The organism is Pseudomonas gingeri, from assembly GCF_013385425.1.
Lineage (GTDB): Bacteria > Pseudomonadota > Gammaproteobacteria > Pseudomonadales > Pseudomonadaceae > Aquipseudomonas > Aquipseudomonas gingeri_D.
This window is the reverse complement of record NZ_JACAQA010000003.1, coordinates 1-113,207: the sequence shown is the minus strand read 5'-3', so window position 1 is coordinate 113,207 and position 113,207 is coordinate 1. Positions and strand designations below refer to the sequence as shown.

Below are 113,207 nucleotides of genomic sequence, written 5' to 3'. Positions count from 1 at the left end.
TCGGCAGTCTGGGTGATGGTCACGGTGGTCTTGCCATCGGCCTGGGTCTGCACCGGCGCCTTGGCATTGAGCCAGCCCTGGGTCAGTCCGGTATCGACCTTCAGGCCGCCCTCCCCCAGGCCGTCCGGCACCGTCGGCAGACGAGCCAGGGCAGCCTGGCGGCCAGCGGCCTGCGCCGCCTGTTGCGCGGCAATCGCGGCGACGCTGTTATTGAAGTTGGCCAATGACCGCTGCAACTGCTGGTTGGCCTGCTGCTGTTGCGCCAACGGTGGCGGCATGCCCGGCAACTGTACACCCGGCTGGCCGGCACTAGCGGCCTGGGCAGCGCCCTTGTCGGCAAACCAGCCGGCACTGAATGCAGTCTGCGCCTGGGCACTGCCGGCCACCAGCAACAGGGCAATCGCCTGGGCCACGGGCTTGAGCGCCCATATCGACGGTTCGCCATGGCGCGCTTGAGCATTAAGTCTTGCCGGAGGTTTGCAGCGGAGCATCACTACCCTTCCTTAGTCTGTTGCACAGTGGGCTGCCACGCCAGCCTGTCGCAGGCCGGTGTCGCTTATATGACTAAGGCGGATACCGGGGATCGGGACCGAACCTTTGTCATCGAATATTCATATGAGCGATATCGAGTTGTAGGCATACGCAAAAAATCAGCAACGGCTTGCACCGTTGCTGACCGGGTATTGCGCTACGTTGACGCGAGGGTTACAGCGGACGACCGATGGCGTTGCAGACGCTGGTGTTACCGACGTACTGAGCGCTGGTGGCGGTCAGGAAGCTGCCGCGCAAGGCGGACTTGAAGGCTGCGGACATTGGAACGAAACGGTTAGCCGTTACCGCTGCATCGTTGGCACTGGTACCAGTACCGTATTGCTGGGTCAGGAACGAACGCACCAGACCAGTCTGGGTTGGATCGGCATAGCACTGGCTGAAGATCATGTTGGTGAAGCCGATGATCGGGTAGCCGGTCGTTGGGAAAGCAAAAACGCTTGGATCGCTAGGGTTGGTCGTTGCAGCGAAAATCGGTGCCCAAGCGTTAGGATCGGCACGGTTGGCCGCTGGAGGTGGAGTGACACCGGAGACGGCGGTACCGACGTTGGCGAGGTTGGGGGCAACGCTGTTGATGGTGGCGATTTTGGTCGCATCGTCCAGACCGGCCGTGGTGGTCACTGCAACGTCTGGGCTCATGTAAGTAATGGCGCCATCGGTGCTGTTTACCAGGGACATGACAGCCGGGCTGCCCTTGGCGGTGATGACGGTTGGAGGGTTGACGCCTTTGGCGGCGGTGTGGCTGCCAGCAAAGGTCGTGGTGATTGCGAAAGAACCATCAAGCGGATTGGTGCACTTGGCGTTCAGGTAACGGGTGAACAGTTCAGTGGTACCACTGCTGTCACTGCGATAGGCCACGGTGATGGTGCCGGTACGACCAGAACCTGTAACGTTGCTCCAGTCCGCCAGACGACCAGAGAAAATACCGCACAGTTGGTCAGTGGTCAGGTTCAGGTTGCCACCGGCCTTGTTGAACGGAATCGTCACCGCAGTCGCCATTGCAGGCACCTGAATCAGTGGGCCCCAGGCCGCGCCGTGGTTGGTGTTGTAAGTGGAGATATCGGTAGTCGCGAGTTTCGAGTCGCTACCAGCCCAGTGCACGTTGGTGGTGGCGGGCAGGCCGAACTGGGTTGCATCGTTGTTCAGAAACGCGAGTTTACCCGCGCCGCTACCAACACCGATGTAAGCGGCAAAACCGGAAGGCAGAACACCGGAAGTGTTGTAGAACGGAGCCGCGAGGGTACCGCCACCGCCGTTGATAGCGGCCATGGCTGCCTGGGCGGAGCACAGGGCAGCGAGGGTCAGGGATACCGCGAGAACATTGCGCTTAAACATGAAGAATCTCCTTTCGTCGTGTTCGTACGTTGAGTGACTTGCTCGTTCTTGACGCCATGGCGCTCGAGGCGTCGCCTTAGTTCCAGACGACTTGAGGGGTGAGGCCATGAATGAGAACTTCTCAAGTTCCGGTGACAGATAAAGGAAAAAACCTCGGGTGAATCTTATTGATTTTTAAATAAATTCTCGGGTGTTCGCGACGCTTTCACCACGTAATACCGGCACTTTTACGGGAGTGGCAAAGAGCCTTGCGCTGGAGGCGGCGAGACACGGGGCCGGGTCGCCGGGATATGACAGAACGAGGAACCCGAGTTCTTCGAACTCACTGCACGGGGGCGCGGCGATTCTGTATGACGAGGTCCATGTTAAGGTGCGCGAATACTTGAAAACAGAGCGCGCCAATGCCCCATCTCGCCCGAACCCATCCACGCTTGACCCTCTCCGCCCTCCTCGGCCTGGCCGTCGGCGCACTGGCTCCGGTCAGTCCGGTACTGACCAAGATCCTGATCGGCTGGAATGCCGGCGTCTGGGCCTATCTGGCCATGATGCTGTGGCTGACCGTGCGCTCCCGACCCGAAGACGTGCAACGCTTCGTCGAACGCGAAGACGAAAATGCCGGGACAGTCTTGCTGATGGTGTCGATTGCCGCGATTGCCAGCCTGGCGGCGATCACCGTCGAACTGGCGGGCAGCAAGGACCTGGAGATGCACACGCGCCTGCTGCATTACGGCTTTACCGGGCTGACGGTGATGGGCTCGTGGCTGCTGATCGGGGTGATCTTCAGCGTGCACTACGCGCGGCAGTTTTATCTGGGCGAACCTGAAGAATCGCCCCTGCGCTTTGCCGATGGCGAGAAACATCCGGACTATTGGGACTTCCTGTACTTCTCTTTCACCATCAGCGTGGCGGTACAGACTTCCGATGTCGGCGTAGCGACAAAAGCATTGCGCAAGGTGGTGCTGGCGCAATCGTTGATCGGCTTTCTGTTCAATACGGCGATTCTGGGGTTTTCGATCAATATTGCGGCGGGGTTGTTTGGCTGAGCCAGAACACACCGTCCTGTAGGAGCTGGGCTTGCCCGCGAAGCTTTTGGCGTCCTTGAGAACGCCTTCGCGGGCAAGCCCTGCTCCTACAGGGGTTGCGTATGCCTTTAGAAAACGGGGCGTTACTCGGTCGCGAGTACACCACGGCGAACCTGGTCTCGCTCGATCGACTCGAACAGCGCCTTGAAGTTGCCCTCGCCGAAACCATCGTCGCCTTTACGCTGGATGAATTCGAAGAACACCGGCCCCATCAGGGTTTCCGAGAAGATCTGCAGCAGCAGGCGCTTGTCGCCGTCCTGCGAGGAGCCGTCCAGCAGGATCCCGCGCGACTTCAGTTCGTCGACCGGTTCGCCATGGTTCGGCAGACGACCTTCGAGCATCTCGTAGTAAGTCTCCGGCGGCGCGGTCATGAAGCGCATGCCGATCTTCTTCAACTGATCCCAGGTCTTGACCAGGTCGTCGGTGAGGAAGGCCACGTGCTGGATGCCCTCGCCGTTGAACTGCATCAGGAACTCTTCGATCTGGCCCGCGCCCTTGGACGATTCTTCGTTCAACGGGATGCGGATCATGCCGTCCGGCGCGGTCATGGCCTTTGAGGTCAGGCCAGTGTATTCGCCCTTGATATCGAAGTAACGGATCTCGCGGAAGTTGAACAGTTTCTCGTAGAAGTTCGCCCAGTAGGCCATGCGCCCGCGATAGACGTTGTGGGTCAGGTGGTCGATGATCTTCAGGCCCGCGCCTGGAGGATTGCGGTCGACGCCATCAAGGTAGACGAAGTCGATGTCATAGATCGAGCTGCCTTCGCCGTAACGGTCGATCAGGTACAGCGGCGCGCCGCCGATGCCCTTGATCGCCGGCAGGTTCAGCTCCATCGGGCCGGTGGCGATATGGATCGGCTGGGCACCCAGCTCCAGGGCACGGGCATAGGCCTGCTGGGCGTTTTTCACGCGGAAGGCCATGCCACACACCGAAGGACCGTGCTCGGCGGCAAAGTACGACGCCACGCTGTGGGGTTCGTTGTTGAGGATCAGGTTGATCGCGCCCTGGCGATACAGGTGCACGTTCTTGGAGCGGTGGGTCGCGACCTTGCTGAAGCCCATGATCTCGAAGATCGGCTCCAGGGTGTTCGGGGTCGGCGATGCGAATTCAATGAACTCGAAGCCCATCAGGCCCATCGGGTTTTCGAAGATATCGGTCATGGTGACGCCTCATCATTTTTATCAAGTAACGGTCAGTTAGTTGCTATCAATGCGGACGTCGGCGGGTGGCGCACAGGAAATGCCCCGCACACTGCGGGCCAGGAAATCGCCGTAGATCAGTTGGCACCCAAATATCTTCATGTCGACCCAGTCTCTCAGGGCGAGGCTTCTGCTGCCAGAAGACGTTATTCTTATATGCGTAACCAGATTCTACATGGCGTAACCCGGTTTGTCCGTATCCCTTTTTTATTTCGACCCGGGCAGCCGCAAAGCCGGTCGGTTGCACAGGTAGATGCCGCCCAGGATCAACCCGCCGCCCAGGCACATGATCAGCGTCAACTGCTCGCCCAGCAATAGCGCGCCACAGATCACCGCGGTCAACGGATTGAGGCCGATAAACACGCCAGCACGCGTTGCACCGATATGCTGGATGCCATCGTAATACCAGATATAGGCCAGCGCCGAACCCAGCCCGCCGAGGTAGACCAGGCTCATCAGCTGTTGTGGATTCAAGGTTTCGATGAGCGCAAGACTCGCCTCCCCGCGCAGCCAGGTGGCCAGCCAGAGCATGGCCGTACCAAGCCAGATCGAATAGGTCACGGTGGTCAGCGGGCCCAGCACCCGGGTCAGGTTGCGCGAGAACAGCGAGTAGACCGCCCAGGACAGCACGCAGCCGAAGATCAGCAGGTCACCGATCCAGGTCTGGGCCGCGCCATCGAACAGGCTGCGGTTGCCGCTGATAATCACCAGCCCCGCACCACCCATGCAGACCAGGATGCCGAGCACCTTCGCTACGTTCAGCCGCTCCTTGAAGAACAGCCATGAAGCCAGCCCGAATACCGCCGGATTCAGCACGACGATCAATGACGCCCGCGAAGCATTGATGTAGTGCAGACCATAAAAGAAGCAGAGGTTGTAGAGAAAAATGCCGAAAAATCCCAGCAGCGCCAATTGAGCCAATTGTTTCCTGTCCGGCAGCACCAGCGTAATACGCGTCGCCACGATAAACACCAGCAGGATCACACTGGCCAGGAGAAAGCGCAGGCTGGCCAGCAACAACGGCGCGATATCGCTGGACAGGAAGCGCCCGGCGACAAAGGTCCCGCCCCAGATCATCGAGACTCCGGCAAGCTTGAAGTAGACCCGCAGGTCGCTGCCTGCGGCGAAGGTGGACACCTGTGTGTGCATGGTTTCTCCTGCTGATCGATTACGAGGGTTGTCAAACTGGCTGCATTATTTTATTTATGTCGACTCATCGTAAAATGAGTAAAAGCTCATGACCCTGACCCAGCTGGAAGTGTTTTCCCAGGTCGCCGAACTGCGCGGCTTTACCAGTGCGGCCCTGCGCCTGGGGATCAGCCAGTCGGCGGTTTCCCATGCCCTCAAGGGGCTTGAGCAGGAGTTGGGTGTCGAGTTGCTGCGTCGGCACCAGGGCCAGGTGGAACTGACGGATATCGGCGCACAGTTGCTGCAACGGGCCCGGGCCATGCTGGGCCTGGCGGACACCTTGCGCCAGGAGGCCGCCGATGCCCGAGGCATGAAACGCGGGACCCTGCGTATCGGCTCGTTCGGGCCCACTTCCTCGACCAAGCTGCTGCCGACGCTGCTGGCCCGCTACCGGCAGGCACATCCGGGTATCCAGGTGCAGGTCGACGAAGGTCCTGATCGACAGGTACTGCAATGGCTGGAAGAGCGGCGGATCGACGTGGGTTTCGTGGTGCTGCCGCAGGAGCGCTTCGACACCTTTGCCCTGGTGGAAGACCAGATGGTCGCCCTGCTCCCTGTCGGCCACCCGTTGTGCGAGCAGCGGGCCATTGAACTCAAGGCGCTGTGCCAGGATCCGTTCATTCTCACCGGAGCCGGTTCCGGGGAGTTGGTGTCCCAGCTGTTCGCGGCCCAGCGACTGGTTCCGGACATTCGCTACCGTACCGCGCAACTGCTCAGCACCCTGGCGACCGTTGCCCGTGGTGAAGGCGTGACCGTGGTGGCCGAACAATCCCTGCCGGAACACCCGGCCCCCGGTTACGTCAGCCGGCCGTTGTCGCCACGGGTGATACGTCAGATTGGTATCGCCGTGCTCGACCGACGCCAGGTCTCACCGGCAACCCAGGCTTTTATCGACCTGGCCAGTCGATTCGAATATAGATAGCCTGTGGGAGCGGTGCTTGTCTGCGAAGCTTTTGGCGCTCTTACGGACGCCATCGCCGGCAAGCCAGCTCCCACAAGGTAGGTACTCAAGATTAAGTAAGTGAGCAGCATTACTCTTCCAGGCGCCCTTGCCCCTACAGGTTCCCTTCAATGCCATTGACCGCCAAAGGTTCTCGCTCCTGGATCGCCCGTTACGCCTTGAGCCTGCTGATCGGCCTGCTGCCGATTCTCTCCGGGATCGCCATCCTGCATTGGCAAGCCGGTCGGACCTTGAGCCAGAACGCCGGGAAAACCGCCGGCGAGGCCCTGAAACAGTTCGACCTGATGCTCGACAATGCCGCCGAGTCCGCCAATGTCATCCTGCCCCTGGCCGGCCAGCCCTGCGACGACGTCAAACTGGCCCTGCGCGAACAGGTCACCCGGCGGCCCTTTGTCCGGGCCGCGAACCTGGCCTGGAACAACAACCTGTATTGCACTTCCTTGTTCGGGCCTTATCAGGAAGCGGTCGACCCGGCGGACTATGTCGACGGCACGCTCTGGTTGATGAACGGTAATCCGGTCACCCCCAAGTCCTCACTGCTGGTCTACCGCCTGCAGGACGGCAAAGGCGCTGCCATGGTCAGTATCGACGGTTATCACCTGGCCAATATCCTGCGCCTGATCGGGCGTGAGGCCGGCTTGCGCCTGCAGGTCGGCAATGTCTGGATCTCCGGCCAGGGCCAGGTACGCGAGGGTGAAGCCCCCGGGTTTGCCGTCGGTCAGGCGAGCTTGTCCTCTAGTCGCTTCCCCTTCAGCGTCAGTTCAGGCTTCCCGGCGGGAGAAGCCTGGCGTTACGTCGGCAAGGAATACCCGGCCCTGATGGCCTTGCTGCTGGTATTTGGAGTGCTGGCCGCGGCCACGACGCGCTGGTTGCAAAATCGCTCCAACGCACCGACCCACGAACTACGGCGAGCCCTCGAGGCCCGGGAGTTCATTCCTTATTTCCAACCGGTGGTGCGCAGCGATAGCCGCCAATGGGCCGGGGCGGAAGTGCTGATGCGCTGGCAGCATCCCCGTGAGGGGTTGGTGCGCCCGGACCTGTTCATTCCCCTGGCCGAAGACTCGGGCCTGATCGTACCGATGACCCGTTCATTGCTGCAACAGACCGCCACCCTCCTCGCCCCGCACGCGGCGGTCTTTGCACCCGGCTTTCACGTCGGCGTGAATATCACCGCCCGGCATTGCCAGGATCTCGCACTGCTGGACGACTGCCGTGACTTTCTTGCCGCCTTTGCTCCGGGCCGGGTGCGCCTGGTATTGGAATTGACGGAACGGGAACTGATCGAACCCAGCGCCGTTGCCCGGCAATTGTTCGCCCGGTTGCGCGAGATGGGCGTGATGATTGCCATTGACGACTTCGGCACCGGGCATTCAAGCCTCAGTTATTTGCGCCAGTTCAACGTCGACTACCTGAAAATCGACCAGAGCTTCGTCGCCATGATCGGCGCCGACGCGTTGTCCGGGCATATCCTGGAGAGCATTATCGAATTGAGCGCCAAGCTCGAACTGGGCATCGTTGCCGAAGGTGTCGAAACGCCACTACAACGCGACTACCTGAGCGCCCGAGGCGTCGAGTTTCTCCAGGGCTACTTGTTTGGTAAACCATTGCCGGCGGAAGACTTTCTTAACAATTTCAAACGACAGATCAGCGTACAAGAGGATAAAGTCGTGCTGTCAGAATAAGACACTGACACTTGTCTATCGGTATTTCTTCAACGTCTAACCCACGTTATTTACTCTTGGCCTGATAACTACTACACTTTTTCATGCCTGCAGTAATTTGATAGGAAGCCCCCAGGCTTATAAGTAACTTTCCGCACTGCCACACCCAGGTGCATACGCGTGACGAAAGCCGTTGCAAGCATTGGCTTGTCGTTTTGTTTTAGGTGGTTGGCAGCCGAATACAACTCGTGGAGATAAACATCTTGTCCAAACTCGCCGTATTTCGTGCCGCAGAACAGGCCCTTAAAGAACAACTCGCCCAGCTGGAAGCCCTGAAGAATGACGCCGGACTCAAAAAGGAGATCGAGTTCGAGGAAAAACTCAAGGGCCTGATGAAAACCTACGACAAGAGCCTGCGCGACATCGTCGCGATCCTCGACCCGAACCCAAGCAGAACCGGCGCCGCTGCGCCCAAACAGCGGCGCGCCCGCGTGGTCAAGGTTTACCAGAACCCTCACACTGGCGAACTGATCGAGACCAAGGGCGGCAATCACCGTGGCCTGAAAGCCTGGAAAGAACAATACGGGGCAGCGACCGTTGATTCCTGGCTGCGCGGCTGACTTCACGCTTGAACGCAAAAGCCCTGCCCAGGCAGGGCTTTTCCTTGCAGCCCCAAAATCATACCGCCCGGTATCATGATGGCGACAATCGGCGTCTGTCGGGGACAACTTTTTCAGGCAAGAGTTCCTACTCGGCGACAAACGTCGGAAATGCAGCACTCAAAAACGACACCGCGCCCGTTATTCACCGACCCCAAGCGTTCCGACTGTTCTTAATTGCATGTAAAAAATCTCTCACAGCCAGCGGAGGGAATGCGCTACCTCTATTACGTCTGTCGGATGAAAAACAAGCCATTCACGTTCTTCACACATTTTTCACATCGATTCTTACAGGATGCAGGCTGCTAAAGGATTAGCGCCCCATGCCCGCTTCGGCGGGCTTCTTTATGCCTCTTCGGCAAGTTTTATACACTTCGCTATAACTTCCCGACAAAATCGAAGTAGCCCGCTATTACCCGGCACATCTGTGCCCGAGTCTAAAATCCGCCCGTCCGAATTTGGCGCCCGCGCCTCGCTTCAGTATGATCCTGTCCCACAGGATCGGAATCGGCGAGTCTGCCTGCCCGTCCATGATCGCCCGCTTTTTTTCACCTGCTTTGCGGAGAGCCCATGAGCCTGCAAGACCTGAACACCTTCCCCGGCGTTACCGCCCAACCCGACGCCGCCACCCAGGGCTTCGTGTTCAACCACACCATGCTGCGGGTCAAGGATGCCACCCGGTCCCTGGACTTCTACACCCGCGTGCTGGGCTTCTCCCTGGTGGAGAAACGTGATTTCCCGGAAGCCGAATTCAGCCTGTATTTCCTTGCCCTGGTGGACAAGGCGCAGATCCCGGCCGACGCTGCCGAACGGACCCAGTGGATGAAGTCGATTCCCGGCATCCTGGAACTGACCCACAACCACGGCACCGAAAGCGATCCTGATTTTGCCTACCACAACGGCAATACCGATCCACGGGGCTTCGGCCATATCTGCATTTCGGTGCCGGATATTCGTGCGGCCTGCGCGCGCTTCGAAGAGCTGGGCGTCGAATTCCAGAAACGCCTGACCGACGGTCGCATGAAAAGCCTGGCCTTCGTCAAGGACCCGGACGCCTACTGGGTAGAAATCATCCAGCCGGCGCCGCTGCAAGACGCCTGATAGCCCGCTGTAAAGAAAAAGCCCCATGAATCCTCGATTCATGGGGCTTTTTCTTTACAAACTTCAAGCACTACCGAACGTGGGAGCGGAGCTTGCCCGCGAAGAGGCCCTTGAGGCCGCTAAAAACTTCGCGAGCCAGCTCCGCACCCACAGGTCAGGCTGGTGCAGAGCTGCGGATCAGATGGTCAAAGGCGCTCAGGGAGGCCTTGGCACCCTCGCCCACCGCGATCACGATCTGCTTGTACGGCACCGTAGTTACGTCACCGGCCGCGAAAATGCCAGGCAACGAGGTTTCACCACGGGCATCGACGATGATCTCGCCGCGCGGCGACAGCTCGACACTGCCCTTGAGCCAGTCGGTGTTCGGCAACAGGCCGATCTGCACAAAAATGCCTTCCAGCTCGACGGTGTGGAACTCACCCGAATCACGGTCCTTGTAGACCAGGCCGGTGACCTTCTGCCCGTCGCCCTTGACTTCACTGGTCAGCGCGCTGGTCACGACGTTGACGTTTGGCAGGCTGTAGAGCTTGCGTTGCAGCACGGCATCGGCGCGCAGCTTGCTGTCGAACTCCAGCAGCGTTACATGGCTGACGATACCGGCCAGGTCGATGGCCGCCTCGACACCAGAGTTGCCGCCACCGATCACCGCGACACGCTTGCCCTTGAACAGCGGGCCGTCACAGTGCGGGCAGAAGCACACGCCCTTGGCCTTGTATTCCTGCTCGCCCGGCACCCCCATTTCACGCCAGCGGGCGCCGGTGGCAAGGATCACGGTCTTGGCCTTGAGGCTGGCACCGCTTTCAAAACGCACTTCGTGCAGTTCACCGGCATTCTTCGCTGGCACCAGGGCACTGGCCCGTTGCAGGTTCATGATATCGACATCGTACTGGCGAACATGCTCTTCCAGGGCGCTGGCCAGTTTCGGCCCTTCGGTTTCCTGGACCGAGATAAAGTTCTCGATCGCCATGGTGTCCAGCACCTGGCCACCGAAACGCTCCGCCGCGACACCGGTACGAATACCTTTGCGCGCAGCGTAGATCGCCGCCGCGGCACCGGCCGGGCCACCGCCGACCACCAGGACATCAAAGGCGTCCTTGGCGCTGATTTTTTCCGCCTGTTTCTCGATGGCGCCGGTGTCGAGCTTGCCAAGGATTTCCTCGAGGCCCATGCGGCCCTGGCCGAAGTTCACACCGTTGAGGTAGACACTGGGTACAGCCATGATCTTGCGATCGTTGACTTCGTCCTGGAACAGCGCGCCGTCGATGGCGACGTGGCGGATGTTCGGGTTCAGCACCGCCATCAGGTTCAGCGCCTGGACCACGTCCGGGCAGTTCTGGCAGGACAGCGAGAAGTAAGTCTCGAAGTTGAACTCACCCTTGAGCGAGCGGATCTGTTCGATCACTTCGACACTGGCCTTCGAAGGGTGGCCGCCGACTTGCAGCAGGGCCAGCACCAGCGAAGTGAATTCGTGGCCCATGGGGATACCGGCGAAACGCAGGCTGATATCGGCTCCGGGGCGATTCAACGAGAACGATGGCTTGCGCGCATCAAGGCCGTTGTCCAACAAGGTGATCTGGGTGGAAAGGCTGGCGACTTCTTTGAGCAGTGCGAGCATTTCCTGAGATTTCGCGCCGTCATCAAGGGAGGCGACGATCTCGATCGGTTGCGTAACCCGTTCCAGGTACGACTTCAACTGGGCTTTAAGATTGGCGTCCAACATGCGGGCGATTTCCCTTTTTCAATACTGTAGAAATAACAACGCCCAGGTGATTACCACCCGGGCGTTATGGGGCGGTGCGGCTGACTTATGAAGTGCGGATGACCGCCCTTGAATGACTCACGGACTTAGATCTTGCCGACCAGGTCCAGAGACGGAGCCAGGGTGGCCTCGCCTTCTTTCCACTTGGCTGGGCAGACTTCGCCTGGGTGAGCGGCAACGTACTGAGCGGCCTTGATCTTGCGCAGCAGCTCGGAAGCGTCACGGCCTACACCGCCATCGTTGAGTTCAACGATTTTGACCTGGCCTTCCGGGTTGATCACGAAAGTACCGCGGTCGGCCAGGCCAGCTTCTTCGATCAGGACGTCGAAATTGCGGGAGATGGTCAGGGTCGGGTCGCCGATCATGGTGTACTGGATTTTGCCGATGGCTGGCGAAGTGTTGTGCCAGGCAGCGTGGGCAAAGTGGGTGTCGGTCGACACGCTGTAGATTTCGACGCCCAGTTTCTGGAACTCGGCGTAGTTGTCAGCCAGGTCTTCCAGTTCGGTTGGGCAAACGAAGGTGAAGTCAGCTGGGTAGAAGAACACGACCGACCACTTGCCTTTCAGGTCAGCGTCCGAGACTTCGACGAATGCGCCGTTTTTGAAAGCGGTTGCTTTGAACGGTTTAACTTGGCTGTTGATGATAGGCATCGTTGACTCTCCGTCAGGGGTTAAGAAGTTGATGGGAGAATCCTAGCCATTCTTTTGCGTTCTGGCTCATTGGCAAAGCTGATGCTCGCGATTGCTTTTCGCTATGAGCAGACACTATTAATAGAAGAAATCTTATGCTCCTTGATCCACCGGTTTTTCGACGATGAGCCCCATGCCTGGAAACGGGCTGGCCTCGATATAGCGCATGGCCGATTTCATGTCCTTCCAACCGACATAACTCATCAGCGACTTCAGGTCCCAGCCGCTGCGGTGCGCCCAGGTGGCGAAGCCACGGCGCAAGGAATGGCTGGTGTAGTGCTCGGCGGCAATCCCGGCGCGCTCCAGGGCCTGGCGCAGCAAGGGGATGATGCTGTTGGCGTGCAAGCCCTCCTCGCCCAGGTGCCCCCAACGGTCAATGGCGCGAAACACCGGGCCACGCACCAGCGCGGCGCTGTTGATCCAGTCGATATAGGCCTGCACCGGGCACAGGCGCTGCAAGGCCGGGGCCTGGTAGGTCTGGCCGAGGTTGTCGCGGTCGCTTTTGCTGCGCGGCAAATACAGCGTCATGCCGGAGCCTGCGACAGCTCGGACATGCTCGATTTCCAGGCGACAGAGCTCGTCGCTACGAAAGCCCCGCCAGAAGCCCAGCAGGATCAGCGCCTTGTCTCGTCGGGCGCGCAGCAGCGTCGGCCGATCATCGGCGACCAAGGCCAGGGTCGCTTGCCCATCGAGACTGACGACGACTTGCTCAAGATGCTGCAATTGCAAGGGTTCAGCCTGCTTCTCCCGCGCCGGGTGCAGGGCGCGAATGCCCTTGAACACCTTGCGCACCAGAGGCGCCTTGGTCGGATCGGCGAAACCCTGGCTGTTGTGCCATTGCGCCAGGGCTGACAGCCGCAACTTCAGCGTGTTGATCGACAGTACGCCGGCATGGGCCATCAGGTAGCGCACCACGCTGTCACTGGTGGCCGGCAGGAAACCGCCCCAACTCACTTCGAAATGTTCTATGGCGGCCTGATAGCTGCGACGGGTGTTGTCCCGCGTCGCCGCCTGCAGGTAGCGGTCCAGCTCGTTCATGACCTCGATTCCCGGCATTCGTACTGATTCCCCGGGCAAAAGCGCGAAAGCGGCTTATCACGCGGGGTAATACTAGTATATCCCGTGTTAATAATTTCAAATATCGGCTTTTTGTTTTTATCTATATGCTATGTAAATACATGGTACGTACCACAGTACGAAATCGTAGGAGAGAACATGGCTCGCGGCGGCGTAAACAAGGCAGTGGTGCAAACGGCACGCTTGGCGATCCTCGCCCGCGGCGAGCACCCGAGCATCGATGCGGTACGTATCGAAATGGGTAATACCGGGTCCAAAACCACCATCCATCGCTATCTCAAGGAGCTGGATGACGGTGATCTGCGCCGTGTGGCACCCACGGAGTCACTCGACGAAGAGCTGGGCGAGCTGGTTTCGCGCCTGGCACAACGCCTCCAGGAACAGGCTCGGGAACCTGTCGAGCAGGCCCGGGCACAACTGGCGGCGGAAAAAGCCGAATGGCAGGCGCAATTGGCCGAGATGGCCCGGCAGATGGAGCAACAGCAGCGCCAGTTCGAGATCCAGGCCGTGGCCCTGGCCGATGAGTCGCGCAACCTGCAAACCACCCGCTCGATGCTGCAGACCGAACAGACCCGCAACGCCGGGCTGAGCCAGGCCTGTAGCGATTACGAATTGCGCCTCAAGGACAAGGACCAGCAGATCCGCTCGCTGGAGGACAAGCATCTGCACGCCCGCGAAGCACTGGAGCACTTCCGCAGTGCAGCCCGTGATCAGCGCGACCAGGAACAGCGCCGACATGAGACGCAGATCCAACAGGTACAGATGGAGTTACGCCAGGCCCAGCAAAGTGCGCTGGTGCGCCAGGACGAGATCACTCAACTGAATCGTGACAATGAGCGGCTGCTGGCCGAGAGCCGGGGAACCGCGAAGGCCCTCAAGCTGGCGCAGGAGCAGTTGGATAAAGAGCAGCAGCGCACGGAGCGGCAGCTTCAACAGGCGCAAACGCTGGAGAATGCCGGCACCCTGCTTCAGGAACGCCTGCGGGTGGCCTTGGCGGAAAGTGAGTCGCTAAAGCTTGAACTGACGGATCAGCAGGGACGAAGCCAAGCGCTTGAACGCAAGCTGGCTGAATCCGAAACCGCACTGAAAGAGCTTCACGCCCCCCTGTAGCCCGACTGGCGATACGGCCTCAACAAGAAGCCGTATCCTCGCGAATCTATACGGATTCACCCCCTCATCCCCCCGTAAATCCCCACTCCCCTATCTCGATCAGCGGTTTCGCCGACCTGCGACATTCTGCCCCAGTGCAAAAAAGTACCGAACGAAGTGTCGTCAAGGATTTGTCAGGACGGCGTTTGAAGGCTGTAATCAATGCCAGATTCTTCCTGGACACCGGAAGACACAACAACAATAAACTGACCTTCAGCGCCTCCGTGCGTAATGAAGAGGAGTGTTCGATGAAAGCCATTGCCACCGCACTGCTTGTCACCACCGGTCTCACCCTCAGCGGCGTCAGTCTTGCCGCCCAGACCCTGACCATCGCCACCGTCAACAACAGCGACATGATTCGCATGCAGAAGCTGTCGAAAACCTTCGAAGCCGAGCACCCGGACATCAAGCTCAACTGGGTGGTCCTGGAAGAAAACGTCCTGCGCCAACGCCTGACCACCGATATCGCCACCCAGGGCGGCCAGTTCGACGTGCTGACCATCGGCATGTACGAAGCTGCACTCTGGGGCGCCAAAGGCTGGCTGGAACCGATGAACAACCTGCCCGCCGCCTACGATATCGATGACGTATTCCCGTCGGTACGTGACGGTCTTTCCGTCAAGGGCACCCTGTTCGCCCTGCCGTTCTACGCCGAAAGCTCCATGACCTACTACCGCACCGACCTGTTCAAGGACGCCGGCCTGACCATGCCCGAGCGCCCGACCTGGGAACAGATCGGCGAGTTCGCCGGCAAGCTCAACCACCCCGACAAGGAGCAATACGGTATCTGCCTGCGGGGCAAGGCCGGCTGGGGCGAGAACATGGCCCTGATCACCACCGTCGCCAATGCCTACGGCGCGCGCTGGTTCGATGAGAAGTGGCAGCCGGAATTCAACGGCCCGGAGTGGAAGAACGCCCTGAACTTCTACGTCGACACCATGAAAAAAGCCGGCCCGCCGGGCGCTTCGAGTAACGGTTTCAACGAAAACCTGGCGCTGTTCAACAGCGGCAAGTGCGCCATGTGGGTCGACGCCAGCGTGGCCGGTTCCTTCGTCACCGACAAGACCCAGAGCAAGGTCGCCGACCACGTCGGCTTTACCTACGCGCCGCATCAGGTCACCGAGAAAGGCTCGGCCTGGCTCTACTCCTGGGCCCTGGCGATCCCGACCAGTTCCAAGGCCAAGGACGCGGCGAAAGTCTTCAGCAGCTGGGCCACCTCCAAGGAATACGGCGCGCTGGTGGCCAAGGAAGACGGCATTGCCAACGTACCGCCAGGCACTCGCGCCTCGACCTACAGCGATGCCTACATGAAGGCCGCGCCGTTCGCCAAGATCACTCTGGAATCACTGAAGGCTGCCAACCCGAAAGACCCGAGCGCCAAGCCCGTGCCTTATGTCGGGATCCAGCTGGTGACCATTCCCGAGTTCCAGGCCATCGGCACCCAGGTCGGCAAGCAGTTCTCCGCCGCACTGACCGGCCAGACCACCGTCGACAAGGCCCTGGCCGATGCCCAGACCTTCACCGAACGCGAAATGAAACGCGCGGGTTATCCGAAGTAACCCCATTCAGGGACAACACACCGTCCCTGTAGGAGCAGAGCTTGCTCGCGAAGCTTTTGACGGCCTCAAAGCCGTCATCGCCAGCAAGCCCGTCCTCCCGAACCCGCGCAATACCTGTTCGCTATTTGCCTTCCATTGGTTCTGATCACCATGAATACCTCCACTGCCAAAGCCCATATGGATATACCCCAGCCGCTGCGCAAAAGCCGTTTGCGCAACCCCGGCTGGTTTCTGGTCTCACCATCAGTCGGCCTGTTGCTGCTGTGGATGATCGTGCCCCTGGGCATGACCGTTTACTTTTCGCTGATCCGCTACAACCTGCTCTATCCGGGCGAGAACCAGTTTGTCGGCCTGGAAAACTACACCTACTTCCTGACCGACTCGGGCTTTCTCCCGGGCGCCACCAACACCCTGCTCCTGGTGGGCAGCGTGCTGCTGATCAGCGTGGTGTTCGGCGTGCTGATCTCGGCGCTGCTGGAAGCCAGTGAGTTCTTCGGCCGCGGCATTGTCCGGGTCCTGTTGATTTCGCCCTTCTTCATCATGCCCACCGTCGGTGCGCTGATCTGGAAAAACCTGATTTTCCACCCGGTCTCGGGGATTCTCGCCGCGCTGTGGCGAGTATTCGGCGCACAGCCGGTGGACTGGCTAGCCCATTACCCGCTGCTGTCGATCATCATCATCGTCTCCTGGCAGTGGCTGCCCTTCGCCATCCTGATCCTGATGACCGCCATGCAGTCCCTCGATCAGGAACAGAAAGAAGCCGCGCGCCTCGACGGAGCAGGTCCGGTGGCGATCTTCTGGCACCTGACCCTGCCGCACCTGGCCCGGCCGATTGCCGTGGTGGTGATGATCGAAACCATCTTCCTGCTCTCGGTGTTCGCGGAGATTTTCACCACCACCAACGGTGGTCCGGGCTACGCCTCGACCAACCTGGCCTACCTGATCTACAACCAGGCCCTGGTGCAGTTCGATGTCGGCATGGCTTCGGCCGGCGGCCTGATCGCGGTGATCATTGCCAATATCGCCGCGATCATCCTGGTCCGGATGATCGGCAAAAACCTGACAGACAAGCCTTGAGGCCCGCGCCATGACCCTCACACTCAAACAATCCCGGCGCCTGCAAAGCGTTCTGCTCGGCACCCTGGCCTGGGCCATCGCGATCCTGATCTTCTTCCCGATCTTCTGGATGGTGCTGACCAGCTTCAAGACCGAGATCGACGCGTTCGCCACGCCGCCGCAGTTCTTCTTCACCCCGACGCTGGAAAACTACCTGCATATCCAGGAGCGCAGCGACTACTTCCACTTCGCCTGGAACTCGGTGGTGATCTCCTTCAGCGCCACCTTGCTGTGCATGCTGATCGCGGTGCCGGCGGCCTACTCCATGGCGTTCTATGAAACCCAAAGGACCAAACGCACCCTGCTGTGGATGCTCTCCACCAAGATGCTGCCGCCGGTGGGCGTGCTGATGCCGATCTACCTGCTGGCCAAATCCTTCGGCCTGCTGGACACGCGCCTGGCGCTGATCGTGATCTACACCCTGATCAACCTGCCGATCGTGGTCTGGATGATTTACACCTACTTCAAGGACATCCCCAAGGACATCCTCGAGGCCGCTCGCCTCGACGGCGCGACCCTGTGGCAGGAAATGGTCCGGGTGCTGCTGCCGATCAGCAAGGGCGGACTGGCCTCGACCCTGCTGCTGTCGCTGATCCTGTGCTGGAACGAGGCTTTCTGGTCATTGAACCTGACCTCCTCCCAGGCCGCGCCGCTGACCGCATTGATCGCCTCCTACTCAAGCCCCGAAGGTTTGTTCTGGGCCAAATTATCGGCCGTTTCGACCCTGGCCTGTGCGCCGATCCTGATCTTCGGCTGGATCAGCCAGAAGCAATTGGTGCGCGGTTTGTCCTTCGGCGCTGTGAAATAAATACTTAAAAGGAGCCTCACCATGGCCAACCTGAAAATCAAGAATCTGCAAAAGGGCTTCGAAGGCCTGTCCATCATCAAGGGCATCGACCTGCAAGTGAACGACCGCGAGTTCGTGGTCTTCGTCGGCCCGTCGGGCTGCGGTAAATCGACCCTGCTACGACTGATCGCGGGGCTCGAGGAGGTCACCTCCGGCACCATCGAGCTGGACGGTCGCGATATCACCGAAGTCAGCCCGGCCAAGCGCGACCTGGCGATGGTGTTCCAGACCTACGCTCTGTACCCGCATATGAGCGTACGCAAGAACATGTCCTTCGCCCTCGACCTGGCCGGCGAGGCCAAGACCGAGGTGGAACGCAAGGTCAATGAAGCCGCGCGGATCCTGGAGCTCGGCCCGCTGCTGGAGCGCAAACCCAAGCAACTCTCCGGCGGCCAGCGCCAGCGCGTCGCCATCGGCCGCGCCATTGTGCGCAACCCGAAGATTTTCCTGTTCGACGAACCGCTGTCCAACCTCGACGCCGCCCTGCGGGTACAGATGCGCCTGGAACTGGCGCGCCTGCACAAAGAGTTGCAGGCCACCATGATCTACGTGACCCACGACCAGGTCGAAGCCATGACCCTGGCCGACAAGGTGGTGGTGCTCAATGCCGGGCGCGTCGAGCAGGTCGGTTCGCCCCTGGAGCTCTATCACGCACCGGCCAACCTGTTTGTCGCCGGCTTCCTCGGCACGCCGAAAATGGGCTTTCTCAAGGGCAAGGTCAGTCGCCTCGACGGCCAGGGCTGTGAAGTCGAACTGGAGGCCGGCACCCGCATCAGCCTGCCGCTGAGCGACCCCGGCCTCAGCGTCGGCAGCCCGGTGACCCTGGGGATTCGCCCGGAGCACCTGGAACTCGCCAAGCCCGGCGACTGCACCTTGCAGGTCACCGCCGATGTCGGCGAGCGCCTGGGCAGCGACACCTTCTGCCATGTGCGCACCGCCTCCGGCGAAGCCCTGACCATGCGTATCCGCGGGGACATGGCCAGCCAGTACGGGGAAACCCTCAAGCTGCACCTGGACAGCAGCCACTGCCATTTATTCGATGCCAACGGTGTAGCGGTCGCCCGTCCGTTGCGCGCTGCCGCCTGATTGCCGAGAGCCTTAGCCATGAAACTGAACAAGCAGAATCTGCATCGACTGGCCCCTGAAGTGCGCCTGCCCCTCTACAACCTGGCCGATACCCGCCAGGGCATCGTCCATATCGGCGTCGGCGGTTTCCATCGCGCCCACCAGGCGTACTACACCGATGCCCTGATGAACACCGGCGAGGGCCTGGACTGGGCCATCTGCGGGGCCGGCCTGCGCAGCGAAGACCGCCGCGCCCGGGATGACCTGGCCGGGCAGGACTACCTCTTCACCTTGTTTGAGCTGGGCGACAGCGACGACACCGAAGTCCGGGTGATCGGCGCCATCAGCGATATGCTGCTGGCCGAGGACGACCGCCAGGCGCTGATCGACAAGCTGGCCTCGGCAGAGATCCGCATCGTTTCGCTGACCATCACCGAAGGTGGTTACTGCATCGACGACAGCAACGGCGAGTTCATGACGCACCTGCCGCAGATCCAGCACGACCTCAGCCACCCCGAGGCGCCGCAGACCGTCTTCGGCTTTCTCTGCGCGGCCCTGGCCAAGCGCCGGGCCGCCGGTATCCCGGCCTTCACCCTGATGTCCTGCGACAACCTGCCCCACAACGGCGCGGTGGCCCGCAAGGCCCTGCTGGCCTTCGCCGCCTTGCGCGACGCCGACCTGCATGACTGGATCGCCACCCATGTGAGCTTTCCCAATGCCATGGTCGATCGCATCACGCCGATGACCAGCACCGCCCACCGCCTGCAACTGCACGACGAACACGCCGTCGACGACGCCTGGCCGGTAGTTTGCGAACCTTTTGTGCAATGGGTGCTGGAAGACAAGTTCGTCAACGGCCGCCCGGCCTGGGAAAAGGTCGGCGTGCAGTTCACCGACGACGTCACACCCTATGAAGAGATGAAGATCAAGCTGCTCAACGGCAGCCACCTGGCCCTGACCTACCTGGGTTTCCTCAAGGGTTACCGGTTTGTCCACGAGACCATGAACGACCCGCTGTTCGTCAAGTACATGCGTGCCTACATGGACCTGGACGTTACCCCGCAGCTGGCGCCGGTGCCGGGTATCGACCTGACCGAGTACAAGGACACCCTGGTGCAGCGCTTCTCCAACCAGGCGATTGCCGACCAGTTGGAGCGGGTCTGTTCCGACGGTTCGTCGAAGTTTCCCAAGTTCACCATCCCGACCATCAACCGGCTGATCGCCGACGGTCGCGAGACCGAGCGCGCGGCGCTGGTGGTGGCGGCCTGGGCCCTGTACCTCAAGGGTGTCGATGAAAACGGCACGACCTACAGCATTCCGGACCCACGGGCCGAATTCTGCCAGGCGCTGGTGGCGGATGACACCTTGATCGTGCAGCGGCTGTTCGCTGTCGAGGAGATTTTCGGCACCGCGATTCCCCAGTCCGCCGAGTTTATCGCCGCTTTCGAACGCTGCTTCAACAGCTTGCGGGAAGTGGGCGTAAGCAAGACGCTGGAGCGTTTGTTGGCCAAGATTACGGCCTAGAGATCGAAACATGAACCTGTGGGAGCGGAGCTTGCCCGCGAAGCTTTTGGCGGTCTCACGGACGCCTTCGCGAGCAAGCTCAGCTCCCACAACGATGCAGTGATCCAGTTCCAACTCCGGGCACCGTCATGAATCAGAAACTCTATCTCGGTATCGATTGCGGTACCCAAGGCACCAAGGCCATCGTCCTCGACAGCGTCAGCGGTCAGGTGCTGGGCCAGGGTTCGGCACCTCATACGATGATCAGCGGTGCCAACGGCCGCCGTGAACAGGACACCGGGCAATGGCTGGACGCTTTCGTCCAATCCACCCGAGAAGCACTGGCCGCGGCCAGCGTCGACGGCCAGGCAATCCTCGCTATCGGCGTCTCCGGCCAGCAACACGGCCTGGTCCTGCTCGATGAACAAGGCCAGGTCCTGCGCCCGGCCAAGCTCTGGTGCGACACCGAAACCACCCCGGAAAACCAGCGTCTTCTGGAACAGCTGGGAGGCGAACAGGGTTCACTCGAACGCCTAGGCTTGGTCATCGCTCCCGGTTATACCGTGTCCAAGTTGCTCTGGACCCAAGAGCAGCACCCGCACCTGTTCGCCCGGATCGCCCATATACTGCTGCCCCACGACTACCTCAACTACTGGCTTACCGGCCGTAGCTGCGCGGAATACGGCGACGCCTCGGGCAGCGGCTATTTCGATGTGCGCAAGCGCTGCTGGGATCTGCCGCTGCTGCACGAGATCGACCCCAGCGGGCGCCTGCAAGCGGTCTTGCCGGAGCTGATCGAAGCCCATCAGCCGGTGGGCCGGATCCTTCCCGAGATCGCCGGGCTGCTGGGCATCAACCCCAACGCCCTGGTCTCCAGCGGTGGTGGCGACAACATGATGGGTGCCATCGGCACCGGCAATATCCAGGCCGGGATCATCACCATGAGCCTGGGCTCGTCCGGTACGGTCTATGCCTATGCCGACCAACCGCTGATCAGCCCCCACGCCTCGGTCGCGGCCTTCTGCTCCTCCAGCGGCGGCTGGCTGCCGCTGATCTGCACCATGAACCTGACCAACGCCACCGGTGCCGTGCGTGAGCTGTTCAATCTCGGGCTCGACGACTTCAATGCCCGGGTCGAGCAAGCCCCGATCGGCGCCGAAGGGGTCAGCATGCTGCCGTTTCTCAACGGCGAACGGGTCCCCGCCCTGCCACAGGCCACGGGCAGCCTGTCAGGCCTGACCCTGACCAACCTGACCCAGGCCAATCTCTGTCGCGCGGTGGTCGAGGGCACCACCTTCGGCCTGCGTTACGGATTGGACCTGCTACGCGAAGCCGGCCTGCGGAGCCACGGCATCCGCCTGACCGGTGGCGGTTCGAAAAGTCCGGTGTGGCGGCAGATGGTCGCCGATATCATGGACACACCGGTGGTCTGCACCCGCCAGAGCGAAGCCGCGGCCCTCGGTGCGGCGATCCAGGCGGCCTGGTGCGAGTCCGCCGGCGTGCAAAATCTGGCCGAACTGTGCGAACGTTGCGTCAGTCTCGATCTGACGAGCGAAACCCGGCCAATCGCGGCCAACGTCGCCGCCTACCAACCCGTTTATCAGCACTACCGCCAACAGGTAGCGGCCCTTCAAGAGTGAGTACCCATGTATCTGGTCTGTGGTGAAGCGCTGTTCGATTTTTTTAGTGAGCCTGATGTGAGCGGGCAAACCTCGAAAGTGAATTTCAAGGCGATTGCCGGCGGTTCGCCGTTCAACGTCGCGGTCGGCCTGCGCCGTCTGGGGGTCGATGCGGCATTGTTTGCCGGGCTGTCCACCGACTACCTCGGGCGCCGCCTGCAGCAAGTCCTGCAGGAAGAAGGTGTACGCGCGGATTACCTGCTGGACTTCGACGCCCCCACCACCCTGGCGATGGTCGCCGTGGGCGCCGACGGCTCGCCCCATTACAGTTTCCGTGGTGAGGGCTGCGCCGACCGCCAGTTGCTACCGGGCCACCTGCCGAAACTCGGCGACGAGGTGCGTGGGTTGCATATCGGCTCGTTCTCGCTGGTGGTGCAACCGATTGCCGACACCCTGCTGACCCTGGTACGCCGGGAAAGCGGGCGCCGGCTGATCACCCTCGATCCCAACGTCAGGCTCAACCCGGAACCGAATATAGAACTGTGGCGCCAACGTATCGCGGCCCTGGCCGAACATGCCGACATGATCAAGGTCAGCGACGAGGACCTGGGCCTGCTCTATCCGGATCGCGACCCGCAGAGCATCGCCCAGGAATGGCTGGCCCAGCGCTGCCAACTGGTGTTCCTGACCCGTGGCACCCAGGGTGCCAGCGTCTACAGTCGCCGGCATGGTCACTGGTCGGTGCCGGCCCGTGAAGTCATCACCGCCGACACCGTCGGTGCCGGCGATACCTTCCAGGCGGCCCTGATCGCCTGGTTGACCGAGCAGCAGTTGGACTCGGTGCAAGGTCTGGAACGCCTGGACAAGCCCCAGATCGACGCGATGCTGAACTTCGCCGTCAGCGCCGCGGCCATTACCTGCAGCCGCACCGGACCGGACCTGCCCTATCGCCATCAGGTGGTGTAACAACGCCCCTGCCCAAGACTGCCGCCCTCGTGACCAGCAATAACGGGGGCTGCCGAAACCTGTCAGTCACGTCGGGACAAAGCATTCCAATCCGGCAACAGATTCAACCGCGCGGAGAGTTGCCATCCTCCACCAACCCCCAATCCTTGGCGTCCAGCTCCTTCGCCGCGACCGGCGGCGCGGGAGGCGTCTTCTGCACGGTGAGGGCCGCGGTATCCTGATGCAGTTTCAGGCGCAGGCGCAGGTTGTTCACCGAGTCGGCGTTCTTCAGTGCCTCCTCCTCGTCGATCGCCCCCTCCACCACCAGCTCGAACAGCGCCGTATCGAAGGTACGCATGCCGATCAGCTCGGACTTCTCCATGATGCCCTTGAGCTCGGAGAACTCGTTGCGCTTGATAAAATCACGCACCGTCGGCGTGCCCAGCATCACTTCCACCGCCGCCCGGCGCTTGCCGTCAAGGGTGGCGACCAGACGCTGTGAAACGAAGGCTTTGAGGTTGTTGCCCAGGTCGTTGAGCAACTGCGGCCGGCGGTCTTCCGGGAAGAAGTTGATGATGCGGTCCAGCGCCTGGTTGGCGTTGTTGGCGTGCAGGGTGGAGATCGCCAGGTGCCCGGTATCGGCGAAGGCCAGGGCGTGCTCCATGGTTTCGCGGTCGCGGATCTCGCCGATCAGGATCACGTCCGGGGCCTGGCGCAGGGTGTTTTTCAGCGCCGCGTGGAAACTGCGGGTGTCGACCCCGACTTCGCGCTGGTTGATGATCGACTTCTTGTGCCGATGGATATACTCCACCGGGTCTTCGATGGTGATGATATGGCCACTGCTGTGGCGGTTGCGGTAATCGATCAACGCCGCCAGCGACGTCGACTTGCCCGAACCGGTGGCGCCGACGAACAGCACCAACCCGCGTTTTTCCATGATGGTATCGAGCAGGATCGGCGGCAGCTTGAGGTCTTCGAAACGAGGGATTTCCAGCTTGATATTGCGCGCGACGATGGACACTTCGTTGCGTTGCTTGAAGATATTGATCCGGAAACGGCCGACACCCGGCAAGGACAGCGCCAGGTTCATTTCCAGTTCGCGCTCGAACTGCAGGCGTTGTTCGGCGTCCATGATACCGTCGGCAATGGCCGCCACTTCCCCGAGTTTCAGCGATTCACCGCCCAGCGGCTTGAGCACGCCGTTGAATTTGGCGCAGGGCGGCGCACCGGTGGACAGGTACAGGTCCGAACCGTCCTGGGCGGCCAGGGTTTTCAGCAGTGCGTGGATATCCATGGCAAAGGTGTCCGCAATACAGTCAAAAAGAGGTTTAGCGATTAAGCTTGTGTCATTTCAATGTGACGAATGTCTACAGCTTGGCGGGATAATAAGCCGCGGCGCAACCCAAAGCTTCACCTTCAAGGCAGGTTTATGAACGGATCTCAAGGCGACACCGCCACCCGACTCGGTACCTGGGACTGGGATATCGACCAGGATCTTTTTGTCGCCGATGCCCACTTCGCCCAATTGCACGGAGTCGACCCGGCGCTGGCCAGCCAGACGCCCATCAATGTCTACTTGGACAGTGTGCACCCTGAGGACCGTGCCCTGGTGGCCCACGGCATCAAGCAGTGCCTGGAGCAGCACACCGAGCACGCTGAAGAATACCGGGTATTGCAGGCCGACGGCCAGGTGCGCTGGGTCTTTGCCCGGGGCCGCTGCCACCTCGACCCCCATGGTCGGGCACAGCGCTTTGTCGGTGCCGCGCTGGATATCACCGAACACAAACGCACCGAAGAGGCCCTGCGCAATCTCAACGAGACCCTGGAAGAGCGCGTCGCCCAGCGCACCCGGGCGCTGGCCGAGTCCAACCAGCGCTTGCAGAACGAGATGTTCGAGCGCGAGCGGGCCGAAGAAGCCTTGCGTCATGCGCAGAAAATGGAAGCGGTGGGACAACTCACCGGCGGCATCGCCCATGACTTCAACAATATGCTCACCGGCATAATCGGCAGCCTGGATCTGATGCAACGTTACATCGCCGCCGGACGTAGCGACGAAATCGGCCGTTTTGCCGACGCCGCCGTGAGCTCGGCGCAACGGGCCGCGGCCCTCACCCACCGGCTGCTGGCGTTTTCCCGGCGGCAATCGCTGGACCGCAAACGCATCGATCCCAACCAACTGGTGCAGTCGCTGCAAGAGCTGTTCAGTCGTACCAAAGGGGCCCATATCATCCTGAAAGTCGAGTTGGGCCAGGACGTGTGGCCGGTCAACACCGACACCGGGCAACTGGAAAGCGCCCTGCTCAACCTGGTGATCAATGCCCGCGACGCCATGCCCGATGGCGGCGAGCTGCGCGTCGTGACCAGCAACAGCTACCTCGATGGCGGCGATATCAGCACCCTGGAACCGGTCAAGGCCGGTGACTATGTGATGATCGGCGTCAGCGACAACGGCACCGGCATGAGCCCGTTGATCCTGGCCAAGGCGTTCGACCCGTTCTTCACCACCAAACCCATCGGCCAGGGCACGGGCCTGGGTTTGTCGATGATCTATGGCTTTGCCCAGCAGTCCGGTGGTCACGTCACCCTGGAAAGCGAGCCGGGCAAAGGCACCTGCGTACGCTTGTACCTGCCGCGCTATCACGCGCCGCAAACCGAGACGCCGCGACCGGCGCTGCAACCCGCGGAATCGCCGCTGGCCGAGGTCGACGAGTCGGTGATGGTGGTGGAAGATGATCCGGCGGTACGGATGCTGGTGCTCAATGTCCTCGACGAGCTGGGTTATACCGTGCACCCGGCGGCGGACGCGCGGACCGCCTTGCCGCTGCTGGAATCGAGCCTGCGCATCGACCTGCTGGTGACCGATGTCGGCCTGCCGGGGATGAACGGCCGGCAACTGGCGGAAGTCGCCCGCCAGCACCGGCCGGGGCTCAAGGTGCTGTTCATGACCGGTTATGCGGAGAAGGCTGCCGAGCGCCAGGGTTTCCTGGAGCCCGGCATGGACCTGATCGCCAAGCCCTTCACCCTCGATGCGCTGGCCAATCGGGTGCGCGACATGATCGGGCAAACGTCCTGATCTTCGGGCATAATCCCGCGCCCGCCGCACGCCCCAAGGTTTCAAGGTAACCAATCGATGAAAGCCCAAGCCCGTCATATCCTGGTCAAGACCGCCGAGGAAGCCGAACAACTCAGGCTACGTATCGTCAAGGGCGAAGCCTTTGATGTGCTGGCCAAGAAGTACTCCACCTGCCCGTCCGGCAAGCGCGGTGGGGATCTGGGGGAAGTCCGTCCGGGGCAGATGGTCGGGGCTATCGACCAGGTGATTTTCAAGAAACCGCTACGTACCGTGCACGGGCCGATCAAGAGCAAGTTCGGGTATCACCTGGTGCAGGTTTTCTATCGCGACTGAAGTGGCAGAGCGCTGCTTTCAAACCCTTGGAATCAGCGCCCCACGCACCTGAATCACCCGACTCGCCAGCCGATGCCCGGCCAAGGCCGCCTCTTGTGGATCACCGCCCGTCAGGCGACTGGCCAGATACGCCGCACTGAACGAATCCCCCGCCGCCGTGGTATCGACCACCGTCTCGACCTTCTGCGACGGCACCTCGAACGCCGCGCCCTCGCAGTGAATCAGGCAACTCTCCGCTCCCCGCTTGATCACCACTTCCGGGATGCCGATATCTTCATAGGCACGGAACACCGCCTCGCCATCGGCATAGTCGAACAGCGCCTGCTCGTCCTCCAGGGTCAACAAGGCCAGGTCGACATAGGGCAATACCGAGCGATACGCCTCGCGCGCCTGCTCGACATCCGCCCAGAGACGCGGCCGATAGTTGTTGTCGAAAACCACCCGGGTATCGCCCCGACGGGCCTCTTGTAGCACGGCAATCAGCTTTTTCCGCCCGAGCTCGCCCAGCACCGCCAGGGTGATACCGCTGAAATACAGCACGTCGTAATCCGGCAAAGCCGCCAGCACCGGCGCGGCTGTCGGCGCGGTGAAGCAGTCGCGCACGGCCGCTTCGTTGCGCCAGTAGAGAAAGCGTCGCTCGCCCTTGGCGTCGGTCTGGATGCAATACAACCCGGGCAAGCGCCCCGGCAGGCGTTGCACCAGGTCCAGGCCGATGCCTTCCTCGCGCCAGATCCGGCACATGCTGTCGCTGAAGCTGTCATCGCCCAGGGCGGTGACATAGTCCACCGAAGCCCGTCCGCCCAGTTCGCGGGACAGGTAGACGGCGGTGTTCAGGGTGTCGCCGCCGAAGCTCTGGTGCAGGCTGCCGTCGGTGTGTTGTTGCAGTTCGATCATGCATTCGCCGATCAGGGCGATGCGCGGTGGGGGCAGGTTCAGGGTGGTCATTCGGAAAGTCTCGTGGTGTCAGGGCGGGCCTCTTCGCGGGCAAGCTCCGCTCCCACATTAAATCCAGGTTGAACCGCAATGTTGCGAACAACCGAAAACCTGTGGGAGCGGAGCTTGCCCGCGAAAGCGATATCCGCTTAGAAGCAGGTCTCGAAGGTTTCAATCACGCTCATCTGCTCATCGACAATGCAACCGACCCGCCACTTGTCGAAGGTCAGGCACGGATGCGAAGTACCAAACGAGACGATATCCCCGACCTTCAGCTCACAACCCGGCGCCACCGTCATGAACGCATGCTGGTCCATCACCGCCGTGACCTTGCAGGCGCTGAGATCCTCGCCCACCGCCGGCAACACCCCCGGCTGATAACGCAGCAACGGCACCGGCAACCCGGCATCGAATGCCACATCGCGCTTGCCCAGGGCGATCACCGCAAACCCCGGTTCCGGCATCGATTGCACATGGGCCCAGACCTCCAGCGCCGGACGCAAGCCTCCGCTCAGATCACCCCGGCGATGCAGCACGCAGCACTGGGCATCCTTGTAGATGCCATGGTCGTGGGCAACATAACTGCCCGGGCGCAATACACTGAGAAAACGCCCATCGGCGTCCTGGGCCTCGAACTCCTCGGCGATCAGGTCATACCAGGCCGACCCCGAGGCGGTGATGATCGGCTTGCCGATATCAAACGCGCCGCTGTTCTGCAGGTCCACCGCCAGCCACACCAGGGAACCGGCGAAAGCCCGGATCCCGCTCTCGGCCTGATCGCCGTGAATCACCCCTTCGTAACCTTCGATACCGGTCAGGGCCAGTGCCGGCTGGGCCTTGATCGCCCGGGCCAGGTCCAGCACCTCCTGTTCGCTGCGGCAACCGCAACGACCGCCGACCACGCCATACTCGATCATCACGTTCAAACGCAGGCCGCGTTCGGCGAAGAAAGCCCCCAGGGCCGCAACGTTGTCCGGGTGATCGACCATGCAGTAAAACTCGAACTGGGCATCGGCCAACAACTCGGCGATCAGCGCCATGTTCGGCGCGCCCACCAGTTGGTTGGCCATCAGCACCCGGCGGACACCCGCCGCGTAGGCGGCACGGGTCTGCACGGCGGTCGCCAGGGTGATACCCCAGGCCCCGGCGGCCAGTTGCCGAGCGAACAGCGCCGGGACCATGCTGGTCTTGCCATGGGGCGCCAGTTCGGCACCGCTACGGCTGACGAAGTCCTGCATCCAGCGGATATTGTGCTCCAGGGCGTCGCGGTGGAGCACCAGCGCCGGCAGGCTGACATCGCTCACCAGTTGCGCGCCGACGTTGGCGGCGCCTTTTTCCACGGCGGCGAAGTTCAAGGCAGTAGACATTCCAAACTCCTTATCGGCGGCGCCCTTGGCGGCCGCGCTAGTCGTTGATGCGACGGGCCAGGTTGTTCGCGCTCTCGATCAGCACCCGGCGATAGTCGTTGTAGTTGGTCTTGGCATCGGCCCTTGGGGCAACGATGCACAGGGTCGCGATGCAAATGCCCCGCTCGTCCTTGACGGGCGCGGCGAAGCAATGAGTAAAGGTGTCGGCGACGCTGTCGAAGGAAAAGAACCCGTCGATCCCGGCCTGGCGGATTTCCTTGAGGAACACCTCCAGCGGCAGGCGCTGGCCGTCCGGCAGGATAAAGTCATCGTGGTCGATCAGGTCGATGATCTGCTGGTCGCTCAGGTGCGCCAGCAGCAGGCGCCCGGAAGCGGTCCAGGGGATCGGCGCGTTTTCGCCGATATCCGAGGAAATCCGGAAATGCCGCTCACCTTCCTTCATCAGCGCCACGGTGTATTTGCGCCCGTTGAGCAGGCACATCTGCGCGGTTTCCCGGGTCTGGCTGACGATCTCCTGCAAGGCGTGGTCGGCCTCGCGGGTCAGGTCGAAGTGCCGCAGGTGCGCCTGGCCGAGAAAATACAGCTGGCGGCCCAGGTAGACATGGCCCTCCTTGCCGACGGACTCGAGGATGCGCCGCTCCAGCAGTGATGCCACCAGCTCGTAGACCGTGGATTTCGGGCTGCCGATACCGCTGGCAATGTCGTTGGGACGCAGCGGCTGGCCGACCTCCTTGAGGTAATCGAGGATATCGAACGCCCGGTCCAGCCCTTTGGCCCGGCGCTTGATGGTGTCTTCGGTCATGTCAGTGCCATCCCATTGGAAAAATTGCCGGGGAGTTTACCCATTCATCACTTCTTCTTGTACGCGATGCAATCGATCTCGACCTTGCAGTCGACCATCATATTCGCCTGGACACAGGCGCGCGCCGGGGCGTGCTCGGGTGTGAAGTACTCGGAAAACACCTTGTTGAAGCTCCAGAAATCCCGCGGGTCTTCCAGCCAGACACCGGCGCGGACCACATCTTCCAGGCCATAACCGGCCTCTTCGAGAATCGCGATCAGGTTCTTCATGGTCTGGTGAGTCTGCTCGACGATACCACCAACAATGATTTCGCCATCCAGCGCCGGTACCTGGCCGGACACGTGCAACCAACCGTCGGCTTCGACGGCCCGGGCGAAAGGACGCGGCTGACCGCCACCCGCGGTGCTGCCGGTGCCATAACGAGTAATGCTCATACTGTTCTCCTTGAATAAAAAATTAAAAGCGGGTGTTTTTCAGAAATTCCGCGAGACGCGGCGACTGCGGGCGTTCGAACAGTTCTTTGGGTGGCCCCTGTTCTTCAATACGCCCCTGGTTCATGAACACGATCTTGTCCGAGACCTCAAAGGCAAAGCGCATCTCGTGGGTGACCAGCAACATGGTCATGCCCTCTTCCGCCAGGCCCTTGATCACCGCCAGCACCTCACCCACCAGCTCCGGGTCGAGGGCCGAAGTCACTTCGTCGAACAGCATCAGGCTGGGGTTCATCGCAATGGCCCGGGCAATCGCCACCCGCTGCTGCTGGCCGCCGGACAACTGCCCCGGAAAGTGATTACGCCGCTCCAGCAGGCCGACCCGCTCCAACCACTTCTCCGCCAGCGCGACGGCCTGGTCCTTGGGTAGCTTCTTGACCTTGAGCAGGCCCAGGGTCACGTTCTGCAAGGCCGTCAGGTGCGGAAACAGGTTGAACTGCTGGAACGCCATGCCGGTCATGGCCCGGTGCTGGGCAATGACTTTTTCCGGGTGACGGACACGCTTGCCGTTCACTTCGCTGTAGCCGATGGACTCGCCGTCCAGGGTGATCTGGCCGCCCTGGAACTCTTCCAGCAGGTTTACGCAGCGCAGCAGCGTGGTCTTGCCCGAGCCGCTGGAGCCGATCAGCGTGACCACGTTGCCGCGCTGCATGTCCAGGTCGACGCCCTTGAGCACTTCGAGCTTGCCGTATTGTTTGTGCAGCCCGCGAATGCTGAGCAGTGCTTGGGAATCAGTCGTCATGGCAAGGCCACCCGCTTTTCAATATGCCGACCGAGCAACTCGATCGAGTAGTTGATGATGAAGAACAAGAAACCGGCGAACAGGTAGAACTCCAGGGTCATGAAGGTCCGGGCGATCACCTGCTGGGTGCTGAGCAGCAGCTCGGCGACACCGATCACCGAAAGCAGGGTCGAAGCCTTGACGATCTCGGTGGACGAGTTGACCCAGGTCGGCAGGATCTGCCGCAGCGCCTGGGGCAGCAGCACATAACCCAGGGCCTGGTGGAAGGTCAGGCCGATGGCCTTGCTCGCTTCCATCTGCCCGCGGGGGATGGCCTGCATCGAGCCGCGCACGATCTCCGCCACGTGGGAACCACAGAACAGCGTCAGGCCCAGGGCACCGGCCTGGAAGGCGCTGATCTGCCAGCCCAGGGCCGGGGCCATGTAGAAGCAGGCGAGGACCAGAACGAACACCGGGGTGCCACGGATCAGGTCGACATACAGACGAAACGGCGCGCGCATCCAGAACTTGCCGTAGGTCAGCACCAGCCCGGCGACAATGCCGATCAGGGTGCCGCAGACAATCGCCAGGAGCGAGACCGCGACACTGGTCTGGAATCCCTCCCAGAGGGTTTCCCGGGCGATCCACAACTCATGCCACCAACTTTGCGATTCGTACATGAGTGCCTCCTATCGGCGGATCGCCAGACGCTGCTCGAGGTAACGCAGCATCAGGGCAATGAGGTAACAGGCGACCACATAGAGCGCCGTGGTGACCATCCAGGTTTCGATCACCCGGTAGCTTTCCACGTTGATCTTGCGGGCGTGATAGGTCAGCTCCGGCACGGCGATGGCCGCCGCCAGGGAGGTGTCCTTGAACAGGGAAATAAAGTTGTTGGACAGCGCCGGCAGCACGTTGCGCAACATCACCGGCACGGTGACATAGGCCCGCACCTGCCATTCGCCGAGGCCGATGGCCAGCCCGGCTTCGCGCTGGCCCTTGGGAATGCTCAGCAGGCCGGCGCGGAACACCTCGGTCAGATAGGCCCCGGCATACAGTGACAGCGTGACGATAAACGAGGGAATCTTGTCCAGCCGGATACCCAGGCTCGGCATGGCGAAGTAGATCAACAGGATCAACACCAGGATCGGCGTATTACGGATCACCGTCACATACACCGAGGCCAGTGCCCGCAATGCGCGATGCTTGCTGAGCAAGGCAAACGCCATCATCAGGCCGATCACACAACCGATGGCGATGGACACCAGGGCCAGTTCCAGGCCCAGGCCCAGTCCCGCCAGCAAGGTGTCGAAATCGCGCCAGACGGCGGCAAAGTTCAACTGATAGTTCATGGTTCGCAGTACCTTCGACGGGGCGCCGAGTGCGGCGCCCTGCCCTTAACGGATCACTTGAATTCGACAGGGAAACCGATTTCCGGCGAAGGAAGATCTACGCCGAACCATTTCTTGAAGGAGGCTGCGTAGGTGGGGAACTCGACGCCGGTCATGGCTTCATGCAGCGCGGTGTTGACGAAGTTCAGCCAGTCCTGGTCGCCGCGCTTGACCGCGCAGGCATAGGTCTGTGGGCTCCAGGCAAAGGCCGGGCTGCGATACATGCCGGGTTTCTGCACCATCAGGTACTTGACCGAGGACTGGTCGGTGGCAGCCGCATCGGCGCGACCGGTGCTCATGGCCTGGTACATCAGGTCAACGCTGTCGTACTGGTCGACCTTGGCCTTGGGCAATGCCTGGTGCACCAGTTCCTCGGCGTAGACGTTCTGCAGCACGGCCACGGTAACGCCGTCGCCGGCGGCACGCAGGCTGTCGATTTCCTTGTACTTGCTATTGGCCGGCAGCAGCAGCGCGACACCCTCGCGGTAGTACGGCAGGGTGAAAGCAACCTGCTGGGCACGGCTCGCGGTGACGGTGATGAACTGGCAGCTGATATCGACCTTGTCGGTCAGCAGGTTGGGAATCCGCGCATCGGAAGACTGCACCACGTATTCGACTTTGCTGGCGTCGTTGAACAGCCCCTTGGCGATCATGCCGCCGATATCGATATCGAACCCCTGCAACTTGCCGTCGGCGCCCTGGAAGTGCCACGGCGCGTTGGTGCTACCGGTGCCTACAATCAAGTGACCGCGTTTGAGCACGCTATCGAGCTTGCTGTCCGCCGCTTGCGCAGCAACCGCCGCCGAAGCCGCCAGAAGAAAAACACAGGCTTTAAACAAGGAAAGTCCACGCTGCATGACGTTGCACTCCGATGATGTGTATTCCGCTATAACGGAACTTAGTATGTAACAACGGAATAGACAGCAGAATCTGTGCCAGCAGATTCAGCGCACTGCAATCGAGGCTATAAACTCAATAAAAATCAATGAGATAAAATCTTCCGAAAAAGCAATGTCACAGGCGGTAGCACAGCATGGTGCTACGGAAGGCTACGAGGGTGTGGGTGTGAAGGCCCCAAGGCGGTGCGGGGGTGGGTGATTTGGGGGCGGCCTTTGGCAGCTCCGTTAGCAAGCTAATAGAAAGCCCAGCACTTAATTCCGCGTTAATCCTGCAGACGGAAAGTGAAATTGACCGCGCTCGCGCAGGCTTGCCCTGACGCCCTCCGCGGCATACCCCGCGCCACTCGTGGTGCCGGGGTGAACGCTCAAGCCGCTCAGGAGAAACACCATGAAACTACGAACCCTGTTGGTGATGGGTGCCCTGGCCCTCTCGACCTTCGCCGGCCTGGCCCAGGCCGACACCTCCAGCACCAGACAACCCGTGCCTTATCACTACGGCATGCCCCTGAACATCGCCAAGGTCACCTCGATGACCGAGCAACCGAGCCAGGACTGCAAAGTGGTTACCGCCGATATGAAGTTCATCGACACTGCCGGCAAGCCCGAGAACGTCAGCTACCTCAAGCTGTCGGACGCCTGTAACTTCAATAACTGATTCCGCCTGCAAAGGTGGCCTTGAAGACGCCACAAGCTTCGCGGGCAAGCCCTGCTCCTACAGTGCGACGTCGAATACAAAGCTTGTGTCCGACATAGGCCTGTAGGAGCAGGGCTTGCCCGCGAACCGCTGCAAACGGCCATTCACCATAGACTGCGGCGCCAGGCAATCGCTTCCGCAGACATGCCCGGCCCACGGAGTCGCGTCAACTCCTGCTCTGACATAGGGCACGACCGCTGGACAGCAATCACTTGCTGCATACACGGCATTCCCTCTTCTACCCCTCTCGTTCAGACACCATTCAGCAATTGGTAATCAAAACTGTTTAGTAATGAGTATCATTATGTTACAAATTACCATCTTCTCTAACAGTGGTGCGTTGCCGAATGCTGGTTCCCTTCCTGATCATGCTGCGCGAAGGCATTGAAGCCGCGCTTATCGTTGGCATTATCGCCAGTTACCTCAAGCAGACCGGCCGGGGTCAGTGGATGCCGGCGGTGTGGATCGGCGTGTTTCTCGCCGCCGCCCTTGCCCTGCTGGTCGGTGGTGGCCTGGAGCTGGTCAGTGCCGAGTTCCCGCAGAAACAGCAGGAACTCTTCGAAGGCCTGGTCGGGCTGGTCGCCGTCGGCATCCTCAGTTCGATGGTGTTCTGGATGCGCAAGGTCGCCCGCTCCATCAAGCACGCGCTGCACGAATCCCTCGACCAGGCACTCGCCGGTTCCAAACATCAGGTCTGGGCGCTGATTGCCATGGTGTTTTTCGCCGTGGCCCGCGAAGGCCTGGAAACCGTGTTCTTCCTGCTGGCGGTGTTCCAGCAGAGTGACGGTCCGGGCGCGCCCATCGGCGCCCTGCTCGGCCTGATCCTGGCGATTTTCATCGGTTTCGCCATCTACAGCGGCAGCATGCGCCTGAACCTGGGTCTGTTCTTCCGCTGGACCGGCCTGTTCATCCTGGTGGTCGCCGCCGGCATCCTCGCCAATTCGGTCCAGGCCCTGCATGAAGCCGGCCTGTGGAACCACCTGCAAACCGTGGTCTTCGATATCAGCGCCACGCTGCCGATGGACGGCCCGGCGGGCTCGGTCCTGGCCGGCATGTTCGGTTACCAGGATGCGCCGACGTTCAGCGTCCTCGGCGCCTACCTGCTGTACCTGGCGTTCACCCTGGTGCTGTTCTTCCTGCCGAGCGCGGCACCGGCCCCCAAGCACACTTCTTCCGTTCCCAACCAGTAAGGTTACCCATGTCCAACCCTGCAACTGGCAAACCGCCCCAGGCCCTGCGCTGGGCGGTAGCCGGCTCGGTGATCGTGATGATCGCGGCCGGTGGACTGTTCTATTACGCCTCGCAACTGGCCGCGAGCAAACGCCAGGCCCATCACAACGAAATCACCGTGACCATCCAGGCCCACGGCTGCGAGCCAAATGCCCTGAGCGTGCCGGCCGGGCAGAACAGCTTCCGCATCCTCAACAGTTCGCAACGCGCGGTCGAGTGGGAGATCCTCGACGGCGTACTGGTGCTCGAGGAGCGCGAGAACATCGCCCCGGGCCTGAGCCAGGTGATCAATGCCAACCTGCAACCCGGCGACTACGCCATTACCTGCGGCCTGCTGAGCAATCCGCGCGGCACCCTGCACGTCACGCCTACGGCGGCTTCCGAGGCCGCGGCCAAGGCGCGTCCGTCAATGACCGCCTTTATCGGGCCGTTGTCGGAGTTCCGCGTCTACCTGAGCAGCCAGGGCAACGCACTGATCAAGGCCGTCGATGCACTGGAACAGGCGATTGCCGCCGGTGACCTGACCCAGGCCCAGGTGCTCTATGCCCCGGCCCGTGCCGCCTATCAGCGCCTGGCCCCGGCCGCCCAGCGGCTCGCCGAACTGGATAACGCGATCAATGCCCGCGCCGACTATTACGAAAAACGCGAACAGGACCCCGGCTTCGGCGGCTTCCACCGCATCGAGTACGGCCTGTTCCAGCAACGCAGCGTCGACGGCCTGGTGCCGGTCGCCCAGCACCTGCAAGCCGATGTCGCCAACCTCAAGCAGCAACTGCTGGCCCAATCGCTGCCGCCGGAACAACTGGTCAGCATCGTCGTGCGCAGCCTGCGCAGCATGGCCGATACCCGCGCCAGCGGCGGCGAAGAAGAGCGCTACAGCCACGTCGACCTGGACGGCTTCGCCGCCAACCTGCAAGCCGCACAAAAGGTCATCGACCTGATGCGACCGCTGCTGCTCAAGTCGTCCGGCGAGCTATTGGTGAAGATCGACAGCGCCGCCACGGCCCTCGACGCCGAATTCAACGGCCTGCGCAACGCCGACGGCTATGTCACCTACGACACCGTAAGTGCCGTGCAACGCCAGCAGATCAGCAACAAGGCCAAGGACCTGGCCGATGCACTCGATGGAATCGATCCCGCCCTCGGCCTTTCCGGCCTGTAACCAAGCAGACGATACGAACATGAGCGATTCAGAACACAACAACGCCGAATTCTCCGCCCAGCGCCGTCGCGTCCTGCTGGGCATGGGGGTGGCCGGCGCCGCCCTCGCCGGCAGCGCCCTGAGCTGCCCGGCCATGGCCGCCAGCCAGGCACAGGCCCAGGTCACCGAAGCCCCGAGCAGCGACAAGACCGAGGACCGCCACGACTTCCACGGCAAGCACCAGACCGGGATCGTCACCCCGCGTCCGGCCGCCGGCATGATCGTCTCCTTCGACGTCCTGGCCAGCGACAGCGAGGAACTCGAACGCCTGTTCCGCACCCTGAACAAGCGCATCGCGTTCCTCATGAGCGGCGGCCCGGTGAAACAGGTCGATGAAAAACTGCCGCCCCTGGATTCCGGGATTCTCGGCCCGGTGGTCACCCCGGACAACCTGACCATCACCGTCGCGGTGGGCGAGTCGCTGTTCGACGAGCGTTACGGCCTGGCCGGCGTCAAGCCCAAGCACCTGATCCGCATGGTCGGCTTCCCCAACGACGCGCTGCAAGCGGAACTGTGCCACGGCGACCTGAGTATCCAGTTCTGCTCGAACACCCCGGACACCAACATTCACGCCCTGCGCGATATCGTCAAGAACACCCCGGACCTGCTGCTGGTGCGCTGGAAACAGGAAGGCACGGTACCGGCCCAGGCGCCGCTCAAAGCCGGCGAACCGGCCCAGAGCGCACGCAACTTCCTCGGCTTCCGTGACGGTTCGGCCAACCCGGACTCCAACGATGGCAGCGCCATGGACCGTATCGTCTGGGTCCAGCCCGGGGCCAATGAACCGGCCTGGGCCGTGGCCGGCAGCTACCAGGCGGTGCGGATCATCCGCAACCTGGTGGAGCGCTGGGACCGCACGCCGTTGCAGGAACAGCAAAGCATCATCGGCCGGGTCAAGGCGACAGGCGCGCCCATGGGCGGCCAGAAGGAAAGCGATATCCCCGACTACAGCAAGGACCCGGAAGGCAAGCTGACCAAGCTCGATGCGCATATCCGCCTGGCCAACCCGCGCACCACCGAAACCCAACGCAACCTGATCCTGCGTCGCCCATTCAACTACTCCAATGGCGTGAGCAAGAACGGCCAGCTGGAAATGGGCCTGCTGTTCATCTGCTACCAGGCGGACCTGGCGCAAGGCTTTATCGCCGTACAAACCCGGCTCAACGGCGAGCCCCTGGAGGAATACCTCAAGCCTATCGGCGGCGGTTATTTCTTCACCTTGCCGGGGGTCACGGGCGATCAGGACTTTATCGGTCGCTCACTGCTTTCAGCTGCAAAACAAAAAACCACCGCTTAATCCTTAACTCACCAGGAAACGCCCCATGAAGAAGTCGCCTCTTGCTTTGTTGTTGGCCCTTGGCTTGCTCCACACGCCGCTTTCGGCTTTCGCGGCCACCGCGCCGCTGGATCTGGTGGGCCCGGTGTCCGACTACAAGATCTATGTGACCGCGGAGATCGATGATCTGGTCAGCAAGACCCAGCAGTTCACCGACGCGGTGAAAAAAGGCGACCTGGCCACCGCCAAGAAGCTCTACGCACCGACTCGCGTGCACTACGAGAAGATCGAGCCGATCGCCGAGCTGTTCAATGACCTGGACGGCGCCATCGACTCCCGCGTCAACGACCATGAAAAAGGCGTGAAGGCTGAAGACTTCACCGGCTTCCACCGCATCGAATACAGCCTGTTCTCGGAAAACACCACCGACGGCCTGGGCGCCCTGGCCGACGGCCTGAACAAGGACGTCAAGGACCTGCAGACCCGCGTTGCCGGCCTGACCTTCCCTCCTGAGAAAGTCGTCGGCGGTGCCGCCGCGCTGCTGGAAGAAGTCGCCGCGACCAAGATCTCCGGTGAAGAAGACCGTTACAGCCACACCGACCTGTATGACTTCCAGGGCAACATCGACGGCGCGAAGAAAATCGTCGACCTGTTCCGGCCGCAGATCGAGAAGCAGGACAAGGCTTTCGCCGCCAAGGTGGACAAGAACTTCGCCGCCGTGGACAAGATCCTGGCCAAGTACAAGACCAAGGATGGCGGTTTCGAAACCTATGACAAGGTCAAGGATGCCGACCGCAAGGCCCTGGTGGGTCCGGTCACGACCCTGGCTGAAGACCTGTCCACCCTGCGTGGCAAGCTGGGCCTGAACTGAGGCCGGTGGTTATCCCGGGGGATTGCGATCGCCCGGGATGACCTCATCCGCGCTTTACAACATCCGATACAACAACCGCTCGATCCGCACCCGACTGACCCGCCGCAGGAACTTGCCCACCGCTTCCGGATAGTCCACCAGGGTTTCCAGGCTCTTGAAGCTGTCGATCCGCTGGGTGTTTTCCATGATCAGCGCCAACTCCTTGGCCCGCACCTCGCACAACTCGCGACGTGGATCGTCGATCAGCAAGGCATTCTCCAGATCCAGCCGGAACGCCCGTGGATTGAGGTTGTTCCCTGTCAGCAAGGTATAACGCTCGTCGACCCACATGCCTTTGAGGTGATAGGTGTTGTCACCGTCACGCCACAGGTGCAGGTTCAACTGCCCGCTGTCGATCACCGGCTGGTGACGCTTGGCGAAACGCCGCAGGCTGATCTCGTAGAGATAGGGCAAGGCGGCGATCACCTTGAACGGCTGGCTCGGCGGGATATAGAAGTCGTTGGCGGTCTTGTCGCCGACGATGATATCGATCTTCACCCCACGCTCCAGGGCCCGGTTGATTTCCCGGGTCACCGCCAGCGGCATGTTGAAATAGGGCGTGCAGATAGTCAGTTGCTGCTGGCTGGAGGCGATCAGTTCGCAGACCAGGCGGTTCAGCGTATTGTTCTTGCCCAGGCCCATCACCGGGCTGACCGACAGGCCGAAGGTCGGCTCACTGCCGGCCGTGGTGTCGTAGCCGGCTTTCTTCAAGCGGCTGCGCAAATCGCCGATGTCGCCGCGCAGGCTGCGGGTCGTCGGCAGTTCCGGCACATCGAGACGGCGCACCGCCCGGGAGGCCAGCAGCTCGTTGCGTATCAGCCCCTGCATCGAGTCGGCCAGAGCGGCGTTTTGCAGCACGTGGTAACGGTCGAAGCGGTATTTGTCGAACTTGTGCAGATAGACGTTGTTCAGGCTGGCGCCGCTGTAGATCACGCAGTCGTCGATCACGAAACCCTTGAGGTGGAGCACGCCGAACAGTTCGCGGGTCTGCACCGGCACCCCGTAGATCGGCACTTCAGTGGTGTGGTCGCGGGTTTGCGCCTGGTACCAGGCGCTGTTGCCCGGCTGCTTGCCGGCACCGATCAAACCGCGCTGGGCCCGTAGCCAGTCGACCACGACGACAATCTCCAGCTGCGGATGGGCCGACTTGGCCGCATGCAGGGCATCGAGGATTTCCTGGCCGGCTTCGTCTTCCTGCAGGTACAACGCCACCAGCGTGATGCGCTGCCGGGCACCGGCGATCTTCTCCAGCAGGCAACGCCGGAACTCGGCGGCCGAAGGCAGGATGGTCAAGGCCTCGGCAGCCAGCGGGAAGCTGCGCAGTTTGGGCAACAGGGAGCGTTTGAAGAGCGACGGCATAGGGCTCGCTAGGGTCGAATGCGAAGGATCGCTGAGTCTACACCATGCGCCGCTCTCGGACGCGCCTTCGAAGAGGGCTTTGCTGCCAACCTGGAGTCGTTCCCCGATGCGCCCCCTGCCCGTCCTCCTGTCACCCGCCATGGATTTATTTGAAAAAGACGATTGACCATGGAGAACGATCGTTCTACTCTCTTTCCCATGAACGAAATCACTCCGAACCAGACCCGCGAAAACCTGCTGGATACCGCCGAGCAGTTGATCTATCAAGGTGGCATCCATGCCACTGGCATCGATCTTCTGGTGCGCACTTCCGGGGTGGCACGTAAAAGCCTCTACAAGTACTTCGGCACCAAGGACGATCTGACCCTGGAAGCCTTGCGCCGCCGGGATATCCGCTGGATGCAGTGGTACCGCGGCGAAGTCGACCAGGCCGAAAGCTCCGGTGCCCGCCTGCTGGCCCTGTTCAGCGTGCTCGGCGGCTGGTTCGCCAGCGAAGGCTTTCGCGGCTGCGCCTTTATCAACACCGCCGGCGAAACCGGCGACCCCCAGGACCCGGTGCGGCAATTGGCCCGGGAACATAAACAGAAGTTGCTCGACTATGTGGTCGAGCTCTGTGAAGCACATGGCATCGCCGATCCCCTGGCCACTGGCAAACAGTTGCTGATCCTGATCGACGGCGCCATTACCGTTGCACTTGTCATGGGCGACCCCGGTGCAGCCGATAATGCGCAATGCATGGCGCGAACGTTATTGGCGCTCTGAGTCGTGCCCCGAACCGCCATTACGCTCCGGATGAGCGAGTGGCGGGCGGGCCACCGACCGCTTGACCCAAGCGCGACAACTTGTCTGAACCCTACTCAATTGGAGACATTGCCATGTCATCTGACGCTGACGTTCGCCCGCCGCTTCCCCCCTTCACCCGTGAATCGGCGATCCAGAAGATCCGCCTCGCCGAAGACGGCTGGAACTCCCGTGACCCGCAGCGCGTGTCCCTGGCCTACACCCTGGACACCCAATGGCGTAACCGTGCCGAGTTCGCCCACAACCGTGAGGAAGCCAAGGCGTTCCTGACCCGCAAATGGGCCAAGGAACTGGATTACCGCCTGATCAAGGAACTCTGGGCCTTTACCGACAACCGCATCGCTGTACGTTATGCCTATGAGTGGCATGACGACTCGGGCAACTGGTTCCGTTCCTACGGCAACGAAAACTGGGAATTCGACCAGAACGGCCTGATGTCCAACCGGCATGCCTGCATCAACGACATGCCGATCAAGGCCGAGGAGCGCAAGTTCCACTGGCCGTTGGGGCGCCGCCCGGACGATCATCCAAGCCTCTCCGACCTGGGGCTGTAACCCCTCCCTCGATCATTCCCGCCCCGGGTGGGAATGATCGCCTTTGCAAAAAATCGCCTGATGGGCGATTTTTTTCTGCAGCCTTGAATAAATGCCCAACATCAGGTGTTCAATCCATGGCAAGTATCGCAATCGACTGGCGACAGGCGTTGCAAATAAATTTCAGTGGCCACGAATAAAACCCGACGCATCAGTGTTTACTAGCCAACAGATACCGGAGCATTACCGATGAGCATCAAAGCCACCTTCGCGGTTCCTTTCCTGATGGCCAGCTGCATGGCCGCGACCCTGTCGAGCACGCCGGCATTCGCCTCGGGCGAAAAACCGGAATCGATGCCGCCAACCTGCCCCAAGGGGCAGGTGTGGAACAAAGCCAAAAAGGCCTGCGTGCCGTTTGTCAGCAGCCTGACCCCCGACGAAGACCGCACCGACTACGCCTACCGCCTGGCCAAGAACGGGGACTATCAAGCCGCCCTGGACCTGCTCGACACCCTCAAGCAGCCCAATACCGCCAAGGCCCTGAACTATCGCGGTTACGCCACGCGTAAACTGGGCCGTACCGACGAAGGCATCGGCTACTACCTGCAGGCCCTGGAGCTGGACCCGAACTACGCCCAGGTCCGCGAATACCTCGGTGAAGCCTACGTGATCAAGGGCCGCCTCGACCTGGCCCAGGTGCAGTTGCAGAGCATCAAGTCGCTCTGCGGCACCGATTGCGAAGAATATGAAGACCTGGCCGACGCCATCGCGCACCCGATTCCCAGCTGATCACCGTTAAAGGCGGAGGTTGTCATCGCCAGCGACAAGGAAATACGCACCGAGATGGGACAGCACCTGCCGCGCCTGTGGCGTTACGCGCTGGTGCTGTCCCGGCAACGCCATATCGCCGAAGACCTGGTGCAGGCCACCTGCGTCCGCGCCCTGGAGCGAGGCGATCAGTTCGTCTCGGGCACGCGTATGGACCGCTGGCTGCTGAGTATCCTGCATTCGATCTGGCTCAATGAAGTGCGCTCCCAACGGGTTCGCCGCGGCCAGGGCCTGGTGGATGCCGACGAAGCCTTGAGCTTCGACGGCGAACAGGTGGCGCAGACCCACGTCCTGGCCTCCCAGGTGATCCGGCGCGTCGACGCCCTGCCCGACGCCCAGCGCGAAACCGTATTTCTCGCCTATGTCGAAGGTCTGTCCTACAAGGAAGTGGCCCAGATCCTCGAAGTGCCCATCGGAACGGTCATGAGCCGGCTGGCCGCCGCACGGGTGAAGTTGGCGGAACATCCGCCCCTGCGTGCCGTGCCCAGCGCCAACAGCGGAGAACGGCGATGACCGACCAACTCTCGCACTACACCCCGACCGATGAACAGTTGGTGGCCTTTCTCGACGACGAAGTGGACGCCGAGGAGCGCAGCCGGATCGAAGCCGCTCTGGCCCGTGACGAAAGCGTGGCCGAGCGTCTCGAGTGGCTGATGCGCAGCGAACTGCCGTTCCAGCAAGCCTATGACGAACTGCTCGAACAGGCGCCCCAGGCTCGACTGGAGACCATGCTGCACAGCCTGCCGACAGAAAAAAAGGCCGCGACGCCGATGAGTCGACGCCGTTTCCTCGCCGTGGCCGCCAGCTTCATGGTCGCGGGGATTGCCGCGGATCGACTGTTCCAGGTCTGGCAGACACCCCCGCCGTCGAGCGAAATCAGCTGGCGTGGGCTGGTGGCCGACTATATGGCGCTGTACACGGCACAGACCCTGGAGAACCTGCCCGGCGACGACGCCACTCACCGGGCCCAGCTGCAAAGTGTCCAGCGGTACCTCGGGCTGGCGCTTGACCCCGCCCAGGTGCAACTGCCGGTTGTGCAACTCAAACGCGCGCAGATGCTCGAGTACGAACATATACCGATTGCCCAGATCAACTACCTGGACCCGCAACATGGGCCGCTGGCGTTGTGCATCACCCACTCGAAAACCGGGACCCGGGCCATGGCCCAGGAAGTGCGCCATGGCATGAATGTGGTGTTCTGGTCCGGGCCGACCTATGCCTACATGTTGATCGGGCGCAACTCGGTGGCGGAGCTGAACGATATGGCCGACCTGCTCAGGCAGCGTTTCGCCAGTTGAACCAGGCGATGTGGCCGGGCGCCTGCCAGGCCAATAACCTACCCGTCTCGCGGCCGACCACCGACGGTCCGAGGCGGCGCCTGGCGCAAGCACAACGACTAGACTGTTCGAGGCCGAACCCAATTTCCAAGGAGGTCCCATGTCCCCGTCTCACAACCTGCCGCCCCTGAACGACCCGCGTTGCGCCCTGGTCGTGATCGATATGCAGAATGACTTCATTCCCGGCGGTCAACTGGCGGTCCAGGGCGGCGACGAGATCGTGCCACTGATCAACCGCCTGGGCGCCCGCTTTCGCAATGTGGTCATCGCCCAGGACTGGCATCCCCGCGGCCATGTCTCGTTCGCCAGCAGCCATCCGGGCCATGCGCCCTTCGACAGCGTGCAACTACCCTATGGCACGCAAACCCTCTGGCCGGACCACTGCGTGCAAGGCAGCCACGGCGCGCAGCTGCATGCGGACCTGGACCTGCCCCATGCGCAATTGATCGTGCGCAAGGGCTGCAACCGCGAGATCGACAGTTACTCGGCCTTCGTCGAAGCCGACCGGCGTACGCCCACCGGCCTTTCCGGTTATCTGAAGGAACGCGGTATCGATACGGTCTATCTGGTCGGCCTGGCGTTGGACTACTGCGTCGCCTGGTCGGCCCTGGATGCACGGACGGCGGGCTTCAGCACCCTGCTGATCGTCGACGCCTGCCGGGCCATCGACCTGGACGGCTCACTGCAGCGTGCGCTGGGAGAGATGGAAACCGCCGGGGTGAAACTCATCGACTCGATGGCATTGGCGTAGCTACATCGTCCATTTTTCGCTTTATCACTTACGGGCTTGCTTACGTAGCCCAGCTTCACGCCCCTGTTGCTTTTTGGCGAGACGCTGGGCTAACTGCCTGATGGCTTCACAGTAAGCAGGAAGGCAATGTTGAGCGTCGGGAATACCCATTTTCCTGACAACTTGCAGCGCTGCCGTTGAGCTAAGGTACTTACCTCCAGGCTTTATTGCCCCCCGAATAACGGCCTTGCGATCATTGACCAAGACTGACGCATTTAAATTCAACACTTTTACAGTTTTCCTGGCTCGGTCTGAAAGTCCTTCTACCAAACCACTCTCATGAAAAAAGAACTGGGTACTCGCGTTTTGTCCGAGCGGAGACTCGAAAGGCTCTTGCGCAGGATCATAATTCTTTTTCTCAACCGCCCCGAACGCACAAGCCGTCGACCCCTGACTGGGCGGGAAGCACGCCACCATATTCGTATAATCAACGCTCCGACTCTGATGCTCTGCCTGAGGATAGATATGTTCAATATGACAACTGAGCGCCGTCTCCTTACCCGCAACCACCTCAACTTTGGTTGAACATTTCTGCTGAGTCAACAACCGCCGCATCGTATAAGCACACAGATGAAACTGCTCCAGCAGGAGTGCACGACGCACGTCTTCTGTCGGGAAACCTCCGCCGGAATAAGTCAGATTCTGGGGGGAGCGACGATTGGCATGTTTCCAGGCAGTCAGCGCTGGGGGTTCAACTCCTTTTTGAATACTCCTCATGGACGGTCCTCTTCAATCCACCTCAGAGAATCAATACTGCTCTGAATTTCCAGGACGTCAGGAATGTCCCCGACCTTGTGGCGTAATACGTCCAATCCCGCCTGGGCCTCATCGAACTTGTCGTCCTCCAGCAAGCGCCTGATGACACTAAGAGGACCACTGGCTATCAGGCTTTGGGCCCTCCCTCCCATCAACTCCTCAAGCACCTCTCCGCTACTCAATCCCAGCGATCGTTCGGGATGGCCAATATAACCGCCCTCCTTGAGAAGCATCACTGCTGTTGCTGGCAACTCTCCAAGAATTTGCGGTGAGTGCGTGGTAATGATGAACTGGCAATTAGGGAATGTTCTTTCCAAATTGGATACCACGGTCCTTTGCCATGCAGGATGAAGATGAAGATCCAACTCATCAATCAAGACCACACCTCGTCCCAACAAAGGCTCCTTGATTCCTCGATTCAACAGTGTCAGCCGACGTGCCAAATCCCCTATCATTGCCAGCAGGCAACGTTCACCATCCGAGAGCTGCAAAATGTTAAGCTCACGATCCCCCTTAAGAAGGGTCATCCGCAAAGAAGGTTTACGTCTGATTCGGATATCCTTGAATCCTGTGAATATCTCGATGGCTTCGCGAACCGCAGAAAGCTCTACATCACGAAAGTCCGAGTCATCGCGACGCTTTTCATTCTCCAGATCTTCCTGGTTTCTAAACCAGATAAAAAATCGTTTAAAATCTGCTCCGCCATGACCCAGCGCATCCTCATACCCCTCGGCAATAGCGTTATTCAATCGTTCTCTAACACGAAGAGGTACCTCAAGAACAGCACGATGTACATCGTAGTAGACAGCCAGGGGAGCTTGAATCTCGCTGGACTCAACGAGTTCGTAATGGGCTATTGCATTAGCCAACGAATTCACAGCTGAGTTCAAACGCGTCAGATCACTGCTACGCTCTTCCGGGTGTTTGCCTGATTTTCGATTTAATGCAATGGCCCAGCTCAGCTCCTCTGACAGACTGTCCCATTGGGTGACAGTGCTCAGGCGGGTGTACTCTGAACCTATGCGGATATCGTCTTGAGATATAGACCGAGACTTTGAAGCTTGGTCGATGATCCTGGACGTCAGGCTGGAAAGCGCAATAGCCAACGCATCCAGAATCGACGATTTGCCGACACCATTAACCCCCACAAGCGCAGTCGTTCGCTCCTTGAAGTCGAGCTCGATACGCTCGATCCCACGAAAATTGACGAGGGTGAATCGCTTGATCTGCATGATGGGTTTCCAGCTTGCCCGGCACAATCAGCCGGTATCCAATAAAATGCGACGATCATAGTAACTATCAGAGGGGCTGTCACGACGTAGGCGCCCACAAACTGTGACAGCCCCCCTGAACTATTGAGCTTCCACTTCCTTGGCTTGATTGCCCTCCTCCATGACCGATTGCACCACCGCAAACACGCTCAAGTCACTGAGCGTCACCTGTGCCAGCGTCTCGCTCGGTAGCGCCAGCAGGGCCTGATGCGCCTCGTGCTTCAAGCGTGCGATCAGCAGCCGCTTGCCCTCGGTCGGGAAACGCATGATGAAGTCCTGCAGGGCTTCGAGGCTGGTGCCGTCCAGGTCCGGTGACTCCTCCAGGCTGAGAATCACCGAATGCACGGCCTCACCTTGCTCGCGAACCCGCCGCGAGACGCTGCCAAGGATGCGTTCGGCGTTGGCGAAGAACAACGGCTCGCCCGGGCGCACGATCAGCACCCCGGGGACTTCCCGTGCCTGGGGATGCAGCTGGCAGTCGACGAAATCATGGCCCTCGGCAATATGCCCGAGCACCTGGACCGAGGCTGAAGACATCTGCCGCAACATCAGCATCAGGCTGATCGCCACCGCCGCCAGCAGACCGTCCAGCACCCCGAGCAGCAGCACCGCGGCCACCGCGCAGATCGCCAGGACACGGTCGCGGCGCCAGACGAAGTAGCGATGCAAGGGCTCCAGGCTCAGGGCCCGGGTCAACGCATGAATAACGATAGCCGCCAGCACCGGCTCCGGCGTCAGGGCGATCAGCGGCAACAGGGTCAGCACGATCACCAGCACCACCAATGCCGCCACCACCCCGGCCAACCGTGAGGTAGCACCCGCCGCATCATTGGCCGAGGTCGCCGAGTAGCCGGCACCGGCGGGCATGCCATGGAACAGACCGGACAACAGGTTGGCGCCGCCCAGTACCAGCAGGTCGCGGTTGGAGTTCACCCGGTCACCGTGCTTGAGGGCAAAGGCGCTGATGGAACCATAGGACTCGGCGTAGAGGATCATCACCATGGCAAAGCCCAGTTCCACCAGCTTCAGCCAGTCGGAGAACGCCAGGCGCGGCAGCGACGGCACCGTCAGTTGCAGGTCGATCACACCGATCAGGTCGACGCCATAGCCGGGCAAATCCAGCCATTTGCCGGCAGCCACACCGAGCATCACCACCAGCAAGCCGCCCGGCAGGCGCCGGTAACGGCCCAGTACCGAGAGCAGCACCAGGGCGACCACCGCCACCGCGACCCCGGCCCAGTTCCAGCGCGGCAACTGGCTGAGCAATTCGGGCACGAAGCGGATCAGGTCGCTGTGGGCGGGACTCACATGGACGATGCTCGCGACCTGCTTGAGGATGATGGTCACCGCCAGGCCGAAGGCAAAACCGCGTAGCACCGGCTTGGCGATGAAGGACGTGACGCTGCCCAGCTTGAACAAACCGGCGAGCAGGAACATCAGGCCGGTGATCATCACCAGGCCGATGGCCATGGTCAGGCGCAGCGCCATGTCGGGCCCCGCCACCGAGACCGTCGCCGCCGCCAGCACCGCGGCCGACGAGGAGGTGGCGGAGACGATGGCGTAACGGCTGGTGCCGAACAGGCCGTAGCAGAACAGCCCGGCAAACAACGCGATAACCCCGGCCTGGGGTGGCACGTTGGCGATGCTCGAATAGGCAACCGCTTCGGGTAACAGCAAACCGGCAATCGACAGCCCGGCAATCAGATCCGCCCAGCCGCGTTTCGGTTGCGCGGCGGGCATCGGGGTGGGCAGTGCGGACGGCTCAGGCATCGATCGGACCACTCCAACCCGGCAGATAACGCGCGGCCTGACTGCGAGCCAGCTTGAGGGCGGTTGCCTGCAGGTGCTCGCTCGACGCATTGAGTTCAGCGACGGTGATCCGCGTGCGGAAGAAGTCGGCCCAGAGAAACTCGCTGAAGGGCGTGACATCCTTGGCGAACCCACCGACCCGGCGCAAGGCGCCGGCAAGGCTGCGATAGGGGTCGTCCTGCAGTTCGCCGATAGACCCGGGCACTTTGTCGTAACCGCGGCGAATGCCCTTGGCATCGTAGGGATGGACCCACTGGTGGAAGTCCATGATGGTCCAGAAGCTGGCGGGTTCGACGAACGAGAGGTCCTTGAGCACCACCAATGAGACCTTCTTCACCTCCTCCTGCATCAGCGCCAGGCCGAAGTGGTGGTGATCGACGATGTAGTGCCGGCCTTCAGGCCCGAGGACGCAGGGAAACCAGTGATTATCGAGGGCGGCTTCGCGCTCCTTGCGCTTGAGGGTCTGCCATTGGGCTTGCTTGAGGGCGACCTCTTGCAGGCCGACGGTGACTTGGGTGGGGTGCAGTTTTGCAAGCTTTGCGCTGATCAGTTGCGGGCGGGCACGAGCCATTGAACATCTCCGGGCAGACAAGTCCGAAACCTGGACTGATCGCAAGCTTAGCCCTGAATGGCCCGAGGAGACACCGCGCATTATCATTCTTCACGGACAGGCCCTGCCGCCAGCTTCCAGACCCGGGCAATGTCCCCGGCTCGCGCGCTCAACAGCCGTGGCGCGTCACGACAGGCCTGCTCCAGGCTCATCGGCCCGGACACCAGGGCAAAGGCCGCGTCGACCCCATGGGCGTACATCTGCTCATAACCTTCACCGAGGGTCCCTGCCAGCACGATCACCGGCACGCCCTGCTCCCGGGCAATCCGCGCCACGCCGAACGGGGTCTTGCCGCGCAGGGTCTGGGCGTCGAAGCGACCTTCGCCGGTAATCACCAGATCAGCGCCGCGCACCGCCTCGGCCAGCCCCACCAGTTCCGCCACCACCTCCACACCGGGACGAAAGCACGCCCCGAAGAAGGCCTTGGCGGCAAAGCCCAAGCCGCCCGCCGCACCGCTGCCCGGCTCATCACGCACATCCTGGCCCTGCACCTGCGCGCAAAGATCGGCAAAATGCCCGAGGGCCGCGTCCAGTTCACGCACCTGGGCCGGTGTCGCGCCTTTCTGCGGGCCGAAGATCGCCGAAGCGCCCTGCTCGCCGCACAAGGGATTGTTTACATCGGCGGCGATCTCGAAACGCACCCGGTCGAGACGCGGGTCCAGCCCCTCAAGGGTCACCCGCGCGACACCGGCCAAGGCCAGGCCCCCCGCTTGCACCACCTGTCCCCGGGCATCGAACAGCCCTACACCCAAGGCCTGCAAGGCACCGGCACCAGCGTCGTTGGTGGCGCTGCCGCCAATCGCCAGGATGACCCGTTGCGCACCGGCATCCAGGGCCGCGCGGATCAACTCGCCGGTGCCGAAGGTGCTGGTGATGCAGGCATTGCGCTGTTCCCTCGGAACCAGCTGCAAACCGCTGGCCTCGGCCATCTCGATAATCGCCGTGGCGCTGGCCGGCAACCAGCCCCAATGCGCGTCCACCGGCGTGCCCAGGGGGCCACGCACCCGCTGCTGGCGCAACTCGCCGTTGCACACGGCCAACACCGCCGCCACCGTCCCCTCGCCGCCATCCGCCATCGGGCATTCAATCAGCTGCGCCTCGGGCAGTACCTGGGCCAGGCCTTCGGCAATCGCTCGGGCCACACCTTCGGCGCTGAGGCTGTCCTTGAACGAATCGGGGGCGATGATGATTTTCATGGGGACGATCTCCAGTTCTTGTGGCGTCCATGCTGCCAGTTGAAACAGGGAATGACGCCGGTCTGCTGCACAAGCCCGGACGAGCTTTATTGTTCAATCCTACAAACGCGCCCCGTGATCCGCACAGCCTCCCCCAGTTGTAGCCGGCTTGCTGGCGATGGTGTGGTGCAAGGCTCAAGGACCTCTTCGCGGGCAAGCCCTGCTCCTACAAGGCGGCGTCGTACACAAGATCGATGAGCGACGAGGCACTGTAGGAGCAGGGCTTGCCCGCGAAGAGGCCTTCAAGCCTTGCAATACCTGTCTGGACGCCGACGGCAAGCCGCTTCTACAGGGACGCTATCTACGTTGGCGATTCGCTATAAGGCAACAATTGCACCCCCAGGTACAACGCCAGCATCCCGTCCAGGCGCAGCGGGTCGACACCACTGATCTCGGCAATCCGCTCCATCCGATAGCGCAGGCTGTTGCGGTGAATCCCCAGCGCCTCGGCACAGCCCTGGCTCTGACCGTCATGCTCGCACCAACTGCGCAAGGTGGCGAGCAACTGGCCGTTGCTGTCCTTGGCGATCACCTTGCGCAGCGGCTTGAGCAACTCTTCCAGCGCATCGTCGCTGCGATGCCGCCAGAGCATCACCGGCAGGCGATAGCGATTGAGGTGCAACAAACGACTGTGGGGCAAGACCTCCCGGCCATAAGCAAGCAAATCACCGACCCGACGATAGCAGCGGCGCAAACCCTGCAAACCGTCAGCCTGCCCACCCGCGGCGACTCGGGCGATCTTCCAACCCAGGCTGTCGAGCTTCTCCAGCAGACGCTGATCGTCGAGGATCGCCGTCGCCGGCCGACACCACAGCAGCGAGGCGGTCGACCCACTCACGCACCAACTGTCGGGATAACGCGACTGCAACCAGGCCATCAGCGCTTCGGCACTCTGCCCCGGGTCCAGCTCGAACAGATAGGGAATCCGTGACAACTGCGGCTTGAGCCCCATCTGCCGGGCCTCGTCGATCAAACGCGGCGAATCGCCCTCGTCACTGAGCAACAAGGCCAGCAGATCATCACAGCGCTGGCGCCGCCACTGCTGTTCAGCCTGCTGATGGCGCTGGCCGACCAGCATTTCGGCGGTCATGCGCACCAGCTCGGCGTAAGTACGCAATTGCTCCGGCTCACCGGTAATGCCCAGCACGCCGATCAGCCGCTCATCGTGCATCAGCGGCAGGTTGATCCCTGGCTGCACGCCCTTCAGGCACTTGGCCGCCTGCTCGTCGATCACCACCACCCGGCCATTGGCCAAGACCAACTGCGCACCCTCGTGGCGGGTATTGATCCGTCCCGGCTCGCCGCTGCCCAGGATCAGGCCCTGGCTGTCCATGACATTGACGTTGTACGGCAGAATGGCCATCGTACGATCGACGATATCCTGCGCAAGGTCATGGTCCAGTTCGAACATAGCGGTAGGGTCCTTGGTTCAGGGGGATCAACGAACATTTGTTCAGCAGCACAGGGTACACCGGCAAACCCTGTGCACTGGCACAAAGACAGCAAGACCGGGGTGACCGAGACTCACAGGGCGATCAAGTTACCCTTGCCTCGCAAAAAATCATAATAAAGAGAGACCGCCATGTCACAGAGCGCCGCGATATCCCAGGCCACCGCTGACTTGAAAAACGCCGTATACAAGCGCATCACCCTGCGCCTGATCCCCTTTATCTTCATCTGCTACCTGTTCAACTACCTCGACCGGGTCAATGTTGGATTTGCCAAGCTGCAGATGCTCGACGCGTTGAAATTCAGCGAAACCATCTACGGCCTCGGGGCCGGGATTTTCTTTATCGGCTACGTGCTCTGCGGCGTGCCGAGCAACCTGGCGCTGAATCGCTTCGGTCCGCGGCGCTGGATTGCCCTGATGATGATCACCTGGGGCGTGTTGTCGACCTGCCTGCTGTTCGTCAGCACGCCGATCCAGTTCTATACCTTGCGCCTGTTCACCGGGGCCGCCGAAGCCGGCTTCTTCCCCGGCGTGGTGCTGTACCTCTCGCAGTGGTTCCCGAGCTTCCGCCGTGGGCGGATCATGGCCCTGTTCATGTCGGCGATCCCGGTCTCGGGCCTGCTCGGCAGTCCTTTCTCCGGCTGGATCCTCAACCACTTTGCCGCCGGTCAGGGCGGCCTTGCCGGCTGGCAGTGGATGTTCCTGTTGCAGGGGATCCCGACCATTGCCCTGGGCATCGCAGCGTTTTTCCTGCTGGCGGACAAATTCGCCAACGCCAAGTGGCTGACTACCGAGGAACGCGCCGTACTCGAAGACGACCAGGCCGAGGATGCCGCGAACAAACCCAAGGCTGTCAGCGACTCCCTGGGTGAAGTGTTCAAGAACCCGGCGATCTGGGCCTTTGGCCTGATCTATTTCTGCATCCAGAGCGGCGTCTACGCCATCAACTTCTGGTTGCCGTCGATTATCAAGAACCTGGGTTTCAGCGACAACCTGGTCATAGGCTGGCTCAGTGCGATTCCCTACCTGCTGGCGGCAGTGTTCATGTTGCTGGTGGGCCGCTCCGCCGACCTGCGCAAGGAGCGTCGCTGGCACCTGGCGGTACCTATGTTGATGGGTGCCGTCGGCCTGTTGATCGCGGTCAATTTCGCCACTTCGCCGGCCATTGCCATTCTCGGCCTGACGATTGCGACCATGGGTGCCCTCACCGGCCTGCCGATGTTCTGGCCGGTGCCCACCGCCCTGCTCAGCGCCGGCGCGGCCGCCGGTGGCCTGGCGTTGATCAACTCCATGGGCCAGATGGCCGGTTTCCTCAGCCCGTACCTGGTGGGCTGGGTCAAGGATGCCAGCGGCTCCACCGATGCGGCCCTGTATGTGCTGGCCGCGGTGATCATCGCCGGCAGCCTGCTGGCCCTGCGCATGACCCGCACCTTGCGGGCGGCGTGAAACAGCGGCCATAAAAAAGCCCGAGGCTCGACATTACTGTCGCCCTCGGGCTCGTCGCTCCCCCCAATGAATAAAATCAGGCGGTAGCGTTCACACTCACGCTTTGAGTCGTGGAGGTCATGGCTTTCTTGTGGTGTTTCTTTTTGTGGTGTTTTTTCTTGGTCGCCAACTGCATATCAGCCTTCTCGGAAGTGACCTTCTGGGTCTGAGTCGTTGGCGCAACCTGCGCCTGCGCCATCACCATCGGGACCACTCCCGCCTGGGCAACGACGATCGCCATGGCCAGCGCCTTAAGACGTTTCGAATTAAGCATCATCTCTCTCCATATTGAACGGGGTTATGTCCTGATGGCCTTTACAACTGTACCCGCCGGACAAGCGGGTCTCTTGGCTATATATGACTTTAGTTCGGGCTACTGTAACAACCTGTCAGAATTGACAGTTCCGACGAACGGTCAAGTAGTTGACATTGCCGTGCCCGTTCCCTGGAGAGCACCGGACTACGTGAAACTTTTGCGCAGTTTCCCCTGACAAGGCTGTCGGATATCGGTGAGTTGATTGAGGGATTGCTCAACAGCGGCATTCTGGTATCTGATGAACACCTTCTCTTTCGTGCAAAAGGATGTTGTTCATGAGTTACCGCACCCTCGGCCATTCCGGATTGCAAGTCAGCACCTTGACACTGGGCAGCATGATGTTCGGTGAACAAACCGACACCGAAACCTCCTTGCGCATCATCGACAAGGCCTGGGACCAGGGCATCAACTTTATCGACACCGCCGACGTCTACACCGGCGGGCGCTCCGAGGAAATCGTCGGCGAAGCGATTGCCCGCCATCGCCATGAGTGGATCCTCGCGACCAAGGCCGGTTTCGGCCCGGTGGACGGCAAGCCGAACCGCAGCGGCCTGAGCCGCAAGCACCTGTTCAATGCCATCGAAGCCAGCCTCGGGCGCCTGGGCACCGACTACCTGGATATCTACTACCTGCACCGCGAAGACCACAGCACCCCGCTGGAGGTCACCATATCGGCCATCGGCGACCTGTTGCGCCAGGGCAAGATTCGCCATTGGGGCCTGTCCAACTATCGCGGCTGGCGGATTGCCGAAGTGATTCGCGTGGCCGAACGCCTGGGAGTGGACAAGCCGGTGATCAGCCAACCGCTGTACAACATCGTCAACCGCCAGGCCGAAACCGAGCAGATCACCGCCGCTGCCGCCTACGGCCTCGGCGTGGTGCCCTACAGCCCGCTGGCCCGTGGCGTGCTGAGCGGCAAATACGCCCCGGATGTCGCGCCGGATGCCAACAGCCGGGCCGGACGCCAGGACAAGCGCATCCTCGAGACCGAATGGCGGGTGGAATCATTGCGCATTGCCCAGCAGTTGCAGGCGTATACCCAACAGCGTGGCGTCGGACTGGTGGAGTTCGCGATTGCCTGGGTGCTGAACAATACGGCGGTCAGCTCGGCGATTGTCGGCCCGCGCACCGAGGAGCAATGGGACAGCTACACCAAGGCACTGACGGTGAAGATCAGCGCCGAGGACGAAGCCTTCGTCGACTCGCTGGTGACTCCGGGGCATGCGTCCACCCCGGGTTTCAACGATGTCAGTCACTTTGTCTCCGGACGCGTGCCACGGGGCGTTTGAAGGCGGGCCTCAGCCCGTCTTCAGGGGGAACCGATCCAGTGCCGCCTGCTGGAAATACAGTGCCTCTTCGACCGGCCTGGAAAGAAAGTAGCCTTGGGCCTCGTCACAGCCGAAGTGCTTGAGTATTTCCAGGCAGCCGAAACTTTCCACGCCCTCGGCCACCGTCCGGTAGCCCAGGTCGCGGGCCACGCCGATGATCGACTTGGCCACCCGCTGATGCTGGGCACTGTGCTCCAGGTCGAAAATCATCGACTGGTCGAGCTTGAGGATATTGGCCGGGATCTTGTGCAGATAAGAGAAGTTGCTGTAGCCGGTACCGAAGTCGTCGATGGCCACATCGACGCCCATATCCCTCAGTTGCTGAAGTTGCTCGATCACCCCGGCGCTGGAACGCAGCCACTCGCCTTCGGTGATTTCAACCTCGAGCATTGCCGGGGCGACCCCATGGGCCCCACAGCGCTGGGCAATGACATCGGCGACGTTGCGCCCGTAAAAATCCCGCGAGGACAGGTTGAGGGATATTTTCTTGTCCCGGGCATAACCGGTGTTGGCAATCAGCGTCACAACCCGCTCGATCACCCAATCCGTCACCGAATGGATCAGCGAGCTTTTCTCGACAATCGGAATGAACTCCGCCGGCGAAATAAAGCCATGTAACCGATGGTTCCAGCGAATCAGCGCCTCGGCACTCAGGTGCGCGCCATCGCGCAACGAGAAACGCGGTTGATAGACCAGGAACACATCATCGGCCTTCAGGGCCGGCGTGATATCCGGCAACAGGCTGAACAGACGGCGGAAGGTCGCGTCGTCCTGATGGTTGTAATAGGCATAGGGCTGGGCTTTCTGCCGGGCGGTCTCCAGGGCGAACAAGCCCTTGCGCAGTAGCTCCCGGGCCGTTTCCGAGCCCCCCTCGAACTCCAGCAACCCCGCGCAGACCGTGGGTACCATCGGTAGATTCTCGCTGATGGGCGCCCGGCGCAGCCAATCCACCAGCCGCGGTAAAAAGCCCCGCGCCTCGACGGCGTCCATCTGCATGGTGAAGGCAAAGCCCTTGACCGTCACATGATAGATCTTGATTCCGGTGCCGATAAACACCTGGATTCGCGAGGCCATATCCCGCAGCACCGCTTCAAAGGGCAGCATGCCCTCCGCCACCGTCAAACGGTGCGCCCAGTCGGTATCCAGGGCATCGACCGTCACCAGCACCCGCTTGCGGGTTTCGCCAGACTCGATCAAACCCTGCAGATCGGAGAGAAACTGCGTGCGGTTGGACAGACCACTGACCGCATCCACACGCTTGAGCAGGTGCTGGCGCTCGATCAACTGCATGATCAGCGCGGCGAAATCTTCCAGGGCCGCTTGGTCTTCCGGCGTCAGGTCGTGGGCAACCGTATCGAGGATACACACGCTGCCGATGGCATAGCCGCCGTCGGTACGCAGGGGCGCGCCGGCATAAAACGTCAGCGCACCGTCGCCCTGGACCAGGGGGAAGTCGGCAAAGCGCGGGTCCAGGCAGGCGTTGTCGACCACGAACACGCCGCTTTGGCGGATCGTGTGGGCACAGAACGACAGCTCCAGCTCTGGCGCTTGCTGAGCGGAAAAGCCGGTGGTGGCGAGGAACCACTGGCGGTCCTTGTCGATCAGGCTGACGATCGCCACCGGCGCTTGAAAGCGCGAGGCGACCAACCGGCAGATCCGCTCGAAACACTCTTCGCGGGCAACATCCATCAGGTCGAAGGCATGCAGGGCGGCCAGCCGCTCCTCTTCTTCGCGATCACGCAACAACATCTGCTCGACTGTCGTGAGTTTTTTCATCAGTACCTGTTGTCGTCAATCCGAGTCGTTCAGTCGGCCGGAGAAGATGGCCTTTTGCCGCTAATCATTGCGCGGGCACCGAATAATATCCAGAAAAATGCGACCAGTGTCTGACAGAGAGCAGAAAGCCGTGTACCCGATCGGTTACAGACGCCCCTCCTCACGCAGACGTCGACCGATCTGGAGAATCTCGGCCTCGCCCCGGGCCAGCGCCGCGGCGCTGGTATGCACCGAATAATTGCCCAGCACCAGTTCATGGGGATGCTTGTACGCTGAGCCTAGCACGAAGGTGGTATCACCCCGGGCCACGAGATCGATGGCCTCCTCGCGCTCCTCGAAAATCGCCAACTCACCCTCACCGAGCGGCCCGCCAGCGTCACCGGCGTCAAGCTGGCCGATATCGACCGCCAGCCAACCCACGCGGTGACCGGCCGGTGGTGTGTAGATCCAGCGTTCACCGTCTTTCAAGTGTACGGCCAGGTAGTTCATCGGGGCGGGGGCCGCGATCAGGCTTTGCGCCGCACCGTAGCGCCCCAGCAACACCCGCGCCGGTCCTTCCTGTGGCACCTGCGACGGGGTCAGGTACTGGCTGCGTGCCGGAGCATTCTCATCGGCCGCCGGCAACGCCACCCAGAGCTGAAAGCCGCGCACATGGCTGACCTCAGGCACGATCGAACCGGTGTGCCAGACACCATTGCCGGCCTGCATCCATTCAACACCACCGGCCAGCAAGCGGCCTTTTTCGCCGGTGCTGTCTTCATAGAAAAACTCGCCTTCGCTCAAATAGCTCAACGTGGCGATGCCGGAATGCGGGTGCATGCCAAACCCCGGCTGACCGGCTTTCGTCTGGAAGCTGAAACGATCGAGAAAGACGAACGGTTTGAGCCACGCGCCCAGGTCGCCGGGACTTACCAGGCGCGTAATCGCCCCGTGGGTACTGCCGTGGGTCCGATGAACAATGGCCCGCCGCTGCGGGGTACGGGCAATGGCGGTACGTGCCGGCATGGGGAATGCTCCTGAAAAATGATCGGATAAATCCCGGGACGGCAATCAATGCAAACGCGGTCCCGGGCCAGTTGCGACGCAGTATGGATTGCTCTCTATTACCGGACTAGATGGCATAATTGGATTTCACTCATCCATTTATGTGAGTAATTTCGCCATGCTCGACCTGAATGAAATTGCCATGTTCGTCCAGGTGGTACGCTACGGCAGCTTTGCCGAGGCCGCTCGGCACCTGGGTGTACCGGCCAATACCCTGAGCCGGCGAATCCAGCAGCTCGAAGCTCGGCTCGACACGCGTCTGATGCAACGCTCCACCCGCAAGCTGACGCTGACCGGCGCCGGCCAGGCCTTCCATGCCCGTTGCGCCGGGGCCGTCGACGGTCTGCTCGACGCCAGCCACGAGCTGCAAGGCGGCAGCCAGGTTCCCAGTGGCCTGGTACGGGTGGCGGCGACCGCCGACTTCTTCGAGTTTTTCCCGATGGACTGGGTCGCCGAATTTCTCGCCCGTTACCCCCAGGTCAAGCTCGACTTCGTCCTCAGCGACGCCAAGGCCGACCTGATCGCCGAACAGATCGACGTCGCCTTTCGCGCCGGTCCCCTGCAGGATTCGGCCTTTGTCGGACGCCAACTGCTGGGCCCCCGTAGCGACGGTCTGGTGGCCAGCCCAGCCTATCTCGCGACGCATGGCGTGCCGCCGACCTTGCAGGCGCTGGTTCAGCATGACTGCATCAGCGCCCCACACCCCGGCGGCCACACCACCTGGCGCCTGAGCAGCCCGGCCGGCGTCATGGAGGAAGTGCAGGTCAGCGGCCGCTTCAGCGCCAACACCGCCCAGGCGCTACGCAAGGCCGCCCTGGCGGGCCTGGGCATCGTCCTGTTGCCGCCGACCATGGCCCGCCTCGATGTGCAGGCCGGCCTGCTGGTGCCGGTATTGCCCGGTTACCAGCGCAAGAGCCAGGGCATGAACGTGATCTATCCGAGCCGGCGCCAGTTGCCCCTGGCGGTGTCGACGTTTATCGACACCTTCATGGACAAGCTCCATGGGCAGGATGGATGGCCTAAGCCTGTCCCTGACCTTGAGTGATATCCATCGTTCGCCGAAAGCCTTTTTTCGTGGACATAAAAAAACACCCACTGGCCGGTCGCATGAGCGGGCAATGGGTGTTCTTCGGTTTACAGCGCCTCGCCGAAGCGAGGCCGGGTCTTTACAGCGCCATGTCAGCCGCTGGAGTGTCGGCTTTTGGCTTGTCAGTCGCAGCCGGTGCGGCTGGCGCAGCGGCGGTCTGACCGATCACCGGAGGCTTTGTCAGTTGCAGGATTTCAGCGGTGTAGTCCCATTCTTTCTGGACCGCTGCAGGGTTGCCGTTCAGCTTGGTGCCGTAGCTCGGCACGATCTGGTGCAGTTTTTCCTGCCAGGCAGGCGTCGCAACCTGGTCCTTGAAGACCCGTTCCAGAATGGTCAGCATGATCGGCGCGGCGGTGGAAGCACCTGGCGATGCACCCAGCAGGCCGGCGATGCTGTTGTCCTTGGCGGTGACCACCTCGGTGCCGAGTTTCAGGACGCCGCCCTTCTCTTCGTCACGCTTGATGATCTGCACGCGCTGACCGGCTTGCCACAGGCGCCAGTCTTCTTTCTTCGCTTCAGGGAAGTATTCTTTCAAGGCGTTGAAGCGGTCGTCATCCGACATCATCAACTGACCGGCCAGGTACTCCACCAGCGGGTACTGCTCGATCCCGACGCGGGTCATCGGCCAGACGTTGTGGGTGGTGGTACTGGTCAGCAGGTCGAAGTACGAACCGTTCTTCAGGAACTTGGTGGAGAAGGTCGCGAATGGCCCGAACAGGATCACGCGCTTGCCGTCCAGCACACGGGTGTCCAGGTGCGGAACCGACATGGGTGGCGCGCCGGTCGAAGCAATACCATAGGCCTTGGCCATATGCTTGAGGGCGATGTCCTGGTTATCGGTGACCAGGAACGAACCGCCGACCGGGAAGGCCGCGTAGTCGTTGGCTTCAGGGATGCCGGACTTCTGCAGCAGGTGCAGCGCACCGCCACCGGCACCGATGAACACGAACTTGGCGTCGGCCGCGGTTTCGCTGCCGTCCTTCAGGTTCTTGTAGGTGACGCGCCAGGTGCCGTCGTCATTGCGCTTGATGTCCTCGACTTCGCTGGACAGCTTCAGCTTGAAGTTAGGCTGGGCCTGCAAGTAAGCGACGTACTGGCGGGTGATTTCGCCGAAGTTCACGTCGGTGCCGATAGGCGTCCAGGTGGCCGCGATCTTCTGCTTTGGATCACGCCCTTCCATCATCAGCGGGACCCACTTCTTGATCTGTTCCTGATCTTCGGTGTACTGCATGCCGCTGAACAGCGGGCTGGTCTGCAGCGCCGCGTAGCGATCCTTGAGGAACTTGACGTTGTCGTCACCCCACATGAAGCTCATGTGCGGCGTCGAGTTTATAAACGAATGCGGGTTCTTCAGCACGCCCTGACGGACCTGCCAGGACAGGAACTGACGGGTGATCTGGAACGACTCGTTGATCTCGATCGCCTTGGAAATATCGATCTTGCCGTTCTTGTCGTACGGCGTGTAGTTCGACTCGGCCAGGGCGGAGTGACCGGTACCGGCGTTGTTCCAGCCATTGGAGCTTTCTTCGGCGACGCCATCGAGGCGCTCGACCATTTCCATCGACCAGTCCGGCTGCAACTCATTGAGCCAGATCCCCAGGGTCGAACTCATGATGCCCCCGCCGATAAGCAGCACATCGACTTTCTTTGTCTCGGCCGCGTGTACGGACATCGCGCCCATCGTCACTGCCAGCCCCAGCAGTGCTGTGTTCAGTTTCTTCAACATTCGGTAATACCTAGGATAGGTAGACATACAAGGCCCATGAAAAACCACCGGCCTCACGTTCATGTCCCTCCTGCGCTGACTTTTTATTAGTCATTGGCTTCAGCTACGTTGGGTGACACTCATTTTGTTTGCCTCTGCCCGGACCTGGTCGACAAGCGCAATCTGTCAGCTCATACGACTCAGCCAGTAAGGCTTTTTTCTCGATTCCTTCGACGTCCGGTCACCTCGGATAGGCACGCTAGACGCTTCCGTGCTGCGACATAATACCTCAGCTACGTGACTGGATGAAAATGCCTCGCCTTTACACAGAGAAAACCTACCGAAATTGTAGGATAAGCCGACCAAGGTTCAAGTGCTCCTGCAGTGGGAAATCCGGCATGATGGGCGCAGTCCGTCCCAGGGAGATGCCCATGCGCTTCATACCATCGCTTATCGGTCTGGCCACGCTGACGCTGGGCCCGGTGTTCGCGGCCAACGCCGCCCCTGTCGATCAGGTGCAACTGGTTGACTCGATCAACCACTACCGCAGCCAGGTGCAGCGCTGTGGAAGCCAGGCCTCACTGGAGTTGCCGCCACTGGTCAGCGATCCCCGCCTGGTGTTGCCCATCAATAACCCGGGCGACTTGCAGCAGGCGCTGAGTGCCAAGGCGTATCCAATGGTCACCGTACAGGCGATCAGCCTCTCGGGGCCACGTGACGCGGCGGCGGCGATGAAAGCGGTGGAGGAAAGTTTCTGCCAGGTGGTGCTGAACCCGCAGTTCGTCGATATCGGCGTCAACCGCGAGGGACGCGAATGGCGCATCGTGCTGGCGCGGCCGCTGCTGAGCGCGCGCCTGGGCGACTGGCAGGCGGAAGGCCAGAAACTTCTCGAGCAGATCAACAGCGCCCGCACGCAAGCGCACCAATGCGGCGGCCAGGCGTTCGCCGCCACCACGCCCCTGGCCTGGAACGCGGTACTGGCGAGCGCCGCTGAAAGCCATAGCCGGAATATGGCCAACAACAACTTCTTCGATCACAAGGACCGTGACGGACGCATGCCGGGGGATCGGGCCGAGCTGGCGGGCTATAACGGCCAGATGATCGGCGAAAATATCGCCGCCGGCCAGGACACCGTACGCAAGGTGGTCGACGGCTGGCTGGCCAGCCCCGGTCACTGCGCCAACCTGATGAATCCACGATTCCGCGAGCTGGGCGCGGCCTACGTGGTGGACCCGAAGAGCGATTCCGGGATCTACTGGACCGCGATGTTCGGCACCCCGTAACTATCAATGGTCGCCCAGCCGCTCCAGGACAAAAGCCCTGGCGTGGCGGGTCATCTGGTCGAGCTGGCGGTCACGCTGCTTCTCGGCGTCGACCATCGCGCGCTTGCCGTGTTGTTGCAACAGGTAGGCATGAATCTGTCGCACCTCCAGGGAACGATAGATCGGCGCGATATCCAGCACCGCCACCAGCCCGTCCGTGCCGTGGTCACGGGTATTCATCAATACCTGCGGCCCGCGCGCGGCCAGCACCTGGAAACCCAGGGCCTCGAACACTGGCACCTTGCCGACGACACAGGCCAGTTCCGCGTGGGGATAGCGCTGGAGCACCGGTTGCAGCATCGCCCGCGCCACACCCTGGCGCCGATGGCCTTCACGCACCGCCATATAAGCGATCGAACAGGCTTGCGGATCATCCTTGACCGGTAAATACAGCAGGAAACCGATGACCTTCTCGGGATCCCGGGCATCGGTTGCCACGATCAATTCGACGGCCAGGCCCTTGGAGCCGTCCATCGCCTGCATATAGAGATGCACCTCATAACCGACGCCATACTGATACAGGTTGTAGAGCGGGTTGCTCGGCGCAATAGCCACCTGACTGACGTCGGTGACGTAATCCACGACCATCTGCTGGATCTGGCTATGGATCGACTCCGGGGGCGGGGTTTCAAACAAGGTGATCGTGGACATCGAACATCGGGCTCCGAGGGTTGAGACGCACCCTCGGCAGTCGGCAGCGAAGGGCCGCGCATGATAACCGGTCTTGCCCGGGTCAGGCGGTGTGTCAGTTACCCCGCCCTCCCGCAAACGACCACTCATCGGCCTGGGTGGTGCTGATCACCACCATGACATCCTCAGGATCAATCCCCGGCGCCACACTCAGCCGCTCTACCAACCGCCGATAAAAGCACTGTTTCGTCGCGGTATCCCTGATGCGCCCGGCAGTAATCGCAATCAGCACAAAGTCCTCGCTGCGCGGCCCGCCCAGGTAGTCGCGATCGAAGATCAGCTCGCCCACCTCGTGCTGATGAATCACCTGGAAGCGATCGGTAGGCGGTACCTCGAAACTTTCCACCAGGGCCTCATGCAGCTCCTCGGACAATCGGCGCAGGTACTCGGGGGACTTGCCCCGATGCAGGGAAATACGGGCAAAAGGCATACAACCTCCAACACACTGTTGATTTGACGGAGGCAGGTTAACCAGCGACGATAGTTCCGAATATCAGATTAGATAGAACCCACAATCCCGAATAAGTGGATGATTACTCATGCGTCACCCCACCTTCGACCTGGATGTACTGCGCACCTTTGTCACCGGTGTCGAGCTTGGCAGCTTCGCCAAGGCCGCCGAACGCCTGGGGCGCTCGACCTCGGCGGTCAGTGCCCAACTGAAGAAACTCGAAAGCCAGGTCGGCAGCGCCGTGCTGGTAAAGTCGGGGCGCGGCCTGATCCTCTCGGCAGCGGGCGAATCCCTGCTCAGCCATGCCCGGTGCCTGCTGGAACTGAACGACGAGATCTTCAGCCGTCTGCAAGGCGCCCGTATCGAAGGCACGGTGCGCATCGGCTTGCAGGATGATTTCGCCGAACATCTGCTCAGCGACGTGCTGCGGCGTTTTTCCAGGGTCCACCCACTGGTCAGCCTTGAGGTCAGCATCGCCCGCAACGCCGAGCTGTTATCGATGATCGAGAATGGCCGCCTGGACCTGGCGCTGGCCTGGGAAGCCGGCGCCAGCACCCCGCACGCCACGCGCCTCGGTGAAACGCAGATGCACTGGATCGGCTCGCGCGAGTTGCCGGCGCCCTCTCCTGCCGACAACCTGCCTTTGCCCCTGGTGGTCTTCGATGCGCCATGCATTTTGCGCAGCGCGGCAACCAAGGCCCTGGACCAGGCGCATATCCCCTGGCGAGTGGTGCTGACCAGCCCGAGTGTCAGTGGCATCTGGGCCGCCGTATCGGCCGGACTCGGTATCACTTTACGCACCCGCATCGGCCTGCCCCCTCAGCTTGCGCTGATTGAAAGCCTGCCGGCGCTGCCCATGCTCGGTTATGTCCTGCACCAGGCCGTGGCGGCGCCGACAGCGGCGGTACGACAGCTGTCCGAGTTGATCCAGGCAAGCCTCGCCGAACTGCGCTAACTGGCCGCCGCCCATTCAATTGCGTACCATCCGCCCCCTTCTTTTCGCCGCCGGTGCTGCCGGCTCGTCTTTCAGGTACGCCATGAAACCCCAACGCCTGCGCGCCGACGCCCTGGCCGGACTGACCACCGCCTTCGCCCTGCTGCCCGAATGCATCGCCTTCGCCCTGGTCGCCCACCTCAATCCGCTGATGGGCCTGTACGGCGCCTTTATCATCTGCACCCTGACCGCGCTGTTGGGCGGACGCCCGGGCATGATCTCCGGCGCCGCCGGGTCGATGGCCGTGGTGATCGTCGCGCTGGTGGTGCAACACGGCGTGCAGTACCTGCTCGCCACCGTGCTGCTGGGCGGGCTGATCATGCTCGCCTTCGGCCTGCTGCGGCTGGGCAAGCTGGTGCGCATGGTCCCGCACCCGGTGATGCTCGGTTTCGTCAACGGCCTGGCGATCATCATCGCCCTGGCCCAACTGGAACACTTCAAGAGCGGCGAAACCTGGCTGAGTGGCAAGCCGCTGTACCTGATGAGCGGGCTGGTGCTGCTGACCATGGCCATCGTCTACCTGCTACCGCGCCTGACCCGCAGCGTGCCGCCGGCACTGGTGGCGATCCTTGGCGTGGGCCTGGCGGTGTACCTGCTCGACCTGCCGACCCGTACCCTCGGCGATATGGCGCATATTGCCGGTGGCCTGCCGGTGCTGGCCCTGCCACAACTGCCATGGAACCTGGAAACCCTGCGGATCGTCGCCCCCTACGCGTTCCTGATGGCCATGGTCGGTCTGCTGGAAACCCTGCTGACCCTGAACCTGACCGACGAGATCACCGAAAGCCGCGGCTACCCGGATCGCGAATGCGCGGCATTGGGCGTGGCCAACATGGTTTCCGGCCTGTTCGGCGGCATGGGCGGCTGCGCCATGATCGGCCAGACCGTGATCAACCTCAGTTCCGGTGGTCGCGGCCGGCTGTCCGGGATCGTCGCCGGGGTGATGATCCTGCTGTTCATCCTGTTCCTCTCACCCTTTATCGAGCGTATCCCGCTGGCGGCCCTGGTCGGGGTCATGTTCGTGGTTGCGCAACAGACCTTCGCCTGGGCCTCGCTACGGGTCCTGAACAAGGTGCCGCTGAATGACGTGCTGGTAATCCTCGCGGTGACCGTCATCACCGTGTTCACCGACCTCGCCACCGCCGTGCTCTGCGGGATCGTCGTCGCCGCGCTCAACTTCGCCTGGCAGCAGGCCCGGGAACTGTACGCCGACAGCCATCTGGAGGCCGACGGCAGCAAGCTTTACCGCCTGCATGGCACCCTGTTCTTTGCCTCCACGGCGCCCTTTCTCAATCAGTTCGACCCGGCCAACGACCCCGCCCAGGTGACCCTCGACTGCCGCCACCTGAACTTCGTCGACTACTCGGCCATTGCCGCCTTGAAGACCCTGCGCGAGCGCTACGAGAAGGCCGGCAAGCACCTGCAGGTGTTTCACCTGTCCGAACGTTGCAAGCGCCTGCTCAAGCGCGCCGGCGCGCACCAATAAGCCCCGCCGCGCAGCGCTGAGGCTCAGCGCTGCGCGATCAGGTGCTCGAGAAACAGTCCCGCGGCGACCGACAGCGCCTCGCGCGACCTCACACAGACACTGAGTTCACGGCAGGCCCAGGTCTCGTCGAGTCCGACCACCCGGGTCCCGCTCAGGTTGTAAATCCCCACGCTGCCCTGCGGCATGATGCCGATACCCACCCCGGCCTGCACCATCAGGCACAGCGCGTCGTAGCTGGACACTTCCATGCGGATTTTCAACGAGCGGCCCAGGTCGTTCGCGGCCTTGATCAACTGGAAATTGAGGTGGGTGCCGCTGCGCAAGGCGACGCATTCATAATCCAGGGTCTCACCGAAGCTGACCGACTCCCGCGCCGCCAACGGGTGATCGTCGGGCACCAGCAGCACCAGCCGGTCGCTGCGGAACGGGAAGACTTCGATGTCCGCGCCATGGGGCAGACGGGTGAAGATACCGATCTCGGCGCGGTTTTCCGCCACCGCCTTGGTAATCGCCAGGCTCTGCTGTTCTTCCAGGCTGATATTGATCAGCGGGTACGCGGTCATGAAGGACTTGACCAGCCCCGGCATGAACTGGGTGATGGCCGAGATATTGGCCAGGACATGCACCGAGCCACGCCGACCATGGGAGTAATCGCGCATCTGCACGACGATTTCGTTGAGGTTGTTCAGCGCACTGCGGGCCATGAACAGCAGCGACAGCCCGGCGTCGGTGGGGGTGATGCCCTTGTTGGTACGATTGAGCAGTTTCGACTCGAGCAGCTCTTCCAGCTCGCTGAGCCGCTTGCTCACCGCCGCCGCGGCGATATGTTCGCGCTTGGCGGCGGCGGCAATGGTGCCCTCTTCGATGACACTGACAAAGAGTCGCAGGGAGACGGGATCGAGCTTCATGGGCGGTACCGGGGCATACGGGCCTGAGTGGCGCCCATAGTACCCCGTCCGCTGCCGACTCAGAACGCCCCGGACAACAGATGCCCGGCGTTCGGCACCTGGGCCTTGAGGCCGAGATGTTTCAGCATCTGGTAGACCGTTGCCACCGACGCCGACAGCACCGGCTTGTCGAGACGATCCTGGACGATCTGGATCGCCGGCAGCGAGGGCATCTGCACGCAGCACGACAGCACCACGCCGTCGGCCTGGCCGATATTCAGCTTGTCGGCGTGGGCCACCAGGTTCATCGGGTCCAGGCGACCGACCGCCAGGTTATCGGAGACTTCCAGGCTGATGGAGTCGACCACTTCGATCCCGGCCGCCTCGATATAGTCGATGACCTGCTGGGTCAGGGGCTTCATATACGGCGTGATGATCGAGACCTTCTTGTATTCGAGCAGGTTCAGGCTGTCGATCAGCGCGCCGGCGGAACTCAACACCGGGGCGTTCGAGTGGTTGCCGGCGACGGTTTTGCCCAGGCGCTCCTGGGAGACTTTGTGGTAACCCGCGCCCTGGCACATGATCGCCACCAGGCAGGCGTAGGCCATGACATCGACCCGTGCGTCGCTGAGCTCCAGCGCGCAGCGATCGCTGTCGATATCCATCTTTTTCAGCTCTTCGGGACTGACGTGCATCATGCGCATACGCGAGGAGTGGAACGTGAAGTGCTCCTCGGGAAACAGCGAGTAGCGCGAGGTCAACATCGCCGGGATCTCGGTTTCCATGGTGGTATTGGAACTGGGCACAATCTGGCCGATTCGGAAGTTTTTCATGGGTCGGTTCTCTATCAAGGGGGCGGATCAGTTGCCGCTGGTAAGTTGGACGCCTTTGGTTTCCTGCAGCGTGAACACCATGAGTGCGGCGATGGCACAGGAAACAGAGGCGAGAGAAAGGGTCGCGGTGAAACCGATCTTAATAAGGGCCCTTTGAGGCGTATATCAGGCATTGGCGAGCCTGCCATCGCGGATGACGATGGCAGATCGGGGCGAACAACAAGGGTCGGCTCATGCGGCACAACGTCGCTGAACGGCACACCGGTGTGGCAATACGCTACCCTCGGCGCTCTTGTGAATGTGGCGGAGCACGCAATGACTGACCGTGAAATCATCATCCCGGAATCCATGACCCTGATTGCCGAACGCGCGGGTTATGCACCTGCCGTAAAGGTCGGCGCCACGCTCTACTGCGCGGGCCAGGTGGGCCGCACGCCGCAACTGGAGGTCATCGAGGATCCCGCCCGGCAGTTCGCGGCGGCCTGGGAAAACCTGCGCCTGGTGCTGGCCGCCGGCGGTTGTACCTTCGAGGATGTGGTCGAGATGACCACCTACCACGTGCACATGTCCCGGCACATGGCGGTATTCCGCGAGGTCAAGAACCGGGTGTTCCCCAAGGGCCGGTGCGCCTGGACCTGCGTCGGCGTAACGGAGTTGGCCCACCCGGGGCTGCTGGTGGAAATCAAATGCGTGGCGGTACAACCCACAGCGAAATAGACGGATAGGGTTAGAATGCCGGCCCTTTTTCCTTGCCGGCACCGCCTGATGAACCCCGACGCCTTGTCCACCCTCCACACTCACCTGCTCACGGCCCTGGCGGCCGCCCCCGCGGAAACCCGGCGCCTGTTCCACGGCCGGGGCCGCTGCTGGCCGGGACTGGAGCAACTGACCGTAGACTGGCTGCAGGGCGTGGTGCTGGTGTCGCTGTTCAAGGAGCCCGAGCCCGAGCCACTGCAAGCCCTCAAGGACCTGCTGATGGAGATCAGCCAGTCACCCACTTGGCTGGCCAGCGGTGCACACACTTTATTGCTGCACCATCGTTACCTGCCCCTGAGCCCCGCCGAATGGCTGGTGGGCCAGGCCATTGAGGAATGGGTCATTACCGAAGGCGGCCTGCGCTATCAGGTCGACCTGGGCAAGAAACAGAACAACGGCCTGTTTCTCGATATGCGCTACGGCCGCGACTGGGTGCGGGCCAATGCCCAGGGCAAGCGGGTGCTGAACCTGTTCGCCTACACCTGCGGCTTTTCCGTGGCGGCGCTCGCCGGCGGGGCCGCCCATGTGCTCAACCTGGATATGTCCCGCGCGGCCCTGAGCCGTGGGCGTGACAATCATCGCCTGAACGGCCACGACCTGGGCAAGGTCGGCTTTCTCGGCCACGACCTGTTCAAGTCCTGGGGCAAAGTCATCAGCAGCGGCCCGTTTGATCTGGTGATCATCGACCCGCCGTCCTTCCAGAAAGGCAGCTTCCTGTTGAGCAAGGATTACCAGCGGGTCTTGCGCCGTCTGCCGGAACTGCTCAGCGCCGACGGCCGGGTCCTCGCCTGTATGAACGATCCGGCCGTGGGTTCGGACTTCCTGATCGATGGCGTGACCCGCGAAGCGCCGGGCATGCTGTTCGAACGCCGCCTGGACAATCCGCCGGAGTTCCCCGATATCGACGCTGAAAGCGGGTTGAAGGCCTTGTTGTTCAAGCAGGGTGCTATCCTGCCGGAAAAAACCGAATCCACTGTTGCGTGAGGCTGTTGTGTCCAGAGGTATCGTTTTATCGGTGTTGGCGTCCTGCCTGTTCGCCATCATGTATTTCTATACGTCTCTGCTCGCGCCCCTCAACGGCGAGGAGATCTTCGGTTGGCGAATGCTCCTGACCGCGCCTTGCATGACGGTGTTCATGCTGGTATCCGGAGACTGGAAGCTGGTCCCCGCGATCCTCGTCCGAGTGCGGCAGCAGCCACTGCTGCTGCTCAAATTGCTGTTGTCTTCGGCACTGCTCGGTTTACAGCTGTGGGTGTTCCTCTGGGCACCGCTCAACGGGCATAGCCTGGATGTATCCCTGGGCTACTTCCTCTTGCCGCTGACCATGGTGCTCACCGGCCGCATCGTCTACGGCGAACGCTTGTCGCGGCTGCAGACCGTGGCCGCCCTGCTCGCCCTCTGTGGCGTACTCAACGAGTTGTACCGGGTCGGCAGCTTTTCCTGGACCACCCTGCTGGTAGCCATCGGCTATCCGATCTACTTCGTGTTGCGTCGGCGCAACGCCACCCACAACCTGGGCGGACTCTGGTTCGAGATGATGTTGCTGCTGCCGGTGGCGTGGTGGTTCGTGCAACACGGCGAACAGGGCTTTGCCGTGGTCAGCCAACGGCCGGCGCTGTATGCCCTGATTCCCTTGCTGGGGGTAATCAGTACCGCCGCACTGATCTGCTACCTGTTGGCGAGCCGGATGCTGGCCTTCGGACTGTTCGGGCTGCTGGGGTATGTGGAACCCGTGCTGCTGGTGATCGTCGCCCTGTTGCTGGGGGAAAGCATCGGACCGGGAGAATGGTTGACCTACCTGCCGATCTGGCTGGCGGTGGCGGTATTGGTGCTGGAAGGGGTAAAGCGCCTGGTCAAGCAGCGGCGCAAGTAATCCAGCCGCAGCAGCGAAGCGTCTCTAGCAGGCCACGGTCGGCAACCACAAGCGGAAACGCGCCCCACCCAGCGGCGATTGCTCAGCGGTCAGGGTGCCGCCCTGGGCTTCCAGCGCCCGCCGGCTGATGGCCAGGCCCAGGCCAAAGCCGCCAGTGGCACGATCGCGACTGCGGTCCAGGCGATAGAACGGCTCGAAAATCCGCTCCCGATCTGGCTCGGGAATGCCAATGCCGTCGTCATCGACCCACAGCTCGCAACCTTCCGGGTTGACCCTGACGCCAATCTGGATCCGCCGCTCGCAATAACGCATGGCATTGCGCAAGAGGTTCTGTACCGCCCGCGCGGTCAGGCGCGGATCCAGCACAAAGCGGTCCAGCGACCCGTGCATCAAGACGTCCAGCACGGTGTCCGGGGCTTCCAGCTCCTCGTCGAAACTGCCGAGGATACTGTCGACGAACTCGTCCAGCGAGACCATGACCCGATCCGGCAATCGGGCGGGGTTCTGCAAACGGCTATAGGACAGCAATTCCAACACCAGCTCGTCCAACTCGCGAATATGCGCCACCAGCCCTTGCAGGCGCTCGCGGGACGCCGGCGGCAGATCCTCGGACAAGGCCAGGGCCAGGCCGAAGTCGAGGCGGGTCAAGGGTGTCCGCAGTTCGTGGGACACCGCGTTGAGCAAATCACGCTGCTGGTTGAGCAGGCCTTCGACATCGCCGGCCATGGTGTCGAACACCGCCGCCAGCTCGCCGATATTGGAGCGTGGCGGGATATTCGTGCGTTCGCTCAACTGCCCCTGGCCAAGGCGCCGAGCGGTCTGCTTGAGACGTTCCAGGTCGCGCCAGTGCGGGCGCAGCCAGAACAGCAGGCAGGCCAGCAACGCCGCGCCAATCAGTACGTTCATACTCCAGTACAACAGGTTCACGTCCAGCGGGTCGGGCGGGACTTGCAGGGCCACCGCCCATTGCTCATCCAGCGGCGACACCGCCAGGGTCCGCGTGCCCCAATCACCGAGGCGGAGCACATCCTCACCGCCGCGCAGGCGTTGTTGCTCCGGCGCGCTGAAGCTCGGGTCATCGACACGGGTCAAGCTGACCTGCAAGGGCCCGAAGCGCTGGTCCAGGCGAGTGGCCATTGCCGGCCACTGCTCTTTCGGCACCTGGCGAAACTGTTCGATCAGCAGGCTCTGCAAGCCCCGCGACTGGTCCATGTTGTAACGCATGAAGCGCTCGTGGAAGACCCCGATCACCAGCTCAGGCACCAGATAGATCGCCGCACTGAAGGTGACGATGGTGATCAGGTACAGCCGCACCAGGATCTTCAGCATGGTTTCAGTACTCCCATTCGGAGCGACTGAACAGGTAACCCTTGCCCCAGACGGTCTTGATCTTGCGCGCCTCGCCGGCATGGTCGTCGAACTTGCGGCGCAACTTGGAAATCGCCACGTCCACCGAGCGGTCGGTGCCGTTGAACTCGATGCCGCGCAGGCGCTGGAGGATCTGGTCGCGACTGAGCACTTCGCCGGCATGCCGGGCCAGCACCACCAGCAGGTTGTATTCACCGCTGGACAGCTCCACCGGCTGTTCGCGCCAGGTCACGGTGCGTTCCGAGAGGTCGATGCACAGGTTGCCCATCAGGATCCGGTCGCTGGCCACCTGCGGGTCGGCCAGGCTGCTACGGCGCAACAGGGTCCGTACCCGGGCCAGCAATACCCGGGGTTCGCAGGGTTTGGTCACATAGTCGTCGGCGCCCATCTCCAGGCCCAGTACCTGATCATGGCTGTCATCACGGGCGGTGAGCATCAGGATCGGCAGCGTCGCCGAATCGGCGCGCAACAGGCGGCACACCTGCAGGCCGTCGAGGCCCGGCAGCATCAGGTCGAGGATCACCAGGTCCGGCGGGGTCTGTTTCGCCCGCTCGCGCACCTGGTCGCCACGGGCCAGCACATTGACCTGGTAGCCGTTGCGCTCCAGGTAGCTGGCGATCAATTCACTGAGGGCGCTGTCGTCTTCGACCAGCAGAATGTTAGGCATAGGTAAATTTACGAAGCGGAAAACCGTGAAGGATATACGCCTACGCACGTCCGAGAGCAGAAGCTTCACACTTTTTCACCAACGCCCTACATAGCTTCACAGCACCGCTTGACCACGGCCCTTAGCATGCGGGGGCCATTATTGGGACTCTGTTATGTTGAAGAAGCTGCTTGCCCCGCTCTGCCTGTCAGCCCTGGCGCTGGCCCTGAGCGCCTGTGACAAATCCGCGAATGCCCCGCAAACGCCGCCCCCGCCCAAGGTTCGGGTCGAGATCCTCAAGAGCCAAAGCCTGTCGATCAATAGCGAACTGAGCGGACGCATCGCCGCGCCGCGCATTGCCGAAGTCCGCGCGCGGGTGGCCGGCGTGGTGCTGCAGCAGGTGTTTCGTGAGGGCAGCGACGTGAAACAGGGCGACGTGTTGTTCCGCATCGACCCGGCGCCGTTCAAGGCCGACCTCGACAGTGCGGTTGCCAGCCTGCAAAAGGCCGAGGCCAATGCCTTCCAGACCCGCTTGCAACACCAGCGCTACCGCGATCTGGTGGAGAGTAACGCCGTCAGCCGCCAGGACTACGACAACGCCGAAGCCGCCGCGCGCCAAAGCGCCGCCGATGTCGCCGCGAACAAGGCCGCCGTGCAGCGGGCCCGGCTCAACCTCGGCTACGCCACCGTCACCGCGCCGATTTCCGGGCGTATAGGCCGTGCGCTGGTAACCGAAGGCGCCCTGGTCGGCCAGAACGAAACCACCGCCCTGGCGCTGATCCAGCAGTTGAATCCGATCCACGCCGACCTGACCCAGTCGACCCGCGAACTGAATGACCTGCGCCGCGCCCTGCGCGCCGGGCAGTTGCAGCAGGTCGGGCAGAACCAGGCCAAGGCTACGCTGATCCAGGACGACGGCAGTGCCTACCCGCTGCCGGGCAAGTTGCTGTTCACCGATATCAGCGTCGACCCCGGCACTGGCCAGGTGATCCTGCGCAGCGAGTTCCCCAACCCGGACCTCGACCTGCTGCCCGGCAGTTTCGTCCGGGTCCGCGTCGAGCAAGCGGTCAACCGCGAAGCGATCACCGTGCCGCAACGGGCGATTCAGCGTGACAGCGCCGGGATCGCCCAGGTGCTGCTGGTGGATGCCGAACAGCGGATCAGCCAACAGCCGGTGCAGTTGGGCGCGGTGCAGAACGATCGCTGGATCGTCACCGACGGCCTCAAGGCCGGCCAACGCATCGTCGTCGAGGGCCTGCAACACGCCCGGCCCGGCGAGCGGGTGCAGGTCGACGACAGCCCTCTTGCCCTCGCCCAGTCCAAAGGACAGTGAGCATGCCGCATTTCTTTATCGACCGGCCGGTGTTCGCCTGGGTGGTCGCCCTGTTCATCCTGCTGGCCGGCGCCCTGGCCATCCCGCAGTTGCCAGTGGCGCAGTACCCCAACGTCGCGCCGCCCAAGGTGGAAATCTACGCCGTCTACCCGGGCGCCTCGGCGCAGACCGTGGATCAAGGCGTGGTCAGCCTGATCGAGCAGGAGCTCAACGGTGCCGATCACCTGTTGTATTTCGAGTCCCAGAGCAGCCTGGGCAGCGCCACCATCACCGCGACCTTCCAGCCCGGCACCAACCCGGAAATGGCCCAGGTCGATGTGCAGAACCGCCTGAAAGCGGTGGAGCCGCGCCTGCCCGCCGCCGTGACCCAGCAAGGCTTGCAGGTGGAAAAGGTTTCCGCCGGCTTCCTGCTGCTCGCCACCCTCACCTCCAGTGACGGCAAATACGACGAAAGCGCCCTCAGCGACTACCTGGCGCGCAACGTGATGAACGAGATCAAGCGCCTCGACGGTGTCGGCAAGGCACAGTTGTACGGCGCCGAACGGGCCATGCGGATCTGGATCGACCCGCAGAAGCTGGTGGGATTCAACCTGACCCCGGCGGATGTCAGCGCCGCCGTGGCCGGACAGAACGCCCAGGTCTCGGCGGGCAGCATCGGCGACCTGCCGGCCCGGCCGACCCAGGAAATCAACGCGGCGGTGCTGGTCAAGGGCCAGCTGAGCACGCCGAAGGAGTTCGCCGATATCGTCCTGCGGGCCAATCCCGACGGTTCCAGCGTGCGCATCGGCGATGTCGCCCGGGTGGAAGTCGGCAGCCAGGACTACCAGTACGGCACCCGCCTGAACGGCAAGCCGTCCACCGCCTTCAGCGTGCAGTTGAGCCCCGGCGCCAATGCCCTGCACACCGCCACCCTGGTGCGGGCCAAGCTCGACGAGTTGTCGCGCTACTTCCCGGCTGGGGTCGAATACAAGATCCCCTACGACACCTCGCCCTTCGTCAAGGTCTCGATCACCAAGGTGATCTACACCCTGGGCGAAGCCATGCTGCTGGTGTTCGCGGTGATGTTCCTGTTCCTGCAGAACATCCGCTACACCCTGATCCCGACCCTGGTGGTGCCGGTAGCACTGATGGGCACCTTCGCCACCATGCTGGCCCTGGGTTTCTCGATCAACGTGCTGACCATGTTCGGCATGGTCCTGGCCATCGGCATCCTGGTGGACGACGCCATTGTGGTGGTGGAGAACGTCGAGCGGATCATGGCCAACGAGGGGTTGTCGCCACGGGACGCCACCCGCAAGGCCATGGGCCAGATCAGCGGCGCCATCGTCGGCATCACCCTGGTGCTGGTGGCGGTGTTTATTCCCATGGCCTTCATGCAGGGCTCGGTGGGGGTGATCTACCAGCAGTTCTCGCTGTCCATGGCCACCTCGATCCTGTTCTCGGCCTTCCTCGCCCTGACCCTGACCCCAGCCTTGTGCGCCACCCTGCTCAAGCCGATTGCCCCGGGCGAACATCACGCCAAGGGCGGTTTCTTCGGCGCGTTCAACCGGCGTTTCGAACAGCTGAGCAATAAATATGAAGGCTGGGTGGTCTACGCGCTGAAACGCAGCGGCCGTTACCTGCTGGTCTACGGTCTGTTGCTGGTCGTGCTGGGGTTGTGCTTCATGCGCCTGCCCGCCTCGTTCCTGCCGGTGGAAGACCAGGGCTACACCATCACCGATATCCAGCTACCACCGGGGGCGAGCCAGAACCGCACGATCAAGGTGGTGGAGCAGATCGAGGCGCATAACGCCACGGAACAGGGCGTCGGTGACACCACCATGATCCTCGGCTTCAGCTTCTCCGGCAGCGGGCAGAACGCCGCGCTGGCCTTCACCACCCTGAAGGACTGGTCGGCGCGTAGTGCCAAGGACTCGGCGCAAGCCATTGCCGATCGCGCCAACCTGGCGTTGGGCGAGATCAAGGACGCCGTGGCCTACGCCATCCTGCCGCCCCCGGTGGATGGCCTCGGCACCTCCAGTGGTTTCGAGTTCCGCTTGCAGGACCGCGGCGGCGTGGGGCATGAGGTGCTGATGAAAGCCCGTACCCAGCTGCTGGCGGCGGCGGAAAAGAGCCCGGTGCTGGCCAATGTCCGTGAAAGCGCCCTGGCCGAAGCGCCACAGGTGCAGTTGGAGGTCGACCGCCAGCAGGCCAATGCCCTGGGGGTGTCCTTTGCCGATATCGGCGCCCTGCTCTCCACCGCCCTGGGCTCGAGCTATGTCAACGACTTCCCGAACCAGGGGCGCATGCAACGGGTGGTGATCCAGGCCGAAGGCGACCAACGCAGCCAGGTGGCCGATCTGCTGAAAATCAATGTGCGCAACAGCAACGGAAAAATGGTGCCGTTGTCGGCCTTTGTCCGGGCGCAGTGGACCCAGGGCCCGGCGCAACTGACCCGCTACAACGGCTACCCGGCAATTGCCATTTCCGGCGAGCCCAAGGCCGGGCACAGCACCGGACAGGCGATGGCGGAGATGGAACGGCTGGTGACGCAGTTGCCGACGGGGTTGGGCCTGGAATGGACCGGCCTGTCGTTGCAGGAGCGTTTGTCCGGTTCCCAGGCAACCACGCTGCTGGGGCTGTCGCTGCTGGTGGTGTTCCTCTGTCTCGCGGCGCTGTATGAAAGCTGGTCGATCCCGACTTCGGTGCTGCTGGTCGTGCCCCTGGGGGTGCTTGGCGCGGTGCTGGCGGTGACCTTGCGCGGGATGCCCAACGATGTGTTCTTCAAGGTGGGGTTGATCACCATCATCGGCCTGTCGGCGAAGAACGCGATTTTGATCATCGAGTTCGCCAAGAGTCTCTACGACGAGGGTCATGATCTGCTGGATGCGACGGTGCAGGCAGCGCGCCTGCGCCTGCGCCCGATCATCATGACGTCCCTGGCGTTTATCCTCGGCGTGGTGCCGCTGGCGATTGCCACCGGCGCCAGCTCGGCGAGCCAGCAGGCCATCGGCACCGGGGTGATCGGCGGGATGATCACGGCGACGCTGGCGGTGATGTTTGTGCCGGTGTTTTTTGTGGTGGTGATGAAACTGGTCAGCGGCACCACCACCACCACCACCACCACCACCCCGATCAATCCAGAGTGAAATCAATCACCACTCTGGCGGCCACATCGCCCTTTTCCAGCCGCTCGAAGACCTGGTTGATCGCCGACAGCGGCTGGCGCTCGATATCCGCCTTGACCTTGCCTTGGGCGGCAAATGCCAGGGCCTCGGCCATGTCCTGGCGATTACCCACGAACGAACCGCGTACCGTGATGCAATTGGCGACCACCCCGAACAAATCCATGGGAAAGTCGCCCGGCGGCAGGCCGACCAGGACGCAGGTGCCGAGCTTGCGGGTCATCGCCACCCCCTGCTTGAACGCCCCGAGCGACGGCGCGGTGATCAGCACCCCATGGGCGCCGCCGTCAGTGGCGGCAATCACTGCGGCCACTGCATCGTCGCCCTTGGCATTCACCACGGCGTCAGCGCCCAGTTCGGTGGCATGGGCCAATTTGCGCTCGTCGATGTCCACGGCACACACCCGCAGCCCCATGGCCTTGGCGTACTGGACCGCCAGATGGCCCAATCCGCCAATACCGGAAATAACCATCCACTGCCCCGGACGGACATCGGCCTCCTTGATGCCCTTGTAGCTCGTCACCCCGGCACAAATGATCGGTGCCGCCTCACAAGGATCCAGCGACGCCGGTATATGCGCGACATATTCCGGATCCGCCAGGATGTACTCGGCGAATCCGCCGTTGCGTGTGTAGCCACCAAACTCGGCTTGCGCGCACACGGTTTCCCAGGCCTGGAGGCAATACTCGCAATGACCACAGGCCGAATAAAGCCACGGCACCCCCACGCGCTCGCCCAATTGTACCGCGGTGACGCCGCTGCCCAGCGCCACCACCGTGCCGATGCCCTCATGCCCGGGGGTAAAGGGCAGCCCTGGCTTGAGTGGCCAATCGCCTCGCGCCGCATGCAAATCAGTGTGACACACACCGCAAGCTTCGACCTTGACCAGGATCATCCCCGGTCCGGCTGTCGGGACGTCCAGATGCCGGATAACCAATGGTTTTCCAAACGCTTCGACAACAGCCGCCAACATTTTACCTTCCATCGGACGCCCCTTCTTCAGAGTGGTGGTTGCTCGTCTGGCCGCTGCCAGGCAAACACGAAAACAAATATCGACCGATCACTCAGGCCAAGCCCCTGACCGCCTCGATCATCTTGACCAGCACGGCCTGTGCATCGCCGTAAACCATGTTGCAGTTTTCTCCGTAAAACAGCTGATTCTGGATACCGGCATAGCCCTTGCCCTCCCCGCGCTTGACCACGTAGACATGATGGGCCTTATCGACATCGAGAATCGGCATGCCATAGATCGGCGACGACTTGTCGCTGCGCGCGGCGGGGTTGACCACATCGTTGGCACCGATCACCAACACCATATCGGTGTCGGGAAAGTCGCTATTGATATCTTCCAATTGGAAAATCAGATCGTAGGGCACCCCGGCCTCGGCCAGTAACACGTCCATTTGTCCCGGCATGCGCCCCGCCACCGGGTGCACGGCGAACTTCACCAGCACCCCGTGCGCCTGCAGCAATTTCACGAACTCATAGAGCTTTTGTTGGCCCTGGGCGACCGCCAGGCCATAGCCCGGAACGATAATGACCTTGTTCGCGTAACGCATCGCCACGCCTGCATCGCTTGCCGCCGTCGGCTTGAGCTCGCCCGAGATGGCGGTCCCCTTGCGAGTGGGCTGGTCGCCAAAACGGGCAAAGAGCACATGAGCGACCGAGCGATTCATCGCTTTGGCCATCAGCAATGTGAGCAGCACGCCAGCGGCGCCGACCAGCATGCCAGCGATCATCATCGCCGGGACCTGCAACACGAAACCCTCGAGGCCGACCGCCAGGCCGGTGAAGGCGTTGTAGATGGAAATGACCACCGGCATATCGGCACCGCCGATGGGCAGTGTCATCAACACGCCGAACAGCAAGGCACAGCCGAAGAACACGCCGATCAACCAGAGGGCATTGCCCGGCGCACCACCTGCGTCTTGCATGAGCAGCATCAACCAGGCGCCCACCCCCAGGGTCACCAGCATCAACAGGGCGTTGATCAGTTGCAGCCCTTTCATGCGTAATGGCTTGTTCAGGCGACCGTCCAGCTTGGCCCAGGCGATCAGGGAGCCGGACAAGGAGATCGCACCGATCAGGGCGCCAAACAAGGTGCCCGCCAACGACGAGAGATCGAAAACCCGATGCCCGAACAACTCCATGGCGGCAATGGCCGCCGCCGCCCCGCCGCCCATGCCGTTGTAGATCGCCACCATCTGCGGCATGGCGGTCATGGCCGCCTTGCGTCCACTCCACCACGCCGCCCCGCCGCCCAGCAACAGGGCAAGGAGCGCCAGGCAGACGTTGACCGGCAGTTGCGGCCTGGCCGCTTCACTCACGGAAAATACGTAGAGAAAACTCACTATCACCGCGGCCAGCATGCCCCAGCCGGCCACATGAATGCCGCCCGCTGCCGTGACCGGCGAGGACATCCGCCACAACCCGAAGATCAATAAAAAGGCCGCGCCGAGATACACCAGCCCGATCAGCCATTGCGAAGTCATAATCAGCATGCTCAAGCCTCAGGCCTTTTCAGGCTTTCTGGTCGCGGAATGATGGGCCTTGCGCCGCTTGGGCTCAGGCGCGCTGGTCTGGAACATCGCGAGCATTCGGCCGGTTACGGCGTAGCCGCCTGCCGCGTTACCCGCCCCCAGCAAGACCGCGACAAAGCCTGCCGCTTGTTCGGCGACCGTCACCGCATCGAGTAATCCGATCAGGCCACCGACCACAACGATGCCATGGACAAAGTTCGAGCCCGACATCAACGGGGTATGCAAAATGGCCGGGACCCGGCCGATAATGACCCAGCCGGCGAAAGCGGCCAGCATGAAGATATAAAGACCGACGAAGCCAACACTGTTCATGAGCGCGTCTCCCTGGCGGCGTGGTCCGGTTCGGCATCGGCGTGGCTCGCTGGATCCATGAGCTGGCCGGCATGGGTCAGCACGGTCTGCGCCAGGATCTCATCGTCCCAGTCGATGCTGATGACATTGTTCTTCAGCATCAGCGCCAGCAGGTTGAACTGATTTTTCGCGTACAGCTGGCTGGCGTCCTGACTCAAGGATGAGGGCAAATTGAGCGGCGCCATCAAGGTCACCCCACCGACCATGACGGTCTGTCCGGGCACGCAGCCTTCGCAATTGCCTCCCCCTTCGGCGCCAAGATCGACAATCACTGCCCCGGGTTTCATCCCGGCCAGTTGCGCGGCGCTGACCAGGCGTGGAGAGGGTCGTCCCGGTACCGCCGCCGTGGTAATGACGAGGTCGGCCTGCTGGATATGTTCGGTCAGGACTTGCGCGACCTGGGCTTTTTCCGCTTCACTCAACTCCCGTGCATACCCGCCCTTGCCGCGCGCATCGATGCCGACATCGACGAAACCGGCCCCCAGGGATCGCGCCTGCTCCGCGGTTTCCGGGCGGACGTCGTAGCCTTCCACCACAGCGCCCAGCCGATGCGCGGTAGCAATGGCCTCCAGTCCCGCCACGCCCAAGCCAAGGACCAGCACATGTGCCGGCCCGACGATGCCGGCCGCCGTGGTGACCTTGGGCAGTATCCGCGACATGTGCACCGAGCCCAGTTGTACCGCGTAATACCCGGACAACGCCGACTGACTTGAAAGCGCGTCCATCGACTGGGCCCGGGTGATGCGCGGCAAGCGCTCCATGGCAAAGCAGGTGATTTGTCGCTCCAGCAAGCGTTGCACCAGGGCCGGATTCTTTTGTGCATAGATGAAACACAGGAGCACCGCACCGGGTTTCAGCTTGCCGATAAGCTCCAGGGAAGGTGCCTGCACCGCCAGGACCACATCGGCCTCATGTACCAGTTGCCCGGCGCTGCTCAGGAACACAACGTCCGGATAGGCCGAGTCCGGGAGAAAACTCGCCTCGCCGGCCCCAGCCTGCATATGCAGCCTGGCGCCGAGTGCGCGCAATTTTGCACAAAGGCCCGGCACCAGAGCCACACGTCGCTCGTGCGGATGGGTTTCTTTCAGCACAGCCAGATTGACGTACATCACGCGCTCCATTGAAGGCGCCCGACCTGTGCCGGGCGCCGGTAATGTCTCCGGGCCAGGACTTCAGACGGGGGCCTGGGCCGAGACGTAGCGCACGAGCTTTTTATTGACGAACTGCTGGATGCCCATATTGCCGAGCTCACGGCCGTAGCCTGAGTTCTTGATGCCACCAAACGGCAGTTCGGCATCGCTCCAGCTGATGCTATTGATAAACATCATGCCGGTCTCGATGCGGCTGGCGACACGCTGCCCCCGGGCCAGGTCACGAGTGAACACCGAGCCCCCCAGGCCGAAGTCGGAGTCGTTTGCCAGGGCAATGGCCGCCTCTTCGTCAGGCACCCGGAAAAATAGCGCCACGGGGCCGAAGAACTCGTCGCGGAACGCCGGGTTGTCGGGTGCGATATCAGTGAGGATGGTCGGCGCCATAAATGCGCCGGGCCGATCGATCCGTCCGCCGCCGAGCAAAACCTTGGCACCGTGGGCAATCGCCGTCTGCACTTGCTCAAGCAGTTGCAACAACGCGGCTTCCGAGGACAACGGGCCCAGGGCGGTCTTTTCATCCATCGGATCACCGGGGAGCATCGCCGCGAGCACCGCCTGGAATCCCTCGAGGAACGCATCGGCCAGTTTGTCCACGACGATAAAGCGTTTGGCCGCGCAACAGGTCTGCCCGCAGTTATACATCCGCCCCCAGATTGCCCATTTGATCGCCAGGTCCAGATCGGCATCTTCGAGCACAATAAACGCGTCGCTGCCACCCAGCTCCATGGACGACGGCTTCAGGTTCTGTCCGGCCCAGGCCGCCAGGCTGCGTCCGGCGGCGACACTGCCGGTCAGGGCGACACCGCGGATACGCTCGTCGTCGACCACCTGCCTGGACTGCTCATGGGAGATCAGCAGGTTGGTGTACAACCCCGGGGGAGCTCCCGCATCGAGGAGAAGCTGCTCAAAGGCAATCGCGCATTGGGGCACGCAACCGGCATGCTTGATCACCAGCACATTGCCCGCCATCAAATGCGGACCGGCCACGCGAGCCAGCTGATAGAAGGGAAAATTCCACGGTTCGACGCCGAAAACCACACCGATGGGACTGCTCTCCATATGCGCTTCCCCCTCGACCGGGTGAAGGGCTTCCGGGGCCAGGAAGCGTTCGGCGTTTTTCGCATAGTAGGCCAGGATATCGGCGCTGAATTTCACTTCGCCCCGGGCTTCATTGATGCGTTTGCCCATCTCCAGGGTGACCTTGCGGGCCAACTCGTCGAAGCGCGCATGCATCAGTTCGCCGGCCTTGGCAATGATCGCCGCGCGCTGGGCATAGGAGGTGTTTTTCCAGGTCAGGTAACACTGCGCCGCAGTGGCCAGCTTTTGCTCCAGTTGCTGATCGGTAAGCGTCTCGAATTGCGCGAGCAACTTGCCGTTGTAAGGGTTGATCGTCGTATAGGCCATAGCGGTTGCCTTCAATGAGGTTGAGTCAGCCAACGCATAACGGATCGGAACCATCTGTCACGCAGATCGAACACGCCGATACGATGTACCGTCTTGGCGGTGGCTGACCAGCCTCGGAATCTACCCATATGCCATTCACTCATCAGCGGCGTGTCTCCTGGAATAAAACCGCAGGGCGCCGGGCGTGCTTAAAGACGATCTAGATCGGTAGTTCTTTACATAGGTCAAATAAATCCCATCCCGGGCGGCGTAGCATCGAGAAATCGGTCCCTCAAAAACACCTCCTGTCGGGAATGTCAATCATGCGAGTAAGCCGATCGACCCAGGAACAATCATTGCCCCCATACCCTTCCAGCGCAGTACGTTGGCGCTGTCGTCCAGTCGTGTACCTGGTGGACGCCGACCTTGTTTTGCGCCGCAGCTTGCGCGCGGAGCTGGAGGCCCACGGCTATGCAGTCCAGGACTATTGCAACTGCGAAAGGTTTCTCGAGGGTTACGCCGGAGAGCAGGAGGCCTGCCTGATTGTGGATACACACCTGCCGGGAATAAGCGGACTTGAGGTGCTGAGCCGGCTCAGGGCCGAGGGTGACGAACTACCGATTATCATGACCAGCAGCAACAGCCGTGTTGCCACGGTCGTCGAGGCCATGAAAATTGGCGTCTGCGACTTTCTGGAAAAGCCGTTTCGTTACCAGGACATCCTGACCAGCTTGAACACGGCTTTGGTCATTCACAGGAAAACCGCCGGCGCCAAGGCCCGCCGCCAGTCCGCCCTTGAACATATTGCCACCCTCACGACACGCCAGCGTCAGATCATGGCCCTGGTACTGGCCGGCCAGCCCAGCAAAAATATCGCTGTCGACCTGGGGATCAGTCAACGGACCGTTGAAAAGCACAGGGCCTCGATCATGGACAGGACCGAGGCAAAATCCATTCCCGAGCTGGCCCGCATCGCCTTGGCAGCGGGTGAGCCAATACTTTGACCGCCGCGGGCCAGGCGGGCATGAAGCGCCCGCCGCCCATGTGAAAACAGCGCATGCCGGCACCTGCCGCCGTTCTATATGTCTGGACTCTCGCTGGCCGCCGAGACCACCAGGTTATCGACAACCTTCAGCACTCCCGCAGTACCCGCCGCCGTCGAGCGGGCCATGTCGCGCTCGAGGAGCGATCCCACGGCGCCGGAAAGCGTGACCGCGCCGTCCTGCACGCGGACCTCGATCCCGTGGGCATCGATAATTGCCTTGCGCCTGAAGGCGGCTTCAATATCGGTCTTGATCGTATCCGAAGAGGCATGCGGCTTGACCACTATATCGTTGCTGATCCCCTTGATCCCCTGCAGATAGCGCACCGCATAGCCTGCCGTCTGGCGCTGATGCTCCGAATCCACTTCGCCGCCAAGCACCAGCCAGCCATCCGCCACACTGACCTTGACCTGCTGGTCGGCCAGCGACGTGTTCCATTGCAAGGCCGAGACCGCCGCCGCGACGAGATCACTGTCCGTACGCACATGCTGCGACGGCAGAACAACCTCGATATTGTTGATCAGATCCACCACCCCTGAAACATGGGTGACAGCCTGTTCGGCGTGCCATCTTTCGGCGTGGCTGGCGACATGGCCGGAAATCGTCACGATCCCGTCGGACACCTGCACCAGGATTTGCTCGGCCTTCAATGCCAAATCCCATTTCAGTTCGTCAAGTACCTGCTCTCGCAGTTTTTCATCCGTATCCATGTGACAGTCTCCGGATTTTCCAAGGAATTCACGCTGCTGGTCCGCTCGATAGTATCCCTTTGCAGAGTTCCCCAGCAGGTTCGGAAAATACCCATCCGTGGGAATACCGCCAGCAGTCCTTCGAAGCCCATCGCTTTCAGGCGTGCGTTATCCAGGTGGATCCGTGGCGGGTCACGACATCAGTTACTGCACCAACTGATTGATCTCGATGATCGGCAGCAACACCGCCATCACGATCAGCAGCACCACCGCCCCCATCACCACGATCATCAGCGGTTCGAGCAGCGCGGTCATGCCCATGGCCCGCCGCTCGATATCCCGCGACAGGGTCTGCGCCGCCCGCTCCAGCATCGGCGGCAACGAGCCGGTCTTCTCCCCGCTGGCGATCAGATGGATCAGCACCGGCGGAAACACCTTTTCCACCTTCAACGCCGCCGCCAGGTTCACCCCTTCACGGACCCGCGCCGTGGCCTCGGTCACGCTCAGGCTCAAACGATCATTGGACACCGTCTGCCGCGCCGCCTCCAGGGCCCGCAACAACGGCACCCCGGCACCGCCGAGAATCGCCAGGGTCGAGGCAAATCGCGCGGTGTTCAGTCCCAGCACAAAGCGGCCGATCAGCGGCAGACGCAAGATCCGACTGTGCCAGCCCAGCCGCGCCGCCGGATTGCGCAAATACAAGCGCCAGCCCCACAAACCGCCCACCAGGACACCAAAACACAACCAGCCCCAGGCGCGGATAAAGTCACTGGCATTGAGCATCGCCACCGTCAGCCCCGGCAGATCCTGGCGCGCCTGGGAAAAAGCGCTGACCACCTGGGGCACCACATAACTGAGCAGGAAAATCACAATGGCCACCGACACCAGTCCGACCACTCCCGGATAGATGAACGCAGTGAGAATCTTGCCCCGCAGGTTGTTGCGTTCCTCGATGTAATCCGCCAACCGCTCCATTACCTGGGCCAGGTCGCCGGACTCCTCGCCCGCCGCGATCAGCGCCCGGTAGATATCGGGAAAGTCCCGTGGTCGCTTGGCCAGGGCTTCGGCCAGGCGCATGCCGCCGCGCACATCGGCGCGCACCGCGCTCAGGGTCTGGGCAATGTGCTTGCGCTCGGCCTGCTCCACCGTCGCGCTCAACGCGGCTTCCAGCGGCAGGCTGGCGCCCAGCAGGCTCGCCAGTTGCCGGGTGGCCCAGGCCAGGTCGTTGTCCGACAGTTTGGCGCTGAACATCCCGCTGGCGCTGCCACCGCCCTGGACGCCGTCGGCCTGGACCAGCAAGGCGGTCAACCCGCGACTGCGCAGCAGCCCCATGGCCGCGCCCTGGCTGTCGGCTTCCAGATGGCCGGTTTCGATCTTGCCCAGGGCGTCGGCGGCTTCGAAGCGATAGCGATTCATCAGGCGTCCCGTGTCACGCGAAGGATTTCTTCCGGCGCGGTGGCGCCGCTGCGTACCCAGCGCTCGCCGTCCTCGCGCATGCTCAACATCCCGGCGGCACGGGCGGCCAGGCGCAGGGCCTGCTCGCCGGCACCCTGGTGGATCAGGCTGCGGATATCGTCGTCAATGCAGAACAGCTCGTGGATACCGGTGCGGCCGCTATAGCCAGTGTGATTGCACACGCTGCAGCCCAACGGACGCCAGGTGCCGGGCGCGGCCGGGTCTTCCTGGCGACAGTGCTGGCACAGGCGCCGGACCAGACGCTGGGCGAGCACACCGAGCATCGACGAAGCCAGTAGAAACGGTTCCACGCCCATGTCGATCAGGCGGTTGACCGCCGATACCGCGTCATTGGTGTGCAGGGTCGCCAGCACCAGGTGCCCGGTGAGCGAAGCCTGCACGGCAATCTGCGCGGTTTCCAGGTCGCGGATCTCGCCGATCATGATGATGTCCGGGTCCTGGCGCAGGATCGCCCGCAAGGCCAGGGCGAAAGTCATGTCGATCTTGGCATTCACCTGGATCTGGCTGATGCCCGGCAGGTCGTATTCCACCGGGTCCTCGACGGTGAGGATATTGCTGGTACTGGCGTCGAGCCGCGCCAGGGCGGCGTAGAGGCTGGTGGTCTTGCCGCTGCCGGTGGGCCCGGTGACCAGCACGATGCCGTGGGGTTGACGGATCAGATGGTCGAGCCGGGACAGCACATCGGGGTCCATGCCCAGGGTTTCCAGTTGCAGACGCCCGGCCTGCTTGTCCAGCAGGCGCATCACCACCCGTTCGCCATGGCCGGTGGGCACGGTGGAAACGCGGATATCGATAGGGCGACCAGCCACGCGCAGGGCGATGCGACCGTCCTGGGGCAGGCGTTTCTCGGCGATATCCAGCTGCGCCATGATCTTGATCCGCGACACCAGCGCGCCATGCAGTGCCTTGCGCGGCGAGACCACGTCGCGCAGGGTGCCATCGACCCGGTAGCGCACCACCGAATGGGTCTCGAAGGGTTCGATATGGATATCGCTGGCCTCGTCCCGCGCGGCCTGGGTCAGCAAGGCGTTGATCATGCGGATCACCGGGGCGCCGTCCTGGGTGTCGAGCAGATCGGTGATTTCCGGGATGTCCTGCATCAGCCGGTCGAGGTCCACCTCGTTTTCCGCCGCACCGACCACCGCCGCCGCACTGCCGGTGTCGGCATAGGCGCTGGCGAGCAGGCCGTCCAGTTCCTCGTCGCGGACCTGTTCCAGGCGGGCCGGACCGAACTGTCGGCGGACTTCGCTGATGGCCCAGCCCGGGGTCGAGGGACAGGCGGTCAATACCGCCCCATCCTCACCGTCGCGCAGCAACACCCGCTGCGCCTTGGCCCAGGCGTAAGGCAGCGCACTCATGGCTGGGCACGCTCATTGACCGACAACGGCACCGCGCGAATCGCCGCCCGTGGCGTTTGCGGGGCCGACGGCGCGGAACCCGGGATCGCCTGGGCCGCATTCGGCAACTGCGGGGCCTGCATATCCGGCATGGCCCAACTGCGATCCGGTTGCAGGCTGCCCTGGGCCCGGCGAATAAAGTCATAACGGTTCAGGGTGATGCTGCGTCCCGCCGCACCGTCGCGAATGATATAGGGCCGCAGGAACACCATCAGGTTGGTCTTGTTGGTCTCGCGCCGCTCATGGCGAAACAGCGCACCGATCCCGGGAATACTCGACAGAAAGGGTACGCCGTCATTGGTCTGGGTATAACCGTCCTGCAACAGGCCACCGAGAACCATGATCTGGCCGTCATCCAGCAGGATGCTGGTGTCGATCGCACGCTTGTTGGTCACCGTGCCGGCGGCCGCCGCCGAAGCCCGGTCGTCCACCGTACTGACTTCCTGGTAGATATCCAGCTTGACCGTGCCGCCTTCGGAAATCTGCGGCCGCACATTGAGCTTGAGACCGACCTCCTCGCGCTGGATGGTCTGGAACGGGTTGTTGCTGGAGCTGCTGCCGTTGGTAACGTACTGGCCGCTGACAAAGGGAATGGTCTGGCCGACGAAGATGCTCGCCACTTCGTTGTCCAGGGTCAGCAGGTTCGGCGTCGACAGCACGTTGGAGCCGCTCTTGGATTTCAAGGCCCGGGCCAGCACCTTGAGGTCCATGACCTGCCCCACGCCGGGGATATTCACCGATCCCTTGACCAAGCCGAGGCTCAGCCCCTGGGGCAGTACATCAATACTGTTCTTCGCGGTGCTGACCAGATTGGTGCCGCCCAGGTTGACCCCACCGATCACCCCATTGCCGGCCAGGTTGCCGGCTTGCCATTGCACGCCGAACTCATTGGCATCGTCTTCGCTGACTTCGACGATCAGGCTTTCGATCACCACCTGGGCGCGGCGCTGGTCCAGTTGGTCGATGACTTCCCGCAGGTTGCGATACAGCGGGTCCGGCGCGCTGATCAGCAAGGTATTGGTGGTGGCATCGGCCTGGATGGTCACCCCGCCTGCCGAGAAGGCCACGCTCTGGTCCGAGCCCTGATTTGCACCGCCCGCCTGCGAGCCCCCGGCGCGCGCGCCCTGCCCGTAGGACGAACCGCCCGTGGTGCCGGTGCCACTGCTTGTGGTGCCGCTGCTGCTCTGCGTGCCGGCCTGGCCGTTCTGGCTGCCGCTGTTGCTGTTCATCCCGCCATTACTGAGCATGGCCCGGGTCGGGTCGCCCTTGCCATCACCGCTGTCGCTTTCCCCGGTGAGCAGCCCGCGCAGGGCCTGGGCCAACTTGCCGGCCTGGGCATTGCGCAGGTACACCACGTGCAGGTTGCTCGGGTTGCTCTGGGCATTGTCCAGCTTGTAGATCAATTCCCGTGCAAGTTGCGTGCGCTCCGGGCTGCCGGAGCGAATGATGATCGAATTGGAACGCGGGTCGCCGAGCACGATGATCTTCTGGGTCGGATCATTGCCGGGGCTGTCCAGCAATTCGGAGACCATGCTGGCGATATCGCTGGCAATGCCGTTCTGGATCGTCACCACATCGGTGTCGATGGCACTGGGGGTGTCGATACTGGCGATCAGCGTGGCGACCCGATCCAGGTTCTGCGCGTAATCGGTGATCACCACGGTGTTATTGCCCGGGTAGGCGTTGATCGGATTGTTCGGCGAGACGATGGGGCGCAGCACCGGGATCAGGTTCACCGCGTTTTCGTATTGCAGGCGGAAGGTCCGGGTCAGCATGCCGCCCTGGGCCGGACGGTCGGCGCTGTAGATCGGCCCACCGAGCAGCTTGGCATCGGCTTCCGGCACCACCTGGCTGACCCCGCCGACATCCACCACGCTGAATCCCTGCATGCGCAAGGCCGCCAGCAGCATGTCATAGGCCTGATGGGCCGGTACTTCGCCTTCGGAAACCAGGGTCAGGTTACCCTTGACCCGTGGGTCCACCAGGAACTGTTGCCCGGTGGAACGCGACAAGGCACGGACCACCGCCTGGATATCGGCATCGACGAAATTCAACTGCACCGGCTGGTTGCCCAAGGGGCTGGGCGCCGGACTGCCCTTGGCCGCGCGCCGGCCCGCTGCGGGACTGATCGGCGCACGGGGCTGGCGATGTTGCTGTTCCACCTGGGCCTGGAGCCGCTGCCGATCGGCCACGGCATCGCCATTCTTGACCGTCGAGGCCAGGGGCCGGCCCAACTCGCTTTCCACCAGCAAGGGTGGCTGCGACTCCGGTGGGCTATTGCTGCAGGCACTCAAAGCCATCAACAACCAGGGCGCCGCGGCCTGCCGACAACGCAAAGCCGATAAAGAACCTGACCACTTCATGAAGCTTCCTTAGCGCCAAGCGCCTGATCCATGCGAACGGTTCCGGACAGTTTGCCTGCCGTGTCATCGGGTTCGGTCGTGCCTTTGCGTTGCAAGCGGGCCTCAACCACTTCCAGGGTGAATAAAGGGGGGTTGCCCAGCAGCCAGCCCACCAGGCCATCCGCCGGGGCATCGTCGAAGGTCAGTAGCCAGCCGCCGCCGACACCTTGCAATTGGTAATGTCCGGCCAGCCCTCCAGCGTCCAGGCTGCTGCGCAATCCGGCCTCGACATTGCCGGCATTCGGGCCGGCAAGCCCGTGCAGCAGGCCGTCGAGGGTCTGCGCCTGGGTCCGCAACCTGGGCGTTTCCAGGCGCCAGAAGTCGATCTTCTGCAACGGTGGCTGGATCAGCACGAACCACACCAGCAGGCCCGAGACGCCCACCGCCATACCCAGCACCAACTGTCGCTCGCGCGGGGCCAGGCTTTGCCAATACAGACGGGCCTGGCTCGAAAGCTGGCGCCAGCGGTTTCGATAGCGATTGATAAAGGCCTTATTCACTGTCGTTCTCCGCCAGCGGTTGTGGGCCGGTGGTTTTCAGGACCCAACCGTCGGCAACCGCCGTCGCTTCCACCCCGGCCTGGGTCAGGCTGAGTTGCCAGGCCTTGTCGCGACCGCCGCCCGGCGTGCCCGGCAGCGGGCTCAGGTGCAGTTCGCCATGTTCGAAGACCAGGGTTTGCAGGCTGCCGACCATAAAGGGCATGGCACTGCCGGCCTGCTGGACCAGCCGGGTAAAACCGCTGTCACCGGGCGCGCCGTTCTCGCGCAAGGCCAATTGCTGACGGGCCTGTTGCAATGGATTGAGGATCATCGGCAAGGCCGGGAATGCCTGCTTGACCCGCTGGGCCATCCAGGCCTTGAGTTGCTGGCCTTGTTCCACCTGGCGAGCGGCATAGAGGTTGAGACCCACGGCCCAGACCGCCACCGCAAGCACCATGCAGGCAACCGTGCGTCCCCAACCACCGGCGTTGCCGGCCATCGGCTGGACCGCACCGTGCAAACCCCAACCCGGCGCCTTGCCAGACCAGGCCCGGTCTTCGGGCAGGCTCTGGACCAGCGCGTTGTCCGGCGCCGCGGCACCGACCCAATGCACCACGCCACCGCTATTGAGCAGCTCCGTCAGTGCCGCGTCGACGGCCGGATGAACCTGGGCCCGGTCCTGGCTGCGGCGCATCAGCAGATGCTCGTCGCGCACCGCCACCACCGGCGCTTGGGTCGCGTCCACCGGCAAGCAGTAGGCCGCCGGGTACAGGCCATGCAACTTGAGCCCGGACTGGCGCAGCACAGTGCCCAAGTGCTCCAGCAGCGCCCGTTGCAACCAGGCGACCTGCACCTGCCCTTCGGCATCCCGCGGGCTGTGGACGATATGCATCGACTCGCAACCGCCAAGGATCAGCGCCTGGGCCGCACAGCCCACCGCCGCCTGGATCCTGGCCGGCGGCAGGTTGGGTAATTCGAGACTGGCCAGCAGACTGTCGCGCGGATGCAGGTAACACTCTACGGCGACGCCTTTGTGCACCTGCCCCAACTGCGCCAGGCTGCCGCGGCCCTGGTCGGTCAGCTTGCCCTGGCGATCCAGCCAGGCAAACTCCAGCGGGCTGTCCAGGGTCAGCGTCTCCAACGGCGGCAAGGCCAGGCGCAGGGCTGTCATACGCCCACCCGCGACCAGATCACCTGGGGCATCTGCAATTCCTGGCGATATAACAGCACCGCCAGGCTGACCCGGCGGCTGTCGCTGTGTGAACGGGCATTGAGGCGGAACCAGTCGCTGGTGATGCCGACCTTGATATCGCTGACTACCAGCTCGGGCATCCGCAGGCGATTGACGAAATCGCCCCGGTTGATAAACCAGCGTCCGGCATCACGCTCAGACACCAGATTGCGCGCACGCGACAACGACAGCCCCGGCACCTGGGAAGCCAGGACTTCGGCGCTGGCGGTATTGCCGTTGACCCAGGTGTTGGCCGGCAGGATCGTCACATGGGGTGCCAGCAGCGCCAGCACCGCGTCGTCCACACCCGCCAGGGCGCCGAGGTCATCCAGGCTGTGCAACATCGGCCGGGTCGCCGGCAGCGGCTTGAGCGCGGTTCCCGGAGAGGTCAAACGACCGCTGTCAAAGCTGCCCTTGACCGGCGGCGCGACGGGGGCGTTATCCGGCAGCAACGCGTAAGCGGCGGTCACCCGCTGGACAATCCGCTGGCCCACGGCAGGCTTGACGCCGATCGACTCGCACAACTGCTGGAAAGCCCGCACCTGATCGGGATCGACCCGGCTGTCGCGGACCAGATTGCGCAGGTTGAACTTGCCCTGCTCGTCTTCCAGGCGCCCGCTGAAGTGCCCGCCGCGCTCGCTCAGGCCGGCGGCGGACAGCGGCTGGGCCCAGGCCTGGTCAAGACGGATCAAGGGATCGTGCTGGCGGGCATCCCAGAGCAATTGCCGACTCAGCTCCAGGCCGCCGCGCAATAGCCAGGCGCCCTGGACCCGCGACTGCTCGGCTTCGAGGCTACGGGTGAAGACAGTCTGGCGCGCGAGCATGCCGCCGGCGATCACCGCGACCACGGCGGCAATCAGCAAGGCGCTGATAATCGCCATGCCGCGTTGCCCGGCGGCTGTCAGCGAAGGATTGGTCATGGCCCGGACTACAACTGCCAGGAGCCGATATCAGCATCGGTGCCTTCGCCGCCCGGCTTGCCGTCGGCGCCCAGGGAGAACACATCGACTTCACCGTTGGCCCCGGGGTTGAGGTACTGGTAAGGACGCCCCCACGGATCGTTGGGCAGGCGTTCGAGATAGGAGCGCCAGGTGCTGTCCTTGGCATTCGCCGGGCGCTCGGCCAGGACCTTCAGGCCCTGGTTCTGGTTCGGGTAGGTGCCGTGGTCGAGGCGATAGAGCTTGAGGGCCTGCATCAGGCTGCCGATGTCCTGCCGGGCGGCGGTGACCCGGGCCTGGTCGGGGCGGTCGAGAACCTTGGGCACCACAATGGCCGCGAGGATCCCGAGAATGACCACCACGACCATGATCTCGATCAGCGTGAACCCTTTCTGGGCGCCGATCCGCGAGCGGGAACTGATGTGCGCGATATCCATCTCGACATTCCTTGGCTTGATTCGATTCGCCGCGGATTGTTGCAAGAAGATATGTCACCGGTATTGAAAATCCTCGGGAGGAAATACCTGCCGCCCCGTTGCGCGTTTCTACCGCCAGCATTCAGTCTCGCGAGGCCCGGCCAGTCGTTTGGCGAGTGAAATCGCCACAACCTGTATATACAGCATGAATTTTCATCATTGCTTCCCCGCCTTTATCTCCCCGCGACACCTTGCCGGCCAAAGCGACCATCCGTTGCTCGCAAGCCTTGTTTCGCGAAAAACCCTACTACCATTGGTTTCAATTCGCCCCAACAGTGTGCGGGAGGCGCAGTTTTGGTGCGGCTTTTGGTTACACATTCAAGATTCAACAGCCACTGTCATTTTTTCGCAAGCGACGGGAATCGGGTCTGAAACGCCACTCTCTGGGCGGAATAGCAGTTCTGGCTCGCATATTGCTCATCCTGTATATACAGGAACATATAGCCACCTATTCCACCCACCCTCCGCCTTAGGACACTGCCATGCCCGCATCTCTGCAGCTCAAGCCCGGTCAACTCACCCTGGATCAACTGCGCGTCATCTATCAGAAGCAATGCGCGATCGAGCTGGACCCCGCCGCTCGCGAAAACGTCGACGCCAGCACCCGCACGGTGAACGAGATCATCGCCAACCAGCGCACCGTGTACGGCATCAACACCGGCTTCGGCCTGCTGGCCAGGACCTCGATTGCCACCGAGTCGCTGGCCAAGCTGCAACGCAACCTGCTGCTCTCCCACTGCACCGGCACCGGGCCGCTGCTCGATGATGCCAGCGTCGGCCTGATCATGGCATTGAAGGTCGGCTCGCTGGCCCGTGGTTTTTCCGGGATCCGCTGGGAAGTGATCGAAGCGCTGGTCAAGCTCTATCACGCCAAGGTCTATCCGTGCATCCCGTCCCAGGGCTCGGTGGGCGCCTCGGGCGACCTGGCACCGCTGGCCCATATGTCCGCCGTGCTGATCGGCGTCGGTCGCGTGCGCCATGAAGGGCGGGAAATGGATGCCGTCGAAGGCCTGGCGATTGCCGGCCTGGAACCCATGGTGCTGGGGCCGAAGGAAGGCCTGGCGCTGATCAACGGCACCCAGGTCTCCACCGCACTGGCGTTGCGCGGGCTGTTTGCCGCCGAGAAACTGTTCAGCGCCGCCGTGGTGGCCGGCAGCCTCTGCGTGGAAGCCTTGAAAGGCTCGGACGTGCCCTTCGACCCGCGCATCCAGGCGGTACGCGGTCAGCCCGGACAAATCGACGTGGCCCAGTTCTATCGTGAACTGCTGGCGAACAGCGAGATCCGTCAATCCCATATCGATTGCGCCCGGGTCCAGGATCCCTACTCGCTGCGCTGCCAGCCGCAGGTCATGGGCGCTTGCCTGGACCATCTGCGCTTCGCCGCCGGGGTGTTCCTGCGTGAATCCAACGCGGTTTCGGATAACCCATTGGTGTTCAGCGCCGACGGCGACGTGCTCTCGGGTGGCAACTTCCACGCCGAACCGGTGGCGATGGCCGCTGATGTGCTGGCCCTGGCGATCTCCGAAATCGGTGCCCTGTCCGAACGACGGATCGCGCAACTGGTCGACCCGGCGCTCTCCGGTCTGCCGGCCTTTCTGGTCCGCGAAGGCGGCCTGAACTCGGGGTTCATGATCGCCCAGGTCACCGCCGCGGCCCTCGCCTCGGAGAACAAGACCCTGGCCCACCCGGCCTCGGTGGACAGCCTGCCGACCTCGGCCAACCAGGAAGACCATGTGTCGATGGCGACCTTTGCGGCTCGCCGCTTGCTGGATATGGCCGGCAACAGCAGCGCCGTGGTGGCCATCGAACTGCTCGGTGCCGCCCAGGGCGTCGACCTGCATGCCCCGCTCAAGACCTCGGAAAAACTCGCTGAAGTCCTGGCGATGATTCGCCGCGAGGTCGCGCACTACGACGAAGACCGTTACTTCGCGCCCGATATCGCGGCGGCCAGGAACTGGGTCGAATCCGCCGCCTTCGAGAGCTGGTTGCCCGCCGCACGTCTGTATGCCTGATTAACACCGGGTTGGCGCAGCCCTGCTGCGCCACTTTCTTCACGCCATAGGGATCGCCATGCGTCGCTACTATTCAGGGCCGGATTTTCACCGGGCACAGAGCATTGCCGAACTGGCCGTCATGGCCCGGCAACGCCTGCCGCATTTCGCCTGGGAATACCTGGAAGGCGGAGCGGAGGAAGAGCTGACGCTACGCCGCAATCGCCGGGCGTTTGCTGATATAGCGCTGTTACCGCGCACCCTGATGCCCTGCTCGGTGACGCAAACCCAGCGCTCGCTGTTCGGGCGAGAGCTGCCGCTGCCCATGGCCATCGGCCCCACTGGCTACAACGCGATGCTTTACCGCGATGCCGATATTCATTTGGCCCGCGCCGCCACCGAGCGCGGCCTGCCCTTTACCTTGAGTACCGTGTCCACCAGTTCCCTGGAACAATTGGTCACGGCGGTGCCCGAGGTCAATCTCTGGTTCCAGCTCTATTGCCTGCGTGACCCCGCCGTTGGCGCGGACCTGCTGCAACGGGCCGACGCGGTCGGTTGCAGGACCTTGCTGCTGACCAGCGACGCCGTACTGCTGGGCAATCGCGAATGGGATCGGCGCAACTTCGTCCGCCCCCGGCAACTGAGCCTGCGCAACCAGCTCGACGTACTCTGTCACCCACGCTGGATGGCCCAGGCGCTATGGCCACGGGGCCTGCCGATCCTGGGCAATATCGAGCGCTATCTGCCGCCCGGACAACGCACCATCGAAGGCGCCGCGCACTTTATCGGCAGCCAGATGGACACCGGTCTCGACTGGGACGCGCTGGCCCGATTGCGCGAGCGCTGGCCCCATCGGCTGCTGCTCAAGGGCGTGCTGCACCAGGCGGATGCCGAAAAAGCCGTGGCGTTGGGACTCGACGGGTTGGTGGTCAGCAACCATGGCGGCCGTCAACTCGACGGGGTTCCCGCCAGCCTCGACTGCCTGCCGGCAATTGCCGCCGTGGCCAAGGGCAAGCTCGCGCTGCTGCTCGACAGCGGTATCCGGCGCGGCAGCGACATTCTCAAAGCCTGTGCACTGGGTGCCGACGCGGTGTTGCTGGGGCGATCTACCCTGTATGGAGTCGCCGTCGGCGGACAGGCAGGCGCCGGCCATGCCCTCGATCTGCTGGCGCAAGAGCTGCGCCTGGCCCTGTCCTTGCTGGGCACTGCGAACCTGAACCAGCTTGATCGTCGTGCCCTGGTCACGACGCCTTCTACCCTTTCCGACCGTGAGTTGAGCCGATGAGCGATTTACCACAAACCCTCGAACTGCTGCGCCAGGCGCTGGGGAATGACGCCGTTGTCACCGGCGCCGATATCAGTCAGCGTCACTACAGCGACTGGACCGGCCATGCGCCGGCCTGTCCCGCCGCGCTGCTGTTGCCACGAACCACGGCGGACGTGGCGAGTGCCTTGCGGATCTGCAATGGCGCCGGACAATCGGTGGTTCCCCAGGGTGGCATGACCGGGCTGGCGGGCGGCGCTGTACCCAGGGCCGACGATATCGCCCTGTCCCTGGAACGCCTGCGCGGCATTGAAGAGATCGACCCGGCCGCCGCCACCATCAGCGTCCTGGCCGGCACCACGCTGGAGGAAATCCAGCAGGCGGCGCTCAACGCCGGTTTTGTCTTCCCCCTGGACCTGGGCGCTCGCGGTTCGTGCCAGATCGGCGGCAATATCGCCACCAATGCCGGTGGCAATGCGGTGATCCGCTACGGCATGACCCGCGACCTGGTACTCGGACTGGAAGTGGTCCTGGCCGATGGCCGGGTGCTCGATCTGCGCAACAAGATGATCAAGAACAACTGCGGTTATGACCTGAAACAGTGCTTTATCGGCAGCGAAGGCACCTTGGGCGTGATTACCCGCGCGGTCTTGAAGCTCGCCCCGCAACCGGGCCAGACCAGCACCCTGCTCTGCGCCCTGCCCGACTACGCCAGCGCGGTCAGCCTGCTGCGGCGGATCCAGCGCAGTGTCGGCACGCCGCAGGCCTATGAATTGATGTGGCAGGACTTCTTCCGCCTCTGCGTCAGTTGGCTGGAAAACTCGACGGCACCGATGTCACTGGAGCATCCGCTATATGTGCTGCTGGAGTCCGCCGGTTCCCAGGAGCAGCTGGAAACCTCACTGGAAGAGGCGTTCGCCGCCGGTGAGGTCCTTGATGCGGTTCTCGCCAGCTCCCAGGCCCAGGCCCGGGGACTCTGGAAGATCCGCGAAGCCACCGGTGAGTTTCCTGTCCGCATGACCCCATTGAATTTCGACGTCAGCCTGCCCATCGGCCTGATCGGCGACTTCGTCGAGCGTTGCCGCATACGCCTGGAACAGCACTGGCCGGGCAACCACAGTGTGTACTTCGGCCACATCGGTGACAGCAACCTGCACCTGACCCTGGACTGTGCGTCCCTGCCCCAACCCGCGCCGATCCTGGCCATCGAGGAGCTGGTCTACAGCGCGGTCGGCGAACTCGGCGGCTCGGTGTCCGCCGAACATGGCATCGGACTGCTCAAGCGCGAGTTTCTCCATCATTCGGTCGGTCCCGAAGCCCTCGCATTGATGCGCCAACTCAAGGACTGCTTCGACCCCAACGGCATCCTCAACCCGGGCAAGATTCTCGCCTGAAGGCTGTATATACCGGAGTGGCACGTTAACTGCTGTTACCAACCTGAATCACCGCTGGAACACACACTCAACCTCGCTGCATCCCCTGAAGGAGTGACACCATGCAACTCGATTCTCTATTCAGTAAACGATTCAACGGCCTGTGCCTGGCGCTCACCCTGAGCGTCGCATCCCTGGCGGCACATGCTGATCAACTGGCGGACGTCAAGAAAGCCGGTGAACTGGTGGTAGGTACCGAGCTGCAATTTGCGCCTTTCGATTTCACCGACAACGGCAAGCAGAAAGGCCTCAACTCCGAGCTGTTCGAGCAGTTGGGCAAGGAACTGGGAGTCAAGGTGAAATTCCTCGACCTGCCGTGGCCAAGCGTATTGCCAGGGCTTGAAGCGAAGAAATTCGACGTGGTCGCCGGCCCGATCATCGTCACCCAGGCCCGTAAAGAGCGTTATCACTTCATGCTGCCGATCGCCGAAGCCACCGTGGCCTTGATGATTGGCGCCAACGACAACAGCATCACCAAGCCGCAAGACATCGCCGGCAAGGCCGTGGGCGCGGGCAAAGGCTCGGCGCAACTCGAGGAACTGAAGACCTTCGCCGCGACGCTGCCGCAGAAGGTCACCATCCGCGAATACGTCGACAACAACCAGGCCTACGCGGACCTGGCGGCCAAGCGCATCGTCGCCGTCGCCAACTCGCTGCCGAACATTTCCTATGTCGCCGCCCAGCGCAGCAATGCCTTCAAAGTGGTCCAGCCACCGTTCGGCAAAACCTCCTACTTCGCCTACCTGGGACGCAAGGATGACGACGCCAACAGCCTGATCGCCGCACTCGATGCCGCCCTGCTGAAAATGCATGCGGACGGGCGCCTGGCGGCCTTGCAGAAAAAGTGGCTGGGTGCCGAGATGAATGTGCCGCAAGCCGACTTCACCCCAACCTGGTAAATCCGCCCGCCCATTGGAGGACCTGATCGCCGGCCAAGCCTGGCCGGCGATCAGCTGAGTTGGAGTCACCGCAATGTTCGATTGGCCTTTATTTTTGCAGAACCTGCCGTTGCTGCTGACCAGCCTGCTGGTGACCCTCGAGGTCTCCACCGCGGCCCTGGTGATCGGCTTTTTCATCGGCATCCTGATCGCCAGCCTGCGCCTGTCGCCGTTGCCGTTGCTCAGGCGCCTGGGGGGCGGCTACATCTTCGTGTTCCGGGGCATTCCGCTGCTGGTGCAATTGCTCTTTGTCTATTACTTCCTGCCACGGATCGGGCTGCCCAATGTGTCGCCGCTGACGGCCGCGATCATCAGCCTGTCGTTGTGCGCCGGGGCTTATATCGCTGAAATTCTCCGGGGCGGCTTTCTCGCCATCCCCGGTGGTCAGCTGGAAGCGGCCGGGCTGCTGGGCCTGAGTACCCGGCAGATGCTGATCCGCATCCGTGTACCGCAAGCCGTGCGCCTGACCCTGCCGGCCCTGGTCAATGAAATGATCCTGCTGATCAAGGCGTCCTCGCTGGTGTCGGTGGTCGGTCTCGCCGACCTGACCCGTACCGCGCAGAACCTGGCGGCCAGCGACTACCTGTTCGTCCAGGACTACCTGATGCTGGCCGGCTTCTATTGCCTGATCAATATCCCACTGGCGTTCTGCGGCGGCCTGTTGGAACGACGCATGAAGGAGCAACAGACATGATCTTCGACTACCGGGTCATTACCGAGCACCTCGACGATATCGCCCAGGGCTTCACGGTCACCCTCGGCACCTGGTCCGCCGGGGTGGTCCTGGGGTTGTTCCTCGGCTTGCTGATTGCCGTGGCCCAATTGTTCGGCAACAACCTGATTCGTGCACCGCTACGGGCGTTTATCGAGGTGATTCGCAGCACGCCGTTTCTGGTCCAGCTGTTCCTGGTCTATTACGGCGGGCCGTCCTTCGGCCTCAGCCTGGACCCTGTTCCCGCCGGGATCCTCGGGCTGGGCATCTATGGCAGCGTGTACTTCGCGGAGATCTTCCGCACCGGTTTCGAGTCGGTGGCCCGTGGCCAACTGGAGGCGGCCGACTGCCTGGGCATCACCCGCTGGCAATGCATCCTGCGTATCCAGTTGCCGCAGATGCTGGTGATCATCCTGCCGGCGCTGGTCAACCTGGTGACCATCCTGTGCAAGGAAACCGCGGTGCTGTCGATCATCACCATCCCGGAGCTGACCATGGTCATGACCGGTATCGGCTCGCAAACCTTCGCCTTCGTCGAAACCCTGCTGGTGCTGTGTATCGGCTATCTGCTGCTGGTGGAGTTCTGTTCACGCCTGGGCATGGTCCTGGAGACCCGGGTCGGCCGCTTTATGAGCAGGCAGCCGCAATGACTATCCAACAACGCCCTCTGCCACCCATTGCCCCGAAACAAGGTGACCCCATGAAGACTCCCGAACAACTCCCCGGCGACTCGCAACCCATGGTGCGCCTGCACAATGTCGGCAAGAGCTTCGGCGCCCTGCGTGTACTCAAGGGGATCGACCTGCAGGTCCGGCATTCCGAAGTGGTGTGCCTGATCGGCCCTTCCGGCTCGGGCAAAAGCACCCTGCTACGGAGCATGGCCTTTCTCGAAGAGTACGACGAAGGCGAGATCCATATCGAAGGCCAGTTGCTCGGCTATGTGCCGGACAACGGCAAGGGCCGCAAACGCGCGGCACAAGCCCAGATCAATCAGGTCCGGCGCAATATCGGCATGGTCTTCCAGCAGTTCAACCTGTGGCCGCACATGACCGCGTTGGGCAATGTCAGCGAAGCCCTGCTGCGGGTGCGCAAGCTGCCGGCCGCCGAAGCCCGTAAACGCGCCCTGGCGATGCTCGACAAAGTCGGCCTGGCGCACAAGGCCGATGTCTATCCGATCCAGCTCTCCGGCGGTCAGCAGCAGCGCGTGGCGATTGCCCGGGCGCTGGCCATGGAGCCGCACATCATGCTGTTCGACGAACCGACTTCGGCCCTCGACCCGGAGCTGGTGGGCGAAGTCCTGCAGGTCATGAAGACCCTGGCCAAGGAAGGCATGACCATGGTGGTGGTCACCCATGAGATGGGTTTCGCCGCCCAGGTCGCCGATTCGGTGGTGTTCCTCGACCAGGGCCAGGTGGTGGCCCAGGGCACCCCGCAGCAAATCTTCCACAACACCGAACACCCCCGTCTGCAGCAATTCCTGCAGAACTATCTGGATCGCAATGCGTTCTGGCAAGACAACAAAGAGGCCTCCCCGGTATGAACGCTGCTGAACTGCAACTCCTCGCCCGCCCCCAGGTGCGCAACCTCGCCAGCTACAACGCCGGCCTTGGCACCGAAGCGGTGCGCAAACGTTTCGGGCTGACCCGGGTGGCCAAGCTGGGTAGCAACGAAAATCCCCTGGGGCCGGCACCGGCGGTCGCCGCCGCCATGACCCTGGCCTGTTCCAGCATTGCACTGTACCCGGATGCCGGCTGCCTGGAACTGCGCGCGGCCCTCAGCGCCAAACTCGGCGTGCCGGGCAATCAGTTGGTGTTCGGCAACGGCTCCGAAGACTTGCTGAGCATCATCAGCCGGGTGTTCCTCGACCATGGCGATGAAGTGGTCACCGTGGTGCCCTCGTTCGGCCTGCACTTTATCTACCCCATCGCCGCCGGGGCCCGGGTAACGGGCGTGCCGATGACCGATGAAGGCCGTTTCGACGTGCCGGCAATGATTCAGGCGCTGACCCCGAAAACCCGTCTTCTGATGTTTTCCTGCCCTTCCAACCCGGTCGGCTGCACACTCGATGCCGACGAGCTGCAACGCCTGTTGGCGGCACTGCCGGCCCAGTGCCTGCTGGTGTTCGACGAGGCTTATTACGAGTACGCGCAATTCGAAGAGGGTTATCCCGATTGCCTCGGTCTGATCCAGGCCAGCGGCAAGCCCTTTATCCTGCTGCGGACCTTCTCCAAGGCGTATTCCCTGGCCGGTTTGCGGATCGGCTACGGCATCGTCAGCGACCCGATGCTGGCCGACCTGATCGACCGCCTGCGCACGCCATTCAATATCAATCGCGTGGCCCAGGCCGCGGCGATTGCCGCACTGGCGGATGAAGAGCACCTGCAAGCCACCCTCGCCCACGTCGCCCATGAGCGCCGGCATATGGTGATTGCCTTGCAGAACATGGGGCTGGACACCGCGCCGTCGCTGGCCAACTTCCTCTTCTTCAGCACGCCCTATCCCGCTGAAACCATCAACCAGGCCTTGCTGGGCAAGGGCATTATCGTCAAACCCTGGCGTGAAGACGGCTACACAGAGTACTTGCGTGTCTCCATCGGTAGCTGTGAGGATAACGACCTTTTTCTCAAAGCCCTGGCAAGTGTTCTTGCCGCTCAAAAAGATGCGGACTGACCCATGATCAAAAATGCACCGCAAGCCCTCTATCGGCGCGCGAAGGACTTTGTGCAAGACAAGCTGCGCAGCGGCGAATGGAAGCCTGGCGACTTGATCCCCTCGGAAAACCGCCTGGTGCAGGAACTGGGCATTTCGCGCATGACCGTCAACCGGGCCTTGCGCGAGCTGACGGAAGAAGGTCATCTGTTGCGTATCTCCGGCGTCGGCACCTTTGTCGCCGAAAGCAAGCCGCAATCGAATCTGCTGCGCATCACCAATATTGCCGATGAAATCATCGCCCGCGGGCACAGCTATTCCTGCCGGGTCCTGCACCTGGGCCGCGAGGCGGCCTCGATGCCGGTGGCCGCCGCGCTGGCGCTGCCTACCGGCTCGTCGGTGTTTCACCTGATCTGCGTGCACAGCGAAGAAGGCGTGCCGGTGCAGTTCGAGGATCGCTATGTCAATCCCGAGCTGGTGCCGGACTTTCTGCAACAGGAGTTCGGTGAACAGCTGCAACCGGCGCGCTACCTGTTGCAGGTCATTCGTCCCGACGAGATGGAGCATATTGTCGAGGCCGGTCACCCCAGCAGCGACGAAAGCCGGCATATGCAGATCGACGCCCTGGAGCCATGCCTGATCCTGGTACGGCGGACCTGGAGCCAGAACAAGATTGTCACCTACGTTCGCCTGACCCATCCCTCGTCGCGGTATCGCCTCGGCAGCCGCCTGCCGGTGAGTGGCGCCCACAGGGACAGTTAAGGGAAGACCTGTCAGCGGCTGAAGGCGAATCAACGGCAAGCCGTTGCGAAAAGCTCGGGAGCTTTGGTCAGCAGGCGGTCAAACAAGCCCCCTAGTCTTGAGCCCGGGTTCCCCTCTCGAGTCGACTTGATGCCCCGTCCACACCACCAAGGTGGTTTCACCCTGATCGAAGTGCTGGTGGCCCTGACAATCATCGCCGTCGCGCTGTCCGCCGCCGTGCGCATGGCCGGGGTGATGACCCAGAGCAACGGGCTGTTGCGGGACAAATCCATCGCCTTGCTGGCGGCCCAGAGCCGTCTGGCGGAATTGCGCCTGGAAGGACGCCTGCCCGTCGGGCGCAAATCCTTCGAATGCGATCAGGGCCGGCTGATGTTGCGCTGCGACCAGATGATCGGCGCGTTCGGCGCCGGTCTGTTCAAAGTCGATATCCTGGTCCTCGATCGCAGCCGCGAGGCGCCACCGCTGGCCCAGTTGGAAACCGTGCTGAGCCCGGCCCAACCGGCACTCAAGGGCGGGTCAGCTTCGGCAGGAACGGCGCAGCACTGAGGCGGGTCACGTTCAGGTGGAGTTTTTCCGTGCCGCGTTCGACAACAATGCCCTCGGGCTCGATGGCCAGCAGGCGCACGCCCTGGCTCAGGGTTTCGCCCGCCAGGAAACTGCGCGGAGGGCCGTCGTTGAGACTGAGGATCGCCACCGCCCCGTGCACTCCGGCCATGACCCCGGAGACCTTGATATCGAGCACCGCCGGCTGGTTGGAAAACCATTGCAGGGCGGGGTTGTCGCTGCGGGTGCCGGCGGTTTGCGGCAGGCCTTCGGGTAACAGCGATGGCGCAGGTTTCAGCAACAGGCTGGACCAGGTCAGCGCACCGGCCAGGGCCGCGAGCAAGGCCAGCGCCTGAACGAACTGCGGCGGGGAAAAACGGTGAGTCCATTGCATGCTTGAGGTCCTTCTCGACAGTGATCCGAAACAGAGGCTGCGCCGCAAATCCCTGTGGGAGCTGGCTTGCCAGCGATAGCGATATATCAGGCGACAACGATGTCGACCATGAATTCGTATCGCCAGCAAGCCGACTCCCACAGAAACGCGCTCCCATCAGACTACCTGTCAATTCTCACGTTTTTATTTCACATGCTCATCATCTTCGCGGCGCAGCCTGTATCAACCCCCAAGGAGCCCTTGTCGAATGGATGTCGTGCGCCCCCAAGCCGGTTTCACCCTGATCGAACTGATGGTGGTGCTGGTCATCATCGGTATCGCCAGTGCGGCCATTGGCCTGAGCATCAAGCCGGACCCGTTGCACCTGCTGCGCAAGGACGCCGAGACACTGGCCCAGGCCCTGCAGGTAGCCCAGGCCGAGGTCCGGGCCGATGGCCGGCCGATTCGCTGGCTGAGCGACAGCAAGGGTTATCGCTTCAGCCGCGGCGACGACCAGGGCGGCGTCGAGCAGTTCGCCCAGGACCCGCAACTGCGCCCCCGTGCCTGGCTGAGCACACCGATGCAGGTGCGTATCGACCCGGGCAAAAGCCTGCTGTTGACCGCCGAGTGGATCGGCGTGCCGTTGCGCCTGTCGCTCTCCGACGGCCAGCACAGTATCAGCGTGCTGCGTAGCGCCACCGGCGAGGTGAAGGTGCAATGAACAGGCGCCAGCAAGGCTTTACCCTGATCGAAGTGATGGTCGCGATCATGCTGATGGCGATTGTCAGCGTGATCGCCTGGCGCGGGCTGGACAGCGTCAACCGCGCCGACGAACACCTCAAGGCCAGCGCCGGACAGACCCGCGAACTGCTGGCGGCGTTGGGGCAGTTGGAGCGTGATGTGGCGCTGCGCGCCAGCATTGAACTGGTGGAACCGGTGGTGGTGGATACCGAACACGAAGCCCCGCCCGCCCCCGTGGCCCTGAGCGTACGCAGCGCCGAGGGCAAGGGCTTTCGCCTGGAGCTGATCCGCGCCGCGCCGCAGCAGGACGGCGCTCTGCAACGGGTGCGCTGGTGGTTGCAGGGCGGCACTCTGTATCGCGCTGCTGGACCGGCGCGCACGCAATTCCCGTTGCCGGCGGCCAAGGAGGGTGTCGCGGTACTGGCTCAGGTGCGGGAAATGGACTTGCGGGTCTGGCAACCGGGCAAGGGCTGGCGCAACCTGGGCGGTAGTCATCAGGATAATCCCCAGGGTCTGGAAATCACCCTGGTGCGCGACACACCCCAGGGGCCGGAGCGTTATCGCCAGGTGCTGGGCCCGCTGGAATAGCGGGCCTCGCTAGCTCAGCAACACCACGCCACCCGGCAACTCGGTGCACTTGGCTCCGTAGGCATCGCGGATCAACAACGCCACCCCCGCCAACTGATCGAGACTGAAACGCGCCTGGACCTTGCGTTTGCCCAACTCGGCATTGAGCAACACCAGCATGCCCGGGCGATAGCGGTTGATCTCGTCGATCACCGAGGCCAGGGTCGCATCATTGAACACCAGCATCTTGTTACGCCAGGCGATCACGTTCGCCGCATCGACCGTTTGCGGCTCGCCGGTATGCTGGGCGTCATAGGTCAACTGTCGGCCACTCTCCAGACGAAAGCTGCGGCCCTGCACCTGTACCGTCAGCAGACCTTCGATACAGGTCACACAAACGCTCTGGTCAATATGACGCACGTTGAAACGCACCTGATCGGCATGCAACCAGCCCGGACCGGCCTGGACGCTGATCGACTCCCGTGAACGTGTCACCACCTCCACTTCGCCGCTGACCAGTTCGATCCGCGGGCTGCCGCCGACCGCCGCCAGACGATTGATCCGGGTCTGGGTGTTGAGCTCCAGGCGGATATCGCCGCTCAGGTCGATGCGCCGCTGCTCGCCGACTTCGGTGACGTAATCGGCACCCAGCCCGGAAAAACCGCCGGGTATCGTTTCGCGCACCAGGAAAAAAGCCGCCGACGCCGCAATGGCAGCGCCGAGAAAAGCCCTTCGGCCAAACTGCCGGGCACGGGGCGGATGCTGCAATTGCAAGGCGGCCGGCTTGAGGGAGTGCCACATCGACTTGCTGCGTTCGAACGCCTGGGCGTGTTCCGGGCTCTGCGCGCACCACTGGCGCAAGGCCCGGGCATCGCCGGCGGTGGCCCGCCCCGAGGTCAGGAGGATCAGCCAATCCTGGGCTTCGCTATGCAATCGAGCGGTCTCGCCGGCCCGGGAATCAGTCATGGAAGTCGTGTTCAAGCGCGCAGGTACTCAAGAAAATTTTGCTGGTCTATTACCTAGACGGTTTTCCCGCACCGGGACCGAACCGCTGAATCACTTTTCTTTCAAGGCGTGCCGCGCAATGCCCCAGGGCGGCCTTCAATTCCTTTTCGACCATGCGCGTGGAAATCCCGAAACGTTGGGAAATCTCCAGGTGCGGCGCTTCTTCCAGACGCGCCGCGATAAAGATCCGCCGTCGCCGTGGCGGCAGTTCATACAGGGCGCTGAGCAGCAACTGGATCTCCTTCTGCCCACCCACGACCCGCTCCGGGTCCTGGGATTCGTCGCTGACCTGCAACAGTTCCTCGATTTCCTCGCCCGTCAACAAGCGCGCGTCGGCCTGGCGGCGATCGGCGGCGATATTCAGCGCCATGCGGTACAGATAGGCGTTGGGCTGGGTGAGGTTGAGCGGCGCTTCCATGCGGTCGACCCGCAGATAGGTTTCGTGCAGGACGTCGTTGGCCAGATCCTCGGAACCCAGGCGTCGGCGCAAGCGCGCCTTGAAGTCGTCATAGGAGGTCAGGAACAACCGGACCATAGGACTCTGCCCGATATTCTTCATACTTATCAGGCTCCTTCCCGCTCTGTGCATTCCATGCTGCTTCCTGCTGAGTTCGGCGTTATTAGAAGGGTTATCGGTTGATGCAGCGACGTCGGCGCGGGACGCCTGACACGCACACCACTCAACCGTGCCACCAGCGCCCCGTCGCGCTGAATATCTCCGGTGGAACTGACCAGGCGGCTGTACTGGACATCACCGGCACGCCCGATCCACACCTGCAACACCGCCCGGTAAGTCCCCGGCCGGGTCAGCGGCAACGCACACAAGGCCTGCTCGATCGCCACCTGGATCGCCTGGGCATAACTGCTTGCCATGGCTCTCGCCGCCGAACCCTCGCTCCCCTTGCCCGTCGGCCGCTCGTTGACTTGCGCCACTTGCAGGGTGAAGGCATCGGCCCGGGCGTAACGCGCCATCAGGCCAGTGCCGGTGAGCAACAGGCTCAAGGCTTCGCTGGCCCGATAGCGACCCTGCACGGCAAAGGATCGACGTGCGCGGGTCAGGTCGCGGTCCACCAGCACCGCCATGCCGGTCAGGCGACTGAAGGTATCCAGTGCACCAGCCAGCTCCTGGGCGGCAATGTCCAGGTCCAGGCGCGCCTCGGGATCAAGCTGGACCGGTTCCGCCGCCAGGCACGAACAAATCCCGCCCAGCAGCCAGCCGGCCAGGACCAGGCTCGCCAAGGGATAGCGAAAGAACGACAGACGCACCGCCACGGATCGAAGTCCCTGCACAGCTGACGTGTTCCTGAAAATCGTCATCCTGAGGGCTGTTTATGAACCTGATGTTACGTTCACTGCAAAAAAACCATCACCTGGTGGCGAACGGCTTTGATCTAGACTAAAGGACCAGAGAAACCCTTCTTCCAGGGTCGCCAGGAGGCGTCAATGAAATACTCATCAACCCTTACCGCGCTGTTGTTGCTCGCGCTATCGGGCTCGGCGCTGGCCGCTGAGCCGACCGCGCAACCGGTCGGTTGCATCGACGTCAGTGTCGGCGGCTACAAGGCCCCGGACTACAACTGCCTGAGCCAGCAGATGAGCGACCCGGAGCAGACCCAGGCGCGGCAGAAGAACCAGGAAGCACTGAACCCCGACATCAGCAAAAAAGCCCCCAACAAACTGGGCCTGGCGACGCCGGCCGCCACCAGCGTACGCATGGGCAATACCTTCGGCACCTCGGTGATGCCGCAGCGGCCACCAGCGGGCCAGTGACCCCTGGCCGCCCTTGTAGGAAATTCGAAGCCAGGCGCGGTCCTTGTAGGAGCCTGGCTTGCCAGCGAAGGGGTCCTCAAGATCGCCAAAAGCTTCGCGGGCAAGCCCTGCTCCTACAGTGCATTGTCGGCCACAGATTTTGTGTACGACACAGACCTGTAGGAGCCTGGCTTGCCAGCGAAGAGGCCCTCAAGATTGCCAAAAGCTTCGTGGGCTGGCCTTGCTCTTCCAGAGCATCAAGGCATGCCCAACCAGTGCGGCAGCGTCAACGAGATCATCGGCACGTAGGTCACCAGGATCAGGAACGCCAGCAGGATCATCAACCACGGCAACGCCGCACGGATAGTCTGTCCCAGGGTGAGCCCGGTTACCGCCGAGGTCACGAACAGGTTCAACCCCACCGGCGGGTGTACCAGGCCGATTTCCATATTCACCACCATGACGATCCCCAGGTGAATCGGGTCAATCCCCAGCTTCACCGCAATCGGGAAGAAGATCGGCGCCAGGATCAGCACAATGGCCGACGGCTCCATAAAACTACCGGCAACCAACAGCACCACGTTGACCATCATCAGGAAGCCGATCGGCGTCAGCCCTTCGGACACCACCCAGTTGGTGATCTGCTGCGGGATCTGCTCGGTGGTCAGCACATGGGCGAACAGGATGGCGTTGGCGATGATGAACATCAGCATGATCGCCAACCGGCCCGACTCCATCAGCACCTTCGGGCAATCGCGGATCTTCATGTCCTTGTAGATGAACAAGGCGACAAACGCCGAATACACCGCCGCCACCGCCGCCGCTTCGGTCGGGGTGAACAGGCCGCTGTAGATCCCGCCGAGGATGATCACCAGCAACAGCAACCCCCAGAAGGCACGGCGCGCCGCCGTCAACCACTCGCGGAAGGTCGCCCGTGGCTGCGCAGGTAATTTCTTGATCCGCGCAACAATATAGATCGCCACCATCAGCATCAGGCCCAGCAGCAGCCCGGGAATCACCCCGGCCATAAACAGCTTGCCCACCGAGGTTTCCGTGGCCGCCGAGTACACCACCATGACGATCGACGGCGGAATCAGGATGCCCAGGGTCCCGGCATTGCAGATGATCCCGGCACCGAACTCCTTCGGATAACCCGAACGGACCATCCCCGCCACCGCGATGGAACCCACCGCCGCCACCGTCGCCGGCGAAGAACCGGACAAGGCGGCGAACAACATGCAGGCCAGCACGGCGGCAATCGCCAGGCCCCCACGAATATGCCCGACACAGGCGTTGGCGAAATCGATCAGGCGCTTGGCCACGCCGCCGGTGGTCATGAACGCACCGGACAACAGGAAGAACGGAATCGCCAGGAAGGTGTAGGCGTCCGAGGTCTCGAACAGCTTGATCGCCAGGGAACTGAGGGAGTCCTGGCTGAAGATCAGGATCGACACCGCGCCGGACAGTCCCAGGGAAATCGCAATGGGCACGCCGAGGAACATGAAGGTGAACAACAGCAGAAACAGACAGAGAACGGCCATCAGTGCTGCTCCTTGTGTTCACTTGCCAGCTTGCTCGCTTCGCCGGCTTCATCGGCCAGGCCCAGACCGGCCTGGCGACGGGTGAAAATGCGGTAGAAGATTTCCAGGTAGCGGATCAGCACCAAGGCAAAACCCACCGGCACGATCACCACGATATAGCCGACCTTGATCCCATACTGGTCGAGGTCTTCGGCACCGATCCCGGCGGCGAGCACCGCGCTCAGCCACTTGTAGCTGGCCACCATGAACAGCCCGGCGTAGGCCAGGCAGCAGGCGCAGGCGAGCAGCGCCAGGTAGCGTTGCACCGGACGCGGGGTCAGCTTGACCAGGGCGTCGACCCCGAGGTGGCCGGCGGTGCGCACGCCGTAGGAGATACCGAAGAAGATCAGCCAGCCGAACATGGCCTTGGTCAGGGCCACGCTCCAGGTCATGTCCTGGGCCACGGTCATGGTGGCGTCGCCCAGGCTGTTGAAGAAGGCGCGGCTCCAGGCCCAGCGATCAGCCAGGTTGAAGAACAGCGTGTAGATGTTGTTGGCCATCACATAGACAAAGGTCACCAGCGTCATGGCCGCCAGCAGGAAAGCGATAAAGCCTTCCTCGAAATGTTCCCAGATGCGCCGCAAGGGTTGCGTTTGCATGGACAGGACTCCGCGAGAGGGAAAAGGAGGTATCAGGGCTGGTTGGACTTGTCCGCCGCATCGATCAGGTCGGCACCGATCTCACCCTCGAACTTCTTCCACACCGGCTTCATCGCCTCACGCCATTGCCCGCGCTCTTGGGGGCTCAGCTCGATGATTTCGCTGGTCTTGGCGTCGATGATCTTCTGCTTGGCGCTCTGGTTCAGCGCTTCGGCCTGCTTGTTCACCTCGACGGTGACCTCGGCCATGATCTTTTCCAGCTCGCTGCGGATATCCGGCGGCAGGCCGTCCCAGAACTTGCTGTTGGTGATCACCATGTAGTCGATCAGGCCATGGTTGGACTCGGTGAAGTACTTCTGCACCTCGTTGACCTTCTGGCTTTCATAGTTCGACCAGGTGTTCTCGGTGCCGTTGACGGTGCCGGTCTGCAAACCCTGGTAGACCTCGGCGAAGCTCATCTTGCGTGGATTGGCGCGGATCGCCTTGAACTGCTCCTCCAGCACACTGGAAGCCTGGACGCGGAACTTCAGGCCACGGGCATCGCCCGGTACGTGCAGCGCCTTGTTCGCGGAAATCTGCTTCAGGCCGTTGTGCCAATAGGCCAGGCCGAGAATGCCCTTGCCCTGCATCGCAGTCAGCAGCGCCTTGCCCTGGGCCGCCTGGAAGCGGTCGACGGCGGCCATGTCGTTGAACAGGAACGGCAGGTCGTAGATCTGGATCTGCTTGGTGTACTGCTCGAACTTGGCCAGGGACGGTGCCAGCATCTGTACGTCACCCAGCAGCAGGGCTTCCATTTCCTTGCCGTCACCGAACAGCGACGAGTTGGGATAGACCTCGACCTTGACCCGGCCCGGCAGGCGTTCTTCGGCGAGCTTCTTGAACAGCAGCGCGCCCTGCCCCTTGGGTGTGTTTTCCGCGACGACGTGGGCGAACTTGATCACGATGGGCTCGGCCGCCTGCGCGAGGCCCACGGTGAGCAAGGTGGCGGCGCAGAACAGCGCCCGGGTCAACTTGAACATGTAAGTCACCTTCTTATTGTTGTGTTGTAGGCAGGTTGCCTAAAGCCATGCGTATAGAGAATTTCGAATTCTGAGTACCTGCGTTCGGCTCAGGTGAACGCTCCGTAAACTCTGGGTTTATTGCCGAAGGCTGAGTACGACGCGGTCTCCGATCAGCGGCCAAGGATCGGCCTGTCGAGCCTGCGGTGATGGCTTACACCAGCGCCAACAAGCGGCGGGCCCGCAACAAGACCGGGGCGTCGACCATCTGCCCGTCGACCTGATAGGCTCCGGCGCCGTCACTGCCGGCGTCCACCACGCGGCGGGCCCAGGCCAGGTCTTCGGCACTCGGCGCCAGGGCCGCGTGGATCACCGGCACCTGCCGGGGGTGAATGCACAACGCACCGGCAAAGCCCATTTCATAGGCATGGCGGATTGAGCGGTGCAGGCCCTCGGGGTCGTCGATGGCCGGATGTACGCCGTCCAGCGGAGCGACCAGGCCGGCGGCCCGTGAATGCACGATCACCGCCAGGCGTGCCTGGTCGAGGGCGAACTGCGCGGCGTCCGAGCCGCTGCTCAGGTTGAGGTCAAGGGCCAGGTCCAGGCCGCCGAAGGACAAGCGCTCGACGCCGGGGGCGCTGGCGATTTCAGCCAGGCTCAACAAACCGCGGGCACTTTCGATGATCGGCCAGACGGGTTTGCCGGTCGCCGCCACGGCGCCGACCTGGGCGGCGTTCTCAACCTTGGGCAGCAGCACGCCGCTGACGCCAGGGTGTTGCTTGCAGAACGCCAGGTCAGCGCTGTGTTCGGTGTGGTCCGGGGCGTTGATGCGGACCAGGACCCGGGCCTGGGGATTGGCGGTAAGGAATTGGCCGAGGTGGTCACGGGCGATTCGTTTGAGCGGTTCTTCGACGGCATCTTCGAAATCGACGATCACGGCATCGGCGCCGCTGGCCAGGGCCTTGGCGAAACGCTCGGGACGACTGCCGGGCACGAAGAGCGCGGAGCGGGCAATGGATGAAGACATGTTGTGTTCCTTGTTTTTTGGTTGCGCGGCCTGTCTGGGGGGACCGCGTTATCGTTCTTCGCGGCGGTGCGGCGTACCGACAAGCCCTGCTCCTACAGTCCTCTGTCGTTCCCCATATTTGTGTACGACGCCAAACTGTAGGAGCAGGGCTTGCCCGCGAAGGGGCCCTTGAGAGCAGCCCATTCTTTTCAAACCACCCCATCCACCCGCAGCCGCTCCACCGCCTCCGCGGAAAAGCCCAACTCACTGAGGATCGCCCCGGTGTGCTCGCCCAACCCCGGCACCGCCTCCATACGCGGCTCAAACGCCGCATTGCGCGCCGGCGGCAGCAACGCCGGGAGTTTCCCCGCCGGACTCCCGACCTCGCGCCAGCCATCCCGGGCCTTGAGCTGCGGGTGGTCCCACACACCCTGCATGTCGTTGACCCGGGCATTGGCGATCTGCGCCTCTTCCAACCGGGCAATCACCTGCTCGGTGCTGAGCCGGGCAAAGCTGTCGACGATGATCTGACGCAACACCTCACGGTTGGCCGAACGCTTGAAGTTGGCCGAAAAGCGCTCGTCCACCGCCAGCTCGGGGGTCAGCAGCACCCTGTCGCAGAACGCCGCCCACTCACGCTCGTTCTGCAACCCGAGCATCACGGTGCCGCCGTCGCCCGCCGGAAACGGCCCGTAGGGATAAATGGTCGAGTGCGCCGCACCGGCCCGTGGCGGCGGCGGCGCACCGTCGAAGGCGTAATACATCGGGTAGCCCATCCACTCCACCAGGCTTTCCAGCATGCTGACGTCGATGCGGCTGCCCTCCCCGGTTTTCTCCCGCAGCAGCAACGCCGAGAGAATGCCGCTGTAGGCGTACATCCCGGCGGAGATATCGGCGATGGAGCAGCCGGCCTTCGCCAGCTCTTCCTCACCCGGCCCACCGGTCACCGAAAGAAAGCCACCCTCGCTCTGGATCAAAAGGTCGTAGGCCTTTTTCTTCTCATAAGGACCACCTTCGCCATAACCGGAAATATCGCAGACGATCAGCCGTGGAAAGCGTTCATGCAGCGCCTCGAAGGACAAACCCATGCGCGCGGCAGCCCCCGGCGCGAGGTTCTGCACCAGTACATCGGCCTGCCCCAGCAGATTTTCGAGAATATCGCCGGCCTGCTCCTGCTTGAGGTCCAGGGTCAGGCTTTCCTTGGAACGGTTGGTCCAGACGAAGTGCGAGGCCAGGCCGCGAACACGTTCGTCATAACCACGGGCAAAGTCGCCGCTGCCGGGGCGCTCGATCTTCACCACCCGTGCGCCCAGGTCCGCCAGTTGCCGCGTACAGAACGGCGCGGCAATGGCGTGTTCGAGGCTGATCACCGTGATGCCGTCCAACGGGCGCGGTGCCGGGGTATTGCCTGCTGCCGTATTCATCAGCGCAGCTCCTTCAAGTCAGTGGTATTACGCAGGTCCCAGACCTGACGGATCAAACCCTCGGCCTGCTCGGCCGAGCGCGCCCCGGAGAACTGCAGCAGACGGCGGAATTTGTCTTCCAGCTCGGCCCGCGACAGGCTGTTGCCAGGATCACCCTTGGGCTCGTCGATGACGCCGTACAGGGTGCGCCCGTCAACCGTGGTGACCACCACCCGGCCCAGCCAGCGTTGGGGATAGGCGCCATCGACTTCCGGGTCCAAGGTCATGCTGACCTTCTCGCGAAACGCCGATACGGCCGGATCGGTCAAGGACAGTTGGTGGAACTCCGGCAGCCCGGCCTTGCCATGCACGGCGATCAGGCCCAGCACGGTGCCCATGGAGAACTTGGCCTGGTGCACCGTCTGCGGCACCTTGACCCGTCCGAGCACATCAATGGCACCCTGATGCACACGGGTTTCCACATGCCGAATATGTTCATGACTCAAGCCTTCCTGCCACATCAGCTCCAGCAACGCATCAGCGGCCGGATGGGTGTGGCGACAGGACGCGTGGAACTTGAACGAGGTTTCCACCAGCGCCCAGCGGCTGCCCAGGCGATCGGACAACTTCGTCGGATCGGCATCGCTGGACATCCCGGCGGCCAGCCCCTGGTCACCTTCGAGAATATTGCGCGCCCCGGTCAGGCCATCCGCCGTCAGGTAGGCGGCCAATAGGCCGTCCGCCGCAGCCTTGGCGGTGTGCAACTGCTTGGAATCGGCGGCATCCCGGAGGAACTCCCAGAGCCCGGCGGCCTGGGTGCCGGCGCTGCCCAGCAGGTTGCTGAACTGTCCCTGGTCGAAGTCCATCAGCTTGCCCACGGCCACGGCCGCCGCCAGGGTGCCGACGGTGGCCGTGGTGTGGAAGATCCGATAGTGCGAACGCCCGAGGAACTCGCCGATACGAATGCCAGCCTCATAGCCGGCCAGCGAGGCCAGCAACAGCTCGCGGCCGGACTTGCCGAGATCCTGGGCCGCCGCCAGGGCCGCCGGGAACACCACCGTGGCCGGGTGCAGCACGGAACTGTTGTGCAGATCGTCTTGCTCCACCAGATGGGAGGACGCGGCATTCACCAGGGCGGCGAAGTACGCCGAACTGCCCTGGCCATTGACCAGGATCCGCGCCGGGCCGCTTGCCGGGCCCATCTTGCGGGCATAGGCCTCGAACAACGGAATCGGATGGGCACCCTGGCTGGCCAGGGCCGAGGCCAGCCAATCGAGGAACAGATCTTCGGTACGCTCGAACACCGCTTGCGGTACCTGTTCGTAACGCAGGCCGGCGAGGAATTCGCAGAGGGCTTGGGTATGGCTCATGCGCGGAGCCTCAGAAGCTGCGTGGCAGTTCGAGCAGATGCTCGGCCACGTAGGACAGGATCAGGTTGGTGGAGATCGGCGCCACCTGGTACAGGCGGGTCTCGCGGAACTTGCGCTCGACGTCGTATTCACAGGCGAAACCGAAACCGCCATGGGTCTGCAGGCAGGCATTGGCCGCCTCCCAGGACGCCTTGGCCGCCAGGTACTTGGCCATATTGGCGCTGGCCCCGGCGTTCTGGCCGCTGTCGTATTCCTCGCAGG

General features: G+C 62.4%; 107 protein-coding genes and 1 pseudogene (1 of these 108 running past the window's edge). 51 read left to right on the top strand and 57 right to left on the bottom strand.

Annotated features, from left to right (window positions below; all coding sequences use genetic code 11):
- Together HX830_RS03250 and HX830_RS03245 are read right to left on the bottom strand one after the other, a co-directional pair.
- Positions 1-491 carry the start of a filamentous haemagglutinin family protein gene (locus tag HX830_RS03250; RefSeq protein WP_177098957.1) on the bottom strand. It extends 11,914 nt beyond the left edge of the window, so the window shows 491 of its 12,405 coding nt (coding positions 1-491); its start codon is at positions 489-491; the stop codon falls past the left edge of the window.
- A 214-nt stretch (positions 492-705) separates the two neighbouring features.
- Positions 706-1,884, bottom strand: coding sequence for a substrate-binding domain-containing protein (locus tag HX830_RS03245; RefSeq protein ID WP_177098956.1), 1,179 nt, complete (start codon positions 1,882-1,884; stop codon positions 706-708).
- Positions 1,885-2,285: 401 nt separating this feature from the next.
- On the opposite strand from HX830_RS03245, the gene HX830_RS03240 reads away from it, so the two are divergent.
- The gene (locus tag HX830_RS03240; protein WP_103495635.1) at positions 2,286-2,927 is read left to right on the top strand and encodes a DUF1345 domain-containing protein; all 642 of its coding nucleotides are present in this window, start codon (positions 2,286-2,288) and stop codon (positions 2,925-2,927) included.
- Positions 2,928-3,049: 122 nt separating this feature from the next.
- Here HX830_RS03240 and hppD read toward each other — a convergent pair whose 3' ends face one another.
- Positions 3,050-4,126, bottom strand: a complete 1,077-nt coding sequence (hppD, locus tag HX830_RS03235) for a 4-hydroxyphenylpyruvate dioxygenase (RefSeq protein ID WP_177098955.1) — start codon at positions 4,124-4,126, stop codon at positions 3,050-3,052.
- 246 nt (positions 4,127-4,372) lie between these two features.
- Positions 4,373-5,314: a DMT family transporter gene (locus tag HX830_RS03230; protein WP_177098954.1), complete on the bottom strand. Its 942-nt coding sequence runs from the start codon at positions 5,312-5,314 to the stop codon at positions 4,373-4,375.
- An 88-nt stretch (positions 5,315-5,402) separates the two neighbouring features.
- Here HX830_RS03230 and HX830_RS03225 point away from each other — a divergent pair, with 88 nt between their 5' ends.
- The 4 genes from HX830_RS03225 to gloA all read left to right on the top strand — a co-directional run bounded on the left by HX830_RS03225 (position 5,403) and on the right by gloA (position 9,735).
- Positions 5,403-6,275 carry a LysR family transcriptional regulator gene (locus HX830_RS03225; protein WP_177098953.1) on the top strand — a complete coding sequence of 291 codons (873 nt, stop codon included), beginning with the start codon at positions 5,403-5,405 and terminating at the stop codon, positions 6,273-6,275.
- Positions 6,276-6,424: 149 nt separating this feature from the next.
- On the top strand, positions 6,425-7,996 hold the full coding sequence (locus HX830_RS03220; protein WP_177098952.1) for an EAL domain-containing protein: 1,572 nt from the start codon (positions 6,425-6,427) through the stop codon (positions 7,994-7,996).
- Between the two features lie 242 nt (positions 7,997-8,238).
- The gene (locus HX830_RS03215) at positions 8,239-8,595 is read left to right on the top strand and encodes a histone-like nucleoid-structuring protein, MvaT/MvaU family (RefSeq protein ID WP_103495640.1); all 357 of its coding nucleotides are present in this window, start codon (positions 8,239-8,241) and stop codon (positions 8,593-8,595) included.
- A 609-nt stretch (positions 8,596-9,204) separates the two neighbouring features.
- Complete coding sequence (gene gloA / locus HX830_RS03210) at positions 9,205-9,735, top strand: lactoylglutathione lyase (RefSeq protein WP_177098951.1); 531 nt, start codon at positions 9,205-9,207, stop codon at positions 9,733-9,735.
- 154 nt (positions 9,736-9,889) lie between these two features.
- Here gloA and ahpF read toward each other — a convergent pair whose 3' ends face one another.
- The 3 genes from ahpF to HX830_RS03195 all read right to left on the bottom strand — a co-directional run bounded on the left by ahpF (position 9,890) and on the right by HX830_RS03195 (position 13,221).
- Positions 9,890-11,455 (bottom strand): alkyl hydroperoxide reductase subunit F, encoded by a 1,566-nt coding sequence (ahpF, locus tag HX830_RS03205; protein WP_103495642.1) that lies wholly within the window; start codon positions 11,453-11,455, stop codon positions 9,890-9,892.
- A gap of 125 nt (positions 11,456-11,580) precedes the next feature.
- On the bottom strand, positions 11,581-12,144 hold the full coding sequence (ahpC, locus tag HX830_RS03200) for an alkyl hydroperoxide reductase subunit C (protein ID WP_103495643.1): 564 nt from the start codon (positions 12,142-12,144) through the stop codon (positions 11,581-11,583).
- A 132-nt stretch (positions 12,145-12,276) separates the two neighbouring features.
- Entirely contained in the window at positions 12,277-13,221 is a 945-nt protein-coding gene (locus HX830_RS03195) for a site-specific integrase (protein ID WP_177098950.1), read from the bottom strand.
- Positions 13,222-13,398: 177 nt separating this feature from the next.
- On the opposite strand from HX830_RS03195, the gene HX830_RS03190 reads away from it, so the two are divergent.
- From HX830_RS03190 to HX830_RS03155, 8 genes are all read left to right on the top strand, one after another.
- Positions 13,399-14,370: a DNA-binding protein gene (locus tag HX830_RS03190; RefSeq protein WP_177098949.1), complete on the top strand. Its 972-nt coding sequence runs from the start codon at positions 13,399-13,401 to the stop codon at positions 14,368-14,370.
- 287 nt (positions 14,371-14,657) lie between these two features.
- Complete coding sequence (locus tag HX830_RS03185) at positions 14,658-15,968, top strand: ABC transporter substrate-binding protein (protein ID WP_103495653.1); 1,311 nt, start codon at positions 14,658-14,660, stop codon at positions 15,966-15,968.
- A 150-nt stretch (positions 15,969-16,118) separates the two neighbouring features.
- A complete protein-coding gene (locus tag HX830_RS03180) occupies positions 16,119-17,045 on the top strand; it encodes a carbohydrate ABC transporter permease (RefSeq protein ID WP_100941177.1) in 927 nt (308 codons plus the stop codon).
- Between the two features lie 10 nt (positions 17,046-17,055).
- Positions 17,056-17,892 (top strand): carbohydrate ABC transporter permease, encoded by an 837-nt coding sequence (locus HX830_RS03175; protein ID WP_100941163.1) that lies wholly within the window; start codon positions 17,056-17,058, stop codon positions 17,890-17,892.
- A 21-nt stretch (positions 17,893-17,913) separates the two neighbouring features.
- Entirely contained in the window at positions 17,914-19,017 is a 1,104-nt protein-coding gene (locus HX830_RS03170) for an ABC transporter ATP-binding protein (protein WP_103495647.1), read from the top strand.
- 18 nt (positions 19,018-19,035) lie between these two features.
- A complete protein-coding gene (locus tag HX830_RS03165) occupies positions 19,036-20,520 on the top strand; it encodes a mannitol dehydrogenase family protein (protein WP_103495648.1) in 1,485 nt (494 codons plus the stop codon).
- Positions 20,521-20,648: 128 nt separating this feature from the next.
- Positions 20,649-22,139: a xylulokinase gene (gene xylB, locus HX830_RS03160; RefSeq protein WP_177098948.1), complete on the top strand. Its 1,491-nt coding sequence runs from the start codon at positions 20,649-20,651 to the stop codon at positions 22,137-22,139.
- A gap of 6 nt (positions 22,140-22,145) precedes the next feature.
- Entirely contained in the window at positions 22,146-23,084 is a 939-nt protein-coding gene (locus HX830_RS03155; RefSeq protein WP_177098947.1) for a carbohydrate kinase family protein, read from the top strand.
- A gap of 103 nt (positions 23,085-23,187) precedes the next feature.
- Here HX830_RS03155 and HX830_RS03150 read toward each other — a convergent pair whose 3' ends face one another.
- Entirely contained in the window at positions 23,188-24,357 is a 1,170-nt protein-coding gene (locus HX830_RS03150; protein ID WP_103495651.1) for a PilT/PilU family type 4a pilus ATPase, read from the bottom strand.
- An 87-nt stretch (positions 24,358-24,444) separates the two neighbouring features.
- Here HX830_RS03150 and HX830_RS03145 point away from each other — a divergent pair.
- Positions 24,445-26,136, top strand: a pseudogene (locus tag HX830_RS03145) (ATP-binding protein); the annotation flags it as partial.
- Between the two features lie 57 nt (positions 26,137-26,193).
- Positions 26,194-26,469 (top strand): peptidylprolyl isomerase, encoded by a 276-nt coding sequence (locus tag HX830_RS03140; protein ID WP_103499111.1) that lies wholly within the window; start codon positions 26,194-26,196, stop codon positions 26,467-26,469.
- An 18-nt stretch (positions 26,470-26,487) separates the two neighbouring features.
- On the opposite strand, the gene HX830_RS03135 is transcribed toward HX830_RS03140, so the two are convergent.
- From HX830_RS03135 to HX830_RS03100, 8 genes are all read right to left on the bottom strand, one after another.
- The gene (locus HX830_RS03135; RefSeq protein WP_177098946.1) at positions 26,488-27,414 is read right to left on the bottom strand and encodes a sugar kinase; all 927 of its coding nucleotides are present in this window, start codon (positions 27,412-27,414) and stop codon (positions 26,488-26,490) included.
- Positions 27,415-27,551: 137 nt separating this feature from the next.
- Positions 27,552-28,769 (bottom strand): amino acid deaminase, encoded by a 1,218-nt coding sequence (locus tag HX830_RS03130; protein WP_177098945.1) that lies wholly within the window; start codon positions 28,767-28,769, stop codon positions 27,552-27,554.
- 37 nt (positions 28,770-28,806) lie between these two features.
- A complete protein-coding gene (locus tag HX830_RS03125) occupies positions 28,807-29,571 on the bottom strand; it encodes an IclR family transcriptional regulator (RefSeq protein WP_100941154.1) in 765 nt (254 codons plus the stop codon).
- Between the two features lie 47 nt (positions 29,572-29,618).
- Positions 29,619-30,005: a RidA family protein gene (locus HX830_RS03120; RefSeq protein ID WP_103499108.1), complete on the bottom strand. Its 387-nt coding sequence runs from the start codon at positions 30,003-30,005 to the stop codon at positions 29,619-29,621.
- Positions 30,006-30,027: 22 nt separating this feature from the next.
- Entirely contained in the window at positions 30,028-30,804 is a 777-nt protein-coding gene (locus HX830_RS03115) for an amino acid ABC transporter ATP-binding protein (protein WP_100941152.1), read from the bottom strand.
- A complete protein-coding gene (locus HX830_RS03110) occupies positions 30,801-31,463 on the bottom strand; it encodes an amino acid ABC transporter permease (RefSeq protein ID WP_100941151.1) in 663 nt (220 codons plus the stop codon). Before HX830_RS03110 ends, HX830_RS03115 begins: the two co-directional genes overlap by 4 nt.
- 9 nt (positions 31,464-31,472) lie before the next feature.
- A complete protein-coding gene (locus HX830_RS03105) occupies positions 31,473-32,135 on the bottom strand; it encodes an amino acid ABC transporter permease (RefSeq protein ID WP_152738858.1) in 663 nt (220 codons plus the stop codon).
- Positions 32,136-32,188: 53 nt separating this feature from the next.
- On the bottom strand, positions 32,189-33,031 hold the full coding sequence (locus tag HX830_RS03100) for a transporter substrate-binding domain-containing protein (RefSeq protein ID WP_103499106.1): 843 nt from the start codon (positions 33,029-33,031) through the stop codon (positions 32,189-32,191).
- Positions 33,032-33,461: 430 nt separating this feature from the next.
- Here HX830_RS03100 and HX830_RS03095 point away from each other — a divergent pair, with 430 nt between their 5' ends.
- From HX830_RS03095 to efeO (HX830_RS03075), 5 genes are all read left to right on the top strand, one after another.
- Positions 33,462-33,728, top strand: a complete 267-nt coding sequence (locus HX830_RS03095) for a DUF2790 domain-containing protein (RefSeq protein ID WP_152738854.1) — start codon at positions 33,462-33,464, stop codon at positions 33,726-33,728.
- 386 nt (positions 33,729-34,114) lie between these two features.
- The gene (gene efeU, locus HX830_RS03090) at positions 34,115-34,957 is read left to right on the top strand and encodes an iron uptake transporter permease EfeU (RefSeq protein ID WP_177098944.1); all 843 of its coding nucleotides are present in this window, start codon (positions 34,115-34,117) and stop codon (positions 34,955-34,957) included.
- 8 nt (positions 34,958-34,965) lie between these two features.
- The gene (gene efeO / locus HX830_RS03085) at positions 34,966-36,159 is read left to right on the top strand and encodes an iron uptake system protein EfeO (protein ID WP_177098943.1); all 1,194 of its coding nucleotides are present in this window, start codon (positions 34,966-34,968) and stop codon (positions 36,157-36,159) included.
- A gap of 19 nt (positions 36,160-36,178) precedes the next feature.
- Entirely contained in the window at positions 36,179-37,495 is a 1,317-nt protein-coding gene (efeB, locus tag HX830_RS03080; protein ID WP_177098942.1) for an iron uptake transporter deferrochelatase/peroxidase subunit, read from the top strand.
- A 25-nt stretch (positions 37,496-37,520) separates the two neighbouring features.
- Positions 37,521-38,345, top strand: a complete 825-nt coding sequence (gene efeO, locus HX830_RS03075; RefSeq protein ID WP_103499102.1) for an iron uptake system protein EfeO — start codon at positions 37,521-37,523, stop codon at positions 38,343-38,345.
- A 54-nt stretch (positions 38,346-38,399) separates the two neighbouring features.
- On the opposite strand, the gene pssA is transcribed toward efeO (HX830_RS03075), so the two are convergent.
- Positions 38,400-39,743, bottom strand: a complete 1,344-nt coding sequence (gene pssA, locus HX830_RS03070) for a CDP-diacylglycerol--serine O-phosphatidyltransferase (RefSeq protein ID WP_177098941.1) — start codon at positions 39,741-39,743, stop codon at positions 38,400-38,402.
- 198 nt (positions 39,744-39,941) lie between these two features.
- Between pssA and HX830_RS03065 the strand changes: the two genes are divergently transcribed.
- From HX830_RS03065 to pncA, 6 genes are all read left to right on the top strand, one after another.
- On the top strand, positions 39,942-40,505 hold the full coding sequence (locus HX830_RS03065) for a TetR/AcrR family transcriptional regulator (protein ID WP_103499100.1): 564 nt from the start codon (positions 39,942-39,944) through the stop codon (positions 40,503-40,505).
- Between the two features lie 113 nt (positions 40,506-40,618).
- Positions 40,619-41,098, top strand: coding sequence for a nuclear transport factor 2 family protein (locus HX830_RS03060; protein WP_152738839.1), 480 nt, complete (start codon positions 40,619-40,621; stop codon positions 41,096-41,098).
- Positions 41,099-41,326: 228 nt separating this feature from the next.
- Positions 41,327-41,866 (top strand): tetratricopeptide repeat protein, encoded by a 540-nt coding sequence (locus HX830_RS03055; RefSeq protein ID WP_177098940.1) that lies wholly within the window; start codon positions 41,327-41,329, stop codon positions 41,864-41,866.
- Positions 41,867-41,920: 54 nt separating this feature from the next.
- The gene (locus tag HX830_RS03050) at positions 41,921-42,418 is read left to right on the top strand and encodes an RNA polymerase sigma factor (protein WP_103499097.1); all 498 of its coding nucleotides are present in this window, start codon (positions 41,921-41,923) and stop codon (positions 42,416-42,418) included.
- The gene (locus HX830_RS03045) at positions 42,415-43,203 is read left to right on the top strand and encodes an anti-sigma factor family protein (protein WP_177098939.1); all 789 of its coding nucleotides are present in this window, start codon (positions 42,415-42,417) and stop codon (positions 43,201-43,203) included. Before HX830_RS03050 ends, HX830_RS03045 begins: the two co-directional genes overlap by 4 nt.
- A gap of 139 nt (positions 43,204-43,342) precedes the next feature.
- On the top strand, positions 43,343-43,993 hold the full coding sequence (gene pncA / locus HX830_RS03040; protein WP_177098938.1) for a bifunctional nicotinamidase/pyrazinamidase: 651 nt from the start codon (positions 43,343-43,345) through the stop codon (positions 43,991-43,993).
- Between the two features lie 24 nt (positions 43,994-44,017).
- On the opposite strand, the gene HX830_RS03035 is transcribed toward pncA, so the two are convergent.
- The 6 genes from HX830_RS03035 to HX830_RS03010 all read right to left on the bottom strand — a co-directional run bounded on the left by HX830_RS03035 (position 44,018) and on the right by HX830_RS03010 (position 51,124).
- Positions 44,018-44,749: a hypothetical protein gene (locus HX830_RS03035; RefSeq protein WP_177098937.1), complete on the bottom strand. Its 732-nt coding sequence runs from the start codon at positions 44,747-44,749 to the stop codon at positions 44,018-44,020.
- Entirely contained in the window at positions 44,746-46,020 is a 1,275-nt protein-coding gene (locus HX830_RS03030; RefSeq protein ID WP_177098936.1) for an AAA family ATPase, read from the bottom strand. The genes HX830_RS03035 and HX830_RS03030 overlap by 4 nt, the downstream gene beginning before the upstream one ends.
- A 120-nt stretch (positions 46,021-46,140) precedes the next feature.
- On the bottom strand, positions 46,141-47,829 hold the full coding sequence (locus HX830_RS03025; RefSeq protein ID WP_152738818.1) for a SulP family inorganic anion transporter: 1,689 nt from the start codon (positions 47,827-47,829) through the stop codon (positions 46,141-46,143).
- Positions 47,822-48,439: a ParB-like protein gene (locus HX830_RS03020; RefSeq protein WP_103499093.1), complete on the bottom strand. Its 618-nt coding sequence runs from the start codon at positions 48,437-48,439 to the stop codon at positions 47,822-47,824. The genes HX830_RS03025 and HX830_RS03020 overlap by 8 nt, the downstream gene beginning before the upstream one ends.
- Before the next feature lie 83 nt (positions 48,440-48,522).
- Entirely contained in the window at positions 48,523-49,674 is a 1,152-nt protein-coding gene (locus HX830_RS03015; RefSeq protein WP_177098935.1) for a glycerate kinase, read from the bottom strand.
- A gap of 340 nt (positions 49,675-50,014) precedes the next feature.
- Entirely contained in the window at positions 50,015-51,124 is a 1,110-nt protein-coding gene (locus HX830_RS03010; RefSeq protein WP_177098934.1) for a sugar diacid recognition domain-containing protein, read from the bottom strand.
- Positions 51,125-51,295: 171 nt separating this feature from the next.
- Between HX830_RS03010 and HX830_RS03005 the strand changes: the two genes are divergently transcribed.
- Complete coding sequence (locus tag HX830_RS03005) at positions 51,296-52,609, top strand: MFS transporter (RefSeq protein WP_177098933.1); 1,314 nt, start codon at positions 51,296-51,298, stop codon at positions 52,607-52,609.
- Between the two features lie 76 nt (positions 52,610-52,685).
- On the opposite strand, the gene HX830_RS03000 is transcribed toward HX830_RS03005, so the two are convergent.
- The gene (locus HX830_RS03000) at positions 52,686-52,922 is read right to left on the bottom strand and encodes a hypothetical protein (protein WP_218171189.1); all 237 of its coding nucleotides are present in this window, start codon (positions 52,920-52,922) and stop codon (positions 52,686-52,688) included.
- A 317-nt stretch (positions 52,923-53,239) separates the two neighbouring features.
- Between HX830_RS03000 and HX830_RS02995 the strand changes: the two genes are divergently transcribed.
- Complete coding sequence (locus tag HX830_RS02995; RefSeq protein ID WP_177098931.1) at positions 53,240-54,253, top strand: aldo/keto reductase; 1,014 nt, start codon at positions 53,240-53,242, stop codon at positions 54,251-54,253.
- A gap of 9 nt (positions 54,254-54,262) precedes the next feature.
- Here the strand turns inward: HX830_RS02995 and HX830_RS02990 are convergent, their stop codons facing one another.
- Positions 54,263-56,068 carry an EAL domain-containing protein gene (locus HX830_RS02990; RefSeq protein WP_256350389.1) on the bottom strand — a complete coding sequence of 602 codons (1,806 nt, stop codon included), beginning with the start codon at positions 56,066-56,068 and terminating at the stop codon, positions 54,263-54,265.
- A 144-nt stretch (positions 56,069-56,212) separates the two neighbouring features.
- Entirely contained in the window at positions 56,213-57,073 is an 861-nt protein-coding gene (locus HX830_RS02985) for a pirin family protein (protein ID WP_177098930.1), read from the bottom strand.
- 157 nt (positions 57,074-57,230) lie between these two features.
- Here HX830_RS02985 and HX830_RS02980 point away from each other — a divergent pair, with 157 nt between their 5' ends.
- On the top strand, positions 57,231-58,157 hold the full coding sequence (locus HX830_RS02980) for a LysR family transcriptional regulator (RefSeq protein ID WP_177098929.1): 927 nt from the start codon (positions 57,231-57,233) through the stop codon (positions 58,155-58,157).
- Between the two features lie 121 nt (positions 58,158-58,278).
- Here the strand turns inward: HX830_RS02980 and mqo are convergent, their stop codons facing one another.
- The gene (gene mqo, locus HX830_RS02975) at positions 58,279-59,925 is read right to left on the bottom strand and encodes a malate dehydrogenase (quinone) (protein ID WP_103499085.1); all 1,647 of its coding nucleotides are present in this window, start codon (positions 59,923-59,925) and stop codon (positions 58,279-58,281) included.
- Positions 59,926-60,335: 410 nt separating this feature from the next.
- Here mqo and HX830_RS02970 point away from each other — a divergent pair, with 410 nt between their 5' ends.
- Entirely contained in the window at positions 60,336-61,187 is an 852-nt protein-coding gene (locus HX830_RS02970; RefSeq protein ID WP_177098928.1) for a CAP domain-containing protein, read from the top strand.
- Between the two features lie 3 nt (positions 61,188-61,190).
- On the opposite strand, the gene HX830_RS02965 is transcribed toward HX830_RS02970, so the two are convergent.
- Both HX830_RS02965 and HX830_RS02960 read right to left on the bottom strand, forming a co-directional pair.
- A complete protein-coding gene (locus HX830_RS02965; protein ID WP_103499083.1) occupies positions 61,191-61,877 on the bottom strand; it encodes a GNAT family N-acetyltransferase in 687 nt (228 codons plus the stop codon).
- Positions 61,878-61,971: 94 nt separating this feature from the next.
- Complete coding sequence (locus tag HX830_RS02960; protein WP_103499082.1) at positions 61,972-62,346, bottom strand: tautomerase family protein; 375 nt, start codon at positions 62,344-62,346, stop codon at positions 61,972-61,974.
- 109 nt (positions 62,347-62,455) lie between these two features.
- On the opposite strand from HX830_RS02960, the gene HX830_RS02955 reads away from it, so the two are divergent.
- Positions 62,456-63,322 carry a LysR substrate-binding domain-containing protein gene (locus HX830_RS02955; protein WP_177098927.1) on the top strand — a complete coding sequence of 289 codons (867 nt, stop codon included), beginning with the start codon at positions 62,456-62,458 and terminating at the stop codon, positions 63,320-63,322.
- An 82-nt stretch (positions 63,323-63,404) separates the two neighbouring features.
- Entirely contained in the window at positions 63,405-64,847 is a 1,443-nt protein-coding gene (locus tag HX830_RS02950) for a SulP family inorganic anion transporter (protein ID WP_177098926.1), read from the top strand.
- Positions 64,848-64,870: 23 nt separating this feature from the next.
- On the opposite strand, the gene HX830_RS02945 is transcribed toward HX830_RS02950, so the two are convergent.
- The gene (locus tag HX830_RS02945) at positions 64,871-65,755 is read right to left on the bottom strand and encodes a LysR substrate-binding domain-containing protein (RefSeq protein WP_177098925.1); all 885 of its coding nucleotides are present in this window, start codon (positions 65,753-65,755) and stop codon (positions 64,871-64,873) included.
- A 59-nt stretch (positions 65,756-65,814) separates the two neighbouring features.
- On the bottom strand, positions 65,815-66,567 hold the full coding sequence (locus HX830_RS02940) for a maleate cis-trans isomerase family protein (RefSeq protein WP_103499078.1): 753 nt from the start codon (positions 66,565-66,567) through the stop codon (positions 65,815-65,817).
- A 315-nt stretch (positions 66,568-66,882) separates the two neighbouring features.
- Here HX830_RS02940 and HX830_RS02935 point away from each other — a divergent pair, with 315 nt between their 5' ends.
- Genes HX830_RS02935 through rarD form a run of 3 tightly spaced genes read left to right on the top strand, consistent with a single transcriptional unit; the run spans position 66,883 to position 69,196 of the window.
- Complete coding sequence (locus tag HX830_RS02935) at positions 66,883-67,284, top strand: RidA family protein (RefSeq protein WP_103499077.1); 402 nt, start codon at positions 66,883-66,885, stop codon at positions 67,282-67,284.
- Between the two features lie 48 nt (positions 67,285-67,332).
- A complete protein-coding gene (locus HX830_RS02930; RefSeq protein WP_177099237.1) occupies positions 67,333-68,307 on the top strand; it encodes a class I SAM-dependent methyltransferase in 975 nt (324 codons plus the stop codon).
- A 7-nt stretch (positions 68,308-68,314) separates the two neighbouring features.
- A complete protein-coding gene (gene rarD / locus HX830_RS02925; RefSeq protein ID WP_103499076.1) occupies positions 68,315-69,196 on the top strand; it encodes an EamA family transporter RarD in 882 nt (293 codons plus the stop codon).
- Positions 69,197-69,220: 24 nt separating this feature from the next.
- On the opposite strand, the gene HX830_RS02920 is transcribed toward rarD, so the two are convergent.
- Complete coding sequence (locus HX830_RS02920) at positions 69,221-70,525, bottom strand: ATP-binding protein (RefSeq protein WP_103499075.1); 1,305 nt, start codon at positions 70,523-70,525, stop codon at positions 69,221-69,223.
- A gap of 4 nt (positions 70,526-70,529) precedes the next feature.
- Positions 70,530-71,231: a response regulator transcription factor gene (locus tag HX830_RS02915; RefSeq protein WP_103499074.1), complete on the bottom strand. Its 702-nt coding sequence runs from the start codon at positions 71,229-71,231 to the stop codon at positions 70,530-70,532.
- A 154-nt stretch (positions 71,232-71,385) separates the two neighbouring features.
- Between HX830_RS02915 and HX830_RS02910 the strand changes: the two genes are divergently transcribed.
- Together HX830_RS02910 and HX830_RS02905 are read left to right on the top strand one after the other, a co-directional pair.
- Positions 71,386-72,543 carry an efflux RND transporter periplasmic adaptor subunit gene (locus HX830_RS02910; protein WP_177098924.1) on the top strand — a complete coding sequence of 386 codons (1,158 nt, stop codon included), beginning with the start codon at positions 71,386-71,388 and terminating at the stop codon, positions 72,541-72,543.
- 2 nt (positions 72,544-72,545) lie between these two features.
- Entirely contained in the window at positions 72,546-75,671 is a 3,126-nt protein-coding gene (locus HX830_RS02905) for an efflux RND transporter permease subunit (protein WP_177098923.1), read from the top strand.
- On the opposite strand, the gene adhP is transcribed toward HX830_RS02905, so the two are convergent.
- From adhP to HX830_RS02880, 5 genes are all read right to left on the bottom strand, one after another.
- Positions 75,658-76,692 (bottom strand): alcohol dehydrogenase AdhP, encoded by a 1,035-nt coding sequence (adhP, locus tag HX830_RS02900; RefSeq protein WP_177098922.1) that lies wholly within the window; start codon positions 76,690-76,692, stop codon positions 75,658-75,660. The genes HX830_RS02905 and adhP overlap by 14 nt on opposite strands.
- Before the next feature lie 79 nt (positions 76,693-76,771).
- Positions 76,772-78,208 carry an NAD(P)(+) transhydrogenase (Re/Si-specific) subunit beta gene (locus HX830_RS02895; protein WP_177098921.1) on the bottom strand — a complete coding sequence of 479 codons (1,437 nt, stop codon included), beginning with the start codon at positions 78,206-78,208 and terminating at the stop codon, positions 76,772-76,774.
- Between the two features lie 9 nt (positions 78,209-78,217).
- Positions 78,218-78,559 carry an NAD(P) transhydrogenase subunit alpha gene (locus HX830_RS02890; RefSeq protein ID WP_103499069.1) on the bottom strand — a complete coding sequence of 114 codons (342 nt, stop codon included), beginning with the start codon at positions 78,557-78,559 and terminating at the stop codon, positions 78,218-78,220.
- Positions 78,556-79,707, bottom strand: a complete 1,152-nt coding sequence (locus HX830_RS02885; RefSeq protein ID WP_177098920.1) for an NAD(P) transhydrogenase subunit alpha — start codon at positions 79,705-79,707, stop codon at positions 78,556-78,558. The genes HX830_RS02890 and HX830_RS02885 overlap by 4 nt, the downstream gene beginning before the upstream one ends.
- Positions 79,708-79,770: 63 nt before the next feature.
- Entirely contained in the window at positions 79,771-81,153 is a 1,383-nt protein-coding gene (locus tag HX830_RS02880) for an NAD-dependent succinate-semialdehyde dehydrogenase (RefSeq protein WP_103499067.1), read from the bottom strand.
- A 392-nt stretch (positions 81,154-81,545) separates the two neighbouring features.
- Between HX830_RS02880 and HX830_RS02875 the strand changes: the two genes are divergently transcribed.
- On the top strand, positions 81,546-82,136 hold the full coding sequence (locus tag HX830_RS02875; RefSeq protein ID WP_177098919.1) for a response regulator: 591 nt from the start codon (positions 81,546-81,548) through the stop codon (positions 82,134-82,136).
- Positions 82,137-82,210: 74 nt separating this feature from the next.
- On the opposite strand, the gene HX830_RS02870 is transcribed toward HX830_RS02875, so the two are convergent.
- The 8 genes from HX830_RS02870 to gspG all read right to left on the bottom strand — a co-directional run bounded on the left by HX830_RS02870 (position 82,211) and on the right by gspG (position 91,224).
- Positions 82,211-82,885 (bottom strand): BON domain-containing protein, encoded by a 675-nt coding sequence (locus tag HX830_RS02870; RefSeq protein WP_177098918.1) that lies wholly within the window; start codon positions 82,883-82,885, stop codon positions 82,211-82,213.
- Positions 82,886-83,068: 183 nt separating this feature from the next.
- A complete protein-coding gene (gspF, locus tag HX830_RS02865) occupies positions 83,069-84,280 on the bottom strand; it encodes a type II secretion system inner membrane protein GspF (protein ID WP_103499064.1) in 1,212 nt (403 codons plus the stop codon).
- Positions 84,280-85,698 (bottom strand): type II secretion system ATPase GspE, encoded by a 1,419-nt coding sequence (gene gspE / locus HX830_RS02860; protein ID WP_100941110.1) that lies wholly within the window; start codon positions 85,696-85,698, stop codon positions 84,280-84,282. Before gspE ends, gspF begins: the two co-directional genes overlap by 1 nt.
- Positions 85,695-88,100, bottom strand: coding sequence for a type II secretion system secretin GspD (gene gspD / locus HX830_RS02855; RefSeq protein WP_177098917.1), 2,406 nt, complete (start codon positions 88,098-88,100; stop codon positions 85,695-85,697). The genes gspE and gspD overlap by 4 nt, the downstream gene beginning before the upstream one ends.
- Positions 88,097-88,639: a type II secretion system protein GspM gene (gene gspM / locus HX830_RS02850; RefSeq protein WP_177098916.1), complete on the bottom strand. Its 543-nt coding sequence runs from the start codon at positions 88,637-88,639 to the stop codon at positions 88,097-88,099. The genes gspD and gspM overlap by 4 nt, the downstream gene beginning before the upstream one ends.
- The gene (gene gspL, locus HX830_RS02845) at positions 88,632-89,789 is read right to left on the bottom strand and encodes a type II secretion system protein GspL (protein ID WP_177098915.1); all 1,158 of its coding nucleotides are present in this window, start codon (positions 89,787-89,789) and stop codon (positions 88,632-88,634) included. Before gspL ends, gspM begins: the two co-directional genes overlap by 8 nt.
- The gene (gene gspK / locus HX830_RS02840; protein ID WP_177098914.1) at positions 89,786-90,769 is read right to left on the bottom strand and encodes a type II secretion system minor pseudopilin GspK; all 984 of its coding nucleotides are present in this window, start codon (positions 90,767-90,769) and stop codon (positions 89,786-89,788) included. Before gspK ends, gspL begins: the two co-directional genes overlap by 4 nt.
- A gap of 8 nt (positions 90,770-90,777) precedes the next feature.
- On the bottom strand, positions 90,778-91,224 hold the full coding sequence (gene gspG, locus HX830_RS02835) for a type II secretion system major pseudopilin GspG (RefSeq protein WP_103497932.1): 447 nt from the start codon (positions 91,222-91,224) through the stop codon (positions 90,778-90,780).
- A 521-nt stretch (positions 91,225-91,745) separates the two neighbouring features.
- On the opposite strand from gspG, the gene hutH reads away from it, so the two are divergent.
- The 10 genes from hutH to gspI all read left to right on the top strand — a co-directional run bounded on the left by hutH (position 91,746) and on the right by gspI (position 101,558).
- Positions 91,746-93,275, top strand: a complete 1,530-nt coding sequence (gene hutH, locus HX830_RS02830; RefSeq protein ID WP_177098913.1) for a histidine ammonia-lyase — start codon at positions 91,746-91,748, stop codon at positions 93,273-93,275.
- A gap of 58 nt (positions 93,276-93,333) precedes the next feature.
- Positions 93,334-94,539: an alpha-hydroxy acid oxidase gene (locus HX830_RS02825; RefSeq protein ID WP_177098912.1), complete on the top strand. Its 1,206-nt coding sequence runs from the start codon at positions 93,334-93,336 to the stop codon at positions 94,537-94,539.
- Positions 94,536-95,912: an FAD-binding oxidoreductase gene (locus HX830_RS02820; protein WP_177098911.1), complete on the top strand. Its 1,377-nt coding sequence runs from the start codon at positions 94,536-94,538 to the stop codon at positions 95,910-95,912. Before HX830_RS02825 ends, HX830_RS02820 begins: the two co-directional genes overlap by 4 nt.
- A gap of 101 nt (positions 95,913-96,013) precedes the next feature.
- Positions 96,014-96,850 carry a transporter substrate-binding domain-containing protein gene (locus HX830_RS02815; protein WP_177098910.1) on the top strand — a complete coding sequence of 279 codons (837 nt, stop codon included), beginning with the start codon at positions 96,014-96,016 and terminating at the stop codon, positions 96,848-96,850.
- 73 nt (positions 96,851-96,923) lie between these two features.
- On the top strand, positions 96,924-97,583 hold the full coding sequence (locus tag HX830_RS02810; RefSeq protein ID WP_177098909.1) for an amino acid ABC transporter permease: 660 nt from the start codon (positions 96,924-96,926) through the stop codon (positions 97,581-97,583).
- Positions 97,580-98,251: an amino acid ABC transporter permease gene (locus HX830_RS02805; protein ID WP_103497937.1), complete on the top strand. Its 672-nt coding sequence runs from the start codon at positions 97,580-97,582 to the stop codon at positions 98,249-98,251. Before HX830_RS02810 ends, HX830_RS02805 begins: the two co-directional genes overlap by 4 nt.
- 89 nt (positions 98,252-98,340) lie before the next feature.
- The gene (locus tag HX830_RS02800; protein ID WP_152739288.1) at positions 98,341-99,141 is read left to right on the top strand and encodes an amino acid ABC transporter ATP-binding protein; all 801 of its coding nucleotides are present in this window, start codon (positions 98,341-98,343) and stop codon (positions 99,139-99,141) included.
- Positions 99,138-100,271 carry a histidinol-phosphate transaminase gene (gene hisC, locus HX830_RS02795; protein WP_177098908.1) on the top strand — a complete coding sequence of 378 codons (1,134 nt, stop codon included), beginning with the start codon at positions 99,138-99,140 and terminating at the stop codon, positions 100,269-100,271. Before HX830_RS02800 ends, hisC begins: the two co-directional genes overlap by 4 nt.
- Positions 100,272-100,274: 3 nt before the next feature.
- Positions 100,275-101,012: a histidine utilization repressor gene (gene hutC / locus HX830_RS02790; RefSeq protein WP_100941096.1), complete on the top strand. Its 738-nt coding sequence runs from the start codon at positions 100,275-100,277 to the stop codon at positions 101,010-101,012.
- Positions 101,013-101,141: 129 nt separating this feature from the next.
- On the top strand, positions 101,142-101,558 hold the full coding sequence (gene gspI, locus HX830_RS02785; protein ID WP_103497940.1) for a type II secretion system minor pseudopilin GspI: 417 nt from the start codon (positions 101,142-101,144) through the stop codon (positions 101,556-101,558).
- Here gspI and HX830_RS02780 read toward each other — a convergent pair.
- Complete coding sequence (locus tag HX830_RS02780) at positions 101,518-101,949, bottom strand: general secretion pathway protein GspC (protein WP_152738755.1); 432 nt, start codon at positions 101,947-101,949, stop codon at positions 101,518-101,520. The genes gspI and HX830_RS02780 overlap by 41 nt on opposite strands.
- Before the next feature lie 247 nt (positions 101,950-102,196).
- Between HX830_RS02780 and HX830_RS02775 the strand changes: the two genes are divergently transcribed.
- Positions 102,197-102,649: a prepilin-type N-terminal cleavage/methylation domain-containing protein gene (locus HX830_RS02775; protein ID WP_103497942.1), complete on the top strand. Its 453-nt coding sequence runs from the start codon at positions 102,197-102,199 to the stop codon at positions 102,647-102,649.
- On the top strand, positions 102,646-103,257 hold the full coding sequence (locus HX830_RS02770) for a prepilin-type N-terminal cleavage/methylation domain-containing protein (RefSeq protein ID WP_103497943.1): 612 nt from the start codon (positions 102,646-102,648) through the stop codon (positions 103,255-103,257). The genes HX830_RS02775 and HX830_RS02770 overlap by 4 nt, the downstream gene beginning before the upstream one ends.
- 9 nt (positions 103,258-103,266) lie before the next feature.
- On the opposite strand, the gene HX830_RS02765 is transcribed toward HX830_RS02770, so the two are convergent.
- The 3 genes from HX830_RS02765 to HX830_RS02755 are packed head-to-tail and all read right to left on the bottom strand — an operon-like array spanning position 103,267 to position 105,531.
- On the bottom strand, positions 103,267-104,217 hold the full coding sequence (locus tag HX830_RS02765; protein WP_371317468.1) for a FecR family protein: 951 nt from the start codon (positions 104,215-104,217) through the stop codon (positions 103,267-103,269).
- A 34-nt stretch (positions 104,218-104,251) separates the two neighbouring features.
- Positions 104,252-104,800 carry a sigma-70 family RNA polymerase sigma factor gene (locus HX830_RS02760; RefSeq protein WP_100941089.1) on the bottom strand — a complete coding sequence of 183 codons (549 nt, stop codon included), beginning with the start codon at positions 104,798-104,800 and terminating at the stop codon, positions 104,252-104,254.
- 5 nt (positions 104,801-104,805) lie between these two features.
- A complete protein-coding gene (locus tag HX830_RS02755; protein WP_248767154.1) occupies positions 104,806-105,531 on the bottom strand; it encodes a TonB-dependent outer membrane receptor in 726 nt (241 codons plus the stop codon).
- 153 nt (positions 105,532-105,684) lie between these two features.
- On the opposite strand from HX830_RS02755, the gene HX830_RS02750 reads away from it, so the two are divergent.
- On the top strand, positions 105,685-106,011 hold the full coding sequence (locus HX830_RS02750; RefSeq protein ID WP_152738744.1) for a hypothetical protein: 327 nt from the start codon (positions 105,685-105,687) through the stop codon (positions 106,009-106,011).
- A 236-nt stretch (positions 106,012-106,247) separates the two neighbouring features.
- Here the strand turns inward: HX830_RS02750 and dctM are convergent, their stop codons facing one another.
- The 7 genes from dctM to HX830_RS02715 all read right to left on the bottom strand — a co-directional run.
- Positions 106,248-107,531, bottom strand: a complete 1,284-nt coding sequence (dctM, locus tag HX830_RS02745) for a C4-dicarboxylate TRAP transporter large permease protein DctM (protein WP_100941087.1) — start codon at positions 107,529-107,531, stop codon at positions 106,248-106,250.
- Complete coding sequence (locus tag HX830_RS02740) at positions 107,531-108,169, bottom strand: TRAP transporter small permease (protein WP_103499830.1); 639 nt, start codon at positions 108,167-108,169, stop codon at positions 107,531-107,533. Before HX830_RS02740 ends, dctM begins: the two co-directional genes overlap by 1 nt.
- A gap of 32 nt (positions 108,170-108,201) precedes the next feature.
- The gene (locus tag HX830_RS02735) at positions 108,202-109,188 is read right to left on the bottom strand and encodes a TRAP transporter substrate-binding protein (RefSeq protein WP_152738741.1); all 987 of its coding nucleotides are present in this window, start codon (positions 109,186-109,188) and stop codon (positions 108,202-108,204) included.
- A gap of 193 nt (positions 109,189-109,381) precedes the next feature.
- Positions 109,382-110,194: an HpcH/HpaI aldolase/citrate lyase family protein gene (locus tag HX830_RS02730; protein ID WP_177098906.1), complete on the bottom strand. Its 813-nt coding sequence runs from the start codon at positions 110,192-110,194 to the stop codon at positions 109,382-109,384.
- A gap of 188 nt (positions 110,195-110,382) precedes the next feature.
- Positions 110,383-111,597: a CaiB/BaiF CoA transferase family protein gene (locus tag HX830_RS02725; RefSeq protein ID WP_103499833.1), complete on the bottom strand. Its 1,215-nt coding sequence runs from the start codon at positions 111,595-111,597 to the stop codon at positions 110,383-110,385.
- Positions 111,597-112,946 carry an MmgE/PrpD family protein gene (locus HX830_RS02720; protein ID WP_103499834.1) on the bottom strand — a complete coding sequence of 450 codons (1,350 nt, stop codon included), beginning with the start codon at positions 112,944-112,946 and terminating at the stop codon, positions 111,597-111,599. The genes HX830_RS02725 and HX830_RS02720 overlap by 1 nt, the downstream gene beginning before the upstream one ends.
- A gap of 10 nt (positions 112,947-112,956) precedes the next feature.
- On the bottom strand, positions 112,957-113,207 hold a 251-nt coding region (locus HX830_RS02715), incomplete at its 5' end, for an acyl-CoA dehydrogenase family protein (RefSeq protein WP_177098905.1).

What these genes read in the sequence shown, in the direction of transcription:
- HX830_RS03245 (WP_177098956.1), bottom strand. Translation starts at nt 1,884, where the DNA reads ATGTTTAAGCGCAATGTTCTCGCGGTATCCCTGACCCTCGCTGCCCTG.
- HX830_RS03240 (WP_103495635.1), top strand. Translation starts at nt 2,286, where the DNA reads ATGCCCCATCTCGCCCGAACCCATCCACGCTTGACCCTCTCCGCCCTC.
- hppD (WP_177098955.1), bottom strand. Translation starts at nt 4,126, where the DNA reads ATGACCGATATCTTCGAAAACCCGATGGGCCTGATGGGCTTCGAGTTC.
- HX830_RS03230 (WP_177098954.1), bottom strand. Translation starts at nt 5,314, where the DNA reads ATGCACACACAGGTGTCCACCTTCGCCGCAGGCAGCGACCTGCGGGTC.
- HX830_RS03225 (WP_177098953.1), top strand. Translation starts at nt 5,403, where the DNA reads ATGACCCTGACCCAGCTGGAAGTGTTTTCCCAGGTCGCCGAACTGCGC.
- HX830_RS03220 (WP_177098952.1), top strand. Translation starts at nt 6,425, where the DNA reads ATGCCATTGACCGCCAAAGGTTCTCGCTCCTGGATCGCCCGTTACGCC.
- gloA (WP_177098951.1), top strand. Translation starts at nt 9,205, where the DNA reads ATGAGCCTGCAAGACCTGAACACCTTCCCCGGCGTTACCGCCCAACCC.
- ahpF (WP_103495642.1), bottom strand. Translation starts at nt 11,455, where the DNA reads ATGTTGGACGCCAATCTTAAAGCCCAGTTGAAGTCGTACCTGGAACGG.
- ahpC (WP_103495643.1), bottom strand. Translation starts at nt 12,144, where the DNA reads ATGCCTATCATCAACAGCCAAGTTAAACCGTTCAAAGCAACCGCTTTC.
- HX830_RS03195 (WP_177098950.1), bottom strand. Translation starts at nt 13,221, where the DNA reads ATGAACGAGCTGGACCGCTACCTGCAGGCGGCGACGCGGGACAACACC.
- HX830_RS03190 (WP_177098949.1), top strand. Translation starts at nt 13,399, where the DNA reads ATGGCTCGCGGCGGCGTAAACAAGGCAGTGGTGCAAACGGCACGCTTG.
- HX830_RS03185 (WP_103495653.1), top strand. Translation starts at nt 14,658, where the DNA reads ATGAAAGCCATTGCCACCGCACTGCTTGTCACCACCGGTCTCACCCTC.
- HX830_RS03180 (WP_100941177.1), top strand. Translation starts at nt 16,119, where the DNA reads ATGAATACCTCCACTGCCAAAGCCCATATGGATATACCCCAGCCGCTG.
- HX830_RS03175 (WP_100941163.1), top strand. Translation starts at nt 17,056, where the DNA reads ATGACCCTCACACTCAAACAATCCCGGCGCCTGCAAAGCGTTCTGCTC.
- HX830_RS03170 (WP_103495647.1), top strand. Translation starts at nt 17,914, where the DNA reads ATGGCCAACCTGAAAATCAAGAATCTGCAAAAGGGCTTCGAAGGCCTG.
- HX830_RS03165 (WP_103495648.1), top strand. Translation starts at nt 19,036, where the DNA reads ATGAAACTGAACAAGCAGAATCTGCATCGACTGGCCCCTGAAGTGCGC.
- xylB (WP_177098948.1), top strand. Translation starts at nt 20,649, where the DNA reads ATGAATCAGAAACTCTATCTCGGTATCGATTGCGGTACCCAAGGCACC.
- HX830_RS03155 (WP_177098947.1), top strand. Translation starts at nt 22,146, where the DNA reads ATGTATCTGGTCTGTGGTGAAGCGCTGTTCGATTTTTTTAGTGAGCCT.
- HX830_RS03150 (WP_103495651.1), bottom strand. Translation starts at nt 24,357, where the DNA reads ATGGATATCCACGCACTGCTGAAAACCCTGGCCGCCCAGGACGGTTCG.
- HX830_RS03140 (WP_103499111.1), top strand. Translation starts at nt 26,194, where the DNA reads ATGAAAGCCCAAGCCCGTCATATCCTGGTCAAGACCGCCGAGGAAGCC.
- HX830_RS03135 (WP_177098946.1), bottom strand. Translation starts at nt 27,414, where the DNA reads ATGACCACCCTGAACCTGCCCCCACCGCGCATCGCCCTGATCGGCGAA.
- HX830_RS03130 (WP_177098945.1), bottom strand. Translation starts at nt 28,769, where the DNA reads ATGTCTACTGCCTTGAACTTCGCCGCCGTGGAAAAAGGCGCCGCCAAC.
- HX830_RS03125 (WP_100941154.1), bottom strand. Translation starts at nt 29,571, where the DNA reads ATGACCGAAGACACCATCAAGCGCCGGGCCAAAGGGCTGGACCGGGCG.
- HX830_RS03120 (WP_103499108.1), bottom strand. Translation starts at nt 30,005, where the DNA reads ATGAGCATTACTCGTTATGGCACCGGCAGCACCGCGGGTGGCGGTCAG.
- HX830_RS03115 (WP_100941152.1), bottom strand. Translation starts at nt 30,804, where the DNA reads ATGACGACTGATTCCCAAGCACTGCTCAGCATTCGCGGGCTGCACAAA.
- HX830_RS03110 (WP_100941151.1), bottom strand. Translation starts at nt 31,463, where the DNA reads ATGTACGAATCGCAAAGTTGGTGGCATGAGTTGTGGATCGCCCGGGAA.
- HX830_RS03105 (WP_152738858.1), bottom strand. Translation starts at nt 32,135, where the DNA reads ATGAACTATCAGTTGAACTTTGCCGCCGTCTGGCGCGATTTCGACACC.
- HX830_RS03100 (WP_103499106.1), bottom strand. Translation starts at nt 33,031, where the DNA reads ATGCAGCGTGGACTTTCCTTGTTTAAAGCCTGTGTTTTTCTTCTGGCG.
- HX830_RS03095 (WP_152738854.1), top strand. Translation starts at nt 33,462, where the DNA reads ATGAAACTACGAACCCTGTTGGTGATGGGTGCCCTGGCCCTCTCGACC.
- efeU (WP_177098944.1), top strand. Translation starts at nt 34,115, where the DNA reads ATGCTGGTTCCCTTCCTGATCATGCTGCGCGAAGGCATTGAAGCCGCG.
- efeO (WP_177098943.1), top strand. Translation starts at nt 34,966, where the DNA reads ATGTCCAACCCTGCAACTGGCAAACCGCCCCAGGCCCTGCGCTGGGCG.
- efeB (WP_177098942.1), top strand. Translation starts at nt 36,179, where the DNA reads ATGAGCGATTCAGAACACAACAACGCCGAATTCTCCGCCCAGCGCCGT.
- efeO (WP_103499102.1), top strand. Translation starts at nt 37,521, where the DNA reads ATGAAGAAGTCGCCTCTTGCTTTGTTGTTGGCCCTTGGCTTGCTCCAC.
- pssA (WP_177098941.1), bottom strand. Translation starts at nt 39,743, where the DNA reads ATGCCGTCGCTCTTCAAACGCTCCCTGTTGCCCAAACTGCGCAGCTTC.
- HX830_RS03065 (WP_103499100.1), top strand. Translation starts at nt 39,942, where the DNA reads ATGAACGAAATCACTCCGAACCAGACCCGCGAAAACCTGCTGGATACC.
- HX830_RS03060 (WP_152738839.1), top strand. Translation starts at nt 40,619, where the DNA reads ATGTCATCTGACGCTGACGTTCGCCCGCCGCTTCCCCCCTTCACCCGT.
- HX830_RS03055 (WP_177098940.1), top strand. Translation starts at nt 41,327, where the DNA reads ATGAGCATCAAAGCCACCTTCGCGGTTCCTTTCCTGATGGCCAGCTGC.
- HX830_RS03050 (WP_103499097.1), top strand. Translation starts at nt 41,921, where the DNA reads ATGGGACAGCACCTGCCGCGCCTGTGGCGTTACGCGCTGGTGCTGTCC.
- HX830_RS03045 (WP_177098939.1), top strand. Translation starts at nt 42,415, where the DNA reads ATGACCGACCAACTCTCGCACTACACCCCGACCGATGAACAGTTGGTG.
- pncA (WP_177098938.1), top strand. Translation starts at nt 43,343, where the DNA reads ATGTCCCCGTCTCACAACCTGCCGCCCCTGAACGACCCGCGTTGCGCC.
- HX830_RS03035 (WP_177098937.1), bottom strand. Translation starts at nt 44,749, where the DNA reads ATGAGGAGTATTCAAAAAGGAGTTGAACCCCCAGCGCTGACTGCCTGG.
- HX830_RS03030 (WP_177098936.1), bottom strand. Translation starts at nt 46,020, where the DNA reads ATGCAGATCAAGCGATTCACCCTCGTCAATTTTCGTGGGATCGAGCGT.
- HX830_RS03025 (WP_152738818.1), bottom strand. Translation starts at nt 47,829, where the DNA reads ATGCCTGAGCCGTCCGCACTGCCCACCCCGATGCCCGCCGCGCAACCG.
- HX830_RS03020 (WP_103499093.1), bottom strand. Translation starts at nt 48,439, where the DNA reads ATGGCTCGTGCCCGCCCGCAACTGATCAGCGCAAAGCTTGCAAAACTG.
- HX830_RS03015 (WP_177098935.1), bottom strand. Translation starts at nt 49,674, where the DNA reads ATGAAAATCATCATCGCCCCCGATTCGTTCAAGGACAGCCTCAGCGCC.
- HX830_RS03010 (WP_177098934.1), bottom strand. Translation starts at nt 51,124, where the DNA reads ATGTTCGAACTGGACCATGACCTTGCGCAGGATATCGTCGATCGTACG.
- HX830_RS03005 (WP_177098933.1), top strand. Translation starts at nt 51,296, where the DNA reads ATGTCACAGAGCGCCGCGATATCCCAGGCCACCGCTGACTTGAAAAAC.
- HX830_RS03000 (WP_218171189.1), bottom strand. Translation starts at nt 52,922, where the DNA reads ATGCTTAATTCGAAACGTCTTAAGGCGCTGGCCATGGCGATCGTCGTT.
- HX830_RS02995 (WP_177098931.1), top strand. Translation starts at nt 53,240, where the DNA reads ATGAGTTACCGCACCCTCGGCCATTCCGGATTGCAAGTCAGCACCTTG.
- HX830_RS02990 (WP_256350389.1), bottom strand. Translation starts at nt 56,068, where the DNA reads ATGAAAAAACTCACGACAGTCGAGCAGATGTTGTTGCGTGATCGCGAA.
- HX830_RS02985 (WP_177098930.1), bottom strand. Translation starts at nt 57,073, where the DNA reads ATGCCGGCACGTACCGCCATTGCCCGTACCCCGCAGCGGCGGGCCATT.
- HX830_RS02980 (WP_177098929.1), top strand. Translation starts at nt 57,231, where the DNA reads ATGCTCGACCTGAATGAAATTGCCATGTTCGTCCAGGTGGTACGCTAC.
- mqo (WP_103499085.1), bottom strand. Translation starts at nt 59,925, where the DNA reads ATGTTGAAGAAACTGAACACAGCACTGCTGGGGCTGGCAGTGACGATG.
- HX830_RS02970 (WP_177098928.1), top strand. Translation starts at nt 60,336, where the DNA reads ATGCGCTTCATACCATCGCTTATCGGTCTGGCCACGCTGACGCTGGGC.
- HX830_RS02965 (WP_103499083.1), bottom strand. Translation starts at nt 61,877, where the DNA reads ATGTCCACGATCACCTTGTTTGAAACCCCGCCCCCGGAGTCGATCCAT.
- HX830_RS02960 (WP_103499082.1), bottom strand. Translation starts at nt 62,346, where the DNA reads ATGCCTTTTGCCCGTATTTCCCTGCATCGGGGCAAGTCCCCCGAGTAC.
- HX830_RS02955 (WP_177098927.1), top strand. Translation starts at nt 62,456, where the DNA reads ATGCGTCACCCCACCTTCGACCTGGATGTACTGCGCACCTTTGTCACC.
- HX830_RS02950 (WP_177098926.1), top strand. Translation starts at nt 63,405, where the DNA reads ATGAAACCCCAACGCCTGCGCGCCGACGCCCTGGCCGGACTGACCACC.
- HX830_RS02945 (WP_177098925.1), bottom strand. Translation starts at nt 65,755, where the DNA reads ATGAAGCTCGATCCCGTCTCCCTGCGACTCTTTGTCAGTGTCATCGAA.
- HX830_RS02940 (WP_103499078.1), bottom strand. Translation starts at nt 66,567, where the DNA reads ATGAAAAACTTCCGAATCGGCCAGATTGTGCCCAGTTCCAATACCACC.
- HX830_RS02935 (WP_103499077.1), top strand. Translation starts at nt 66,883, where the DNA reads ATGACTGACCGTGAAATCATCATCCCGGAATCCATGACCCTGATTGCC.
- HX830_RS02930 (WP_177099237.1), top strand. Translation starts at nt 67,333, where the DNA reads ATGAACCCCGACGCCTTGTCCACCCTCCACACTCACCTGCTCACGGCC.
- HX830_RS02920 (WP_103499075.1), bottom strand. Translation starts at nt 70,525, where the DNA reads ATGCTGAAGATCCTGGTGCGGCTGTACCTGATCACCATCGTCACCTTC.
- HX830_RS02915 (WP_103499074.1), bottom strand. Translation starts at nt 71,231, where the DNA reads ATGCCTAACATTCTGCTGGTCGAAGACGACAGCGCCCTCAGTGAATTG.
- HX830_RS02910 (WP_177098924.1), top strand. Translation starts at nt 71,386, where the DNA reads ATGTTGAAGAAGCTGCTTGCCCCGCTCTGCCTGTCAGCCCTGGCGCTG.
- HX830_RS02905 (WP_177098923.1), top strand. Translation starts at nt 72,546, where the DNA reads ATGCCGCATTTCTTTATCGACCGGCCGGTGTTCGCCTGGGTGGTCGCC.
- adhP (WP_177098922.1), bottom strand. Translation starts at nt 76,692, where the DNA reads ATGGAAGGTAAAATGTTGGCGGCTGTTGTCGAAGCGTTTGGAAAACCA.
- HX830_RS02895 (WP_177098921.1), bottom strand. Translation starts at nt 78,208, where the DNA reads ATGCTGATTATGACTTCGCAATGGCTGATCGGGCTGGTGTATCTCGGC.
- HX830_RS02890 (WP_103499069.1), bottom strand. Translation starts at nt 78,559, where the DNA reads ATGAACAGTGTTGGCTTCGTCGGTCTTTATATCTTCATGCTGGCCGCT.
- HX830_RS02885 (WP_177098920.1), bottom strand. Translation starts at nt 79,707, where the DNA reads ATGTACGTCAATCTGGCTGTGCTGAAAGAAACCCATCCGCACGAGCGA.
- HX830_RS02880 (WP_103499067.1), bottom strand. Translation starts at nt 81,153, where the DNA reads ATGGCCTATACGACGATCAACCCTTACAACGGCAAGTTGCTCGCGCAA.
- HX830_RS02870 (WP_177098918.1), bottom strand. Translation starts at nt 82,885, where the DNA reads ATGGATACGGATGAAAAACTGCGAGAGCAGGTACTTGACGAACTGAAA.
- gspF (WP_103499064.1), bottom strand. Translation starts at nt 84,280, where the DNA reads ATGAATCGCTATCGCTTCGAAGCCGCCGACGCCCTGGGCAAGATCGAA.
- gspE (WP_100941110.1), bottom strand. Translation starts at nt 85,698, where the DNA reads ATGAGTGCGCTGCCTTACGCCTGGGCCAAGGCGCAGCGGGTGTTGCTG.
- gspD (WP_177098917.1), bottom strand. Translation starts at nt 88,100, where the DNA reads ATGAAGTGGTCAGGTTCTTTATCGGCTTTGCGTTGTCGGCAGGCCGCG.
- gspL (WP_177098915.1), bottom strand. Translation starts at nt 89,789, where the DNA reads ATGACAGCCCTGCGCCTGGCCTTGCCGCCGTTGGAGACGCTGACCCTG.
- gspK (WP_177098914.1), bottom strand. Translation starts at nt 90,769, where the DNA reads ATGACCAATCCTTCGCTGACAGCCGCCGGGCAACGCGGCATGGCGATT.
- gspG (WP_103497932.1), bottom strand. Translation starts at nt 91,224, where the DNA reads ATGGATATCGCGCACATCAGTTCCCGCTCGCGGATCGGCGCCCAGAAA.
- hutH (WP_177098913.1), top strand. Translation starts at nt 91,746, where the DNA reads ATGCCCGCATCTCTGCAGCTCAAGCCCGGTCAACTCACCCTGGATCAA.
- HX830_RS02825 (WP_177098912.1), top strand. Translation starts at nt 93,334, where the DNA reads ATGCGTCGCTACTATTCAGGGCCGGATTTTCACCGGGCACAGAGCATT.
- HX830_RS02820 (WP_177098911.1), top strand. Translation starts at nt 94,536, where the DNA reads ATGAGCGATTTACCACAAACCCTCGAACTGCTGCGCCAGGCGCTGGGG.
- HX830_RS02815 (WP_177098910.1), top strand. Translation starts at nt 96,014, where the DNA reads ATGCAACTCGATTCTCTATTCAGTAAACGATTCAACGGCCTGTGCCTG.
- HX830_RS02810 (WP_177098909.1), top strand. Translation starts at nt 96,924, where the DNA reads ATGTTCGATTGGCCTTTATTTTTGCAGAACCTGCCGTTGCTGCTGACC.
- HX830_RS02805 (WP_103497937.1), top strand. Translation starts at nt 97,580, where the DNA reads ATGATCTTCGACTACCGGGTCATTACCGAGCACCTCGACGATATCGCC.
- HX830_RS02800 (WP_152739288.1), top strand. Translation starts at nt 98,341, where the DNA reads ATGGTGCGCCTGCACAATGTCGGCAAGAGCTTCGGCGCCCTGCGTGTA.
- hisC (WP_177098908.1), top strand. Translation starts at nt 99,138, where the DNA reads ATGAACGCTGCTGAACTGCAACTCCTCGCCCGCCCCCAGGTGCGCAAC.
- hutC (WP_100941096.1), top strand. Translation starts at nt 100,275, where the DNA reads ATGATCAAAAATGCACCGCAAGCCCTCTATCGGCGCGCGAAGGACTTT.
- gspI (WP_103497940.1), top strand. Translation starts at nt 101,142, where the DNA reads ATGCCCCGTCCACACCACCAAGGTGGTTTCACCCTGATCGAAGTGCTG.
- HX830_RS02780 (WP_152738755.1), bottom strand. Translation starts at nt 101,949, where the DNA reads ATGCAATGGACTCACCGTTTTTCCCCGCCGCAGTTCGTTCAGGCGCTG.
- HX830_RS02775 (WP_103497942.1), top strand. Translation starts at nt 102,197, where the DNA reads ATGGATGTCGTGCGCCCCCAAGCCGGTTTCACCCTGATCGAACTGATG.
- HX830_RS02770 (WP_103497943.1), top strand. Translation starts at nt 102,646, where the DNA reads ATGAACAGGCGCCAGCAAGGCTTTACCCTGATCGAAGTGATGGTCGCG.
- HX830_RS02760 (WP_100941089.1), bottom strand. Translation starts at nt 104,800, where the DNA reads ATGAAGAATATCGGGCAGAGTCCTATGGTCCGGTTGTTCCTGACCTCC.
- HX830_RS02750 (WP_152738744.1), top strand. Translation starts at nt 105,685, where the DNA reads ATGAAATACTCATCAACCCTTACCGCGCTGTTGTTGCTCGCGCTATCG.
- dctM (WP_100941087.1), bottom strand. Translation starts at nt 107,531, where the DNA reads ATGGCCGTTCTCTGTCTGTTTCTGCTGTTGTTCACCTTCATGTTCCTC.
- HX830_RS02740 (WP_103499830.1), bottom strand. Translation starts at nt 108,169, where the DNA reads ATGCAAACGCAACCCTTGCGGCGCATCTGGGAACATTTCGAGGAAGGC.
- HX830_RS02735 (WP_152738741.1), bottom strand. Translation starts at nt 109,188, where the DNA reads ATGTTCAAGTTGACCCGGGCGCTGTTCTGCGCCGCCACCTTGCTCACC.
- HX830_RS02730 (WP_177098906.1), bottom strand. Translation starts at nt 110,194, where the DNA reads ATGTCTTCATCCATTGCCCGCTCCGCGCTCTTCGTGCCCGGCAGTCGT.
- HX830_RS02725 (WP_103499833.1), bottom strand. Translation starts at nt 111,597, where the DNA reads ATGAATACGGCAGCAGGCAATACCCCGGCACCGCGCCCGTTGGACGGC.
- HX830_RS02720 (WP_103499834.1), bottom strand. Translation starts at nt 112,946, where the DNA reads ATGAGCCATACCCAAGCCCTCTGCGAATTCCTCGCCGGCCTGCGTTAC.